The following is a 115,343-nucleotide window of genomic DNA, read 5'->3' on the forward strand; positions in this document are numbered from 1 at the left end:
AGTTGGAAATCAGCACCATCGCGTTGCACTCCGCGCGCAGCTCGACGTATTTCCCGGCGGCAGAAATGCCGTCTTCAAAGGTCAGCCCGCCTTCTTCCGTCACCGGCACGTTCATAAAGAAGTTGATATTGGCGCCGATATCGCGCTTGTGCAGGCGGCCGTCGTGCAGGCAGGCGCAGAGGAAATTATCCCTGCAGCTGTGCATATAGCGCTTATCCGCAGCGTAGCGCACGGTATTGCTCTCCTGGGCGCAGGCGCCGCCGAGGGTATCGTGGCGGCCGCAGGTATCGGCAACGATGGTCAGCAGCGGCCGACCGAGATTGGAGAACAGCACGCTGCCGGTCGTCAGATAGGCATTCCCCTGGCGACGCAGCGTGCGCTGCGGATCGTAGCGTTCACGCGGGTTATCGGCGTTATAAAACAGGGTATCGATAGCCTGGTTGCCTTCAAGATCGAGCAGCCGCAGGGTTTGCCCTTTCTTCACTTCGAACAGCCAGGGTTCACCCGCCGGGATCACGTGACGATAAACGGCATCAGCCGGGTTGCGGGTACTGGTAACAAGGCTCATGATCGGCTCCTCAGAGGGCAAAAAGTTGGGTATTGGCAAACGCGCGCTGGTTTTCATCGCGGGTCAATAGCGAGGCGACCGCCGCCGCTTCATCATCGGCCTGGTACCAGCTCAGCTGGACCGGACGCGGCGCATATTCCGTGGCGGGGTCCTGCGGATGCGGCAGCGCGGTGAGGACAATCAGCACGTCCATCGGCGCGAACAGCTCGACGTAGCTGCCCGGAACGGAGTGACCCGCGCAGAAATGGAAGCTGCCGTCGGCGGCCACGGTGACCTTGCTGAAGAAGTTGACCACCATCAGCAGATCTTCCAGACCCAGATCCCATTTGCCCATTTCAACCAGCAGGTTATCGACGCCGTTGCGGTAGTAGCCGTTACGCAGCTCCTGGTAGCGTCCCGCGCCGTACTTTTCTAAGGTCTCTTCGGCGTTGAGCACCCCGCCGAACGGATCGTGCCAGCCGCTGCTATCGGCGACGATCCCGGCCAGCACGCGGCCCATATCGGAGTAGAAACAGTGCCCGGCCGTCAGGCGCGCGGTATGCTGACCTTTCAGCGTATCCGGCAGGTTCAGGCGTTCGCTCTTTTCATGTGGATTGAGCATCATCATGCTGACGTTGGCCTCGCCGTCGATATCGGTCAGGCGCAGAATTTGCCCGCGGCGCAGAATAAACGAGGTATGGCCGCCGCCCGGGACAAACTCTTCGCGCAGGCTCGGTAACGAATGAAAAAGTGGCTTCATCTGACTATCTCCTTAATGCATAAACGTTGTTATCGCTGCCGGTGCCGAGCATCTGCGACATGCGGGCTTCGTTAAGCGGTATGTCGTAGGTTATGCGCGCGCCGTAGGCGTTGGGCGCCTGAGGGTCGTGGCGCACCTTGTCGAAGACCAGCAGCCGGGTCCCGAGATTGAAGCCTTCGGCCAAATCGTGGGTGACCATAAAGACCGTCATCCGCGTTTCGCTCCACAGCTGCAAAAGCAGCCCGTGCATATCCTTGCGGATACCCGGATCGAGCGCGCCAAACGGCTCATCAAGCAGCAGGATGCGCGGCTGCATCACGAAGGCCTGGGCGATCGCCAGCCGCTGCTGCATCCCGCCGGAGAGCTGCGCCGGGTACTTATCGAGCGCGTGGGAGAGGCCGACTTTCTCCAGCATCTGCGCCGCCCGTTCGCGGGCGTTGCGCCTGCGGGCGCCAAAAAGACGACCAAGCAGCGGCGAGGCCGGCAGCTCGAGGCCCACCGCGACGTTATCCAGCACGTTGAGATGCGGAAATACCGAATAGCGCTGGAACACCACGCCGCGGCTGCGGTCCGGCTCGGCGGCCAGCGGCTGGCCGTCGAGGGTAATTGCGCCGCGGGTCGGTTTTTCCTGGCCCAGCAGCAGGCGCAAAAAGGTCGATTTTCCGCAGCCGGAGGCCCCGACCATTGAACAGAACTCCCCCTCTCTGACCTCGAGATTGATGCGCTCCAGCACCACGTGGTCGCCGTACTCCTGCCAGATATTTTTAATGGCAATAAAGCTCATGCCCGGCCTCCTTCCGCCCACGGGAAGCAGGCTTTGTGCAGCTGCCGCAGGGCCAGATCCATCAGCCAGGCCAGCAGGGTTATCCAGATGACGTAGGGGATGATGACGTCCATCGCCATGTAGCGGCGGACAAGGAAAATGCGGTACCCGAGACCGGCGGTGGCGGAAATGGCCTCCGCCGATATCAGAAACAGCCACGCCGAGCCCAGCAGCAGGCGCAGGGAGACGATCAAGCGCGACAGCAGCTGCGGCAGTACCACCCGCAGCACCAGCGTCCAGCTGTTGGCGCCGAGGGTTTGCGCTTTAATAAACAGCTCCGCCGGAATTTCCCGCGCCCGCTGTTCCAGATCGCGCGCCAGCATTGGCGTCACGCCGATCACAATCAGCATCACCTTGGAGAGCTCATCGAGGCCAAAGACGATAAACAGCACCGGCAGGATCGCCAGCGGCGGGATCATCGAAATAACGGTCATCAGCGGCGACAGCGCGGCGCGGTAGAGCGGAAAAACGCCGGCGGCGATGCCGATGCTCAGCCCAATCAGCGAGGAGAGCGCCAGCCCGGTCAGCAGGCGCCCCAGGCTGATCAGCGTGTCGGCCCACAGCAGGTACTCGCCGCTGCGTTTGTCCGGCGTGAACGCCATCCGCTCGATGGCCGCGACCATCTGCGACAGTCCGGGCAGCAGCTTGTCCTGCGGATTGGCCTCCAGCCGCAGCGCAGAGCCGATGAACCAGGCGGCGATCAGCAGCACGAAGGGCATCAGCATCAGCATCAGCCGCATGCCCTGCTGTGGATGGCGGTTAATTTGTCGCATGGCGTTGACTCCCGTCAGCAATCATTACAGCTGGCCCGCGGCGGCCATCTTCAGGTAGCTATCGTCGAAACGCAGCCTGACGTTCCCCGCGTCGCCGACGGCGACCTTGCCCGGGAAGCTCATGCCGATAAAGTCGGCGCTCTGGGCGCCCTCGCCCAGCAGCCCTTTATCGAAGGAGAATTGCGCCACGCGCTGCATGGTTTTTGCCAGATCGGGGCTGGAGATGAACCTCAGCGCGTCGGCAGCGGTCCAGAACAGATGGGTGGTTTTCAGTTGCCCCTGATAGCCGGCGAGGTCGGTGCCGGAATCCGCCGCCATCGCGCTCAGCGCCGGCTTATCTCCGGCCTGCATTTTGCTCATCATTTCAAACCACGCGCCGGTCAACGCCTTGCCAAGCGCCGGGTTGTCCTTGAGGGTTTGGCTGTTGACCACCATCATGTCGATGATCTCGCCAGGTACCTGGGATGAACTAAAAACTTCGCTGGTTTGTGGGGTCTTTTTGATAACCGACAGCTGCGGGTTCCACGCTACGGCGGCGCGCACGCTGCTGGTGCCGAAGGCGGAGACAATATCGGCGTCAGAGGTATTGACCACTTTGACATCTCGCTCCTGCAGCCCCGCCTTCTCCAGTCCGCGAACCAGCAGATAGTGGGAAACCGACAGCTCCGGGAGGTAAACCTGCATCCCTTTCAGGTCGCTCAGCTTTTTGTCCGCGCCCTTCAGCACCACGCCATCGTTGCCGTCCGAGTAGCTGCCGGTAATCAACGCGGTGGTATCCACCCCGCCGGCGGCAGGAATGGTCAGAGCATCCATATTGGTCATGGTGCAGCCGTCAAACTGGCCGGCGGTATACTGGTTAATCGATTCGATGTAGTCGTTGAGCTGCACGATATTGATCTTGATACCGTACTTACTGGCCCATTTATCGATGATTTTTTCGTTGCTGATGGCGCCCCAGGGCATCCAGCCGGCATAAATCGTCCAGCAGACGTTGAACTCTTTTTTCACCGCGGCAAAAGAGGGGAAACTGGCCAACAGCGCCAGTGACAGAACAAAAGAACGGAGTAGTGGCGATCGCTTCATGATGAACCTCTGGTTGGCACAAAAAACAGGAGCAGCGCGACACCTACTGGTGCTGCTGTCTCCCGGGCTTTTGTCCCGCCGTGTAACCTCGCAGAGGTCGCCAGCTCTCGGACCAGTCATTCACCTGCGTGAACCGGAACCCTAGCCAGCTATTTGATCATCTAAATTGTATGGTGCGCTGCCTTCTGTTTTTATCTTGCAAAGCATATGCCAAAATAATAATTAGTATAAAATCAAAAGGATGGAATATTTATCGGCGCCAGCACACCAGAATGGGGAGTCGTTTTGGGGCAGTGCGTAGATTTGGTGCAGAAGAAGGCAGGCTCGCGCCTGCCCGGGCGCTATTTACGCGTCTCAAAGGCGATTTTAACCGCCATCCCTGCCAGCACCGTCGCCATCAGCCAGCGCTGAAAGCGCTGCCAGAGCGGACGAGCGGTAAGAAACAGCGAAACCTCACCGGCCATCACCACAATCAGCGCGTTTACCGCCACGCTGATCAATGCCTGGGTGAAGCCGAGCACCAAAGACTGGCTGAGAATGCTACCGTGGCCGGGGGAGATAAACTGCGGTAATAGCGACAGATACATAATGGCGATTTTAGGATTCGCCAGGTTGGTAATAAAGCCCATCAGAAAGAGCTTACGGCCGCTGTCTGCCGGCAGGTCGCGCACGGCAAAGAGCGAACGACCGCCCGGTTTTATCGCCTGCCAGGCCAGGTAGAGTAAATAGACGACCCCGCTGATGCGCAAAATATCGTAGGCATAGGGCACCGCAAAAATCAGCGCGGTAATCCCCAGGGCCGCGCACAGCATATAAAAGACAAACCCTAGCGCCACGCCGCCTAATGAGATCAGGCCGGCGCGTTTGCCCTGGCAGATCGAGCGCGAGGTCAGGTAGATCATATTCGGCCCAGGGGTCAGCACCAGCCCCAGGGCAACGAACGCGAATGTCATTAACGAGCTCAATTCAGGCATAGCTTATCTCCACCAGACAAAGTTATGCCCAGGCGCGCGGCGGTCGCGGCCATGCTCCCCGACAGTATTCTGTCTCAAGGCGCCAGTTACATGGCCATGAATAGTAATAGCCTGTCGCTCACCGCTCAGCAACCCCTCAAATTTCGCCGCTGATGCCCGGCTTCGCGTCATGGGTAATGCCCATGTTGCCCGCCGCCGCCGGAGCATAAGATTTTTGCTGGCGGAATGACGCTTTTATCGCCAAACGCGCCGCTGCGATTTCCTAAACTAATACGTTAATACTATGGTTAGTAAGTCGCTTTTACGTATTTTGGGCCTTAACCACAAATAACATATGGATTTCTTTATCACTCGCTGTTAAAAGGATATAACTATTAATTCCGTAGATTTATTCAAGTATCGCTTATTGGAAGCAGTGTATATCGTAATGGCATTCACAAAAGTAAACGGAGCCTGATATGAGCACGTCTAACGATTCATCTAACAACGCATCCGCAGGGAAGTGTCCTTTTCACACCGCGGCGCCCACGCAAAGCGCCGGTGGCGGCACAGCCAACCGAGATTGGTGGCCAAACCAGCTGCGCGTGGATCTGCTGAACCAACACTCCAACCGCTCAAATCCGCTGGGCGAAGAATTTAACTACCGGGAAGAGTTTAAAAAGCTCGATTACTCCGCGCTAAAAGCCGACCTGCGGGCCCTGCTAACCGACTCCCAGGAGTGGTGGCCGGCAGACTGGGGCAGCTACATTGGGCTGTTTATTCGTATGGCCTGGCACGGTGCCGGCACCTACCGTACCGTTGACGGGCGCGGCGGCAGCGGCCGCGGCCAGCAGCGTTTCGCTCCGCTGAACTCCTGGCCGGACAACGTCAGCCTGGATAAGGCCCGCCGCCTGCTGTGGCCGGTCAAACAAAAATATGGCCAGAAAATCTCCTGGGCCGACCTCTATATGCTGGCGGGGAACGTGGCGTTGGAAAATGCCGGTTTCCGTACCTTTGGCTTCGGCGCCGGACGTGAAGACGTGTGGGAACCGGACCTCGACGTTGACTGGGGGAATGAAAAAGCCTGGCTTGAGCACCGTCATCCGGAAAGCCTGGCGCAGCAGCCGCTGGGCGCAACCGAAATGGGCCTGATTTACGTCAACCCGGAAGGCCCGAACGCCAGCGGCGAACCGCTCTCCGCGGCGGCGGCGATTCGCGCCACCTTTGGCAACATGGGGATGGACGATGAAGAGATCGTGGCCCTGATTGCCGGCGGCCATACGCTGGGTAAAACCCACGGCGCGGCCGTCACCAGCCACGTAGGCGCCGAGCCGGAAGCGGCCTCAATTGAGGCCCAGGGCCTCGGCTGGTCCAGCACCTACGGCAGCGGCGCCGGGGCGGACGCTATCACCTCTGGCCTTGAAGTCGTCTGGACCCAGACGCCGACCCAGTGGAGCAACTACTTCTTCGAAAACCTGTACAAATATGAGTGGGTACAGACCCGCAGCCCGGCTGGCGCCATTCAGTTTGAAGCCAAAGACGCTCCGGATCTGATCCCCGATCCGTTTGACCCGGAGAAAAAGCGTAAGCCAACGATGCTGGTTACCGACCTGACGCTGCGCTTCGACCCGGAATTCGATAAGATTTCCCGCCGCTTCCTCAACGATCCGCAGGCGTTTAATGAAGCCTTTGCCCGCGCCTGGTTCAAGCTGATTCACCGCGATATGGGGCCAAAATCCCGCTACCTCGGACCGGAAGTACCGAAAGAAGATCTGATCTGGCAGGACCCGCTCCCGGAGGCGATCCACAGCCCGAGCGAAGCGGATATCGCCACCCTGAAAACCGCCATTGCCGATGCGGGCCTGTCGGTGAGCGAACTGGTTTCCGTTGCCTGGGCTTCGGCTTCCACCTTCCGCGGCGGCGATAAGCGCGGCGGGGCCAACGGCGCGCGTCTGGCGCTGGCGCCGCAGAAAGACTGGCCGGTCAACGCCATCGCGGCGAAGGTTCTGCCAACGCTGCAGGCGATTCAAAAAGCGTCCGGTAAAGCATCGCTGGCGGATATTATCGTGCTGGCGGGCGCGGTCGGCGTTGAGCAGGCCGCCGCTGCCGCGGGCGTGCAGGTCACCGTACCGTTTGCGCCGGGCCGCGTGGACGCGCGTCAGGATCAGACCGATGTCGAATCCGTCGGTTTGCTGGAGCCGCTGGCGGATGGTTTCCGCAACTATCGCCGCATTGAAGGGGGCGTTTCAACCGAGACGCTGCTGCTGGATAAGGCCCAGCAGCTGACGCTGACCGCGCCGGAGCTTACCGTGCTGGTAGGTGGTTTACGCGTACTGGGCGCCAACTTCGATGGCAGCCAGCACGGCGTCTTCACCGACCGCCGGGGCGTTCTCAGCAACGACTTCTTCGTCAATCTCCTGAGCATGGCGACCGTCTGGAAAGCCACCGACGAACGGGGCGAACTGTTTGAGGGCCGCGATCGTAAGAGCGGCGAGAGCCGGTTCACCGCCACCCGCGCCGACCTGGTGTTTGGTTCTAACTCGGTGCTGCGCGCGCTGGCAGAAGTTTACGCCAGCCAGGATGCGCAGCAGAAGCTGGTCACCGACTTCGTGGCGGCCTGGACCAAAGTCATGAACCTCGACCGTTTCGATCTGTAATCTCCCTCCCCGGCAGGCTTCTCGCCCGCCGGGGCTTTTCTCTTCCCGCCCTATCTTTGCCGCAGCTGCAGCAGCCGACTGTAGGTACGCTGAATATCCTCCCGCTCGCCCCCGCGCCCCTCTCTTTCCTGATTCAGCGGCGGAAAAATTAGCGATCTTTATGCCGCGCCGCCGCCAGTTTCGGCCAGCAGCCAGCGCTCAAAATCCGCTAAAGCGCTCTCGTTAATGCCCGTTTCAACCGGTTTAACCAGGCAGAAATTTTTGTTCAGCCGGGCAGAAACCGGCCAGGGAGCGGCCAGCGCCCCGCTGCGGAGCTCTTTTTCGACATACACCTGCGGCACCAGCGCGACGCCAAGCCCGGCCTGCACGGCGGAGATGGCCATCTCATGCAGATCGTAGCACACGCCCTGGGACGGATTATCCAGCGCGATGCCGCTCTCCTGGGAGTACAGGCGCCATGCATCCGGGTTTTGCCGCCGATGGATACGCGGCAGCGCGTTCAGCTGCTCCCCGCCGTCGCGATCGGTCAGCAGCGAGGGATGGCACACCGGGACCAGCCTTTCCTGCAGCAGAAAGCGAATACGCATTCCGCTCCACGCCGGGTGCTCAAAATGAACCGCCGCGTCAAACCCGCTGCCGGTCAGGATAAAAGGGTCCGTACGGACCGCAATATTCAGCGTGATATCCGGGTGCCGGCGGTTAAAGCCGCTGAGGCGCGGGATCAGCCAGCGGCTGGCGAAGGTGGGCAGTGCGGCAATTTCGAGGCTGCGGCTGCCGTCGGCCATGCCCGTTAAGTACTGGGTATCCCTGTCGAGGCGCTCAAGCGTCTCGCGCACGCGGTGGGCGTAGCGCGCGCCGTTAGGGTTCAGCTGCACGCGGGTTCCCGTGCGGTCGAATAATTTGCAGTTCAACAAGGCTTCAAGCCGCCCAATCTGCCGGCTGATCGCCCCTTCGGTCAGGGAGAGCTCCTCTGCCGCTCTGGCAAAATTACCGTGCCTTGCCGCCGCTTCAAACGCCTGTAATGACGCGCTGCTGGGCAGTTTTCTTCGCATGATAGCGCCCCTTCGGCTGCGAGTGTGTTCAGTGACAGAATGTCACTAACCGATGAGATAATATCGATTCAGGCGGCGAAATACAGCCAGTAACATGATGAATTATCAGCAATACGCTGATGACACCTTCATGCAGAGGCCCGTTTATGCTGTATATCGTAGAATGCACCTATACCGACCCGCAAAGCGAAGCCGGGTGGAATGATTTTTACAACCGGGAGAAGCTCCCGGCGCTGCTTAGCGTTGATGGCTTCAGTACCTCCCAACGCTTCAGGGCCACAACGCCGGGCTGCCCGGCCTGGCTGGCCATCCACACCGTCCGCGACGCCGCGGTTCTCACCAGCGCGGAGTACCGCCAGAAGGGCGGCGGCAGCTTTGCCCGCTGGCAGGCCAACATCAGCGACTGGCGGCGCAGTCTGTATCAGTGCGCGGACCCGGCTCCGGCGGTATCCGCCGACCAGATCCTGCTGCTGGCGGCGCAGCCCGTCGACTTTATTGCCAATGAGCTGGGCTATCGGCCGTGGCAGCTGCGGGCCGCCGGTCTGGATAGCTTCCCTGAAGGTCGGCTGGCGTACGTCATTCCCGCAGACAACGCCGCCCTGCTCTCTACAATGGCGGATATCCGCCTGTATCAACCGCTAACCGGGCAGCTGCGTCCCCAACAAGGAGGCGATCGTGCGCACCGTTAACCCTATCAGCCGTCAGGTTGGCGATTATCTGGTGAGCGCCTTGAGCGACGGAAATATGTCCGTCAGCCTGGGGATACTCTCGGGTATTGACCCCGCAGAAGCCGACAAAATGCAACGCGCCGCCGGCATGGCTGACCCGGCGGCTCTGCATATCAATGCCTATCTGATCCGCGGCCGGGGACGCACGATCCTCGTTGATTCCGGCGCCGGCGGCCTGAATAACGCCGGAGGCGAGCTCCCCGCGCGCCTTCGTGAGCTGGGTATCGCTGCGGCCGACGTCGATACGCTACTACTGACGCACGGCCATCCCGATCATATCGGCGGGCTGCTCGACGCCGACGGCGAGGCCGTCTATAAAAATGCGCGGCTGTATCTGCACCCGCGGGAGATCGATTACTGGCAGGATGAGGCCCTGTTCATGCGGGCCAGCGAACGCGTCCGGCGCAATTTTACGCTGTTCCGCCGCACGCTGGCGGCCTATGGGCAGCGGGTGAACCTGCTGACGGACGATGAGGTGCTCGCCGGCATTCGTCCAATCTGGCTACCCGGCCATACGCCGGGTCATACCGGGTTTCGTATCGATGCCGGGGATAAGCCCCTGCTGATCTGGGGCGACATTGTGCATTTCCCGCACATTCAGTCAGCCCTGCCGGCCGTCGCTATCGCCTTTGACGCCGACCCCGCCGAGGCTGCAAGCACGCGGAAACGGATTCTGGCGCAGGCGGCAAGCGAGCAGTGGCTGATTGCCGGCATGCACCTCGCCGGCGCCGGTTTTGCCTACCTGAAGACCATCGACGGCGGTTACCGGATGGTGTATCAGCAGGCCTGAAGATTAGCGCGACATCCCGCCCGGCCGCTGGCCTCGTTTTTCTTAAGTAAAGAAACCATTCGTTATATATTGACATACATAGCGAATGGCTCTATCTTTTTGTCATACAAATAAAACCCGTACCCTTCAGACAGAAGCGAGATCTCTCCCGCCTCATTCCGTTTTTCATTCGTCTGAAATTAAATCAATGCGCTCATATAAACTCGTTCTATTAACCGGGATGATCCCCTGTTCTTCTCTGCTGCTGACTCTGCCCGTTGACGCCGCAGAAACCCTGGTCGTCACCGCTGAATCCCCCGCCGAAACGCTGGATAGCGCCACGCCTGCCGCCGAACAGCAGGCAACGCTCGGCAGCCTCGGCAAACGCAAGCTGATTGACGTCCCGTGGTCGGTACAGACCCTGTCGGATTCGCTGACCCGCCAGGTGCAGGCCGGCAGCGTGAAGGACGTCTATCGCTATCTGCCCTCGGTTCAGGGCGATGGCGTTCGTCCGCAGACCCGCGGCATGCAGGGCAGCGTGGTGCAGAACAGCACTATCGACGGGCTGAACGCGGTCTCGACAACCGAATACCCGGCCGAGCAGTTTCAGCGCATTGAAGTCCTTAGCGGCATGGCCGGCGCGCTGTATGGCCCGGCGAATCCGGCAGGCATGTTTAACCTCGTCTCCAAACGCGCCAGCGACGTGCCGCTGCGCCGGGTCACGGTGGGCGGAGGAACCGGCTCTGGCGCCAACGCCGCGCTGGATCTCAGCGGCCCGCTGGACTCCGGCGACCGGGTGAAGTATCGCCTGAACCTGATGAACCAGGACGGCAGCGGCTATACCCACGGCAGCCGTCAACGCAACCAGTATGCGGGTCTGGCGCTTGATTTTCAGCTCACCGACCAGACGGTACTGGAGAGCAACTTTAGCTACTACCACTTTTATCAAAAGGGATTGCCCGGCTCCTTCGCTTTAGCCAAAGGCACCCATTTCCCGTCGCCGCTCGATCCGACCAGGAGCAAGTACGGTCAGTATTACGCCGGCAATGACGACACCACGACCACCGGCAGCCTGCATCTCAAACACGACTTTGACGGCAACTGGCTGCTGGACGTTGGGGTCCTGCGCCAGATTGCGGATCGCGAATCCACCACCGTGACCAATACGCTAACCGATAATAAAGGCAGCTACGCCACCACCACCTCGAACTCCGCGGCAAGCCGCTTTACCATCAATAGCTATCTCGCCAACCTGACCGGGAGCGTTGAAACGGGCTGGCTGCAGCACGATCTGGCGATAGGCGCGCGCGGCTTCGTGTGGAAAAACTACAACCCTCGCGATGGCGGGACGCAAAAGCTCGGCAGCTCGACCCTCGACGACAGCCCTGACTATCCGCGCCCGGCCTATCCGGATTTCACCGATCGCTATCATTCCGCGACCACCACCCAGCACGTATTCCTGCTCAACGACACCCTGACCTTCAGCCCCCAGTGGAGCCTGCTGCTTTCCGGCAGCGAAAGCCTGTTTACCGTCGACAACTACGGTAAAAACAGCCGGCGCAGCAGCAGCCATGACGATCGCGGTACCAGCGGTTCCGCCAGCCTGATGTATAAGCCGGTCGATAACCTGACGCTCTATACCACCTGGGCCAACAGCATGCAGCAGGGCGACACCGCCCCGGCCGGCGCCAATAACGCAGGCGACGTTCTCAATCCCTACCGCAGCCATCAGCTTGAGGCCGGGGCGAAGTACGCCGTGCACAGCGATCTGCTGCTTACCGCCGCGCTGTTCCAGGCCGAGCGCCCGTTTGCCTATACCAACGACAGCGGTGATTTCGCCGAAGACGGAACGCAGAAAAACCGGGGGCTGGAGCTGATGGCCGATGGACGCATCACGCCCAATCTGCGCGTGTTCGGCGGCGGCAGCTGGCTCGATCCGCGTCTGCACAACACCTCCAGCGCCAGCGCTGACGACAAACAGGTGGTCGGTCTGCCTCGCTTCACCGCCAACATGCTGGTCATTTACAGCATCGCTGCGCTACCGGGACTGGATATGAATAGCAATATCCGTTACGTCGGCCGCCGGGCGACCGATAGCGCCAACGACGGCTGGGTCGGTAGCTATACCACCCTGGATGTCGGCAGCAACTATCGCACCCGACTGTTTGGTACCGACACCACCTTCAGGCTGGCAGTCACTAACGTGACCAACCGCCGCTACTGGAGCAATATCGTTCCGGGGGCCCTGACCGGCTACACCGGCGCCGGCTACGCCAGCGCTCAGCTCGGCGCGCCGCGTGAAGCGACGGCCTCGGTACAGTTTGATTTCTAAGGATCATAATGAAAAAAATAGCTGCCGCTTTACTCTGCGCCTGGCTCGCTTTGCCGGCTCTCGCCAGCCGCCAGCTGACGGACGATGCCGGGCATAGCGTCACCCTGCCGGATCGCGTTGATCGCATCGCCGAGGGATGGTTCGCCCACCACTCGCTGCTGATGACCCTCGGCGCGGGCGATAACATTGTGGCAACGGTTAATCGCCCGGACAGCCGCCCGTGGATGTTTCACCTCGATCCTCGCCTCAACCAGGCGCTTATCAGCCGCGGCCCGCACTTTACCAGCGAGGCGCTGCTGGCGCGCGGAGCCGAAGTGGTCTTTGTCGCCCAGGGTAACGGCGATGCCGAAGCGTACCGGCAGGCCGGTCTGCCGGTTATGGAGATGAGCTTTACCGATTACCCGTCGCTGGCGCGTTCCGTCACCACCACCGCCGAGGTTCTCGGGACGCCGCAGGCGCTGGCCAGAGCGCAGGCCTACAACCGGTATTTACAGCAGACTATCGCGCGTATCGGCCAGCGAACCGCCACGCTGACCGACGCCGAACGCCCGCGCGTGCTGCATATCCAGTCGCTGAAGCCGCTCAAGGTCGACGGCGGCCATACGCTGATCGATACCTGGATCCGGCTGGCCGGCGGCCAGAACGCTGCCGCCGGGATCGAGGGCAATATGCAGGAGATTTCTCCGGAGAAGGTGCTGGCCTGGCAGCCGGATATTATTATCCTCGGCGCGGGCTGCGGCGATTTAGCGCACTCCGCCTATCGTGACCTCTTCTCCACCCTGCAGGCGGTCAAAAACCAGCAGGTGCGGCAAAACCCGGCGGGGGTTTTCCCGTGGGATCGCTACGGGACCGAAAGCGCGCTGCAAATTCAGTGGGCGGCAAAGCAGATCCAGCCTCAGCGCTTCGCCGATATTGATATGCTCGCGGTCACCCGCGACTTTTATCAGCGCTTTTTCGATTACCCGCTGAGCGAATCTGAGGCCAGCAGAATACTGCAGGCGCTACCGCCGCAGCGAAAGGATGGAAAATAGGCCACAGAACCTGGAGAACGGCGCGGCATTCACAAATTTGCGGCCTCGCCATGCGCCTGGGCTCATTTTCAGCGCTACTATCCGCTTAATGAGCCGGGCGCGAGCGGCAGAAACTTATCTTAATGCGCGCTGATACCGCTCCGGATACCGAACCTTGAGTGAGAGGGAATTCTTTATGAGTGTGCCGCAAACAAAATCTGAATTACTTAGCGCTATTGATAAAAACTTCGATAAATTAATGGGCTATCTCCATGCAATACCGGCAGAACTTACTGCGGATAACGCAATGGATGGCCACGCCAAAGGCAGCCAGATGAGCGTTCGGGACCTGGTTTCGTATATGCTGGGATGGAATGCGCTGGTTGTAAAGTGGATCGTTTCTGACGCCAAAGGGCTGGCTGTCGATTTTCCGGAGGCTGGCTATAAATGGAATCAGCTTGGTCTTCTGGCGCAAAAGTTTTACGCAGACTACAGGGGATTAAGCTATAGCGCGCTAATCGCTGAGCTGCAGAGGGTAAAAAATGAAATAACGCAGCTGATTGATGAGCGCAGCGATGAAATTTTGTATGGCAAACCCTGGTACACAAAATGGACAATGGGACGAATGATCTCATTTAACACATCGTCCCCTTATGCTAACGCGTGCGCACGATTAAGAAAGTGGGCGAAAGAGAATAATATCAGCTTAAAGTAAACGTCTGCGTGAAATGAGCATGGATTAATCATCTTCATGCGCCGGTATTCCGGGTCTGCCAGACCCGTCGCCGGTTTTCTTAATGACAAGCGCCGGCGGCGGTTAAGCCGGAACGCCAGCGATAACGTCATAAATACGCTCCGTGACGCCCGTCCCCTCTCCAGTCATCCCTTCTGAAAGTCTGCGCTAGCGGCCTGTTAGTCATTTCATTCAAATCTGCCGCGCCCGGCCGCCAAAAACCAGCGTATTCCACAGACCCGGAGACGATTTACCAGATATCTGTCTGAAGAATTGATATAGAGCGGGCGATTAAAAATTTAAAACTATTAACAATCAATTAACATTAGCAGGCGAACATTTTTTCTGAGGGAAATAATAATATGTCTACCACCCACGTTCTGGGGGATGCGCCCTTTGCTTCCGCAGGACAGCCCCACTCCAGCTTAACCAGCCGTATCGATGCGCTGCCCGCCTCCTTCGGCCTGTGGTCATTTATCACCCTGCTGGCGCTCGGTGGTTTCTTCGAGCTGTACGATCTTTTTCAGACCGGATACATCAGCACCGGCCTGCTGGCAGAGAATATTTTTCATGTCGGCGAGCAGGGAGTTTTCGGCATATCGGATCAGGCCGCCTTCGCCTCGGCGACCTTTTTCGGCTTGTTTATCGGCGCCAGCCTTCTCGCGCCGCTGGCGGATAAGCTCGGCCGCCGCCTGACCTTTATGTTTGCGCTTGCCTGGTACGGCGTATTCTCGCTGCTGATGGCCTTTCAGAGCAGCGCGGAGGGGGTTATTTTCTTCCGCTTCCTCGTTGGCATTGGCCTCGGCATTGAGCTGGTCACCATCGACACCTACCTGAGCGAATGGGTTCCGACCCATCTGCGTAACAAAGCCTTCGCCTTTGCCTTCTTCATTCAGTTTCTCTCGGTGCCCGCCGTCGCCTTGATGTCATGGATGCTGGTGCCCATCACCCTGTTCGGCCTGAGCGGCTGGCGCTGGGTCATTATCTTCGGCGCGCTGTGCTCGCTGGTTATCTGGGTCATCCGCAAGAAGCTGCCGGAATCGGCCCGCTGGCTGGAGGTTAAAGGCCGCAACGACGATGCGCACGCGGTGATGTGTGAGATGGAGCAGCGCTGCGGTATTGCCCCCTCGCCGCAGCACCTTACGCAGCCCGGGACAACCAAAACGCAGACCGGCACCTTTAAAGAGATTTGGGCGCCGGAATATCGCCGACGCACCATCATGCTGATGGTAATGAACTTCTTCCAGGCTATCGGCTTCTTTGGCTTCGGAAACTGGCTGCCGGCGCTGCTGTCAGGCCAGGGCGCCAGCATTACCCATAGCCTGCTGTACGCCTTTTTCATTACCCTCGCCTATCCGATTGGCTGCCTGTTCTGCACCCGCTTTGTTCACCGCTTTGAGAACAAATGGCAAATCGTACTCTCCGCGCTGATGACGGTGGTGTTCGGCACCCTGTTCGCACTACAAAATAGTCCGGTGATGCTGGTTATCTGCGGGTTTATGATCACCTGGTCCAACGCCTGGCTCACCATCAGCTATCACGCCTATCAGGCCGAGGTTTTCCCGACCCATATTCGCGCCCGCGCGGTAGGCTTCTGCTACTCGTTCAGCCGCCTGTCGACGGCAATCACCAGCATCCTGATCGGCATCATTCTGCAATACGCCGGTGCGCCGGGAGTGATCGGCTTTATCGTGGTCAGCATGCTGATGGTGATGCTCTCGGTCGGTATTTTCGGGCCGAAAACTCGCGGCATCAGCCTGGAAAAAATCTAACCTCACGCCGCGTCGCCGGATCTCTCCCGGCGGCGACGGCAGAGCCTCTGTCCTGATTTATAAAATCCCTCCGTCACCAATATAATAAAAACCCCACATTCACTGACCTGATAAATATCAATGGCAAAACGGATAATCAGCGCTATTTATTGATCGCTATTTTTTCGCGTGCTATAGATGTCCAATGAATTATTTATGGCTCAAGCCCGATGCTTAAAAAAACAAACCTCATTGTACAATTACTGGTTACGCTATTAATAGCTTGCTCGGCTCAGGCAGTCAGCGCGAAGATTGAATTACCTGATGCTGTAAAAACCATCGCCAGTTCGCAGTATTTCTCCACCGGTTATAACGGCTTTATCGCGCATAAAAGCGCCGGGGAGCAGGCGCTAGTAATGGTTGTCTCATCTCCGGACGCTACGAAGAAGCTGCTTGATATCGCCCGTTTCCCGTCAACCACCCTGTCAGGCAGGCTGTATGCCGCCTGTGGTTTAAAACAGCAAGAATATAGCGACATGGATAGCATCTTCACGCCGTTCTTTCATTTTACCGTTTCGGTGCTGCGGGGCGATGTGCTGACGGAAGAGTCGTTCCAGGATCTTTATAGCAGAATAACCGCCTACGGCTGTCATTAATTACGCAACGGTTCCGCGATGATGTTAATTAACGCCCCAACCTCTTCGGAGCGCTAATTCATACATTATATTCTGCTAAAGAATTAGCCAAATATCGCCTGCGCATCGGCAAAGCATTTTTCCGCCAGCGACGACACCGGCTCTTTATTGCGCATAATCAGCGCCAGCATCGAATCCACCTCCGTTTCGGCAATCGGGATAATCTCCAGATTGTCGCTCAGCTCCTCCAGGCCATTATTGAGCGGCATAATGGCGCAGCAGATCCCCGCCTGTACCGCCTGGATTATCTGAAAGGTAGAGTCGCTTTCAAAAACGTATTTCGGCGTTAGCCCTTTCGCTTTAAAGCTCATCTCGATCGATTCGCGGTAGTACATCCCTTTGGTGAGGAAACCGAGCGGCAGAGAAGCCAGGTTTTCCCAATCGGGCGTCCCCTGCGCGAAGCGAAAATGCCGCTTATCGTGCAGCAGCCCCATCCGCGTCGCCGGCAGCCACTGCACGTTAAACAGCTGGCTATCGACGTGGTGCAGGTAGCAGATCCCCAGGTCGAGCTGATTACGGCTCACGCCATCGATAATCTGCTCCGAGGTCAGCGACAGCAGGCTAAACTGCAGCTCGGGATACTTCTCCGTCAGGGGCTTAATCAGCTGCATCGGATTGAGGCTGGCCAGCGGCACCATGCCGACCCGCAGCTGGCCCACCATTTGCCCGCGGCAAATGGCCGCCTCCGCTTCCAGCCCGTCGTGGGCGGCAAGCAGCGCCCGCGCCCACGCCAGAATGCGTTCGCCTTCGGGGGTAAACCCTTCGAAGCGCTGTCCCCGCTGGATCAGCACGAGGTTCAGCTCCTCTTCCAGGCTGCGAATGCGCATGGATAGCGTCGGCTGGGTGATATGACAGGCCGCCGCGGCCTGGCCAAAATGGCGGGTTCGATCGAGGGCGATCAGATACTTGAGCTGTTTAATATCCATTATTGATTCACTCTATTTGCGCCCGCGCCTGAAGGCGCGCTAACGCGATACAGAGCGCTATTGTAGCCCAAATATGTTAGCCAAATGTTATTTTAAGACCGGAAGATGTTCGCCGCGGTGTCGTCAACCCTGACGCCGCGCTGATGGGGCCTCGTCGCCAGCGGTCGCCGGCGACGAAGTGCGGGAGGTATTAGCGCATACCCGCAAGCGGCAGGATCTCTTTCGAGCGCAGCGTCAGGCGAATCGGCACCGATTTGTAGGACGGCGTGCCGCTCTCTTGATCAAGATAGTTTAGCGGAACCAGGACGTTAGCTTCCGGGTAATAGGCGCCCACGGTGCCCGGCGCAATGCTGTAGGCCACCACCGTAATGTTCTCAAGCCGCTGGTGGCTGTCCGGCAGCGCAGTACTGATATCAACCCGGTCGCCGTGCTCCAGCCCCATATTTTCCATGTCCTGCTCGTTCATAAACAGCACGTCTCGGCGGCCGAAGACTCCGCGATAGCGGTCATCGAGGGCATAAATCGTGGTGTTGTACTGATCGTGGCTGCGCAACGTCACCAGGCGCATAATGTCCTCTCCGTCCACCTGCACGTTTTCATGAACGCCGTCGAAAACCGAGAACATCGCTTTTCCCGTTGGCGTCGGCCAGATTCGCTCGGTCGGCGGCAGCGGCATGCGGAAACCGCCCGGATGACGAATGCGCTGATTGTAGTTTTCAAAGCCGGGAACGGTGCGTTCAATCAGCTCGCGGATGCGATCGTAGTTTGCCACCAGCGCCAGCCAGTCAACTTTGCTGTTCGTCAGCGTCGCCATCGCCATCCCGGCCACAATGGCCGGTTCGGAACGTAGCTGCGCCGAGGCCGGCTTCAGCTTGCCCGACGACGCGTGAACCATCGACATCGAATCCTCAACGGTAATCGACTGACGGCCGCTTTCCTGCAGGTCGAGCTCGGTGCGTCCGAGACAGGGCAGAATATAGGTCTCTTTGGCCATCAGCAGGTGCGAGCGGTTGAGCTTGGTGCCAACGTGTACGCTCAGCTCCAGCCTCTGCATCGCCGGGAAGGCCCGCTGATGATCGGGCATGGCGACGGCAAAATTGCCGCCCAGACAGAGCAGCACCTTCGATTTCCCCTCAATCATCGCCTCCAGCGCTTTCACCGCGTCGTGCCCATGCGCCTGCGGCGGAACAAAGCCGAACTCTCGCTGCAGGTTGGCGAGGAAGCTGGCGCTCGGCTTTTCGGTAATGCCGACGGTACGGTTGCCCTGCACGTTGGAGTGCCCGCGCAGCGGACAGATCCCGGCCCCCGGCTTGCCGATATTGCCGCGCATCAGCAGCAGGTCGGCGATCAGGCGGACGTTTGAGGTGCCCTTGTTATGCTGGGTGATCCCCATGCCGTAGGTGACGATGGTGGCGTTGGATTTGGCATAGGCCGCGGCAACGCGCTGCAGGTCGTCGCGGGTCAGGCCCGATTCGCGCTCGATGTCGTGCCAGCTGGTCAGGCGCAAATCCTGGGCAAAGGCCGGAAAGTTCTGCGTATGTTCGGCAATAAATGCGCTGTCGAGGACATTATCCAGATCGTCATCCATCTGCAGCAGCGCTTTGGCAATCCCCTTCAGCGCCGCGGCATCGCCGCCGGCCTTGACCTGGAAATAGGTCGAGGCAATGTTGGTTGAACTATAGGTCGCCATTTCGATCACGTTCTGCGGGTCGGCAAAACGCTCCAGCGCCCTCTCCTTTAGCGGATTGAGGACAATAATCGGCACGCCGCGCCGGGACAGTTCGTGCAGGGTTCCCATCATCCGCGGGTGGTTGGTTCCCGGGTTGTGGCCGATGGAAATGACCAGCTCGGTTTTGTCAAAATCATCCAGCGAAACCGTCCCTTTCCCAATGCCAATGGACTGCGGCAGCCCGACGCTGGTTGCCTCGTGGCACATATTGGAACAGTCCGGGAAGTTGTTGGTGCCCAGCTCGCGGGCATACAGCTGGAACAGCCAGGCGGCTTCGTTGGAGGCGCGTCCGGAGGTGTAAAATTCAACCTCATCCGGCTGCATGCGGCTGACAATCTCGCCGATCCGCGCGAAGGCGCGGTCCCAGGAGACCGGACGCAGCGTGTCGCTGGCGCGATCGTAGACCAGCGGTTCGGTTAAGCGACCGTAGCCCTCCAGCTCAAAATCGCTTTTCGCCAGCAGGGAGCTGACCGTATTGGCCGCCAGAAATTCGGCGGTGACGCGCTTGCTGGTCGCTTCCCAGGTCACCGCCTTGGCGCCATTCTCGCAAAACTGGAAGGTCGATTTGTGTTCTTTATCCGGCCATGCGCAGCCCGGGCAGTCAAAACCGTCCGGCTGATTGGTGCGCAGCAGCGTCGCGGGGGCATCAAGGGCATCCATCTGGGTGCGAACGGCAATGGCGGTGGCTTTCAATGCGCCCCAGCCGCCGGCCGGGCCGTCATAGGGATGAACCCCCGGCACTGCGCGTCTTTTCTTGTTCATGCTAACTCCTGAATGCACCGTCGATATGCAGGTAAATGCGTGCGTCAGATAGCCTTATCAGAGCGATCGGCACTATTTTTATGGCCGCTCGCCGACGTGGGCTGATACCCGACGCCGTCGAGGGTTTTGTTAACGAAAGAATAACAATCAGGACCGAAGCTGTATAATCAATGTTATCTATCACGCATTAGATTTAACTTATTTAACATTAGCAGCCTGCGGTGGATCAGGTCAGATTGTAGTACCGGTCGGGCTGAACTTTTTCCGGCAGCGGATGCTGGCCGGTCATGTCCAGCAGATTGCGCTCGATGGTATTGCACATCGCGTTGAGCGGCAGATCGTTGGCGGCGACGCCGAACGGGTCCTCCAGCTCTTCCGCCAGCGAATCCCATGACAAAAAGGTGTAGGAGATAAAGACCGAGACAAATGGCGTCATGTAGTGCAGATCGCCAACCAGCGCAAAAGGCAGCAGCGTGCAAAACAGATAGACGGTACGTTGTAAAATAAGGGTGTAGGCAAAAGGCACCGGCGTCGTCGCTAAACGTTCGCAGCCGCCCAGCACGTGCGCCAGCTCATCGAGCTTATTATCCATCAGGCCGTAGGTGATATCGCTGATCTTCCCCGCTTCGCGCAGATGGCCTAACTCATGCCCCACCAGCAGTAGAATCCGGTTAGTTGGCATCGAGCTGGCGATAATTTCCGTCACCACATCGCGCGGCAGCAGACGATAAAGATCGGCGCTGGGATCGGTTTTACGCAGCTGGTGCTTCAGGCTCCAGCTAAAGGCAATCAGGTAGCTGGCTATTTTTTTATGCGTTTCTGCGGCGGCGGGCAGAATATTTTTTAGCTGGCGCATAAGCGTGCGCTCGGCAATTAATACCGTTCCCCACAGGTTACGCGCCTCGACAAAGCGGTTGTAGCTGGCGCTGTTGCGAAAGCCGAGAAAAATCGCGATAGCGATCCCCAGCAGGCTAAACGGGGCGACGGTTAAATGGATCCCCAGCTGCTCGTACCACTGATAGCTAATAATCGCGATAATCGACATCAGCACATTGAGCAGCAGGCGAAAGACGATTTTTGACAGCACCGAGCCATGCCAGTCAAACAGACGGAGAAACCAGTGTTGTTCTGGTCGGATAATCATTGTATTACTTCCTGATGAACGCCATTGGGCATGGCTTAATATTATCTATTACGCCATTGGCTTATTTTATTGAGCACCAACACGACAATGCGTTAATTATTTACCACTAATAAGCGATGGATTAATGGCCCGCTAATTATGGTCCCTTTTTATTTGTCCGGCAATATGCGGAACCGCGCTCCCCGCAGTAATAAAGCGGCAGAGCTAATTACCGCTCTATTAACAGGGTTAATTATCAGCACGCCGTGGAGCGGGCCGGCGGGTTACAAAACGCCGCCGTTCATCCGGCGCATCGCGCAGTGCCAGGCGCCGTTACGCACCGAGGCGCGCAGCACGCGGGCAATGCCGTGCACCGCCAGCCGCGTGGACTGCCGCTGCAGGCGGCTCATCCTGAGGGAGAGCATCTCCTGCGCCCAGGGCGGCAGAAGATCGACCCCCGCGCGCATCATCAGCCGGCCAACGGGCTGGCTCAGCTTCCCTGGCAGGCGGGTGGCAAACAGCACGCGGGCGACCTCCTGAGTGCGTTCGTCGCAGCGCAGGCGCGGACGCATATCCTGCAAATACTCCGCCACCTGCCGCGGCGTGACGGGAATATCCCGCGCGCCGAGGCGGCGGGCAATCTCTCCGGCCTCCGCGAAATACTGCTCCTGGCGCGCTTCGCTCACCACGGTTCGCCGGTAGCGCAAATGCGAGGCCATAAAGCTGCTGCACTCGGCAACGTGTACCCAGGTTAGCAGCGCCGGATCGCTGGCTTCGTACGGCGTGCCGTCCCGATCCCGCCCGCTCACCCGCAGATGAATAGCCTTTATCTTCGCGATCAGCCGCTCGGCATCCGCGGTGGTGCCAAAGGTGGTCGCAGAAATGAACTGGCTGGTGCGCCGCAGGCGGCCAAATATGTCTTCGCGGAAGTTAGAGTGATCCCAGACGCCGGCCAGCGCCAGCGGGTGGAGCATCTGCAGAAGCAGCGCGCTGATACCGCCGCAGAGCATAGAGGTAAAATCGCCGTGCACCGGCCAGATAGCCGAGCGTGGGCCAAACAGCCCCGGTTCGCCGGGCGGGTGTTCAAAATCAATCTCTTTCAGCGCCATGCCGGTTAAACCCAATACCTGCGCTTCAATCATGCCGCGTATGCTGGTCATTACTGTGCCTGTTCCTTTGCGTAACAGACAAAACATACCATTATTTAACGCCGGACTCATTTGCCGGCAGCGGCTTTCAGGCAAAATACGTTGTGCCCGCAGGTCGCGGGCACGCTGTGGCGGGAAGAGCGTTTACGGATTGAGCTGATATTCCAGGCTCACTTCGGCATTGAGCACCTGCGAAACCGGGCAGCCCGCTTTCGCTTTGTGAATGATGCTTTCGAACGCCGCATCGGCAATACCCGGCAGGACGATCTGACTCTGGAGCGCCACTTTGGTAATGGCGAAGCCGCCGGCGGATTTATCGAGGGTCACGACGGCGACCGTATCAATCGAGGTTGGCGTATACCCTTCTTCACCCAGCATCAGCGATAGCGCCATTGAGAAGCAGGCCGCGTGGGCCGCGCCGATAAGCTCTTCCGGGTTAGTGCCCTTGACGCCTTCAAAGCGGGTGTTGAAGCCATAAGGTTGCTGGTTCAGCGCCCCGCTCTCCGTTGAGACGGTTCCTTTACCGCTTTTCAGATCCCCTTCCCAATGCGCTTGACCTTTCTTATGAATTGCCATGGATTCGCTCCTTTTTTGACGTTAAAGGATTAAGTATAGGAGCGGATGGCGGATTCGGCCTGCGTCATTTACCTCCCGTCGTCATTTTGCCCCACGATCCGGCGCCGATATTCTTACTCATATTGACGCCGGTTACCCCAAAGCCGCTGGCCTCGTACAGGCGGCGGGCGGGCGCGTTATCTCCGGCGACCCGCAGCTTTATCTGCACAAACCCCTGCTGCCTGAGATCGTTTTCCAGCGTCGCCATCGCCTGTTTGCCCAGCCCCTTCCCCTGACTCGCGGCGTGAATATAAAAGTCGCAAATAAAGGCGGAGCGCATTTTGGCGTCCGGCTTGTACCACAGGTAGCCAACGTGCTGCTCTGCATCCCCGACGCGTTCAATCAGGCAGAGTAACACCTGGCCCGGCGTGCTCGCGCCGTCGGGGAGACTCTCGGCGATCTCCTGCTGCGCCTGAGCCCGGGCGTCCTGAGCTGAAAGACCATAGTTCTCAGCAATTTCGGCGGCGTAATCAGGGATAAAGTAGGCGAGCCAGGCCGCATAGTCGGCCTCCTGCATCGTTCTGAATATCATCATCGTTCCATTCCTTTAGTGAAAAATGCTAGCCGTTCGCAGGCTGCGTCAGACGCTGCTGAATGTCGTCGAGAAACAGCGGCAGCGCGCTGGGCTGGTAGTCGCGCGAGAGATAGAGACCGAAAACGCTCAGCGGCTTCGGCGTCCAGCCGGGCAGTATCTGCTTCAGCGCCCCGACGCTCAGCGCGCGCTGCGCCTCAAGCTCGGGGAGCATCGCAATACCGCAGCCGGCCACCGCGGCCTCCAGCAGCAGGGAGGAGATCCCGGCGCTTAAATTTCCCGATACCGCCACCGCCGCGCTCTCCCCTTCAGGCGAGATAAACTGCCAGGTCTGGGTGGCGAAATGGCTGTAATGCAGGCAGTTGTGCCGGCTCAGGTCGTCAGGCGTCTGCGGCTGTCCGTTCAGCTGCAGCCAGCGCGGCGAGGCGCAGAGCACCGATCGGCAGACCCCCAGCCGGCGGGCGATGGCTCCCGGCTCCGGGTTATCGGTGATGCGGATTGCCACGTCGATGCGTTCGCCGATCAGGCTGACCGGATGGTTGTTGATATCCAGCTCAAGCCGCAGCTGCGGATAGCGGGCAAGAAAATCCGGCAGCAGCGGGGAAATGAGCTGCATGGCGGTAAAGTGGGCGCAGGCCACCCGCAGCGTACCGCTGGGCACCGCCCGCTCGGTCTGCCCGGCAATTTCGTCCGACAGCTGCGTCAGGCTGCGGGTTTTTTGCAGCACCTTCTCCCCGGCGGCGGTAAGCGTTAGCCTGCGCGTGGAGCGGTGGATCAGGCGGCTGCCGGCCCAGTGCTCCATCTGCTCAAGATAGCGGCTGACCATCGGCCGCGACATGCCCAGCGCCCGCGCCGCGGCGCTGAGGCTGCCCAGCTCGCAAATGCGGATATATACCCTGGCGGCGATAATGCGATCCATACGTCGTTTCCATCTGCACGATTTATGAAACTCAGCATCTCTTTTTTCAGGAATTTTCGCAAATCGGGAAATGCGTAAAATAGCGTTATTCACCCGACATTGAGAAAACAATCATGAAACTATCGACTCTTGCCATCGCCACTGCCCTGTTCAGCAGCGCCGCCTTCGCCGCACCGCTGCAGCTGCAAACCTACAACCCGCAGGATAAAGGGATTTTCGCCGTCAACTCAACGCTGGCGTCCGGCCCCCACGAAGCGGTGCTGTTTGACGCCCAGTTCAGCATCAAGGACGGCGAGAAGCTGGTTGAGATGATCCGCAAAAACGGCAAGAAGCTGAGCCGGATTGTGATCACCTCCGGCGACCCGGATTTCTACTTCGGCCTTGAGCCGCTGGTTAAAGCCTTCCCGCAGGCAAAAATTGTCGCGACGCAGGAAGTGGTTAATCACATTAACGCCACTAAAGCCGCGAAGCTGGCCTACTGGGGTCCACAGATGAAAGACGGCGCCCCGCAGCAGGTCTATGCTCCGCAGGTCATTGAAGCCAGCACCTTTACCATCGACGGCGAGAAGGTCGAAATCCGCGAGCCGAACGGCTACGCCGCCTTCGTGTGGATCCCGGGTAACAAGGCCATTCTGGGCGGTACCGGCGTCGCCTGGAATATGCACGTCTGGACCGCCGATACCCAGAGCGCTGAAAGCCGACTGCAGTGGCGCAAAACCCTCGACGATATGGCCGCGCTGCATCCGCAGCAGGTAATTCCGGGGCACTATCTCGGCACGCCGCCGGCAGGCGACCGCGCGATCCTCTTTACCCGCGACTATCTGCAGCAGTTTGAGCAGGCGCTGAAGAACCATAAGGATTCAGCCGGCGTGATTAAAGAGATGAAGCAGCACTGGCCGAAACTTGCGGAAGAGAGCTCGCTGGAGCTTAGCGCTAAGGTAAACACCGGCGAGATGAAGTGGTAAGCGCAGACTGTTCCTAATCCGCGAACATGAGGTTGCCATTGGTGAAAATATAGCCCACCATAGATAGCGCGGTTCGGTTAACGGGCCGCCGTTAGGGTTATATTTCGTCCGGTTTCGCCGGGCTTGTCCTTGAAACAGAAGTGGATTAAGGAGTAAGAATGAAATCGAACCATCAGGCACGTCATCTTCTCGGTCTGAACTATAAGCTGTCCCAGCAGAAAAAAGTGGTGCTGGACGGCGATGTGGAAACCACCATCAACCACGCGCATGCCACCGGCCGCAAACGCCGCGCCGGCTAATTTCTCGACTGAGTGATGATAAAAACACCGTCCTTTTGCCAGGATGGTGTTTTTTTAGCACTATCTCCCCTCTTTAACAGCAACTGCTCTATACTCTGCCCGCTGCATTCCATGCCAGCCCGCCCGTCTATCGCCGCGCCGGGCCTGATGCGATTATCAAGGAGTTAGTGCGATGCAATTCACCCATAAAAAAAACCGTTCCCTGTACATCCCCTACGCGGGTCCCGTCCTGCTTGAGTTTCCGCTTCTTAACAAAGGTAGCGCCTTCAGCATCGAAGAGCGCAGCAGCTTCAACCTGCTGGGCCTGCTGCCGGAAGTGGTCGAAACCATCGAAGAGCAGGCCGAGCGCGCGTGGATCCAGTATCAGGGATTCAAAACTGAGATCGACAAGCACATTTACCTGCGTAATATTCAGGACACCAACGAAACGCTCTTTTATCGCCTGATTGGCAACCATCTTGAAGAGATGATGCCGGTCATCTATACCCCGACGGTCGGCGCCGCCTGCGAACGTTTCTCCGAGATCTATCGCCGCGCCCGTGGCGTATTTATCTCCTACCAGAACCGACATAACCTCGACGATATCCTGCAAAACGTGCCTAACCACAACGTTAAGGTGATCGTGGTCACCGACGGTGAGCGTATCCTGGGCCTTGGCGATCAGGGCATCGGCGGAATGGGTATCCCTATCGGGAAGCTGTCGCTGTACACCACCTGCGGCGGGATCAGCCCGGCCTACACGCTGCCCGTAGTGCTGGACGTCGGAACCAACAATCAGCAGCTGCTCGACGATCCGCTGTATATGGGCTGGCGTCACCCGCGTATCACCGATGACGAGTACTATCAGTTCGTTGATGACGTTATCCAGGCCATTAAGCATCGCTGGCCGGACGTTCTGCTGCAGTTTGAAGACTTTGCGCAGAAGAACGCCATGCCGCTGCTTAACCGCTACCGGAATGAAATCTGCTCGTTCAACGATGATATCCAGGGCACCGCTTCGGTCACCGTGGGTACGCTGATCGCCGCCAGCCGCGGTGCCGGCAGCCAGCTGAGCGAACAGAAAATTGTCTTCCTCGGCGCCGGTTCCGCCGGCTGCGGTATCGCCGAGCAGATCGTCGCCCAGATCCAGCGTGAAGGCCTAAGTGAAGAGGCCGCGCGCCAGCGCGTCTTTATGGTCGATCGCTTCGGTCTGCTCACCGACGCGATGCCGAACCTGCTGCCGTTCCAGAGCAAGCTGGTGCAGAAGCGGGAAAACCTGCAGCAGTGGGATACCACCAGCGACGTTCTCTCTCTGCTGGATGTGGTGCGCAACGTCAAGCCCAATATTTTGATCGGCGTTTCCGGCCAGCCGGGGCTGTTCACCGAAGAAATTATTCGCGAGATGCATAAGCACTGCCCGCGGCCGATCGTGATGCCGCTGTCGAACCCCACTTCCCGGGTGGAAGCGACGCCGCAGAACATTCTTAGCTGGACCGACGGCGAAGCGCTGGTCGCCACCGGCAGCCCGTTTGCGCCGGTGACGCTGAAAGGCAAGCAGTACGTGATTGCCCAGTGCAATAACTCCTATATCTTCCCCGGAATTGGTCTCGGGGTCATCGCCTCCGGCGCCTCGCGGGTCACCGAGGATATGCTGATGGCCGCCAGCGAAACGTTGGCGAAGCACTCCCCGCTGGTGAACAACGGCGAAGGCCCGGTGCTGCCGGAGCTGAAGGATATTCAGACCGTGTCGCGCGCCATCGCCTTTGCGGTTGGTAAAGTCGCTCAGGAACAGGGCGTGGCGGTGAAAACCTCCGCTGAGGCGCTGCTGCAGTCGATCAGCGATAACTTCTGGCAGCCGGAGTATCGCAACTACCGTCGGACGTCGATTTAATCGCGATTGGTCTCGACAAGCGACACGCCATCTGGATAACGGCGAACGCGGCGGGCCTCTACGGGGCCCGCTTTTTTGCCCCGCATCCCTCCTGGATTTAGCCGCTAGCTAAATCGACGTTCTCCTTCTACACTGCCTGCACCTGTCAACTAACTGAATAAAAAAGGAGGACCCCATGCTGTACTGTGAAATGTTTATTTTTTCACATACATTTGGCGATCGTACCCCCTCAAGCGTTATCGGTATCGTGCTGCGATAACTTTAGCTTGAGCGAAGAAACCAAACCTTAATTCCCTTCCCTCGGGCTTACCGGGTTATCGTCAGCGATGTTTGACGAGGCATTCTCATGCCTGTAACTCTTGAGTAAGTCACAATGAGCACACTCTTAACCGCACAATCGCTGTACGTTGAAACGGCATTTGGCCCGTTATTCAACGATCTCTCTTTTACCCTCAAAAAAGGCGACCGCATCGGCCTGATGGGCTATAACGGCTGCGGGAAAAGCACCTTGCTGCAGGTACTCGACGGTACGCTTACGCCCAATTCCGGCCTCGTGGCGCTGGCTAACCACTGCCTGCTGGCCCGCGTGGAGCAGCATCTGCCGGAGGCGGTATTAGCGCAATCGCTGGTGCAGGCGGTACTGGCTCGCCTCCCCGCTGCGGGTCGCGAAAACCATCGCTGGCAGGCGGAGCGCCTGCTGGCCGAAATGGGCTTTGGCGCCGCCAGCTTCGGGCAGCAGGCGGCCAACCTCAGCGGCGGCCAGCATACCCGGCTGCTGCTGGCGCGGGCCATGATTCAGCAGCCCGATCTGCTGCTGCTTGATGAACCCGGCAACCATCTCGACCTGCCAACCCTGCTGTGGCTGGAAAGCTTCCTGCAAACCTGGCAGGGGAGCTTCGTCGTGGTGTCGCACGACAATCTCTTACTGGATGCTGTAACTAATTCCAGTTGGATCCTGCGCGACAGCAGCCTGCACGCCTTCTCTCTCCCCTGCAGCGCGGCTCGCCGGGCGCTGCAGGAGCAGGATGAAAGCGACGCCCTGCGCCATAAGGCCGAGCAAAAGGAGATCGACCGCGTCGCCGCCAGCGCCAGGCGGTTAGCTACCTGGGGGCAGGTCTATGACAACGAAGATCTCTCGCGCAAAGCCAAACAGATGGAAAAACAGCTGCTGCGTCTCAAGGAGAGTCAAACCAGCGTGACCGCCGGGACGCCGTGGCGGCTGGCGCTGCATGGCGACGCGGTGCAGGCCGACCGTCTGCTGGAAATGGAACGACTACCGGTCCCGCCGGCGCCGGGGCTGCCCGCCCTGTTCACCACCGGGCTGGCGCGGCTGAAAAGCGGCGATCGGGTCGCAATAATGGGCCGCAACGGCGGCGGAAAATCGTCGCTGCTGCGCCTGCTGTGGCGGCAGCTGCAGCAGGCGGCACCGGACGCCGGGCTACGTCTGCACCCCCGCCTCAGCCCGGGTTACTATGATCAGACGCTGCATCAGCTGGCCGATAGCCACAGCCTGCTGGAGGCGCTTGAAGCCTTTGCGCCGGCCCCGGAGGCGCGTAAGCGCGCGCTGATTTCCGCCGGCTTCGGCTGGGCCCGTCACGGGCAGAAGGTCAGCACCCTGAGCGGAGGCGAACGCTCCCGGCTGCTGTTTGTCGGGCTGTCGCTGGCGCGCTATAGCCTGCTGCTGTTAGATGAGCCCACCAACCATCTTGATATGGAAGGCAAAGAGGCGCTGGCGGCTACGCTGCGGGACTATCCCGGCGGCCTGCTGCTGGTCAGCCATGACCGTCAGCTGATCGCCCGAAGCTGTAACCGCTTCTGGCTGATCGACGACCAGGGCCTCAGCGAATGGCACGACGTCGACGAGGTCTATGCGCGGCTGCGGAATGTTACCGGCCAGCGCGAACGGCCAGCGCAGGTGCCGGCGGCGGCAACGCCCGCAGAGGACGGCGATGCGCTGCTGGAACGGCTGATTAGCCTGGAACAGCGCCTGGCTGAAGATCTTGCGCGTAAGCCGAAGCATCAGAAACCGCAGCAGCAGGCGCAGTGGCGTAAGGAGATCGCAGAAATTAATGCCCGACTGAGTTAAAACCAAACCAGCCCGGCTCGCGGCGTCAAGCCTGAGCCGGGCTTCGTTTAGCCGGTTACTGCGGCTTTTTCGCTTTCCAGGCATCCCATGCCTGTTTGATTTCCTGTTTCGCCGTCTCGGCATCGTTAAAGCCGTTCAGCTCCACCTTTTTACGGCCATCCGGCAGCTGCTTATAAACCCGGAAGAAGGCCTGCAGACGCTCCTGCTCCATTTTCGGCAGATCGCTGATGCTTTTAATATCGTCATAAGTCGGATCAATTTTGCTGGCCGGCACGGCGATGATTTTATCGTCCTTCTCACCGCCATCGATCATCTTCAGCACGCCAATCGCCCGCAGCTTAATCAAGGTTCCGGGCGCCATCGGCGCGCGGGTATAGAACACCACATCAAGCGGATCGCCATCACCGGCCAGCGACTGGGTCAGCGAGCCGTAGTTGGCCGGATAAGCCACCGGCATCGACTGGAAACGATCGGCGATGATAAACCCGGTTTTGGCGTCCGTTTCATATTTGATAATGCCGCCGGCGGGAATTTCGGTGACCGCGTAAAACTCCTCCGGATTGTTTTCCGGCTGCGGGAAATCCAGCACGTTATCGGCCTGAGCGGCGGCGGAGAAGAGCAGCGTTGCGGCGATGATGTTTTTTACCAGATGCATTGGGTTATCACTCTGTTGTTATAAGAAATTGTCCAATAACAGCCTGCCGGTAAGCAATGAAAGGAATATGACCAATTCATGGCATAAATATTAACAGCTATAATATTGAGCAAAAAACGTTCTTTTAGCCACGCCGCCTGATTTAAACCACACTTTTCACTACAAAACTTGCATTTAACGGCACAACAGTTAATCCTTAATGAGTATTATTCACAAAGAACACGACGTGATTTGTCACTAATATCAAGGAGAAAACATGAGAGTTGCCGTTGTCACTCACGATCATCAGGTCAATGTAACGGAAAAAACGCTGCGTCCCCTGCAACATGGCGAAGCGCTGCTGAAAATGGACTGCTGTGGCGTCTGCCACACCGACCTGCACGTCAAAAACGGCGATTTTGGTGATAAAACCGGCGTTATCCTCGGGCATGAGGGCGTCGGCGTGGTTCTGCAGGTCGGTCCCGGCGTAAATTCACTGAAACCCGGCGATCGCGCCAGCGTGGCATGGTTCTTTGAAGGCTGCGGCCACTGTGATTACTGTAACAGCGGCAACGAAACGCTCTGCCGCTCGGTAAAAAACGCCGGCTATACCGTTGACGGCGGCATGGCGGAAGAGTGTATCGTCACCGCCAACTACGCGGTAAAAGTCCCGGATGGCCTCGACTCCGCGGCCGCCAGCAGCATCACCTGCGCCGGCGTAACGACCTACAAAGCGGTGAAAGTCTCCCACGTCAAGCCGGGCCAGTGGATCGCGATTTACGGCCTTGGCGGCCTGGGCAATCTGGCGCTGCAGTATGCGAAAAACGTCTTCAATGCCAAAGTTATCGCCATCGACGTCAACGATGAGCAGCTGAAGCTGGCCGCAGAGATGGGCGCCGACCTGACCGTCAACTCCCGCAGCGAAGACGCGGCGAAGGTTATTCAGGAGAAGACCGGCGGCGCCCATGCCGCCGTGGTGACCGCCGTCGCGAAGGCCGCGTTCAACTCTGCCGTCGACGCCGTGCGCGCCGGTGGCCGCGTGGTGGCCGTTGGCCTGCCGCCGGAAGCCATGAGCCTCGACATTCCGCGTCTGGTGCTGGACGGTATCGAAGTGGTGGGTTCGCTGGTGGGTACCCGTCAGGATCTGATTGAGGCCTTCCAGTTTGCCGCCGAAGGGAAAGTGGTGCCAAAAGTGACGCTGCGCCCGCTGGGCGATATCAACGCCATCTTTAAAGAGATGGAACAGGGGCAGATCCGCGGCCGTATGGTTATCGACTTCCGTCGCTGATCTTTGCGCCTCTTCCGAATCAGGGAGAGGCGTCTGCTCAGGCTATACGCACGGCCCGGTCGCGCATCCGTACATCATGTACAGCGGAAATAGCGGCACCAGCGGGATCAGCGCGATGGTTCCGAGGGTAGAAAGAGTTTGCGTCCGATCGTTGATCGACACCACCACCGGGCTGGAGAGTCGCCAGGACTCTTCAAGCTCGTTCGGATTCCCTGCCGTCCAGTAGCCGGAAGCTTTAAACAACACGCCGAGATGTTCACTATCCAGCGCCGTCGCTTTATATTCATTGGTTAATATCGTCTGCTGCGCTGCGTCCAGTTTACGTTTATCAAGCACCACCAGATATTCCGCCACCACCTCATGTTGCTTAACCGCAAAGTTTACCCGCACGCCCGCGGCGACTTTATTAAAACGCTGGTAGAAGGTGTTATAGCGCTGATACTCCTGCGGGGCGCCGTCCCGATAAAACCGATAGGTGTATTTATTGGACACCGCAATAATACCGGCCGAGATCGGCTTAACTTTCGTTATGGTATCGGTCGGCGGTAAATTCGGCGCCGCGGTGCAGCCGGTCAATAACACCACCGCCAGCCCCAGTAAATATTTCAGCATTACCTTTTTCCCGTTTAGCGACATTCATTTGTCGGCCATTAATTTATCAACCTTAAGTATCATCTCAATCTTTTTATCAAATTATGAGATTAGTGCCAGCCGAAAAAAATAAAATTAACCCGGCACCAAGGCGGCCAGGAGAGAATTCCCTAAGTAAGTGACTGCCGTCAACGCAGGCGCAGTTTGAATTATCCCAGGTATTAATGCTTTTTATGCACATGCTTAGCGCAAATGCTTCGTTCCTTTGTCAATAACCGCGCCGGATGATGACAACACAATAGATAACAAAGGAATTCACCATGCAAAGCCGTTTTCGTCTGCCCGCGCTGGCAGCACTTTTTTTATCAGGCGCCTTTTCAGCCTGGGCCGCCGATACGCCGGTTAAAGGCGGCATCTTAATTTATCTTGAGCAGCAGCCGCATACCAACCTTTATCCGCCCGCCGGGGGCTTCTATCCTAACGGCGGGATCCTCAACCAGATCACCGATAAGCTGACCTGGCAGAACCCCAAAACCTTAGAGGTCGAGCCGTGGATTGCCGAGAGCTGGAGCACTAACTCCGACAAAACCGAATATACGTTCAGGCTACGCCCCGGCGTCACCTTCTCCGACGGCACTCCGCTCGACGCCAACGCGGTTGCCAAAAACTTTGATACCTACGGGCTGGGGAATAAGGCCCACCGCCTGCCGGTCTCGGAGGTGATAAACAACTACGATCGTAGCGAGGTCATCGACCCGCTGACGGTAAAGTTCTATTTCAAAAAGCCCTCCCCTGGCTTCCTGCAGGGCACGGCGACCATCGGCTCCGGGCTGGTGTCGCTTAGCACGCTGCAGCGCAACTTCGAAGAGCTCGGCGACGCGCGCAATATTATCGGCTCCGGCCCGTTCAGCGTTAAAGATGAAAAACCGGGCCGCGAGCTGACGCTGGTTGCCCGCAAAGATTACCGGTGGGGGCCAAAAAACCTGCCGCAGCAGGGGCCGGCGAACCTCGACGGTATTACCTTTATCGTCACCCCGGAAGATAGCGTGCGCATCGGCGCGCTGCTGGCGGGCCAGGCCGACTTTATCCGCCAGGTTCAGGCCTACGATGAAAAGCAGGCCACCGACCAGGGCTTTACGATCTACGCCGCGCCGACTCGCGGAGTGAACGATAGCCTCAGCTTCCGTCCGGATAACCCGCTGGTTTCCGATCTGCGCGTTCGCCAGGCGCTGCTGCATGCCACTAACGCGAAGCAGGTCGTCGATACCCTGTTTTCCGCCAACTACCCGCAGGCCACGTCGGCCATCGCCAGCTCGGCGGCGGGTTATGTCAACCTCAGCGACAGGCTAACCTTCGACCCGGCGAAGGCCAACGCCCTGCTGGACGAAGCGGGCTGGAAAACGGCCGCCGACGGTATTCGGGCCAAAGATGGCCAGCGGCTGGCGCTAACGGTCTATGAATCGCTGCCGCAGCCGCAAAATAAAGAGGTGCTGCAGCTGGTTGCTCAACAGTGGCGGCAGGTCGGCGTGGCGCTCAGCGTCAAGGCCGGAGACGCCGGCAGCCGGACCCTCGATAACCTCGATCCGCTGAAAACTCCGCTCACCGTTTCCGAGGTCGGTCGCGCCGACCCGGACGTGGTGAAAAGCATGTTCTTCCCGGGCAACCGCGATGCTCTGCTGCAAAAAGGCGGCTCCAGCGACAAGGTGCAGAGCTTCCGCGACGATAAGCTCAACGCCCTGCTCACCGCCATCTCTGCCGAAGTTGATGCGCAGAAGCGCCTGCAGCTCACCGGCGACGCCCAGCGCTATCTGCTGGATAACGCCTACGTGATCCCGATCTTTGAAGAGCCGCAGGTGTTTGCCGGGGCGAAATGGGTGAAAGGCGTCAGTTTTGAAGCGGTTGGCCGCCCGTCGTTCTACGGCGCGTGGCTCGAAAAGCATTAAGGAGCCGACGATGAGCCGCTATCTTCTAAGCCGGCTGGGCCAGGGTTTACTGGTGCTGTGGGCGGCGTTCACCCTCTCCTTCGTGCTGCTGCAGGTTCTGCCGGGCGATGCGGTGCTGATCAAGTTCCAGAATCCGGATCTTGGCCTCAGCCCGGCGCAAATTGCCGAAATGCGCCTCGCCTACGGCGCCGATAGCCCGCTGTGGCGACAGTATGTGCACAGCCTGCTGGCGATGCTGCGCGGAGATTTTGGCTACTCGCTGCAGGCGGGGATCGCGGTCAACGCGCTGCTCGCCAGCAATCTTCCGCAAACCCTGAGCCTCGCGTTTCCGGCCTTTATCGCGGCGATCGCGCTGGCGTTTACCCTCGCCTTCGCCGCGCGGCTGCCGGGGTTACGCTGGCTGAGCAACGCCCTGCAATCGCTGCCGGTGCTGTTTATCTCCCTGCCCACCTTCTGGCTCGGCATCGCCCTGATTCAGCTGTTCTCCTTCCAGCTGCGCTGGATCCCGGTGATCAACCCCAGCCCGCTACAGGGGCTGATTCTGCCGATTATTGCCGTGGCGGTGCCCATCTCCGCGCCGCTGGCGCAGATTCTGCTGCGTAGTATGGACCAGGTTGCCGCGCTGCCGTTCGTCGCCGTCGCCCGGGCCAAAGGAATGAGCGAAACCGGCGTGCTGTGGCGACACGTCATCGGTAACGCCCTGCTGCCGGTACTGAACATCGCCGGCCTGCTGCTTGGCGAACTGATCGCCGGCGCGCTCATTACCGAAACCGTGTTTGGCCGCGGCGGGCTCGGGCAGCTAACCCAGCAGGCGGTGAATAATCAGGATATCGCCGTGCTGCAGGCGGTGGTGATGATCTCGGCCCTTGGCTTCGTGCTGATTAACCTGCTGGTCGATCTGCTGATGCCGCTGTTTGACCCTCGTTTGAAACCGCTTGCCGGAGGTGCTGCATGAGTCTGGTCGATTACGCCATCGCCGCCCGCCGCCGGACGTTTAGCCGGCGCAGCCTGCGCCTGCAGCCGGGGCTGTGGCTGGCCTGGGCGGTCATCGTTACCGCCGCGCTGCTGGCCGTCGCGCCGCAGCTTTTTACCTCCTGGAATCCGCTGGAAGGGATACCCGGCGCCCAGCGCCTGGCGCCTCAGGCCGGGCACTGGCTCGGCACCGACCAGCTGGGGCGCGACCTGTGGGCGAGAATTGTTTACGGCGCCGTGCACTCCCTCAGCGCGGCGCTGGCGGCGGTCGCCATCGGGCTGATCGTCGGCAGCGCGCTCGGCACCCTTGCCGGGGCCGCCGCCGGACGCGTGGAGTCGGTGGTGATGCGGCTGGTTGACGTTCTGCTGGCGATCCCTTCGCTGCTGCTGTCGCTTACGGTGATCATTATCCTCGGCTTCGGCACCGTCAACGCCGCCGTGGCCGTTGGCGTCGCCGCGATTGCCAGCTTTGCCCGCCTGGCGCGGGCGGAGGTGGTTCGCGTACGCCATAGCGATTATGTCGAGGCGGCTTACGGCAGCGGCGGGACCTTCTTCGCCGTCTTCTGGCGACATATTTTGCCGAATTCGCTGACCGCGGTGCTGGCGTTCGCCACCCTGCAGTTCGGCCAGGCGATCCTCGCGCTCTCCACCCTGAGCTTCCTCGGCTACGGCACTCCGCCCCCCGTCCCGGAATGGGGGCTGCTGATTGCCGAAGGGCGCAACTATCTTTCAACCGCCTGGTGGCTGACCACCTTCCCCGGCGTGGCGGTCGTTGCGGTGGTGCTCGCCGCCAACCGCATCAGCCGTCAATTCAGCGGAGAACGCGCATGAACGTATTAAGCGTCGAAAACCTGCGCATCAGCTACCGCTCCCGGCAGCAGTGGCGCGAAGTCGTGCATGGCGTCAGCTTTAGCGTCAGGCGAGGCGAAATGCTGGCATTCGTCGGCGAGTCCGGCTCCGGCAAGACCACCACCGCCCAGGCTATTATCGGCCTGCTGGCGGATAACGCCCGCCGCGACGGCGGGCGGGTCATCATTAACGCCGAGGATATCAGCGGCTGGTCGGCAAAGCGGCTCGATAGCCTGCGCGGCGCGCGCATCAGCCTGGTGCCTCAGGATCCGGGCAACTCGCTGAACCCGGTGCAGACCATCGGCGCCCAGGTCGGGGAGATCCTCCGCCTGCATCAAAAGCACAGCGCCGCCGAGCGCAAGAATCAGGTGCTGGCGCTGCTGGAGAAAGTCGGCCTGAGCCATCCCGAACAGCGCTTTAACCAGTACCCGCATCAGCTCTCCGGCGGCATGAAGCAGCGGGTACTGATCGCGATAGCCATCGCCCTGAAGCCCGATTTAATCATTGCCGACGAGCCCACCAGCGCCCTCGACGTCACGGTACAAAAGCGCATTCTCGACCTGCTCGATACCCTGCGCCGGGAATCCGGCACCGCGGTGCTGTTTGTCACCCACGATCTGGCGCTGGCGGCGCAGCGCGCCGACCGCCTGCTGGTGTTTCGCCACGGCGAAATTCAGGAGCACGGCGCTACGGCCGACGTGATCCTCGCGCCGCAGCACGCCTACACCCGCCAGCTGCTCAGCGACCTGCAGGGGCAAAGCCTGACTATCGCCCCGGCGGGCGGACGCGGGCTGGCGACGCCGGCCATCCGCCTCGAAGGCGTCAGCAAGCGCTTTTCGTTGGGCCATTCGCATCTGCAGGCGCTGGATAGCGTGAGCTTTGAGGTGCGGCGCGGCAGCACCCACGCGCTGGTCGGCGAATCCGGTTCAGGGAAAACCACCCTCGCGAGGATCCTGCTCGGTTTTGAGCGCGCCGATAGCGGCGAGATTGCCATTGACGGCATCAATGCCGGACATTTAAGCCGCGAAGCGCAGCGCCAGCTACGGCGCAAAATTCAGTTCGTCTATCAAAACCCGTTCGCCTCGCTCGATCCGCGCCAGACGCTGCTGGAAATTATCGAAGAGCCGCTGAAAAACTTTGGCCGGCTCAGCCCGACCCAGCGGCGCGCCCGCGTCGAGGCGGTTGCCGCCAGGGTTGCCCTCGCCCCTGAGCTGCTGGGACGAACCGCCCGCGAGCTCTCCGGTGGCCAGCGCCAGCGGGTGGCTATTGCCCGCGCGCTGGTGCTGGAGCCGACCATCCTGGTGCTGGATGAAGCCACCTCGGCGCTCGACGTCACGGTTCAGGCGCAAATTCTGGCCCTGCTGCAGCAGCTCCAGCAGCAGCTGGGGCTGACCTATCTGTTTATTACCCACGATCTGGCCACGGTGCGCCGCATCGCCCACAGCGTGACGGTCCTGCGCGCCGGACAGGTTGTCGAACACGGTGAGGTTAACCGTCTGTTCGCCGCGCCGCAGCACGATTACACCCGCGAGCTTATCGCCGCTATTCCCCACTTTTCCACCTCAAGCAAGGAGGTTGCATGACGCGTAAACGTCTGGGCTTTTTCACCCGTCTGCTGGACGACGCGGCGCCAAAGGAGCGCTACCGCCTGGCGACCGAACAGATCCGCCACGCCGAACGTCTCGGCTTCGATAGCGCGTGGATTGCGCAGCACCATTTCCATGAGCATGAGGGCGGCCTGCCGTCGCCGCTGGTGTTTCTCGCCCATGCCGCCGCGCATACCGAGCGTATTCGCCTTGGCACCGCCATCATTACCCTGCCGATGGAAAATCCGCTGCGCGTTGCCGAAGACGCGGCGGTGCTGGATCTGCTCGCGGACGGGCGGCTGGAAGTGGGCTTTGGTTCGGGCGGCACGCCGACCTCGTTTTTACCCTTTGGCCTCACCAGCGAACGGCGGGGAGAGGTCTTCGCCGAACACCTGCATCTGATCCACAGCGCCTGGCGCGGCGATTCGCTGGCCCATCCGGATAACCATCTCTACCCGCCGGCGCCGCAGCTCGCCGAGCGCATATGGATTGCCACGTTCTCCGCCGAAGGGGCGATCCGCGCGGGCCAGGCCGGGCACGGACTGATGCTCTCCCGCACCCAGCCGCGCCCCGTCGGTCAGCCGCAGCTGCCGCTGGACGCCATCCAGAATCCGATTATCGACGCCTACCTCAGCGCGCTCCCGGCGGGGGTCGCACCGAGGATCCTCGCCTCACGCACCGCGTTTGTTGCCGACAGCCGGCAGTACGCCCTGCAGGTGGCGGAGCCGGGCCTGCGTCGTCAGGCAGCGGCGCACCGCGCTGCCGGACATCAGCTTGTTGGTGACACCGTCACAGATTATCTCTCTCAGCTGGATGCCCACGTCGGCGATGTCGAACAGGTGAAGGCTTCGCTGGCGCAGGATAGCGTGCTGGCGCGGGTGACCGATATTTCGTTCCAGGTCCACTCCGTTGAACCTTCGCATCGCGACACGCTGCGTTCCATTGAGCTGATCGCTCAGCATATTGCCCCGCAACTACAGTAAGGAGTCACCATGACACTGAGTCAGGATATTTTGGCTGAGCTGGCCGATATTGCCCCGGATTCCGCATTGGCCGAGGCCCGAGCCGTGCGCGAAGCGGCCACCCGCCATGCCCAGGGCAGCTATGAAACGCTGTTCGGCCAGGAGGAGGAGGATTTCCCCCTGAACGAGCGCTTTGCGGTCGCGGCAAAGGTGGCCAAGCTGCACCAGGCCGACGCCCTCGCCGCCCACTACGCCGGATTTGGTCTTGCCGACCCGACCTCGCCGCGGCTGATCCCCGCGCTGGGGTTTGCCCGCCTGCTGACCTTTACCCCGATCGAGGCCACGCCAGCGGCGCTGCAGACGTTAACTCACGCCGGCTGGAGCCTGCGGGCGGTGGTCACCCTCGCCCAGCTGATCGCCTTTGTGAGCTTCCAGAGCCGGCTGATCGCCGGGCTGCGGCTGCTAAACGGTAAGCCGGTGGTCAGCGCGGAGACGCCGGTGGTTGCCGGCTTCTGGCATACCGCGCCGCAGACGGTCAGCGGTAAGCGTGCGCCGGTGCACTTCACCCGCGACGAGCTGAGCTGGGAACCGTGGATCGCCGCCAAACCGCTGGACGAATTCAGCGCAGCCGAACAGGGTATTCTGGCGAAATATGGCCACAGCGACTCGCCCTACTTTCGCCTGCTGTCCCGCAACCAGCCGCTGCTGGAGCAGCGCACGCTGACCGACAAGGGCATCTTCTACACGCCGGGCGGGCTACCGCGCGCGGAAAGGGAGCTGGCGGCTACGGTGGCCAGCAAAGTTAACGGCTGTATTTATTGCGCGTCGGTGCACGCCCGCAAGGCGGCCCAGCTGGCAAAAGAGGAGACGGCGGTGGAAACGCTGCTGGCGGTAACGCCGGGCGATAATCTCAGCGACGGCCAGTCGGCGCGCTGGCAGGCGGAAATTGATTTTGCCGCGGCGGTCTCGGTCACCCCGTCGGCGCTCGGCCCCGGTCATCTGGCCGCCGTTGAACGCCAGGGGCTCGATACCCTCGCCCAGCTCGACCTGCTGCAATCCGCCGCATTTTTCGCCTGGGCAAATCGCCTGATGCTGACCCTCGGCGAGCCGTTTGCGGATTGAGTCATCAGCCCTGCGCGCCGCGATAAGAATGGCGCGCAGCGGCTAGCGAAGGCTGCGCTGATAGCGGGCGTAAATCAGCAGCGAACTCATGGCCAGGAAGGAGAGCCCGGCGGCCGGCAGCGCAACCGAGCTCCAGCCAAAGCCCAACGTCAGCATCATTCCGCCGCACAGGGCGCCAATCGCGCTGCCGAGGTTAAACGCAATCTGTCCCCCCGCCGCCCCCAGCATCTCCCCGCCGCGGGCGTTTTGCAGCAACAGGATTTGCAGCGGCGCCGCCAGCGCAAACAGACCGGTACAGCAGATAAAGGCCAGCAGCAGCGCCGCCGGTGGACGATCGCCGAAGATAAACATCAGCAGCAGCACCACGGCGATCGTGCCGTCAGTGGCGGCGGCAATACGCAAGGGGCTAAAGCGGGAGGAAATTTTGCCGCTGAGCACGTTGCCCAGCACCATCCCCAGGCCAACCAGCATCATAATAAAGATGATCGCGCCTTCGGAAAAACCGGCAACGTTAATCATAAACGGCTTGATATAGCTGAACCACGCAAATACGCCGGCGTTGCCAAACAGCGTGGCGGCAAATATCAGCCACGGCGCGGGGGATTTTAAAAAGTAAAACTGTTCGCGTAATCGCGTCGTGGATTTATCAAATAGCGTCGGCACCCAGCGGATAATAGACAGAAATACCGCGACGTTAAATATAGACAGAGCCAGGAAAGTGTCGCGCCAGCTAAACTGGTGGCCGATCCAGGTGCCGGCAGGCACGCCAATGAGATTCGCTACCGTCATCCCGCCTATCATCCCGGCGACCGCCGCGGTGACTTTTCCCGGCGGGGCAATTTTCGACAGGATAATCGCGCCAACGCCAAAAAAAGCGCCGTGGGGAAAACCGGAGACCAGCCGGCCGACCGCCAGCATGGAATAGCTCGAAGAAAAGGCAAAAACGGCATTACCGATAACGCTGAGCGCGACCAGAAATAGCATGATCGATTTTAACGAAAAGCGGCTTGAGACCAGCGCCATCACCGGCGCGCCAATCACCACCCCGCAGGCGTAATAAGAGATCATATTTCCGGCGACGGGGATCGATATTCCCACGTCGTGGGCCACTTCCGGCAGTACGCCCATAATGCCAAATTCCGCCATACCCAGACCAAAGGTGCCAAGCGCTAACGAAAAAATAGCTTTTTTCATACTTCTGAACCTTAAATAATACAGGCTTGCCCAGGCCCCAGGCGGGCGAGACGGCAGGCCGGGCAACGTGGCAAACAGGTCAATCCCTGGCGGTATAACCCTTTGTTTTTACTTTCGGTCGGCATTATTGACCATTCGACGGCGGCAGGCCAGCCAAAAACGTAAAGTGACATTTTTATCCATATAACGGCGCGATAGCTGCATGAATATCTCCTCCGTTGCTTAATTAACGCCCCGCGCGGCGATTAATATTTTCCGCCGGCCGCTGGCGCGGTTATTACACTTCATAGTAAAGCGCTCACCCTGGCGCGATAGACGACGGAGAAGAGCTCATGGGAAACAAGAAAAAAAGCAAAGCCATCGATCGCGTCGGTAAAACCGAGCCGCTCAGCGATAAAGAGTATGAAAAAGCGTTGCGCAAGCTGCACGTTGAGCTGGTCAAGCTGCAGCTGTGGGTCGTCAGCCAGGGGCTGAAGGTCTGTATCGTGTTTGAAGGTCGGGATGGCGCCGGGAAAGGCGGCACCATCAAAGCCATCACCGAGCGAGTCAGCCCGCGCGTGTTTCGGGTTGTCGCCCTGCCGGCGCCCACCGAGCGCGAGAAGAGCCAGCTCTACTATCAGCGCTATATTCCCTTTTTACCCGCCGCCGGAGAGATAGCGATCTTCGACCGCAGCTGGTACAACCGCGCCGGCGTCGAGCGGGTGATGGGCTTTTGTACCCCCGAACAGACCGACAAATTCCTCGAAGGCGCGCCGATGGTCGAACGGGCCATGGTGGAATCGGGGATCATTTTGCTGAAATACTGGCTTGAAGTTACCCCGGAGGAGCAGGAGCGTCGCCTGCGCGACCGCATCAACGACGGGCGCAAAATCTGGAAACTGTCGCCAATGGACATCAAGTCGTTTAACCGTTGGGACGACTACACCGCCGCCCGGGACGCGATGTTCGCCGCCACCGATACCGCCTGGGCGCCGTGGTTTGTCGCCCGCTCGGAGGAGAAGAAGCGCGTTCGCCTGAATATCATTACCCACCTGCTGGCGCAGATCCCCTACAAGAACCCGCATATCGAGCCGGTTAAATTGCCCAAACGCAAAACGGGCAAGGCCAAATCCATCGAATACCCCTTCCGTTTTATCAAGGAACACTTCTAGCAGCTCCCGCACCGGCGGGAGCCTCACCACCGCTACCCGTAATGGCGGGCACAAATGGCACAATCCGCTCTTTACCTCAGGTTAACCTGAGGTATTACCGTTGTCGGCAGAGCAAAACGACCAATCAGGAGCAGCGCTATGCAGGAAGTTGACAGCGGTTTTACCCACGTAGCCTTTATGGTTCGCGATCTGCAAAAGAGTATCGATTTTTATAGCCGCTACACCGCGATGCAGGTGATCCACCGGCGTTCGCCCGATCTGCCTTCCGCCCGCCACGTGGCCTGGCTGAGCGACCGCACCCGCCCGTTCGCGCTGGTGCTGGTGCAGACGGATAGCCACACCGATACCCCGCTTGGGCCGTTCGGTCATCTCGGGGTCGCGTGCGCGACGCGGCAGGAGATCGATGAAAAAACCGCGATGGCGCGTCGGGAGGGAGTGCTGCGCAGCGAGCCTGAACAGCTCGGCGAGCCGGTGGGCTACTACGTATTCTTCGCCGACCCGGATGGCAATACCCTCGAGCTCTCTTACGGCCAGCGCGTGGGTCTGGAGGTCATGCGCGGCGAAGGCTAAAAAAATGGCGCGACATCGGTCGCGCCATCCACAATTCAGCGGCAGGCCTATTTTATCCCCTGCGAACTCTCTTTCTTCGCTTCCAGACGTTCGACATCGCGGTACCAGCGCGGATGGTGCTTTTTCGCCCAACGGCGGCTCACCTTGCCTTCAACCATGCCCTTAATCGACCCTTTCACCCAGAACGCCATATACATATGGATCAGGATGGCGTGGATCAGCACAATCGCCGACGCCGCGTGGATCAGCAGGCCGTAGCGAATGACCTGAATCGGGAAATAGTGGGCAAAGTACGGCCGCCAGATAATCACCCCGCTCACCAGCAGCACAAAAATCATGCTCATAATGGTCCAGAACATCATCTTCTGCCCGGCGTTATATTTCCCAACCCGCGCCACCTTGTGCTCGTTGCCTTTCAGCACCTCAACAATCCCCTTCAGCCACGGAATATCCTGCCTGTCGGGGATGTTGTGGTGCACAAAACGGACGAACATAAACATCAGGGCGATAAAAATCACCACCCCGAAGAAGGGATGCAGGATGCGTCCCATCTGCGGCGTACCGAAGGTTTCCGTCAGCCACTGCAGGGTCGGAAAGAAGAACGCGATCCCGGAGAGTGAAACCAGAAAGAAGCAGATAACCACCGTCCAGTGACAGGCGCGGTCGATAAACTTCGTGCGCACAATCATCTTCGAATTACTCATCATGTTGCTCCTCATCGTCATCCGCTTCCTTGTTCGGCCCGATCCCGATGTAGTGATAAATCAGCCCGGCAAAGGTGGCGACAAAGCCCAGCGCCGAGAGCGGCTTCAGCGCCCCTTTCCACAGATTGATGCTGGTATCGATTGTCGGGTCGTTCGGCAGCTTGTGGTACAGCTCCGGCTGGTCGGCGTGATGCAGCACGTACATCACGTGCGTGCCGCCAACGCCCGGCGGGTTGTACACCCCGGCGTGCGGATAGCCGCGCGCCTTCAGCTTGTTGACCCGCTCCTGCGCCACCTCCAGCATCTCTTTCTTGCTGCCGAAATGGATAGCGCCGGTCGGACAGGTTTTTACGCAGGCCGGCTCCTGGCCCACGCTAACGCGGTCAACGCACAGCGTGCATTTATAGACCCGGTTATCCTCTTTATTGAGGCGCGGGACGTTAAACGGACAGCCGGCGATGCAGTAGCCGCAGCCGATACAGTTTTCCTGCTGGAAGTCGACGATGCCGTTAGCGTACTGAATAATCGCCCCGGCGGAGGGGCATGCCTTCAGGCAGCCCGGATCTTCGCAGTGCATGCAGCCGTCTTTACGAATCAGCCACTCCAGCCTGCCGTTCTGTTCGGTTTCGCTAAAGCGCATCACCGTCCAGGATTTAGCGCTGAGATCCGCCGGGTTATCGTAAACCCCGACGCAGTGCCCCACTTCATCGCGGATATCATTCCACTCGGAACAGGCCACCTGGCAGGCCTTACAGCCCACGCAGGATGAAACATCGATAAGCTTGGCGACTTCCGCCTTAAAGTCCCGCGCGCGGGGCGCGGGAGTCATAGGGTTAGTCGCGGAGCGTTTAATAATGTCCTGTGTTTCCATCGCCATTGAATCGCCCCTTACGCTTTCTCGATGTTGACCAGAAACGCCTTATACTCCGGCGTTTGCGAATTGGAATCGCCGACGTTCGGCGTCAGGGTATTGGCGATGTAGCCCTTACGGGCCACCCCTTCAAAGCCCCAGTGCAGCGGAATTCCGACGGTTTCCACCTGCTGGCCGTTGACGTTGAGGGTCCGCAGGCGGCGGGTCACCACCGCCACCGCGCGAATAAAGCCGCGCATGCTGCTGACCGTCACGCGATCGCCGTTGGCAATCCCCTTGGCTTTCGCCAGCCCCTCGCTGATTTCGACGAACTGTTCCGGCTGCGCGATGGCGTTAAGCCGCGTGTGCTTGGTCCAGGTGTGGAAGTGCTCGGTCAGGCGATAGGTCGTGCCGACGTACGGGAACCTATCTTTCTTACCTAAACGCACGGCATCCTCTTCGTACAGACGCACCACCGGACTGGAGATAACGTTCGGGTGCAGCGGGTTGGTGCCCAGCGGCGTCTCCATCGGCTCGTAGTGCTCGGGGAACGGACCTTCCGCCAGCTTATCCAGCGCAAACAGACGGCCGAGGCCCTCCTGCTGCATGATAAACGGACCGGTTTTGCTCCCCGGCGGCGCGGTGTTGAAGTCCGGAATGTCGTTACCGACCCACTTAGCGCCGTTCCACTGGATCAGCATCCGTTTCGCATCCCACGGCCTGCCGTTGATATCCGCCGACGCGCGGTTATAGAGCACGCGACGGTTTAGCGGCCACGCCCACGCCCAGCCCAGCGTGTTGCCAAGGCCCGACGGGTCCGCGTTGTCGCGGTTGGCCATCTGGTTGCCCTGCTCGGTCCAGCTACCGGTATAAATCCAGCACGAGGATGAGGTTGAGCCGTCGTCGCGCAGCAGCGCGAAGCTGTCCAGCAGCTGGCCTTTTTTCGCCACCAGCGTGCCGCTGGCGTCATAGAGATCCGCCAGCGCGTAGCCGTTGTTCTCTTTCGCCACCTCTTCCGATTCCGGGTGGTCCGGCCGTTTGTAGTTCCAGCCCATCTGCAGCAGCGGCTCGGCGCCCTTACCGCCCTCGGCGCGGTACATTTCGCGCAGACGGTGGTAGATACCGGCGAGGATTTCGCCGTCGTTGCGCGCTTCGCCCGGCGCATCCTGGCCTTTCCAGTGCCACTGCAGCCAGCGTCCGGAGTTGGCGATGGAGCCATCCTCTTCGGCAAAGCAGGTGGACGGCAGGCGGAAGACTTCCGTCTGGATCGCCGCCGGGTCGACGTCGTTGGACTCGCCGTGGTTCTGCCAGAAGACGGAGGTTTCGGTCACCAGCGGATCGATAACCACCATGTACTTCAGCTTGCTGAGGCTGCGCACCACCTTGTTTTTGTCCGGGAAGGACGCCACCGGGTTAAAGCCCTGACAGATGTAGCCGTTAACTTTGCCGCTATCCATCATGTTGAAGTATTTGATGACGTCGTAGGCCTGATCCCATTTCGGTAACCAGTTAAAGCCCCAGTCGTTCTCCTGGCGCGCCGCGTCGCCGTAGAAGGATTTCATCAGGCTGACGAAGAACTTAGGATAGTTACCCCAGTAGTTCACCTGCTCATCCAGCGTCGCTTTTGGCGTGTTGGCCTGCAGGTAGCTTTGCAGATCCGTCTGCTTTTCCGACGGCAGCGTCAGATAGCCGCTCAGGCTGGTCGACAGCAGCCCGAGGTCGGTCAGCCCCTGGATATTGGAGTGTCCGCGCAGGGCGTTCACTCCGCCGCCCGCCATCCCCATATTGCCGAGCAGCAGCTGGATCATCGCCATAGTGCGGATGTTCTGCGCCCCGACGGTGTGCTGCGTCCAGCCCAGCGCGTAGAGGAAGGTGGTGGTGCGATCCGCCGCGCTGGTGGAGGCCAGCACTTCGCACACCTTGAGGAAGTCCGCTTTCGGCGTCCCGCAGATGTTCTCCACCACGTCCGGCGTATAGCGGGAGACGTGCTGTTTCAGCAGGTTCCAGACGCAGCGCGGGTGGGTCAGGGTTTCATCGCGTTTCGCAAAACCGTTCTCATCAAACTGGTAGTTCCAGGAGGACTTATCGTACTGGCGTTTTTCAGCGTCATAGCCGCTGAACAGGCCGTCATCGAAGGCAAAATCATCGCGCACCAGCAGGTTAGCGTTGGTGTAATGCTGCACGTATTCGGCGTTAATTTTGTTGTTTTCAATCAGGTACAGCAGCACCCCCGACAGGAAAGTGATGTCGGTACCGGAGCGGATCGGCGCATAGATATCGGCCACCGATGCCGTACGCGTAAAGCGCGGATCGACGACGATAAGCGTCGCGTCGTTGTTGTTCTTCGCTTCTAACGCCCAGCGGAATCCCACCGGATGCGCTTCTGCGGCGTTGCCGCCCATCACCATCACGACGTTAGCGTTTTTGATATCAACCCAGTGGTTGGTCATCGCACCGCGACCAAATGTTGGAGCAAGACTTGCTACCGTTGGTCCGTGTCAGACGCGTGCCTGGTTGTCTACCGCCAGCATGCCGAGAGAGCGAACAAACTTCTGCGTCAGCATGCCGGTTTCATTACTCGCCGCGGATGCGCACAGCATCCCGGTGGAAAGCCAGCGGTTAACCGTTACGCCCTGTTCGTTGTTCTCAATAAAGTTAGCGTCACGGTCGGCTTTCATTAATTTGGCAATGCGCTCGAAGGCGTCATCCCACGAAATACGCTGCCACCTGTCGGAACCCGGCGCGCGATATTCCGGGTAGCGCAGGCGGTTTTCGCTGTGCACGTAGTCCAGCAAACCGGCCCCTTTCGGGCACAGCGCGCCGCGGCTCACCGGATGATCCGGGTCCCCTTCGATATGATAAATCGCTTCTTTCGCGTTCTTCGCGCCGTCGCCCAGGCTATACATTAATAGCCCGCAGCCCACGGAGCAGTATGTGCAGGTGTTGCGGATCTCTTTGGCGCGCAATAGCTTATAGCTACGCGCCTGAGCCAGCGCCATTTTGGGTGCAAAACCCAGGGCAGCAGCTGTTGTTCCGGCCATACCGCCTGCGCAGATTTTGAAAAACTTTCTGCGGCTGACGTCCATTGATTTTCTCCATGCAGGAATTTTGTTCATTGCGGAGGGGAAACTAACAGCAATGACCCTGTTTTTATTGCGTCAAATCAATGTCGAAAACGCTCGCCCCCTTAATAGTCAGGCCTCGCGAGTTTAATTACCTCCTTAGTATTAACCGCTGATGAAAATATCGGCCTCGCGGAATAGAAAAGTGTTATAAATCCAAGCTGAACTGCTATTGGCATCAGGTTTAAGATGGAAAAGAAGAAGGCAACATTAACCGGACTGGTGGCTATTGTGCTGTGGAGCACGATGGTCGGTTTGATCCGCGGAGTGAGCGAAGGGTTAGGCCCGGTGGGCGGTGCGGCAATGATCTACAGCCTGAGCGGTATTTTGCTGGTGTTTACCGTCGGTTTCCCGCACCTGCGTCAGATCCCGCGCCGCTATTTACTGGCCGGCAGCCTGCTGTTTGTCAGCTATGAAATCTGCCTCGCGCTTTCGCTGGGCTTTGCCGGCACCCGCCAGCAGGCGATCGAAGTGGGTATGGTCAACTATCTGTGGCCCAGCCTGACGATTTTATTCGCCATTCTCTTTAATCAGCAGAAAAGCACCTGGCTGGTTATTCCCGGCTTATTTATTGCGCTGTTTGGCGTCGTTTGGGTATTAGGCGGTGAGCACGGCCTGAATAGCGATGAAATTATCAGCAACGTCGTCTCCAGCCCCCTGAGCTATATTCTGGCGTTCGTCGGCGCCTTTATCTGGGCGGCCTATTGCACGGTGACCGCCAAATATGCGAAGGGCAAAAACGGCATCACCCTGTTTGTATTATTAACGGCCCTGACCCTGTGGCTGAAATTCCTGTTCAGCGAGCAGCCGCCGATGGTCTTTAGCTGGCCGGTGGTTATCAAGCTGGTGATGGTCGCGGTGGCGCTGGGGCTGGCCTATGCGGCGTGGAACGTGGGAATTCTGCACGGCAACGTCAGCCTGCTGGCGGCGGCATCGTACTTTACGCCGGTGCTCTCATCCGCGCTGGCGGCGGTGCTGCTGAGCGCGTCCCTCTCGTGGTCGTTCTGGCAGGGAGCCGGCATGGTATGCGCTGGCTCCCTGCTCTGCTGGTACGCGACCCGCCGCTAGCCTCCCCGCTGGCGGCGCTCAACGTTGGCGTACCTGCGGCCGCGACAGGCGCCGGGCCGCAAAGGAGCTCTCTCTTCGGCTATAGGGCGTCATTCACCGGCGGCGCTTTCGCCAGACTGCGCCAGATCCCTACCGCCAGCAGCAGCAGCAGGACGCCGGCGGTCGCCAGGACGATACTGTGGGCGCTGATAAACGCCGTTTTGGCCGCCTCAACCAGCGCATGGGCCGGAATAGCGGGCATCGACTGGGCCAGATTTATCGCCTCGCTGATCGAGGATGCGGCCTGCTCCGCCGCGCCGCCGTCAATACCGTTCGGTAATACAATCGACGCGCCGTAGCTGCGGGTCAGGATCAGGCCAAAGAGCGCTATGCCCAGCCCGGCGCCGAGCTCATAGGCCATCGTTTCAATCGCTCCCGCCGCGGCCGCCTTCTCTTTTGGCGCGGCGGCCATAATCGCCGAGCTGGAGGCCAGCAGCGCGCTGGCAACGCTGAAGCCAAGCAGGGTCATCAGCCCCCACGCCAGCCACGGCTGGCTGCTGAAGTCGGTCATCGACAGCCCGAGGAAGCTGAACGCGCTCAGCAGCATCCCGCCGGTGGCCACCTGGCGCAGGCCGAGACGCGAGACCATCATCCCGGCGATCGGCCCGCTAAATCCGCTTGCCACCATCAGCGGCAGCATAAACAGCCCGGCCTCAAACGGCGTTTTACCGTGCACAAACTGCAGCTCCTGCGCCATCAGCAGCTCGAAACCCACCAGCGTAATCAGCGCCGTCATCGCCATCATCACGCCGCTTAAAATAATGCGGTGCGTGAAGAGGCGCATATCCACCATCGGCCTCGCCGATGAGAGCTGCCGGCGCACGAAGGAGAACAGCATCCCCGCCCCGGCAAGGGCCACCAGCCCGGTGATCCACAGCTCAAGCTGCCCTTTCAGCGCCGTTTTGGCGCTAAAGACCAGCATCAGGATCGCCGTAATCAGCATCAACGCCTGCAGCATATTCAGCGGCTGCTCGCGTCGCGCGGGCTGGCGAGGCACCATCCGCGCGCTGAAGGCCATGACCACCAGCACGATGGGGACGTTGAGCAGGAAGACCGATCCCCAGTAGAAATGTTCCAGCAGCATTCCGCCCACCAGCGGGCCGAAAGCCGCGCCGCCGGAGCCAATCGCCGCCCACAGGCCCAACGCCATATTGCGGTGGCGGGCTTCGGCAAAGGTGTTACGAATGCCGGCCAGCGTCGCCGGGACAATCATCGCGGCGCCGATGGCCAGCAGCGCCCGGGAGGCAATCAGCGCCATCGCGCTGGGGGAAAAGGCCGCCGCCAGCGATGCGACGCCGAAAATTCCGCTGCCGAGCAGCAGCAGGCGCTTAAAGCCGATTTTGTCGCCAAGCGCGCCCATCGGCAGCACCATGCCGGCCATCACTAATGAATAGATATCAATGATCCACAGCAGCTCATTGCTGCTGGTACTCAAGGATACGCTAAGCGTTGGCGCCGCCACGTGCAGCACCGTGGCATCGATCGCCACTGGAAGATAAACCAGCAAAATCGCTATTAGCGTTAACCATTGCCGAGACATACTACATTTCCTCAATTAACTAAATTGGACACGCGTCCAGGAATGCGATCCTGCCGGATTGTTGAACGACTGTCCAACTTTTTGTTACTATCAATGAAAACCACTGCACGGCGGGAGAATATGAACTATTTAAGTCGGGAAGATCGTCGGGAAGTTATCCTGCAGGCGGCGATGCGCGTGGCCCTGCGCGGCGGCCTTGGCGCGATGACCGTCCGGCAAATAGCCAGCGAGGCCGGCGTTGCTACCGGGCAGCTGCACCACCACTTCACCTCCATCGGTGAGCTTAAGGCCCACGCCTTCGTCCAGCTGATTCGGGATATGCTGGCCATCCAGCTGGTTGATGACGCGGCAAGCTGGAACGAGCGTCTGTTTTCGATGCTGGGCAGCGAAGATGGCCGACTGGAGCCGTACATTCGCCTGTGGCGCGAGGGGCAGCTGCTTTCCAGCAGCGATCGCGATATCAAAGCGGCCTACCTGCTCACCATGAGCCTGTGGCACGAAGAGACGGTCAACATTATTCAGCACGGAACCGCGGCCGGGGAGTTTCACCCCGGCGATAGCGCGGAGAATATTGCGTGGCGGCTCATCGCCCTCGTCTGCGGATTAGACGGTATTTACGCGCTGGGAATGAAAGAGATTGATGACGCTGCCTTTAGTCGATATATAAATTATTATATAACGATGGAGCTTTTTCGCCCTTCCTGAATAACCGGCAGGCCCGACGTCTCCCGCCGGCGCGGGTGGGAGACGGTTCACCCAGCGCGGCCCTCCTGCTGATGCGGCCAGCAGCGCCCTTTCATGCAACATATTATTTACATTTTGTAACAAATAACAACCCTCTATTCGCCGCGTGTTTTCTTCTGCACCGTTTTTTTTATCTATTCTTTCAAACATTACAATAATTAAAACGACCAGCCTTCATAACAGCCTCAGCTTAATTTTCTGTTTTCTCATCTCTATTTTTGTTTGGTCACGGTGCAATCGAGGGCAATATGTCAATACAAAATGAGAAAGATAATCATTACCTTTTAAAAGACTGGCGACCCGAAAACCCGGCATTTTGGGAAAATAAAGGTAAAAAGATCGCGCGGAGAAACCTTTTTATTTCAGTAACTTGTCTGCTACTCGCCTTCTGCGTATGGATGTTATTTAGCGCAGTAGCGGTGAATCTTAATAAAGTAGGATTTAATTTCACTACCGACCAGCTCTTTTTATTAACCGCCCTTCCTTCGCTTTCCGGGGCAATATTACGCGTGCCCTATTCGTTTATGGTGCCAATATTTGGCGGGCGCTACTGGACGGTAATCAGTACCGTTATATTAGTGGTGCCATGCCTGTGGCTCGGTTTCGCGGTACAGAACCCGGCTACGCCGTACTGGATATTTATCATCATCGCTCTGCTGTGCGGTTTCGCCGGCGCCAACTTTGCCTCCAGCATGGGCAATATCAGCTTTTTCTACCCGAAAGCAAAACAGGGCAGCGCGCTGGGCGTGAACGGCGGGCTGGGCAACCTCGGCGTCAGCGTGATGCAGCTGCTCTCGCCTGTTTTCGTTTTCCTCCCGCTGTTTACCTTCCTCGGCGTGCGCGGCGCCGGGCAGCCGGACGGCTCAACCCTGTGGCTGGGCAACTCGCCGCTTATCTGGGTCCCGCTGCTGCTGATCGCCACCGCGGCCGCCTGGTTCGGCATGAACGATATCGCCGGTTCCAAAACCTCCATTCGCGATCAGCTGCCGGTGCTAAAACGTCCGCATATGTGGCTGCTGAGCCTGCTGTATCTCGCGACCTTCGGCTCGTTTATCGGCTTTTCCGCGGGCTTTGCGATGCTGGCGAAAACCCAGTTCCCGGACGTCAATATCCTCCAGCTGGCCTTTTTCGGGCCGTTTATCGGCGCCCTGGCCCGTTCATTTGGCGGCATTATCTCTGACCGCCTCGGCGGGGTTAACGTGACCCTCGCCAACTTTATCCTGATGGCGCTGTTTACCGGCCTGCTGTTTCTCACCCTGCCGGGCTCCGGTTCCGGCAGCTTCCTCGCCTTTTACGTGGTGTTTATGGGGCTGTTCCTGACCGCCGGCCTCGGCAGCGGCTCCACCTTCCAGATGATCGCCGTGATCTTTCGCCAAATCACCGTCGATAGCGTCAAAAAGCGCGGCGGTACCGACGAACAGGCCCAGCATGAGGCGGTGACCGATACCGCCGCCGCGCTCGGCTTTATCTCCGCCATTGGCGCCGTGGGGGGCTTCTTCATCCCCAAAGCCTTCGGCACCTCGCTGGCCATGACCGGCTCCCCGGTCGGCGCCATGAAGATCTTTTTTGTGTTTTACGTGGTTTGCGTGCTGGTGACCTGGCTGGTCTACGGGCGCCGCAGGCCGGCGACGAAATAAACAAAATAATAAATAAATGTTGAGCAATGTAACCACGGGGGCGCAATCCCCCGTCAGGAGATAATGTCATGAGCAAACTACTGGATCGCTTTCGCTACTTTAAGCAAAAGGGCGAGAGCTTTGCCAACGGCCACGGTCAGGTGTACAACACCAACCGTGACTGGGAGGATAGCTACCGCCAGCGCTGGCAGTTCGATAAGATTGTCCGCTCCACGCACGGCGTAAACTGTACAGGCTCATGTAGCTGGAAGATCTACGTTAAAAACGGGCTCGTCACCTGGGAAACCCAGCAGACCGACTATCCCCGCACCCGCCCTGACCTACCGAACCATGAGCCGCGCGGCTGCCCGCGCGGCGCCAGCTACTCATGGTACCTCTACAGCGCCAACCGCCTGAAATACCCGCTGGCGCGCAAGCGGCTGATTGAGCTGTGGCGCGAGGCGCTGGCGCAGCACCCGGACCCGGTGAACGCGTGGAACAGCATCATGCAGGACCCGCAGAAATGCCTGAGCTACAAGCAGGCGCGCGGGAAAGGCGGATTTATTCGCTCGACCTGGAAAGAGCTCAACCAGTTGATCGCCGCCGCCAACGTCTGGACCATTAAAAACTACGGTCCGGATCGCGTGGTCGGCTTCTCGCCCATTCCGGCGATGTCGATGGTTTCCTACGCCGCCGGTACCCGCTATCTGTCGCTGATCGGCGGAACCTGCCTGAGCTTTTATGACTGGTACTGCGACCTGCCGCCCGCCTCGCCGATGACCTGGGGCGAGCAGACCGACGTGCCGGAATCCGCCGACTGGTACAACTCCAGCTACATCATCGCCTGGGGCTCCAACGTCCCGCAGACCCGAACGCCGGATGCCCACTTCTTCACCGAAGTGCGCTATAAAGGCAGCAAAACCATCGCTATTACTCCGGACTATTCGGAAGTCGCCAAGCTTTGCGACCAGTGGCTGGCGCCCAAACAGGGCACCGACAGCGCGCTGGCTATGGCGATGGGCCACGTGATCCTTAAGCGCTTCCACCTCGATAACCCCAGCGATTACTTCCTCAACTACTGTCGCCACTACACCGATATGCCGATGCTGGTGATGCTCGACAGGCGCGACGACGGCAGCTGGGTGCCCGGGCGCATGCTGCGCGCGTCGGACCTGCTGGACGGGCTGGGTGAAAGCAATAACCCGGAATGGAAAACCGTCGCCTTCAATGCCGCAGGGGAGCTAGTGGCGCCTAACGGCTCGATCGGCTTCCGCTGGGGCGAGAAAGGGAAATGGAACCTCGAACCGCTGGCGGCCGACAAAGAGACCGAGCTGCGGCTCTCGCTGCTGGATATCAAGGACTCCGTCGCCGCGGTGGGCTTCCCCTACTTTGGCGGTAACGAAAACCCGCATTTTCGCAGCGTTAAGCAGGAGCCGGTGCTGATCCATCAGTTGCCGGTTAAGCAGTTGGCGCTGGCAAACGGCGAAAGCGGCCTGGTGGCCAGCGTTTACGATCTGGTGCTCGCCAACTATGGCCTCGATCGCGGCCTGGATGACGCCAGCGCGGCGCAGGATTTTGACGATCTCAAAGCCTACACTCCGGCCTGGGCCGAACAGATCACCGGCGTGTCGCGCCGACATATCGAGCAGATCGCCTGGGAGTTCGCCGACACCGCGCATAAAACCCACGGGCGCTCGATGATTATCCTCGGCGCCGGCGTCAACCACTGGTACCACATGGATATGAACTACCGGGGGATGATCAACATGCTGGTGTTCTGCGGCTGCATCGGGCAAAGCGGCGGCGGCTGGTCGCACTACGTTGGTCAGGAGAAGCTGCGCCCGCAAACCGGCTGGCTGCCGCTGGCCTTCGCCACCGACTGGAACCGCCCGCCGCGCCAGATGAACAGCACCTCGTATTTTTACAATCACTCCTGTCAGTGGCGCTATGAGAAGTTGACCGCGCAGGAACTGCTCTCCCCGCTGGCGGATGCCAGCCGCTTTAGCGGCCACCTGATTGATTTTAACGTCCGCGCCGAGCGCATGGGCTGGCTGCCGTCGGCGCCGCAGCTGAGCGTCAACCCGCTGACCATTAAGCAGCAGGCCGATTCCGCCGGACTCTCTCCCGCCGACTTCACCGCCCAGGCGCTGAAATCCGGCGATATCCGCTTTGCCAGCGAGCAGCCGGATAACGGCAAAAACCATCCGCGAAATATGTTTATCTGGCGCTCCAACCTGCTGGGCTCTTCCGGGAAAGGCCACGAGTACATGCTCAAATATCTGCTGGGGACCGACAGCGGCATTCAGGGCGATGAGCTGGGGGCGACGGATGAGGTGAAGCCGGAAGAGGTGGAGTGGCAGACCGCCGCCATTGAGGGCAAGCTCGACCTGCTGGTGACCCTCGATTTTCGCATGTCGAGCACCTGCCTGTTCTCCGATATCGTCCTGCCGACCGCCACCTGGTACGAAAAAGACGATATGAATACCTCGGACATGCACCCGTTTATCCATCCGCTCTCCGCCGCCGTTGACCCGGCCTGGGATGCGAAAAGCGACTGGGAAATCTACAAAGATATCGCTAAGGCCTTCTCCGAGGTCTGCGTCGGCCATCTTGATAAAGAGACCGACGTGGTGCTGCTGCCGCTGCAGCATGACTCCCCGGGGGAGCTGTCGCAGCCTTTTGACGTCTTCGACTGGCACAAGGGCGAGTGCGATCTTATCCCCGGGAAAACCGCCCCGACCATCGCCGTGGTTGAGCGCGACTACCCGGCGACCTGGGAGCGTTTTACCTCCCTTGGCCCGCTGCTGGACAAGCTGGGCAACGGCAGCAAAGGGATTTCGTGGAATACCCAGGACGAGGTCGATTTCCTCGGCAAGCTCAACTACGTCAAGCTCGATGGCCCGGCTAAAGGCCGCCCGCGCATCGACAGCGCGATAGACGCCGCCGAGGTGATCCTCAGCCTGGCGCCGGAAACCAACGGTCAGGTGGCGGTGAAGGCCTGGCACTCCCTCGGCGAGTTTACCGGCCGCGAGCACAGCCACCTGGCGATCAATAAAGAAGACGAGAAGATCCGCTTTCGCGATATCCAGGCCCAGCCGCGCAAAATCATCTCCAGCCCCACCTGGTCCGGCCTTGAGAGCGAGCACGTCTCGTACAACGCCGGCTATACCAACGTGCATGAGCTGATCCCGTGGCGCACGCTCTCCGGCCGCCAGCAGCTCTATCAGGATCACCCCTGGATGCGCGCCTTCGGCGAAAGCCTGGTGGTCTATCGGCCGCCGATAGATACCCGCAGCGTCAGCCATATGAAGGCGATCCCGCCCAACGGCTTCCCGGAAAAAGCGCTGAACTTCCTGACCCCGCACCAGAAATGGGGCATCCACTCCACCTACAGCGAAAACCTGCTGATGCTGACCCTGTCGCGCGGCGGGCCGATCGTCTGGCTCAGCGAAACCGACGCCAGGGAGCTGGGGATTGAGGATAACGACTGGATTGAAGCGTTCAACGCCAACGGCGCCCTCACCGCCCGCGCGGTGGTCAGCCAGCGCGTGCCGCCTGGGATGACCATGATGTACCACGCCCAGGAACGAATCATGAATATTCCGGGTTCTGAAGTCACCGGACTGCGCGGCGGGATCCATAACTCGGTGACCCGTATTTGCCCGAAACCGACCCATATGATCGGCGGCTACGCGCAGCTGGCCTACGGCTTTAACTACTACGGCACCGTCGGCTCTAACCGCGACGAGTTCATCATGATTCGCAAAATGAAAAATATTAACTGGCTGGATGACGAAGGTTCCGATCGGGTACAGGAGGCGAAAAAATGAAAATACGCTCACAGGTCGGGATGGTGCTAAACCTCGACAAATGCATTGGCTGTCATACCTGTTCGGTCACCTGCAAGAACGTCTGGACCGGGCGCGAAGGCATGGAGTATGCCTGGTTTAACAACGTCGAAACCAAGCCCGGCATCGGCTATCCGAAAAACTGGGAAGACCAGGAGGAGTGGCAAGGCGGCTGGATCCGCGGGATCACCGGCAAGCTCACGCCGCGCCTCGGCAGCCGCGTCGGCGTGCTATCGAAAATCTTCGCCAACCCGGTGCTGCCGGGGATCGACGACTATTACGAGCCCTTTACCTACGACTATCAGCACCTGCATACCGCCCCCGAAGGCCAACACCTGCCCACCGCCCGCCCGCGCTCGCTGATCAGCGGCAAGCGGATGGATAAAATCACCTGGGGTCCCAACTGGGAGGAGCTGCTCGGCGGCGAGTTTGAAAAGCGCGCCCGCGATCGCAACTTCGAGGCGATGCAGAAAGAGATGTACGGCCAGTTCGAAAACACCTTCATGATGTACCTGCCGCGCCTGTGCGAGCACTGCCTCAACCCGAGCTGCGCCGCCACCTGCCCGAGCGGCGCCATCTATAAGCGTGAAGAGGACGGCATCGTGCTGATCGACCAGGACAAATGCCGCGGCTGGCGGATGTGCATCAGCGGCTGCCCGTACAAAAAAATCTACTTCAACTGGAAAAGCGGCAAGTCGGAAAAATGCATCTTCTGCTATCCGCGCATCGAATCCGGTCAGCCAACGGTCTGTTCGGAAACCTGCGTCGGGCGTATTCGCTATCTCGGCGTGCTGCTGTATGACGCGGACCGCATCGAAGAAGCGGCCAGCACCGAGCATGAAACCGACCTCTACGAACGTCAGTGCGACGTATTTCTTGACCCGCACGATCCGGCGGTAATTGAGGAGGCCCTGAAGCAGGGGATCCCGCATAACGTGATCGACGCCGCGCAGAAATCACCGGTCTATAAGCTGGCGATGGACTGGAAGCTGGCGCTGCCGCTGCATCCGGAATACCGCACGCTGCCGATGGTCTGGTACGTCCCGCCGCTGTCGCCGATCCAGTCCGTCGCCGACGCCGGCGGCCTGCCGAACAACGGCAGCATACTGCCGGCGGTCGAAAGCCTGCGTATTCCGGTCCAGTATCTGGCCAACCTGCTGAGCGCCGGCGACACCGGTCCGGTGCTGCGCGCCCTGAAGCGTATGATGGCGATGCGCCACTACAAGCGCTCCCAAACCGTAGAAGGCGTCACCGATACCCGCGCCATCGAAGAGGTCGGCCTCAGCGTCGAGCAGGTAGAGGATATGTACCGCTATCTGGCGATCGCTAACTACGAAGACCGCTTCGTGATCCCCACCAGCCATCGCGAAATGGCGGAAGACGCCTTCCCGGAACGCAACGGCTGCGGCTTCACCTTCGGCGACGGCTGCCACGGCTCGGATACCAAATTCAACCTGTTCAACAGCCAACGCATTGATGCGATCAATATCGGGGAGAGAGACTAATGCGCATCCTCAAAGCGATCGGCCTGCTGCTGGAGTACCCGGACGAAGTACTGTGGGACAACCGCGAGGAGGCGCTGGCGCTGGTCAGCGCCGATGCGCCGGCGCTGCTGGCGTTTGTTGAACCGCTGCTGGCCGCCCCGCTGCTCGACCGTCAGGCCGAGTGGTGCGAAGTCTTTGAGCGCGGGCGCGCCACCTCGCTGCTGCTGTTCGAGCACGTGCACGCGGAGTCCCGCGACCGCGGCCAGGCGATGGTCGAGCTGATGAATCAGTATGAGCAGGCCGGCCTGCAGATCGACTGCCGCGAGCTGCCGGACCATTTACCGCTGTATCTGGAGTATCTCAGCACCCTGCCGCCGGCGGGCAGCCGCGAAGGATTGCAGAACGTCGCGCCGATTCTGGCGCTGCTCGGCGGGCGGCTCAAGCAGCGGCAGTGCGAGTATTATCGGCTGTTTGACGCGCTACTGGCGCTGGCCGGCAGCAAACTCAATAGTGACAGTGTCACTAAGCAGGTGGCGGGTGAAAAGCGCGATGATACCCGCCAGGCGCTGGATGCGGTGTGGGAAGAGGAGCAGGTGAAATTTATCGAAGATAAAGCCACCGCCTGCGACAGTTCTCCGCTGCAAAACTATCAACGACGCTTTAGCCAGGACGTCGCGCCGCAGTACGTCGACGTCCGTGCCGGAGGCCCGAAATGATACAGTACCTCAACGTCTTATTTTACGATATCTACCCCTACCTCTGCGGCTCGGTGTTTATGCTCGGCAGCTGGCTGCGCTACGACTACGGCCAGTACACCTGGCGCGCCGCCTCCAGCCAGATGCTCGACAAACGCGGTATGGTGCTCTGGTCAAACCTGTTCCACATCGGCATCCTCGGCATCTTCTTCGGCCACCTGTTCGGCATGCTGACGCCGCACTGGGTCTATTCGTGGTTCCTGCCGATGTCGCAAAAGCAGCTGATGGCGATGATCCTCGGCGGCGCCTGCGGCGTGCTGACGCTTATCGGCGGCGCGGGCCTGCTGATCCGCCGCCTGACCAACCCGCGCATTCGCGCGACCTCGTCGACGGCGGATATTATGATCCTCAGCATCCTGCTGATTCAGTGCCTTCTTGGCCTGACGACGATCCCCTTCTCCGCCCGGCATCCGGACGGCAGCGAGATGCTCAAACTGGTGGACTGGGCGCAGGCGGTGGTGACCTTCCACGCCGGCGCTTCGGCGCATCTTGACGGCGTGGCGTTTATCTACCGCGTCCATCTGGTGCTGGGGATGACTATCTTCCTGATATTCCCGTTCACCCGCCTGGTCCACGTCTGGAGCGCGCCGATCGAGTACCTGACCCGCCGCTACCAGGTGGTGCGTTCAAGGCGCTGAGTCTCTCTCCCGGGAGAGCAGCAGCGTTAAGCGCCGGCAGCAATGCCGGCGCTTAAGTAGTCCCGCTATTTACCCGCGTCCGGATGGGTGTCAAACGCCGCCATCACCGCCGCGAGATCCGTCTCGCTAAAGCCGTGCTTCGCGTCATTCACGCCGAGGCCAAAGCGCGTTTGCAGCGTGTCATACAGCGCGGCGACGTCGGGCAAATCGACCTTTTCCACCACCCGGCTGTTATCCCAGTGGGTGAAGTGGAAGTTGGTTAAGGTCATCTTCCCGCCGTCAGTCAGGTGGCGGCACAGCAGCAGGTGGTGGCGGAAATGCGACTGCGGCCAGTGGGCGGACCAGAAATTGCCCATCACGTAATCGGCGGCAAACTGGCAGCCTAAATCGAAATGATACATCGACTGCCAGTGCTCATGATGGCTGAACTGCAGCGTCCAGCGCTCGCCTTCATGCAGTAGGCGATAGACGCCGTGCGGGGTCTGCTGCGCAACGTCCGCCAGCAGCCTGATGGGCGCAGTCAGCGTTTGCCCGCCGAAGCCGACGTCGGCAATCCAGCGCTCGCCGTCGACCTCCACCAGCAGCAGGCGGTGGGTTCGCGGCGGCATCTGCGGCGGATTCGCCAGCACCACGCGGCCCAGCAGGCTACGTACCGAAAAGCCAATCTCGCTCAACGCCCGCTCAAACAGGCCGTTCTGCTCGAAGCAGTAGCCGCCGCGGCGGGCATTAATCAGCTTCTCCTCCAGCGACCGATCGTCAAGGTGAATCTCCCGCGGCAGCAGAACATCGAGGTTCTCAAACGGGATCGCGCTGTTGTGATGGATATGCAGCGTCCGCAGGGTATTAATCGACACATCCGGGGTTCCCGTCCAGCCCAGACGAGAAAAATAGGCACGTAAAAATGGGCTCATCAATGTCTCCAGCAATCGGTGTGCGTCATTTATAGCGTATTTTTTCCGTCCCACCGGTATTTTTGTGCGGTCGTGAGGCTCAGCGCGCGCTGCGCTGCATCAGCGCCAGGGCGCTCAGCATCAGCGTCAGGCCGGTCAGCAGGGTCAGCGTAGCCATCGCCATTCCCTGTCCCGCCGAGCCCTGCTCAAACTGACGCCAGATAAACACCGCCACGGTCTGCGTGCCCGCCGGAGCCAGCAGCAGAGAGGTCACCAGCTCCCGCGAGGCGACCGCAAACACCATCAGCATCGCCGCCAGCAGCGCCGGAAACACCAGCGGCAGCACGATCAGGCGCAGCGCCTGCAGCGGCGAGGCGCCGTGCACCCTGGCCGCCGGTTCCAGATTATTACCGAGCTGGCGCAGGGCGCTGCCCACGTAGCGCACCGGCCACGGCAGCAGCAGGCAACAGTAGGAGAGCAGCAGCATAAACCAGGTGTTATACGGCGAAACCGGCCAGAACGGGCGGTTCCACAGCAGAATCAGCCCCACCCCGACCACCACGCCGGGCAGCGCCGCCGGCATCAGCGACAGCGCATCGACAATGGCGCTACCCCTTATTTTTTGGATCAGCACCAGCCACGCCGCCACCAGCCCCAGCAGGCCAACAATCAGCGCCGAGGCCAGCGCCAGAGAAAGGCTGGTCCCCAGCGCCGAAAGCGCGTCGCCCTGCTGGTTAAACAGCGCGATAAAGTGGTTAAAGGTAAAATTATCCGCGCTGATTCCGCCCGACAGCGTGCCCATCAGGCTGGTGACAACCGTCGATGCCACCGGCAGCACCACCGCCAGCCCGGCGACCGTCGCCATCAGCAGCAGCGCCGGGAGGGTAAACCAGCCCGCCGTCGCCCCGCTATTTTCACCCGGTTTGCCGGTCACGCTGGTCACTTCTTTATCCCCCACCAGCCGGCGCTGCAGCCACCAGGCCAGCAGCGCGACGACGATCAGCAGCAGCGAGAGCAGCGATGCGCCGTTCAGATCGATGGGCCAGTCGGCAAGCTTCTTCTCAATCCCGACGGTCAGCATCACCACTCCCGCGCGGGAGCCCAGCGCCGCGGGGACGCCGTACTCCTCAATCGCCAGGGTAAACGCCAGCAGCATACCCGCCGCCAGCGCCGGAGAGAGCATCGGCAAGGTGATATGCCAGAATGCCCGCCAGGCGCTGGCGCCGTGCACGCGCGCCACGATAGCCAGCCGCTGCCCGCTCGCCAGCAGGCTCCGGGAGACGGCAAAATAGACCACCGGGAAAATATTCAGCGCCATCACCAGCACGATCCCGCTGCGGCTGAACAGCAGATCGTTGAGATCCCAGCCGGTGAGCTGCTGCAGATAGCCGTTGCGCTGCAGCACCAGCATCCACGACAGGGCGGCGATATAGGGCGGCGTGAGAAAAGGAATTAAGAACAGCAGATCCCAAAGGCGCGGCAGCGGCAGATTAAACAGCCCGCGCAGCACCCCGAGCGGGAGCCCGATGGCGACGCTGACCAGCGCCACGCCGCAGGCGATCCACAGGGTGCCGCCGAGCATCGCCGGCAGCTGCGGATCGGCAAACAGCGTCGCGACGCCGCTAAACGCCCCGGCCAGCGAACCGGCGCTGAAGTGGGGAAATATCGCCTGTAAGACGATAAAAAACAGCGGCAGCGCCACCAGCACCAGCAGCGCCGCTAGCGTAACGCCAGAAATAAGTTTTTGATTCACCGTATGTACCTGCAAGCGAGGGATTCCCCCCGCCGCGCTCGGGCCAACGTCAGGCCGGCACGGCAAAGGGGAAAGCAGATTACTGCGCGAAGAGCGTGTTGAAGCGGGTCAGTACCGCGCGGCGTTCGCTGCTGCCGTCGCCGCTGGTCGGCAGGACCTTCAGCTCGTTAAGCAGCGGGCGCTTCGCCGGGACGTCGGATCGCGCCGGCATCAGCCAGGCGTCCGCGACCATCGCCTGACCTTCCGGCGACAGCACGTAGTCGACAAAGGCTTTGGCATCGTCAGCATGCTGGGTGGTTTTCAGGATCATCATCGGACGCGGCGCAATTACCGTTCCGCTGGCCGGGAAAATCACCTTCAGCGATTCGCCCTGGCTAATATTGCCGTAAGAGACGTAGTCCACCGCGCCGAATACCGCCGCCTTGGCGCCCTGCATCACCGGCGTCACCGCCTGCGCATTCGGCCCGCTGACCACCATTCCGTTCTTTTTCAGCTCATCGAACAGGGCCCAGGCCTTATCGCCCATCCCGTTCTGCAGCCCGATCAGCAAATCCAGAGATGCGCCGGACAGCGCCGGGTCCGGGGTGGTCACTTTGTCCTTAAACGCCGCTTCCGTCAGGTCGCGCCACTCCTTCGGTTCCGGCGTGCCGCTTTTGCTGTTCCAGACGATCCCCAGCGCCGAAATGCCCTGCGCAACGTAATCAGCCGATTTCAGATTGGCCGGCACCTTATCGGCGTTGGCGCTTTGATACGCCAGCAGCCAGCCGCGGGAATGCAGATCTTCCGCGGTGTCCCACGAGGCCGAGATCAGCACATCCGCCTGCGGGTTGGCCTGCTCGGCTTCAAGGCGCGCCATAACCTTACCGGTGGTGGCCTGGAAAATATTGACCTTCACGCCGGTTTTCTTTTCGTAGCCGCTGGCGAGACCTTTCGCCAGCGTGCCTGGACCGGCGGTGTAAACGGTTAGCGCGTGGGCGCTGGACATCATCGTGGCCGACAGCATCATCGCGAGCACAGCTCCTTTCTTAAAGGTCATAACGGATTTCATGCGGGTTCCCCTGAGGATGAAGTAACAATGCGGACGGCGGCAACGCTGCCCGCTGATAAATGCACAATACGGTCAGCCAGCAGCTCTGCTTCGCGGCGGTCGTGGGTCACGTAGACGGCGGTGATGGCAAGCTGGCGCAGCAGACGGCTCATCTCGATGCACAACGACTCACGCAGCTCGCTGTCAAGGTTAGAGAGGGGTTCATCAAACAGCAGCACGCGAGGTTCGGCGACAATTGCCCGCGCCAGGGCGACGCGCTGCTGTTGGCCGCCGGACAGGCCGGAGGGTTTACGCTCGGCGAAGCCGGTAAGACCCACCCGCGCCAGCGCGGCGTTGACCCGCTGCTGGCGTTCGCCGCGAGGCACCCCGCGCATGCGCAGCGGAAAGGCGATGTTTTGCGCCACGGTCATATGCGGCCACAGAGCGTAATCCTGGAAAACCATGCCGATATCGCGCTGCTCCGGGGCCATCCCCCAGCCGGCTTTCGCCACCAGGCGGTCGCCAAAGCGGATCTCGCCGCTGGCGGGAACGGTGAGCCCGGCCAGCAGGCGCAGCAGCGTGCTTTTGCCGCAGCCGGATGGCCCCAGCAGCGCGACGATACTGCCCGCTTCGATATGCAGATCGATATTATTGAGAACGGTGTTGGCGCCGAAAGCGAATGAAACGCCGTCAAGCTTGATGCCGGTAAGCGCGCGCATTATCGCCCTCCCCATCGGGAAAGCGATGCTCTACCGGCGGTTGAAACCCGCCGGGCCGCGCCCACCTGCGATAAATACAGGGGAGCTAACATGTTGTTATCCTCTTTGGGACTTAGTGCCGCCAACTATAGGGAGCCTGGATGACGTATTGATTACATTTTCATTGCGGCTTAACTTGTTGTCTGGCATCAGACCCATTTACCAAGGAACGCATATGAGCCGCTTTCGCCACGTCGAACTTCAGTACGCCAGTCGCCTGCTCAATCACGGCCCCACCATTCTGATAACCAGCTACGACGCTCAATCCGGGCGCCGCAACGTGATGGCCGCCGCATGGTCGATGCCGGTGGAGTTCGCGCCGCCCCGCGTCGCCATCGTGGTCGATAAGAGCGCCTGGACGCGGGAGATCGTCGAGCGCAACGGGACCTTCGGCATCGTGGTGCCGGGCGTGGCTGCCGCCAGCTGGACCTACGCGGTCGGCAGCATCAGCGGACGCGATGAGGATAAATTCAACGCCTACGGCATTCCGGTGGTTAACGGTCCGGAGCTCGGCCTGCCGTTAATTGAAGAAAAGTGTCTGGCGTGGATGGAGTGTCGGCTGCTGCCGCCCACCGCCGCCCAGGAGCAGTACGATACCCTGTTCGGCGAAGTGGTTTCCGCCGCCGCCGATGAGCGGGTTTTCGTCACCGGACGCTGGCAGTTCGACGATGATAAGCTCAATACGCTGCATCATCTCGGCACCGGCAACTTTGTCGCCAGCGGCCGGCACGTCCGGGCGAACACGCCGGAAGAGTAATCCCGCTGCTCACGGCAGGCTGGTTGAGGGCGCGCAGGGCATTGTGAAACGCATGGCGGGGATCGCTCACCTGCTGTTAAGTGAGGCGCAACCGGCGGCCATCAACCGCTGCCTGACGCACCCGGCGGATACGGTTCGCGGTTGGGCTGTTTTATGCTCGGCGCACGCTCCGGTTTGACGCTAAGCGAGCGCCTGGCGGCGGCCTCAGCGCTGCAGCCGGCGCCGGTCCTCGCTGGGGGTCAAGCCAAAGACCTTTTTATAAAGGGTGGTAAAGTGGTTGCTGTTCGCGAAGCCGCATAAATAGGCCACTTCGGTAATAGTCATATCGGTTTCGCGTAGTTTTACCCTCGCAGAGACCAGACGCAGGCGTTTTATATAATTATCCGGGGTTAAACCGGTCGCCTCTTTAATATGGCGGAAGGCGGTGCGCGTGGTCAGATGAAATTTATCGGCCAGCACCTGCCAGTTATGCTCTTCAAAACAGTGGTCCTGCAGCCAGGTGAGTAATTTATGTAATTTATATTTAGTATTGCTATATTCCGCTTCGCTTTCGGCATGCAATATCGTCGTCGCCAGCTGAAAAAAGGCGGCCTCGCGCAGAGCGCTGTTTTCACTACGCTGAAAATCAGCCGAGAATATCTTCTCAACCAGCCCCTTACAGATATGGCGGGTATCGGGGGCCAGCCAGCCGTAGCAGGAAGCCTGCTGTGCGGAGAATTTGCGTAATAACGCATCGAGATTCTGCAAATAATTAAATTCAACTGAAGGGTTAATCAGCACGTTGATTAACTTGAGCGTCCCGAGCTCGTCATAATAATGAACGTCGCCCGGTTGCACGTAAAAAACGTCCCCCTGCTGAATATAGAGCGGCCGGCCATTAATAACGTGTAAACCATGTCCCTGCTCGACAATGACCAGTTCGGCAAACTCGTGGCTATGTTCATGGCTGTTATCTTCGGGGTCGCTGGCGTACATCGCCAGCTTGTCCTGGGGATGGGCGAAATAATACTCAACGGTCAGTGTCATCATTAGCGAAGTCCAAAACGGCATACGGCGCAGTGGCACGATAATGCATTTTACCGGCGCCCACGAGCCAGATTTATGGAATTGTGATCGCCAACCAGCCCATCCCACCATCAGTGCCATTTCCACCGGTGCGTTGGCATTGCCAGAGTGGTTGGCGTGGGTTACGGCGTCTTATGCTGCGGATAAATAAACGTAGAGGACGCAGTATGTCACAGGCTATTCAGCGCAACTCCGGGGTCACGATGACCCGCCACGAGGATTTTTTACGCACCGCCGAGAGCCTCAGGCCGACGCTCAGCAGCCGGACTCACGCACCGGCGGCGGTTATCGCTGCTAGCGCCGATCCGCAGGCCATCTTTGGTTGGCGGGCGCGGCCGGTCAGCACGCCCGAGGCGCTATATCAGCGCGATCTGACCAGCGGCGACAGCTTTATTATTGATTTCGGCAGCCACTACGTCGGCTACCTGCATTTCGCCTGCTCTGGCGTCGGCAGCCCGCCGGATGCCCCGGCCCACCTGCACTTTACCTTCGGTGAAACCCTCAGCGAAGTCTGTGAGCCATTCAGCGAATATCAGGGCTGGCTGAGCAGCAGCTGGCTGCAGCAGCAGGACGTATGGCTCGATGTGCTGCCCGCAGAGGTTAACCTGCCCCGCCGCTACTGTTTTCGCTACCTGAAGGTGGAGGTTAAGGCCGTGTCGCAGAAATTCCGCCTGCGGATTGGGCACATTCGGCTGAATGCCGTTACCTCTGCGAGCGAAACCTGCCTGCCCGGTACCACGGCGGACCCGCAGCTGCAGGCTATCGACCGGGTCTCGGTACTGACCTTGAAAAACTGTATGCAGGAGGTTTTTGAAGACGGACCTAAACGGGACCGCCGCCTGTGGCTTGGCGATTTGCGCCTGCAGGCGCTGGTTAACGACGTCACCTTCACCCGCCACGATCTGGTTCGCCGCTGTCTGTACCTCTTTGCCGGCCATACCCGGGAAGACGGCATGGTCTCCGCCAACGTGTTCGTCCAGCCTGATGTCATCGCCGACGATACTTTTCTCTTTGATTACTCGCTGTTTTTCGTCGATGTTCTCTACAGCTATCTGCAAAGCACCGGCGATAGCGCCACCGCTTTGCAGCTGTGGCCAACGGCGCGTCGCCAGGTTGAGCTGGCGCTGACCCGCTGCGATGAGGCCGGCCTGGTGCGCGATAGCGACGACTGGTGGGTATTTATCGACTGGCAGGAGTCGTTGAACAAACAGGCCGCGGCGCAAGGGGTGCTGATTTACTGTCTGCAGCGCGCGATCTGGCTGGCCGGACGTTTTGAACCCGAGCTGGCCCCCACGCTCAGCGCGCGCCTGCAGGCGCTAAAAGCAGCGGCCCAGCGCGAGCTTTGGGACCCGGAGCTGGGTTTTTACGTTAGCGGCGCCGGGCGACAGGTTTCCTGGGCCTCGCAGATCTGGCTGGTGCTGGCGGAAACCGGCAGCGCCGGGCAGCGCCGGGAAGTCATGCGTAATTTGCAACAAAATCCCCCGGCTATCGCCATGAATACGCCCTACCTGCGCCACCACTTTGTCGCCGCTCTGCTGCAGTGCGGGCTACGCGATGAGGCCGTCGCGGAGATCAAAGCCTACTGGGGCGCGATGGTCGATTACGGCGCCGATACCTTTTGGGAGATTTTTGACCCGGCACATCCTGACTTTTCCCCTTATGGCAGTACGCTGATAAACAGTTACTGCCATGCGTGGAGCTGTACCCCGGCCTGGTTTATTCGCCAGTACGGACTTTAACAACAACAATAAGCGAGCATATTTTATGGCAGAAACAACCTTTACCCGGTGGCGGCAGCGCCTTGGCTATGGCATCGCCGACCTCTCCTGCAACCTCGTGTGGCAGCTTATCTCTCTGTATCTGATGTTCTTTTACACCGACGTGATGGGCCTTCCCGCCTACTATGTCGGCCTGATGTTCCTCGTTACCCGCCTGGTGGACGGCGTCGCCGACGTGCTGATGGGGCTGGTGATTGATAACACCACCACCCGCTGGGGGCGCTGCCGTCCGTATCTGCTGCTTGGGGCGGTACCTTTCGGGCTGCTGTGCATTCTGGCCTTCTATGTGCCGGATTTCGGTACTACCGGCAAGCTGCTTTACGCCTTCATCACCTACCTGTGCCTATCGTTTCTCTATACCCTGGTCAACATCCCGTTCTGCGCGATGCTGCCGTTCCTGACCAGCGATTCGCGTGAACGGACCACCCTCTCGGCGGTGCGAATTCTGCTGGGCTCCCTCGGCGCAACGATTGTCGCCGTTGCGACTCTGCCGCTGGTTGGCGCGCTGGGCAAGGGCAGCCAGGCCCACGGCTTCTTCTACACCGCGGTCATTTTCGGCGTAATTGCGACGTTCTTCCTGCTGGTGAGTTTCCGTAACGTTAAAGAGAACATCAGCATTACCCAGGAGCGAATGACCTTGAAACGCGCCTGGGTCAGCCTGCGCGCCAACCGTCCGTGGTGGGTGTTCGCCAGCAATATCTTCCTGATGTGGGGGGCGTTCTTCTTCCAGACCGGCGCGCTGGTTTACTTCTTCCACTACTACGTTGGCAATAACGATCTGACGGCCATTGTCGCCGGGATCTCCACCTTCGTTCCGCTGCTGGGCACCCTCACCGTGCCGCTACTCGCCAGCCGGATGAAAAAGCGCCACGTCTACCTGATTGCCAGCGCCATTAACCTTGTCGGCATGGGCATGATGATAGCCGCCGGCGTCAATAGCTGGGGGCTGATTGCCGGGGCGATTGTGCTGTCCCTTGGCGCGGGCCAGCGTACCGCCATTTACTTCTCCATGCAGGCCGATCCGGTGGATTACGGCGTGTGGAAAACCGGCATCAACACCGCAGGGATTTTAACCTCAATCAACGGCTTCTTCGGCAAAGTTGCTATGGCCGGCGCGGGCGCGATTACCGGCGTGCTGCTCTCTTCGGGCGGCTATGTCGCCAATCAGGCACAGAGCGAGAGCGCGATGCTGGCGATTAAAGCCTGCTATCTCTATATTCCGGCGCTGCTGATTGTCGCCTCGATGCTGTGGATCGGCCGCTTCTATCGCCTCGACGATGATTACGAGCAGATCCGCGCCGATCTTGACGCCGGCCGCCGCGCGCCGCCGGAAAGCCCGTCGGCCTGCGGAGAACATCACGCCATGTAAGGCGTCCTCACCTCTTTACCTCTGAAAGAAATAAGGATTCTTATGCGTATCTCTGTGATTAGCGCAGCGGTTTGCTGCGCCCTTTTTTCGGCCTACGGCATCAGTGCAGCGCCGCTGACTATCGAACAACGGCTGGCGCAGCTCGAAGCCCGGCTCAATCATGCGGAGCAGGAAGCGGGTGACGCCAACCGCCGCGCGCAGCTGTCGGAACAGCGAACCACTGCCGCGGAACAGCGCGCGGCGGCGGCGGAGAAACAGGTGCAGGCCCTCAGCCAGCGGACCGCCGCCAGCGAGCAAAAACAGCAGGCCACGAACCAGCATCTCAGCAGCCAGCTGGCGAAAACCGCTCCCGGCGACGGCTTTGAGTTTAACGCCTACGCCCGTTCCGGCATGCTGGTAGATAGCCACGGCAAAGGCGCCCGCGGCGGCCCGGGGATCTCTCCGGCCAGCTCGCTCAACGGCGATGCCCACGTCGGCCGTCTCGGCAACGAGAAGGATAACTACGTGGAGCTCAGCTTTGGCAAGAAAATGACCTTTAGCGACGGTTCGTGGGCGCACTTCAAAACCATGCTCGCCGATGGCGCCACCAACCCGGACCCGTGGGTACAGGATAACGACAGCCACCATCTGAACGTGCGGCAGCTATACGTCGAAATGGGCAACTTTGCCGATTTTTCCGGGCCCTTTAAGCACGCCTCAATCTGGGCGGGCAAGCGTTTCGATCGCGACAATTTCGATATCCACTTTACCGACAGCGATATTATGTTCCTCGGCGGTACCGGCGGCGGCATCAACGACGTCAGCTGGGGCAGCAATCTGCGCGGTGATTATTCGGTCTATGCGCGCAACTTTGGCGATCTGGGTAGCGACAATTATGAAGATAACGATATTCAGAACCTGATGTTCACGGCCAACCACTTCTGGCACAACTGGCAGCTGATGACTACCGCGATGACCGCTCAGGGCAACGATTCGCTGAAGGATAACACCTCCACCACCGGCAGCTACGCTCTGCGTAGCGACAACACGGCGAAGAACGGCTACTACGCGATGCTGGCCTATCGCGATAAGCAGCGGTTTTATGGCCTGGCGCCGGGCGTTTCGGAGAGCGCGCTGCAGTATGGCGGCGGTTTAGGCGCCGAGGCGCGCCAGCCGGGCAGCGACGGGGATTTAACCGAGAACGCCAAATCCCTGCGTTTTGCCTCCTGGGGTATTCTGCCGCTGGGCAAAAACTGGGAGCTGGCCCCGTCAGTTATCGCCCAGCATAGCGAAAGCCGCTATCGCGATGGCGACCGCTACGATTGGGCGACCTTCAACCTGCGGCTTTCTCAAGGCATCACCCGCAATTTCGCGCTCCTGTACGAAGCGTCCTGGCAGTATATGGACCTGAACCCCAACGGGCGAACCTATCGCTACAACGACGATGTCCATCAGTATCAGGCGGTGAGCGGCGATTTTTATAAGCTGACCTTCGCCCCGACGTTTAAGGTGGGCGATGTGTTTGATATTAAAGCGCGGCCGGAGATTCGATTCTTCGTTACGTGGATGAACTGGGATAAGGCGCTGGATCGCTACGCCATTAACGATGATTTCGGCAGCAAAGGCTTTACCGCCGGCGGCAACTGGAACTTCGGCGTGCAAACCGAGATTTGGTTCTAAGGGGGAGCCCAGGATAAGGCACCGAACCGTTCTTCTGCTGGGGCGACGCCTTGTCCGGGCTACAAAGACCGCCGGCTTTTGTAGCCCGGACGGGCGCAAAGCGCCTCCTCCGGCAGCCCGAAGCCGCTACATGCTATAACCGGGCTTTTTAATCAGCTGCTCCATCTGCGGGGCGATTTCACTGTCCCACACCTGCTGCCAGTCGCTCGGGTCAACCTGCTTGAGAGCCACGCTCACCGAGCTGTCCTTACTGTTCAGGTGCTGCACCAGTACGGCGGCGATATCGGCGGCCAGCGCCGCTTTTTGCTCATCATTCAGCTCGCGAGGAAAACACTTAATATCAACATGCGGCATAGCGGACTCCTTATTGTCAGAACGATAAAACTACCACAGCCCGGGCGCGTCGGTTTTCATTTTGTGCCTTAAATCAGCTCGTTGCGCCGCAACACCTGTTCCAGCTCAGAACGTCGATATACGGCATCCGCGACGGCGACAAATTTCGGCGTGTGCGCTTCGAACCATTCCCGCCGCGGCCCCCAGCAACACATCACCGCGATATAACAGTCCAGCAGGCCGATCTGCGCGCCCAGCGCATAGGGCGCAGCGGCAAGCTGCTGCTCCAGCCACAGGTAGAGCGACTTGCGATAGTTCACGCAGTTTTCCCGCAGCTGCTGCGGGGCATCCGCCGTCCAGCGCTCGGGGTAATCCGCATAGGTGAAGGTGGGATAGACGTTGGCGACCAGCCAAATCAGCAGGTGCTGGAACCGGTGGCGCTGCGGCGTCCCGGGCTCTGGCGCGAGATCCGGCCGCTGGTCGAGGATCGTTAAGGCCATCGCCGCGGATTCGCTCATCACGCTGCCGTCCGCCAGCTTAAAAGTGGGTACCTGACACAGCGGATTTATCTGCATCAGGCTGTCGCGCTGGGGTCCGGGTTTATCAAAGCCTTCAACGTTAACAAAATGGTACGGGATTTCGGCCAGCGTCAGCATCAGCTCGCTGATTGCCGACCCCCAGCCCGGTACGCCATAGACGGTAATCATGCTCAGCCTCCACGGTAAACGTCTGCGTCGGGTGAAAGCCGGGAAAATAAGCAGGCAGCACGCTATTTAACGGCGTGCTACGCCGACTCTCGCTCCAGCAAATGATAGCCCAGATCCACAATCGCGTTCCCTTCCCCAACGCCTTCAATGCGGTCGGCGAGGAGGGTTGCCGCGCGTTCGCCAATCGCATGGCGATCGACGCTCACGGTCGTAATCGCCGGTCGGTTGCTGGCGGCAAAATCCAGATCGCCAAAGCCCATCACCGCTAAATCCTTCGGCACGCGCAGGCCACGACTTTCGGCCTCCATTATCGCCCCCTGCGCCAGGGTATCGGAACTGCATACGATAATATCGTACTCGCCAGCGCCAAGCAGCTGGGCCAGGCCGCTGCGCCCCAGCGCCAGCGAGGCCGGGAGCGGCACTTCCACCTGAGGCACATCGCGAATACCATTTTTGACCAGCCGGGCGCACAGCCCCTGCTTACGCAGCGCTGCTCGCGCGTCCCCTGCCCACAATAGTCCCGGGCGCCGGTAGCCCTTTTGCAGCAAAAACTCGCCTATCGTCTCGCCAACTTTTTCATGTGAAAAGCCCACCAGCATATCCAGCGGCGTCGGGGTCAGGTCCCAAATTTCCACCACCGGGATCGCGGCGTTGAGGATAGTTTTCTTTAATGCCGGGGCATGCTGAATTCCGGTCAGCACTACGCCATCCGGGCGACGGGAGAGCAAGGTTGCCACCAGCTCCGCTTCGGTTTCCCGACTGTAGCCCGCCACGCACAGCAGCATATGATAGCCGCGCGCCGCAAGGGTATCGCTCAGAGCCTGGATGGTGTCGACAAACATATTGTTGTTGATTTGCGGTACCACCACGGCAATCAGCCTGCTGCGTCGTGAAGCCAGTCCGCCGGCCAGCGCATTGGGAATGTAGCCCGTGGCCTGCACCGCATGTAGCACCTTTTCCACCGTTGCCGGACGCACCAGCTGCGGCGTATTCAATGCCCGACTGACCGTCATGGATGATAACCCCGCCGTGCGGGCAACATCATCCAGCGTCGGCACGCGCGTCGGTTTTCTGCTTTTCACGACTAAGCCCCTGTGTTGAGTCGTTCCCAGCGAGCATTATTGATGATGGCCCGGCCAATTGCCAGCGCCCGCCCGCGCATCCGCATGAGAATCAATAACCTGAGAGATAAAATGTTATCGCTATCATTGATAATTGTGCTATTTCACAAACTCTTTTGGATCGTGATGTCGCCTCCATAATTTTACCCTTAATAACCTAAAGTTGTGATCATTTGTACAAATTAAAGGCAGTCCTGTGGCATAAAAACCAAAGCTGATTTAAAAATGTTAGCGCAAACATTTCATAACCTATAAGGAACTTGCCATGACCGCCAGCGCCAATTCCAGCTCCGTGACCTACGCCAAAACCACCGGCGTGAAAACTGCCGCCGAAACCGGCGACCGCATTGAGCACGTTAAACTCTCCCTGGCCTTTCTCCCCCTGGCCACGCCGGTCAGCGATGCCAAAGTCCTCACCGGGCGGCAAAAGCCGCTGACCGAAGTCGCGATTATTATCGCTGAAATCCGCTCCCGCGACGGTTTCGAAGGGGTAGGTTTTAGCTATTCCAAACGCGCGGGGGGTCAGGGGATCTATGCCCATGCCAAAGAGATTGCCGATAACCTGCTCGGCGAAGACCCCAACGATATCGACAAGATCTACACCAAACTGCTGTGGGCGGGCGCTTCCGTAGGGCGCAGCGGCATGGCGGTACAGGCCATCTCCCCTCTTGATATTGCGCTGTGGGATATGAAAGCCAAACGCGCCGGGCTGCCGCTGGCGAAGCTGCTCGGCTCCCATCGCGATTCGGTACAGTGCTACAACACTTCCGGCGGCTTCCTGCATACGCCGCTGGATCAGGTGCTGAAAAACGTCGCCATCTCGCGGGAAAACGGAATCGGCGGGATCAAGCTGAAGGTGGGCCAACCGAACACCGCCGAGGATATCCGTCGCCTGACGGCGGTGCGTGAAGCGCTGGGCCCGGATTTCCCGCTGATGGTTGACGCCAACCAGCAGTGGGACCGGGAAACCGCCATTCGCATGGGGCGTAAAATGGAACAGTTTAACCTGATCTGGATTGAGGAGCCGCTCGACGCTTACGATATCGAAGGCCACGCGCAGCTGGCCGCCGCGCTGGATACGCCGATTGCTACCGGCGAGATGCTGACCAGCTTCCGCGAACACGAACAGCTTATCCTCGGCAACGCCTGCGACTTCGTGCAGCCGGACGCCCCGCGCGTCGGCGGTATCTCCCCCTTCCTGAAGATTATGGATCTGGCGGCGAAGCATGGCCGCAAGCTGGCCCCGCATTTTGCGATGGAAGTGCATCTGCACCTCGCCGCCGCCTACCCGCTAGAGCCGTGGCTGGAGCACTTCGAGTGGCTGAACCCGCTGTTTAATGAACAGCTTGAGCTGCGCGACGGGCGGATGTGGATTTCTGAACGCCACGGGCTGGGCTTCACCCTGAGTGAACAGGCGCGCCGCTGGACCCAGCACAGCTGCGAGTTTGGCAAACGCCCCTGATGCTTGTGCAGGCTATTTTCCCGGACCGGGAGCGAACGCGCCGGGTCCGGGCTGGCGGATAATCGATTCCTCCACCATCCCGTAGTCCGGTCAGCTCATGACCGGGGATATGTTATTAACGACCGGCGGGAACACCCTTGTCGCCCCTCCCGCCCCTGACTCGCTGTACCCACATACCCAACCCTGCAATGGAGTTGAAAAGTGAATACACCAATAAAACGCAGCAACGTGCGTTACGGCATCTTATTATTTCTTTTTTTGGCTACCGTATTTAATTATGCCGACCGCGCGACGCTATCGGTCGTCGCACCGATTATGAGTAAGGAACTAGGATTCGACCCGGAAGCTATGGGTCTGGCTTTTTCCGTCTTTGGTATTTCTTATGTGATAATGCAAATTCCCGGCGGTTGGCTGCTGGATAAATACGGTTCGCGGCTGGTATATGGCTGCGCGCTGATCGGCTGGTCGGTAGTGACTATGTTCCAGGGGACGATCTTTCTGTTTGCCAGCCCGCTGGTGGTGCTGGTTATTCTGCGTCTGATGATGGGCGCGATAGAAGCCCCGGCCTTCCCCGCCAACAGCCGCCTCAGCGTGCAGTGGTTCCCGAATAAAGAGCGCGGGTTTGTCACCTCGGTATATCAGGCGGCGCAGTATATCTCCCTGGGTATTATCACGCCGCTAATGACCATCATTCTGCATAATTTAAGCTGGCATTATGTCTTCTATTATATTGGCGCCATCGGGGTGGTCCTGGGGATATTTTGGCTGATTAAGGTCAAGGACCCTTTGCATCATCCGAAAATAAACCAGCAGGAGCTTGAATATATTCGCGAGGGCGGCGGCGAACCGGAATTAGGCAGCCAAAAAACGCAGCACAAATTAACCCTCGCGCAGATCAAAAGCGTGTGCGTAAACCGCATGATGATCGGCGTCTATATCGGCCAGTTCTGCGTCACCTCGATTACCTGGTTCTTCCTGACATGGTTCCCGACCTACCTCTACCAGGCGAAGGGGATGTCGATACTGAAAGTCGGTTTTGTCGCCAGTATTCCGGCGATTGCCGGGTTTATCGGCGGCCTGCTCGGAGGGCTGTTTTCCGACTGGCTCCTTAAGCGCGGCTATAGTCTGACCACTGCCCGCAAGATACCGGTGATCTGCGGCATGCTGCTCTCCTGCGTCATCGTTATCGCTAACTATACCGCTTCTGAGGTGGTGGTTATCGCCGCCATGAGCCTGGCCTTCTTTGCAAAAGGCTTTGGCAATCTCGGCTGGTGTATCCTCAGCGATACGTCGCCGAAAGAGATGCTGGGCATCGCCGGCGGGGTCTTCAATATGTGCGGTAATCTCGCAAGCATCATCACCCCGCTGGTCATTGGTATCATTATTGCCAATACCCACTCCTTTGATTATGCCATTCTGTACGTCGGCTCGATGGGCGTACTCGGCCTGCTCTCCTATCTGTTTATTGTCGGGCCGCTGGATCGCATCAATCTGACGCCTCGCGCTGCCTGATTATTGCACCTGGCGAGACTTCGCCCCCGCTGTTTCGCAACACACTCCTGCGAAACAGCGGCTTTTTAGTAGGCGATCCCCGGCGGATTGACCACCGACTGCGTCACCGCCTCCCCCTGTTCTCCCCAGCGCGCCAGCACCTGCTGATACTCGCCGCGGGCTATCGCCCCGTCGAGCGCCGCCTGCAGCGCGTAAACCAGGCCGCTGCCCTTTTTGGTGGTGGTGGCAACCCAGGCTTTTTTCGGTCCCAGGCCCACGACTTTGGTCGTGCCGGTCAGCGCCGCTTTATAGGCCGCCACCGACTGCGGGCCAAAGAACACATCGGCGCGTCCGGACTGAATATAGAGATTGCCGGAGGCGTCATCGGTCAGGTACACCGGCAGCGCCGGCTGGCGCCCCGCCGCTTCGTTCTCGGCGTTCCAGCCCAGCAGAATACGCTCCTGATTGGTGCCGGAACCGACGATCACCTTCCGTCCGGCAAGATCCGCCGCGCCGCTCACCCTGGCTATCGGGCTGGTGGATTTGACGGAAAAGGCCAGCGAATCGACGCGGTAGGTGGCGAAATCGAATTTCTGCTTGCGCTGTTCGGTCACCGCGATATTGACCAGCGCGACGTCATAACGCCCGGAGGTGATGCCCAGCGGCCAGTCCTCCCACGCCGTCGGCACCAGCCGGAGCTTGAGCCCAAGGCTGCCGGCCAGCAGGCGGGCGATATCCGGATCGCTGCCGATACGCGTGCGGTTATCGCTCGCCAGCAGCGCCAGCGGCGGTGAATTCAGCGCCGAGATAGCCACCGTCAGCGTCCCGGGTTCAACGAAGCGATAGTTCGCCGGGATCTGCGCAATCGCCTGCTTGTCCACCGTCACCGGCAGCGGCTGCTCGTTGGCCCGCAGGTCAATTTCCGCCTGCGCCCCCGCCGGGATAATGCCGATCATTAACGCCAAAAGTCCTTTTCTCATGCCGGAAGCACCTTCGATAAAAATTGCCGCGTACGCTGATGCTGCGGATGGTTAAGGACCTCATCGCTGCTGCCCTGTTCAATGATTTTGCCATCGACCATAAAGACCACCTGGTCGGCGACCTCGCGGGCAAAACCAATCTCATGCGTCACCACCACCAGCGTGGTGCCGGAACGCGCCAGCTTCTTGATAACGTCAAGTACTTCGCCCACCAGCTCCGGGTCCAGCGCCGAGGTCGGTTCGTCAAACAGAATAACCCTCGGCTTGAGGGCCAGCGCCCGCGCGATGGCAATGCGCTGCTGCTGACCGCCGGAAAGATGCCGCGACCAGGCGTCGGCTTTGTTGCGCAGCCCCACCACATCGAGCAGATCGTAGGCCTGCTCGATGGCCTCCTTGCGGCTGGCCCGCTTGTGGGCAATCGGCGCCTCAATCAGATTTTCCAGCACCGTCAGGTGCGGGAACAGGTTGAAGTTTTGAAATACGTAGCCGACGTTCACGCGCTGGCGGAGGATCTCTTTTTCCTTCAGTTCGTACAGCCTGTCGCCCTGGCGGCGATAGCCGATATAGTCGCCATCGATTTGGATAAAGCCTTCATCAACCCGCTCCAGATGGTTAATGGCGCGCAGCAGGGTGGATTTTCCCGATCCGGAAGGGCCGAGGATCACCGTTACCGTGCCGGGCGCGATCTCAAGAGAGACATCGTCCAGCGCCTTATGGCGACCAAAATATTTGCTGACGCCGGTAATCGAGATATGGCCGTTATGAGAGTTGGGCATGGACGGGCTCCTGCGGCTGCGATGAACGAGACGGTTCGGCAAGGCGGCTGCGGCGCGGGCTGTTCACCGCCGAGCGGCGCTCGCTGCGCGCCAGAGCGCGTTCGACCAGATATTGGATCAGCGACAGTACGCTGGTGATCGCCAGGTACCACACCGCCCCGACCATCAGCAGTGGGATCACTTCCTGGGTGCGGTTGTAAATCATCTGGATGGTGTAAAACAGCTCCGGCATCGCCAGGACGTAGACCATCGCCGTCCCTTTGGCGAGGCTGATAATTTCATTGAAGCCGGAGGGTAAAATGGTGCGCAGCGCCTGCGGCAGAATAATGCGCAGCGTACGCCGCCACGCCGGCAGGCCGAGCGCCGCCGCCGCTTCATACTGACCGTGATCGACGCCGAGGAAGCCACCGCGAATAATTTCAGCGGTGTAGGCGCTCTGCACCAGCGTCAGCCCGACCACCGCCGTGGAAAACTGCCCCAGCACGTTGATGGTTTGATAGCTGCCCCAGCTGATGCCGGTAAACGGAATGCCGAGCGACAGCGTGTCGTACAGATAGGAGAAGTTGTAGAGAATAATCAGGACCACGATCAGCGGCAGCGAGCGGAACAGCCAGATATATCCCCAGGAAAGGCTGCTCAGCAGCCATGAAGAGGAGAGCCGGGCCAGCGCCAGCAGGCCGCCGAAAATCACGCTCAGCACGGTGCCGAGCAGGGTCAGCAGCAGCGTTTGCCCGAGCCCTTCAAGGATGACCGGGTCAAAGAACCAGCGCGCAAAGACCGCCCACTCCCAGCGCGGGTTAAAGGCCACCGACTGCACGACGACGGCCAGTACCAGCAGCGCCAGCACCGCGCCGACGGCGCGTAGCGGATAGCGCGCCGGGATAACTTTTATCGTTTCTGATGTTTTCATCGTTGCTCCTCAGGCGCTCTGGCTTAGCGCGCTGACCGCCAGCGCTTTACTAAACCGCAGCCGTCCGTCATAGGGCGGCTGGCTGTACTCTTCCGGGTTGCGTTCGAGGTCGAACTGCGGCTCATAGCCCTGGCTTAGATAGAGCTTCACCGCCTCCGGCTGGCGAAAGCCGGTGGTCAGGTAGATATGGCTGTAGCCCGCCAGCACCGCCCGGCGCTCCAGCTCCTGCACCACCTTCCCCGCCAGCCCCTGCTGCCGCAGCGCGTGATGGGTCCAGATGCGTTTAATTTCGGCGGTATTGGCGTCCTTCGGCTTATAGGCGCCGGTGGCGATAATCTCCCCCTCGCGCTCGAGCACGATAAACAGCCCCTGCGGCGCCAGATACCATTCGGTTAGCTCAACTTCGGCATCGCGGGAAAAATAGTCGCCGTAGCGCGAAGCGTACTCGGCAAACAGGCCGTCAATGATCGGCTGCAGCTCAAGGGCTTCGGGTGAAACATCGCGGAATACGTCGCTCATACTGACTCCTTTAATCGCCCAGTCCGGCCGGGTTAATCTCTGACTGCGGAATGCTCTCGACGCCTTCCCCCCAGCGGTTAAGCACCCTGGCGTAATCGCCGCTGTGGATGACGCCGTTCAGCGCCGTCTGCACCGGGGTGACCAGGCCGCTGCCCTTTTTCACCGTGACGGCGATATGGGCCGCCTTCGGCCAGCCGCCGTCGACGCTGCCAACCAGTTTGGTTTTTCCGGTTAGCGCCGCTTTCCATGCGCCAATCACGTTGGGGCCAAAGAAGGCGTCGGCGCGGCCGGACTGGATCGCCAGGGTCTGAGCGGCGTCATCTTTGGTATAGACCGGGGTAAAAGGCTTCAGCCCCTTCTTCAGGTTTTCCGCGTTCCACGCCAGCAGAATGGCTTCCTGGTTGGTGCCGGAGCCGACGATAATGCGCAGGCCGGCAATGTCCTCCGCCTGGTCAATTTTACTCAGCGGGCTGCTGCTTTTGACGTAGAAACCCAGCGAATCCTTGCGGTAGGTGGCGAAATCAAACTTCTCTTTGCGCTCTTTGGTCACCGTAATATTGCTGATCGCGGCATCATATTTGCCGGAGACCACGCCGAGGGGCCAGTCTTCCCACGAGGTCGGGATCACGTTCAGCTGCAGGCCGAGGCTATCGGCCACCAGGCGGGCGATATCCACCTCGCTGCCGAGCAGGGTTTTGTTATCGTCAGAGAAGACGGTGAGCGGCGGCGAGTTCAGCGCCGCGACCGCGACGGTGAATTTTCCCGGCACCGCGAGGTGCAGATCCTTCGGTAACAGGGCAATAGCCTGCGGATTTTTTGCCGTATGAACCGGCGCCTTATTGGCTTCGAGGCTCACCCCGGTGCCGTTGATATTGACGTTCTGCGCCCATGACGAGGCGCTTGCGGCCAGCGCCAGCGCAAGGATGAGTGACTTTTTCTGCATAGCGGCTGTTCTCTTATTATTGTTGTTGGAATTGATTGACCGGCTCGGCCAGCCCTAAGCTTGCGCGCAGCGTGGTGCCGGGATACGCCTCGCGGAACAGCCCCCTCTGCTGCAGAACCGGCACGACCTGGTCAACAAAGCGCGGGAAAGCGTCCGGCGTGCCGCCCTGGATAATAAAACCGTCGGCGGCCCGCTGTTCAAACCACTCCTGCAGACCGTCGGCGACCTGCTGCGGCGTTCCGGAAAAGCGCGGACGCGGGCTGGCGGCTTCCAGCGCCACCTGGCGCAGGGTCAGGCCGCGCTCGCGGGCGTTGCGCTTAATCTCATCCGTGGTGCTGCGGAAGCTGTTTTGCCCGAGATCGCCAATATCCGGGAACGGCTCATCAAGCGGATACTGCGCAAAGTCGTGATGCTCGAAATAGCGTCCGAGGTAGTTAAGGGCATCCTCGATCGACACCAGCGCGGCGGTGGCCTGATACTGCTGCTCCACGTCTTCGGCGCTATCACCCACGATGACGCTGACGCCCTGGAAAATATGCAGCAAATCGTCCTGCCGACCGTACGCCGCGAGCTGGCCTTTAACATCGCGATAAAACGCCTGCGCCTCCTCAAGAGATTCCTGATGGGTAAAAATGGCGTCGGCATGGCTCGCCGCCAGCTTTTTACCATCATCAGAGGCGCCCGCCTGAAATATAATGGGGCGCCCCTGCGGGGTCCGGGCAATATTCAGCGGACCGGCAACCTTAAAAAAGTCGCCATGATGATCGAGGGTATGCAGTTTATTTTTATCAAAGAACTGGCCGCTGGCCTTATTGCGCACGAAGGCGTCCTCTTCCCATGAATCCCACAGGCCTTTGACCACCTTTAAATATTCATCCGCGATGCGATAGCGCAGCGCATGGTCGGGGTGCTGAGCGCGGGAGAAGTTTTTTGCCGAGCCCTCCAGCGGCGAGGTGACGACGTTCCAGCCGGCCCGGCCCTGGCTGAGATGATCGAGGCTGGCGAACTGGCGCGCGGTGGTAAAAGGCTCGCTGTAGGAGGTTGAGAGCGTGCCAACCAGGCCCAGGTTGCGGGTCACCGCCGCCAGCGTTGAGAGCACCGTCAGCGGCTCAAAGCGGTTTAAAAAATGCGGAATTGATTTTTCATTAATATACAGGCCATCGGCGACAAATATAAAGTCGAGCTTACCCTCTTCCGCTTTTAACGCCGTTTGTTTAACAAATTCAAAATTAATACTGGCATCCGCCTGCGCTAGCGGGTGACGCCAGGCGGACATATTCCCCGAGGCGCCGTGTAATATCGTGCCAAGCCGCAGCTGTCGTTTTTCAGACATAGTTCACCCTTCCCTTGCCGATAATTAAAATTTAAATTTGTTGTAAAGCTCGTTCCGCCAGGGTCGCAAAATAGCGCGCCGCCGGGGCGATTAAATTCTCATCCGGATTAAAGCCGGGATGGTGGAGACCGAATTCGCTGGCGCTGCCAATGCTGACAAACGCGCCGGGAATATGCTGCAGGTAGACGGCAAAATCTTCGCCGCCCATATGCAGGTCCGCGTGATGAGTACGATAGCCGACGTGGTCGGCAACGTCGCTGGCAAACGCCGCCCAGCGCTCATCGTTGACCAATGCCGTCGGCCCGGAGTACCAGAAAACGTCGATCTGCACGCCGAAGGCGCTGGCAAAACCGGCGGCGATTTCGCTCACCCGCGCCTTCACCCGCTGCTGCACTTCGCTGCGGTGGGTGCGCAATGTTCCCTCCAGCTCCACGCTCTCCGGCAGAACGTTCCAGGTGTTGCCGCCCTGGATGCGCGTCACGCTCAGCACCACCGAATCGAGGGTGTTAACCTCCCGGCTGGCGACGCTCTGCAGCAGGGTAACCAGCTGGCTGGCGAGCAGAATGGCGTCTTTGCCTTCGTGGGGCCGCGCGGCGTGCGCGCCTTTGCCGGTGACCTTAAAAACGAAGCGATCGACGTTGGCATAAAAGGCGCCGCCGCGGGTCGCGAATTCCCCCACCGGCAGCCCCGGTTCATTATGCATCCCGAAAATGGCCGTCACCCCTTCCAGAGCGCCGGCGCGGATCAGCGTTTTGGCGCCGCCAAAATTCTCTTCCGCCGGCTGGAACAGGATCCGCACCCGACCCGGCAGCTGCGCTTCGCGATCTTTGAGCAGCAGCGCTGCGCCCAGCATCACGCTGGTGTGGATGTCGTGGCCGCAGGCGTGCATCACGCCTTCGTTTTGCGAGCGATAGGACAGCCCGGTCGCTTCTTCAATCGGCAGCGCATCAATATCCGCCCGCAGGGCAATCACCTTATCACCGCTGCCTACCTCCACAACCAGGCCGGTTTTCAGATCGTAGGGCAGCGGACGCAGGCCGCCGCTTTGCAGCCAGTCGCGGATACGCGCGGTGGTGGCCACCTCCTGCAGGGAGAGCTCCGGGTACTGGTGCAGCTCGCGCCGCCAGCGGATCAGCTGTTCAGCAAAGCTCATAGCAGCACCTCCGCACCCTGATGGGCCTGAGCCAGCAGGCGCAATGAATTCAGCCGGGCCTCTCCCTCGGCGACCGGGGTGTCGATAATAAATTCGTCGATTCCCCACTCCGCGTGCAGCTCGTCCAGCTGCGCTTTTACCTCATCGGCGGTACCGGCCAGCAGCGACGATTCGCGGCGGGCGATACGCGTCGGCGCGCTGCCCGCCTGGCGGGCAAAGGCGATGCCCTGGGCCTCGCTGCCGACGGTCACCCGCTGGCCGTTTTCCAGCTCGACGCCCCAGATCTCAACCTGTTTCGCCAGTTCGCTCGCCGCTGCGCTATCCTCGGCGACGATCGCCTGGACGGCGATAATGGCATCCCGGCGGCTCAGCGCCCGCCAGCGGGTCAGCACCTCGCGAAGCAGCGCTTTATCGCCGTTAAGGTGGGCGGCAAAAACAAAGTTCCAGTCCAGCTGGGCGGCGAGCCGGGCGCTCTCAAGGCTGGCGCCGAGCAGGAAACCGTCCGCCCGCCGCGGCGGGATCGGCGTTGCCCGCACGCTCTCTTTTCCTTCAGCATCGGTAAGCGACAGCCAGTTATCAAGCTGCGCCAGCTGGTCGGCAAAGGTGCCTTTATCTTCCTGATTCAGCCCCTGCTGCAGCGCGCGGGTAGAGAGCGGCAGGCCGCCGGGAGCTTTCCCGACGCCAAGATCCACCCGGCCCGGCGCAATAGAGGCCAGCAGGTTGAAGTTTTCTGCAACTTTATAGGGGCTGTAGTGCTGGAGCATCACCCCGCCGGACCCGACGCGAATCTGCCGGGTCTGGCCGAGGATCCAGGCGATTGCCAGCTCCGGCGACGGGCTGGCTAATTGATCGGTATTATGGTGTTCGGCGATCCAGAATCGATGATATCCCCAGGCCTCCGCCTGTTGCGCAAGGGTTAAAGTTCGGTTCAGAGCCTGAGCGGCCGTTTCCCCAGCCGCAAGCGGACTTTTATCCAGAATACTGATTCGATAAGACATTTCGCAGACTCGTATTAACTAACATGTCTGCATTATTAGAATCTGGGGCGGCGGCTGAGAAACAATTTATTTACATGTACTCTGCCGGAAAATAGATATACAGGCTTAATGCTGAGCAGGCTGCGGGGTCAGCTGGCGGATAAAATCCTCCGTCTGCCGCGGGTTGCGCAGGCGCACAAAGCGAATGTGCCGATACGCCGGGTCGCTCATATCAGACTGATAACGCTGGCGATTTTGTTTCCAGGTTTTGATGGTCCACCAGATAATGGATTCGCGGCTAAAAAAGGAGCGACGGAAGCTCTCACGGTTGCCGGTCCCCGGCCACAGCTCCTGATGGCGGCTGGCGCGGAAGACCGCCCGGCAGACGGCTTGCCTCAGCGTCCGGCAGAAACCGTAGTCCAGCCAGACCACCAGATCGACCTCGCGCCACTTGACCGGGCGACTGCGGTTGTAATTGCCGTCCAGCACCCAGCCGGGGGAGTCGGTGGCGGCGGCGATCTTTACGAAGAACTCATCGTCCGGCGTTCCCTGCCACTGCGCCAGCCAGTAGAGCCGGTCCATTTCGATACAGGGAAGCGCCAGCTGGCGGGCAAGCCGCCGGGCGAGGGTCGATTTGCCGACGCCGCTGGTCCCTACTACGTTGATTTTCATCGTCTGCGCTCAGCCATGTCTTGGTGTGGGGCTGAGAATAATAGCCGACAAACGGCCGCGCCGGGTGAGGAAAATAGCGGCGCGGCGCATGGACTGAACGGCGATAAGTGCCGTTTTAGCAACCCTGATACTGCTCGTCGCTGACGTGCTCCTGCCAGGTGACCGCGCTGCCGTTTTCCGCTTCGGCGATGGCAATATGCACCAGCGCGTTAGTGCTGCTGGCGCCGTGCCAGTGCTTCACACCCGGCGGGATCCACGCGATATCCCCCGGGTTCAGCGCCTGCGGCTCTTTACCCCACTCCTGCAGCCAGCCGCGTCCCTGGACAACGATCAGCGTCTGACCCAACGGATGCGTATGCCAGGCGGTGCGCGCGCCGGGCTCGAAGGTCACCGTCGCGCCGCCCACTTTCGCCGGCTCGGTGGCCTGAAAAGGCGCGTCGATGCGCACGTCGCCGGTAAACCAGTCCGCGGGGCCTTTTCTTGATGGCTGTGAACCGCTGTGGCTAATATTCATGCTGCTCTCCTCTTATGTGTTGCACTAAAGATAGCGCAAGCGCGGGGCCGCGATTAGACTGCAAAATAAGAAAGGAACCATGAGCCAAATTCATTAATCCGGAAAAACGATGCTTAAAGACAATATTAACGACCTGCTGTCGTTTATGGTGGTGGCCCGCGAGCGCAGCTTTACCCGCGCCGCCGCCCAGCTTGGCGTTTCTCAGTCGGCGCTGAGCCACGCCATGCGGAATCTGGAGGCCCGGCTCGACGTTCGCCTGCTGACCCGCACCACCCGCAGCGTCGCGCCTACCGAGGCGGGAGAGAGGCTGCTTCAGCGCCTCGGCCCGCATCTGCAGGAAATTGAGCAGGAGCTCAGCGCGCTGCGCGACACCCGCGAGCATCCGGCCGGCAATATCCGCCTGACCGCGGGCGAGCACGCGGTCAGCGCCGTGCTCTGGCCGACGTTGAAACCCTTTATGCGGCAATATCCCGACATTAATATCGAAATTACCGTTGATAATGGCCTGACTGATATCGTCGATGGACGCTTTGATGCCGGGATCCGTCTCGGCGAACAGGTTGCCAAGGATATGATTGCGGTACGGATCGCCCCCGATATGCGCATGGCCGTCGTCGGTTCGGCGGACTACCTCGCGCGCTTCGGCACGCCGCAAACCCCCTATGAGCTCGAACGGCACCGCTGCATTAATATGCGTTTACCGACCCTCGGCGGCATTTATGCCTGGGAGTTTGAGCAGGAGGGGCGAGAAGTGCGGGTACGCGTTGACGGACAAATCACTCTTAACAGCCTGCCTCAGCGCATAGATGCCGCCGAATCCGGCCTCGGGCTGGCCTATGTCCCGGAGGATTCCGTCGCCGAGGCGATCGCCGACGGACGGCTGATAAGGCTTCTTGAGGCGTGGACCCCCTCCTTCACCGGCTACCATCTTTATTACCCCAGCCGTCGCCAGCACCCCGCCGCCTTTTCTCTGCTCGTGGACGCGCTGCGGCGTTGAACCCATTGATATATAAGCAAGTGCGGTGCAAACATGTTTTACGTGCGTCACTATCACGTTGCGTGTAGGATGCTGCGCCATGCTCTGCTTATCTCCTACGTCAGAATGATGAGAAAGCCAGCATAACGTGCTGCCAATCGGCGGTGCGAGGAACCACTCATGGACATTGACAGGAAAATGGGTACATCAATGAATACAAAACACAACGCCGCGGCCGAACATCAGGCCGCAAAACGTCACTGGCTCAACTCGCAGGAATCGGGTTATCACAAGGCAATGGGCAACCGTCAGGTCCAGATGATCGCCATCGGCGGCGCGATTGGTACCGGTCTGTTCCTCGGCGCCGGCGCGCGCCTGCAGATGGCGGGACCCGCGCTGGCCCTGGTTTACCTGGTCTGCGGCCTGTTCTCGTTCTTTATCCTCCGCGCGCTGGGCGAACTGGTGCTGCACCGGCCCTCCAGCGGCAGCTTCGTCTCCTACGCGCGCGAATTCCTCGGTGAAAAAGCGGCCTACGTTGCCGGCTGGATGTACTTTATCAACTGGGCGATGACCGGCATTGTCGATATCACCGCCGTGGCGCTGTATATGCACTACTGGGGCGCATTCGGCGACGTTCCGCAGTGGGTGTTCGCCCTCGGCGCGCTGGCGATCGTCGGCACCATGAATATGATCGGCGTGAAGTGGTTTGCCGAAATGGAGTTCTGGTTTGCCTTAGTCAAAGTGCTGGCGATTGTGGCATTCCTCGTGGTCGGGACCATTTTTCTCGGCAGCGGAAAACCGCTGGACGGCAACGCCACCGGCTTCCACCTGATTACCGATAACGGCGGCCTGTTTCCGCACGGCCTGATGCCGGCGCTGGTGCTGGTGCAGGGGGTGGTGTTCGCCTTCGCCTCCATCGAACTGGTCGGCACCGCCGCAGGGGAGTGTAAAGAGCCGCAGACTATGGTGCCGCGCGCAATCAACAGCGTGATCTGGCGTATCGGCCTGTTCTACGTCGGCTCCGTGCTGCTGCTGGTGCTGCTGCTGCCGTGGAATGCCTATCAGGCGGGGCAAAGCCCGTTCGTCACCTTCTTCTCCAAACTCGGCGTGCCGTACATTGGCAGCGTGATGAATATCGTGGTCTTAACCGCGGCGCTCTCCAGCCTGAACTCGGGCCTCTACTGCACCGGGCGCATTCTGCGTTCGATGTCGATGGGCGGTTCCGCACCGCAGTTTATGTCGAAGATGAGCCGCCATCAGGTGCCTTACGCCGGGATTCTGGCGACGCTGGCGGTATACGTCATCGGCGTATTCCTCAACTATCTGGTGCCGTCGCAGGTCTTTGAGATCGTCCTCAACGTGGCTTCGCTGGGGATTATTGCGTCGTGGGGCTTTATCGTGGTTTGCCAGATGCGGCTGCGTAAAGCGATTAAGGAAGGAAGAGCGGCGGACGTAAGCTTCAAAATGCCGGGCGCGCCGTTTACCTCCTGGCTGACCCTGCTGTTCCTGCTCAGCGTGCTGGTGCTGATGGCCTTCGATTATCCGAACGGCACCTACACCATTGGTTCAATTCCGCTGATTGCGGTGCTGCTGGTCGCCGGCTGGTTTGGCGTTCGCCGTCGCGTTGAGGCGATTCATCGCACCGCGCCGGGTGCTCAGACGGCGCAAAAATAGCGCTACTGCGGTTTGGCCGAAGCCGGTCAAACCGCATTTTTCAACTACCGGCCCGATCTTAGTTATCTTTAACCAGCTGCGAAACGTCACTGCTGTTAATTTGACGCTGGTTGCCCGACTCGTCGGTATAGCTGGTCATGCCGGTGTCTTTATCCAGCTGTGGCTTGCCGTGGGTCACAATGGTCTGCCCACTTTTCGTTGTCATCACATAGTTTGACGTACAGCCCGCCAGTAAAGCCAGCATCGCGCCGGCGCACAGAACCATAAATGGCTTATTCATATCGTCTCCAGAATGATTACCCATCTCCCGCAGCAGGCGGGAAAGCGCTGATTGTAAAGCCATTAGATTAATACGGCTAACAGGTGTTTGTAACAGAGGGTGATTCAGGCGAGCAGGAGGGGTCTCCCCCTCCTGTAAATCTTTACAGCGCGATGCGGATAACGTCATCCGGCTGAGTGGCTTCTTTCTGACGGGTTGATTCCTGCTTCACGCTGACGTACAGCGTTTTACCGTCGGCGGAGAGCGCCAGGCTGTTAGGATAGGTTGGCGTTTTGATGGTTTTAACAACCTTGTAGGTTTTGCCATCGATCACGCTGACTTCACCGGCCTTACGATGCGTCACGTAGGCTTCATTGCGGGTCGGGTTGAACAGCACCGCCAGCGATTCCGGGGCGGCGATTTTCTGCAGCACTTTGCCGTCGCGCAGATCGACCACCAGCACTTCCGGCTGTTTGCTGTCGGTGATGAAGGCGCGATGGCCTGCGGTATCGAGGCTCAGGTTCAGATAGAAGTGCTCTTTACCGTCATCCTGCAGCTTTTTACGGCTCAGAATCTTGTTGCTGTCGCTGTCGATAGTCAGCAGTTCTCCATCGGCGTTGGTGGTGTAGATGCGCTTCGCGTCAGCATCAACCGCCAGCCCGGTAGCCATAGCGCCGGTATTGGTAATGGTCTCTTTCAGGGTCAGTTTTTCGCCATCAACTACCCAGATAACGCTCTCTTTACCCAGGCCGGTAATATAAATGGTATTGGTCTTCTCATTCACCGCCAGCTCGCGCGGCGCCAGCGGACGCACGGTTTCGCTGCGCTTGCGGTCGTCAAGCACCAGACGGCCTTTTACCGCGCCGGTTTTGGCATCAATCGCGGTGACGGTGCTGTCGGTCGTGTTGCCAAACCACAGCGTCTGGGTGGCGTTGTTGATCGTCGCGCCGAACGGCTTCAGGTCGTTATGGATAACCTGAGTCACCTCCAGCGTCGTCGGGTCGAGGCGATAGACGATCCCGCCTTTATCCAGCGAACGACTTTGCGAAGTCGCGACCCATAGCGCATTTTCCTGCTGGCTATAAGCCATCTCGTATGCGCCCTTTCCAACCGCCTTGCGCAGCATTTCTTCCGCCGCGTGAGCGCTGAAGCTCCCCGCCAGCAGCAGTGAAGTTAACAACAGTGAACGGCGCAGACGCGGCGTGGACAGATGACGTAATGACATGACGACTCCCTTTGATAAAACAAATATGTGCCTGCTCGACAGTGCTTCCGTGGCGTAAAGTCATGGCTTTACGCTATTTTATAAATGAGAATAGTAATCATTATTTAACGTAAAGTGGAGCGTTAATTGCGCTTGCTGACTAAAAAAATAGCCAATACATGCCATTATTTAACTAAACTTCCGTTAATAATTTTCAAAAAATTACAAAAGAGTTAACATATGGAGATATGTTCCGTTTGGTTCGTTTTGCGAGTGTTTCCATGAAAATCCTTTCCGTGCGCACGGTTGCGCTTCCCGCCCTCCTCTTCCCGCTGGTCGCTATGGCTCAGTCCAGCCCTGAAGGCGAGCAGACGATGGTCGTTACCGCTTCCCCGACGACGGTCTCCGAACTCGATACTCCCGCCGCCGTCAGCGTGGTCAACGGCGACGAAATGCGCCAGGCCGCGCCGCGGGTCAACCTTTCCGAGTCGCTGGGTGCGGTGCCCGGCCTGCAGGTGCAAAACCGGCAGAACTACGCTCAGGACCTGCAGCTCTCGATTCGCGGCTTCGGCTCTCGCTCCACCTACGGCGTGCGCGGGCTGCGGATCTACGTTGACGGCATTCCGGCCACCATGCCCGACGGCCAGGGGCAAACCTCCAATATCGATATCGGCAGCGTAGACTCGCTGGAGGTTCTGCGCGGGCCCTTCTCCGCGCTGTACGGCAACTCCTCCGGCGGGGTGATTAACGTCACCAGCCAGAGCGGCAGCCAGCCGCCGACCATCGAAGCCAGCAGCTATTACGGCAGCTTCGGTACCTGGCACTACGGCATGAAGGCCACCGGCGCCGTCGGCGACGGTACCCACGCCGGGGACGTCGATTACACCGTCTCGACCAACCGCTTCACCACCCACGGCTATCGCGACCACAGCGGGGCGCGGAAAAACCTCGCCAACGCGAAGCTCGGCGTGCGCATCAACGACGTCAGTAAGCTGACGCTGCTGTTCAACAGCGTGGATATCAAAGCCAACGATGCCGGCGGCCTGAGCTACGATGAGTGGCAAAATAACCCGCGCCAGTCGCCGCGCGGCGATCAGTACAACACCCGCAAATCGACCAAGCAGACCCAGGCCGGTTTACGCTACGAGCGCCAGCTGAGCGAGCGCGACGACCTGAGCGTGATGATGTACGCCGGCGAGCGTGAAACCACGCAGTATCAGTCGATTCCGCGCGCGCCGCAGCTTAACCCGAGCCACGCGGGGGGCGTGATTGACCTCACCCGCCACTATCAGGGCATCGATACCCGCTGGACCCACCGCGGCGAGCTGCTGGTGCCGGTGACCTTTACCACCGGGCTTGATTACGAAACCATGAGCGAGCGCCGCAAAGGGTTTGAAAACTTCGTCATGGTCAACGGCGCGCCGCAGTACGGCGAAGAGGGCAACCTGCGCCGTAATGAACGTAACCTGATGTGGAATATCGACCCTTACCTGCAGACCCAGTGGCAGCTGACGGAGAAGCTCACCCTCGATGCCGGGGTGCGCTACAGCTCGGTGTGGTTCGATTCAAACGATTACTACATTACTCCGGGCAACGGGGATGACAGCGGCGACGCCAGCTACCACAAATGGCTGCCGGCGGGTTCACTGAAGTATGCGCTGACCGATGCGTGGAACGTCTACGCTTCCGCGGGCCGTGGTTTTGAAACGCCGACCATCAACGAGCTCTCCTATCGCTCCGGCAACCAGGGCGGCCTGAACTTTGGCCTGCAGCCCTCAACCAACGAGACGTTTGAAATCGGCAGCAAAACGCGGATCGGCAACGGCCTGTTCACCGCCGCCCTGTTCCAGACCAATACCAATAACGAGATTGTCGTTGACGCCAGCAGCGGCGGACGCACCAGCTATAAAAACGCCGGCAAAACCCGCCGTCAGGGGATGGAGCTGGGGCTGGATCAGCAGTTCGCTGAAAACTGGCGCCTGAAGGCGGCCTGGACCTGGCTGGACACCACCTACCGGACCAACGTCTGCGATGACGCCAGCTGCAACGGCAACCGCATCCCGGGGATCGCCCGCAATATGGGCTACGCCTCGTTCGGCTATCAGCCGGATCGCGGCTGGTACGCGGGCAGCGATATCCGCTATATGAGCAATATCATGGCTAACGATGAGAACACCGCTAAGGCGCCGTCGTGGACGGTGGTCGGGCTCACCAGCGGCTATAAGTGGAGCTACGGCAACATGGATATGGACGTTTTCGGCCGTATCGACAACCTGTTTGACCGCAGCTACGCGGGCTCGGTGATCGTCAACGAGTCCAACGGCCGCTACTACGAGCCGGCGCCGGGACGTAACTACGGCGTTGGCCTCAACCTCGCCTGGCGATTTGAGTAACACGCCGCAGCCGCCGCCCGGGGAGTCCGCCGGGCGGCGGCGTTAATGTCCCCATTCCGGCCACGGCCTCATCGTCCTGCGTCGCCCAGGCAAGCGCGGACCGGGCGGGAAACCCGCCCGCAGTCGGGAAAATATTCTTCCCTCCTGCCTTCATAATGCGGCGTGCATCACGGTTTGTTTTATCCTCTCTCGTCTGTTGTGCTCCCTGGCGTTACCCTTATCACAAATATCGCCCATAAAAAGGAGCCGCTATGGCACTGCCAATCATCCTTGATTGCGACCCGGGTCATGATGACGCCATCGCTATCGTTCTCGCCCTCGCCTCACCTGAACTTGACGTCAAAGCCATCACCTCCTCCGCCGGCAACCAGACGCCGGAGAAAACCCTGCGTAACGTGCTGCGCATGCTGACGCTGCTGCAACGCCAGGATATTCCGGTGGCCGGCGGCGCGCGTAAGCCGCTGATGCGGGAGCTGATCATCGCTGACAACGTTCACGGCGAAAGCGGGCTCGACGGCCCGGCGCTGCCGGAGCCTGATTTTGCCCCGCAGAACTGTACCGCCGTCGAGCTGATGGCGAAAACGCTGCGCGAAAGCCCGCAGCCGGTGACGATTATCGCCACCGGCCCGCAAACCAACGTCGCCCTGCTGTTGAACGGCCACCCGGAACTGCACGACAAGATCGCGCGCATCGTGATGATGGGCGGCGCAATGGTGCTCGGCAACTGGCAGCCCGCCGCCGAGTTTAATATCTACGTCGACCCGGAAGCGGCGGAGATCGTCTTCCAGTCGGGTATTCCGGTGGTGATGGCCGGGCTGGACGTCACGCATCGGGCGCAGATTCATGATATGGATATCGAACGTTTCCGCCGGGTCGGCAACCCGGTCGCCACCATCGTTGCCGAGCTGCTCGACTTCTTTATGGAGTATCACAAGGATGCTAAATGGGGATTCACCGGCGCCCCGCTGCATGACCCCTGCACCATCGCCTGGCTGCTGAAGCCGGAGCTGTTCACCTGCGCTGAGCGCTGGGTAGGCGTGGAAACCCAGGGGAAATACACCCAGGGCATGACGGTGGTTGATTATTACTTCCTGACCGGCAAGCAGCCGAATACCACGGTGTTGCTGGATGTCGACCGGGAGGGTTTTGTCGACCTGCTAGCCGAGCGGCTGGCGTTTTATGGCTGAATTTAAAAATCGGAGGAATGGACTGACAATACAACTCGTAAGCGGCTGAAAATATTAAATTAAAGGTTAAGGCCGGTCTCTGGATTCCAAAACAACCTTTCCCCGCAGCAGACTGCGGGAAAAGGTTACACTGAGTAATCACCTCTTCCAGAAAGGAAGATCTTCATCCGTCAGCCGGTCAAATTCCTCAACGGGTCTCTTGCTGTCTTCAATTGCGTAGGGTACCTCAGCTCGCCCCAATAGCATGGGAACAAATTCGCCAAGTTCATCATGAAATTTGAGAGTCATTTCATATGCGATATTGAATCCTGTGAAAAATCTACCAAAAAAAGACGCCAAATCATTAGCATTGACATTCCATGATATTTTATCCTTATCGATATCCAGGGCGGAATAAAACTCATTATCCAAGGGAAGCCTGGAAAGTCTTGATTGGATCTCGTCCATTTCTATTTTGGCTTTTTTTATATCTTCATAATTTAACGAACGTTTATAAAGCTTTAACATTATCACAGGATACTCAGTCCCCCAGGCACCGTTTTCAAGAACCTTAAATACTACATTAAAAAAAAGTTCGACATCATCTGAAGAACCTAATCCATAAATGGTTGCAGCACCTAAAACCCCTATTTTCTTCATCATTCTATAAACCTTATATTTGCAGATTTAATGATACCATTAGATTTACTGGCAATATCCTGGATTACTTTAAATCTAATATCAGAAGTCAATACCTGCCCTCTGACATCAATAACCACCTCCTGCACCATTCCCTGAGGTAAGTGCACCTGACGCGCTATGGCCTGCTCCGAAACCTTGTTAATCAAGCCATTAAGATTCGTGGTAATATTATAATTTTTTACCTCTATTGAGCTTAGTTTCCCGAGAACAAAGTCAGGCCTGACACTACCAGAAGTACCATGAGGAACTATACTCCCATTCTTGTAACTGAGCTGCTCACGCCATTCACTCCCTAAATTTTTCCCTGCATCAATTTCAGACTGTCGCCACGTAGGTCTGCGGAGTAAAGCAATCTCATCACTGACGCTGTTAAGAGCCTGAATGGCCTCACCAATTTTACCTTCATTACGCAAAAGGCGCGCTATTTTTGAAGCATTTTTGATTGCCGAGCCAGCCCCTGGCAATAGAGTTACGGCCGCCAGCGTGTAGTCAAGTTTTGTTTCAGCCTCAGCAAATGAACTGATAGTCCCTAGCACCGGCATCATATCAATAAGCAGAAAAGATACTGAGGTTCTGTTATCTATACGCTGCTGTGCCGCTTTATCTCCGTTTTTGGCTGCCTCATAATCAGCTGCAACAGCCGCGACCATTGGCTCAATCAAGTGTTCATCAAAATTATAGCGATAAACCAGTTGAGCGGCATCTGCGCCACTATATGCTCCTGTAGAGCTGTTTGTCACAACTGCACCAGCTAATGAACCAATAACTCTGGCAATCTGTTCATTATTTTCTTTTTGCTGCATGGCATTGAGCAAATCAGCAATCTGTCCCGTTACATCTGCATCATATTTTGGAGCAAACAGCCTGGGATACATAATTACCCCAGCCAGTTCCGCTGCCAGGGCGCCAGCGGCCGCGCCTTTACCGTCACCCCGCCCGATTTCCGCGCTGATGCCGGCCAGCACCGCATGGCTGACCGATTTCCCGGCCACGCCTAACACTTCACCGTTATCCCCAATTAGCCCCGCGCCTTCGGCCTGAACCTGACTACCAATATTCGCCAGCAGGGCGTTAGTCAGGTTGTCCTTAAAGCTGCCACCATTGATGGTGGTGTTCAGGCTGGAGCTGATAACCGACTGACCGGCCACGCGCTGGACAACTTTCCCCCAGTCTTCATTTCTCACCAGAACCGGTAATTTTGCTTTATCGGGCGGAACATCAATATTCATGACTTTATCAAAGCCCGCCAGAGCACCGCCGATAACCATGGAGGTTGCCAGAGATTTAACGGAGCTACTGCTTCCAAGGCTTTTTAGCGTTTTTGACAGATTTCCCTGATTTTCAACCAGCGCAACCGCCGCCTGAGAAACCAGGGATGTCATACCCGCATAGGCTGAGCCATACACTGCCGCGGAAGCCGTTGCGCCCGTAACGCCGGTTGCCGAAATAGCGGTCGTGCCTGCTATCGTCGCAAGACTGGTACCTGCAGTTACCGCGGCCGCGGCTATCGCAATCACCGCGGCAACGGCCGGATTCAGGCTCTGGCTTTTATAGTTCCAGCTGTCGTAGGCATCCTTAACCTCGTTCCACTGTACGTCATTACGGGTGTTCAACCCTTTTAGCCATTCAGTACCTGGTTGAACACTCAGTGCAGTGATGGCTCCCTGCAGCACCTGACCATTTTTGGTTTTGACATCAGCACTGATGCCGCTTGCCGCATCCACCGTCAGCTTACCGCCGGCGTAAACGGAAGGAAGAACCCATTTCCCTTCGCTGTATCCCTTATCTGCCTGTTTAATATAAAAGCCTTTCGAGGTGCTGACGGTCTGCTCGAAGGTCGTATTCTTCACCGCCAGGAAATTAACTTTCCCGTTGGTACTGGTCAGCGTCGCATTTTTCCCCGCCTCAATTTTACTGGCTTCATAGGTACTGTCATCGCGACTCAGCAGGTTGAGATTGCCTCCGGCGGTAAACTCAGTCACCCGATTGGTGGTCGTATGCTTTGTCTGCTTAACCGTCGTTTTCTGTCCCCACCATTTCCGTTTGGTGGTTTGCTTCTCATAATGGCTGGACTCTTCCATCGCCTGGGCATATAGCCAGCCGCCTTTCGCCGCCACGTCCATCGCGCCTTTCGCCAACAGTCGCGATGCCTGGAACAGAATACTGCCGCCCGAAATCACCGTCAGGGCGCCACCCGCATTAAGCGTCACACCGGTCTGGCTGACGGTCTCCGTCCAGGTATTCCCGGACTCCCGATAAACGGTCCCCCGCGCGGACTGGAATTGCATATTCCCGCCGGAGGTCAGCGTGATATTACCGTTCGATGTCAGCGTGCTACCGTCGGCCAGGATACTTTCGTTTGCCGCCAGCGTCAGTGCCCGCGCCCCGCGCAGGTTGGTAAGTACATGAAGCTCATCGCGGTTGTTATCGTTCTGACCATCCGTGACGCCATAGCCATAAGCGCCGAGCCAGATATTTTTTCCGGCCTGCAGGGTAGTTTTATTTCCGGCTATAACACTGGCGCCAGGCAATGCAATATCCGCAGCAGCATTAATGAGGATATCTTTTCCCGCGGTCAATGAACTGCGCAATTCAAGCGTACGGTTTTCAGCAAAGTATGGGTTGAACCGGCCGCTCAGGGTGCGCATATTCATATCAGCATGCACGCCAGCGGTCATGTTTATGTTCCCGCCGGCTTCAGCCTGAATACCTCTCAGAATTAAGTACTTTCCACTGCTTAGTGTGATATCCCCGGATGCACGCAGCGGCTCTCCAGGCAGCATCCGGTTAAACAGTTCCTGTTTGCGGGCCGGGGTCAGGACAATGCCCGGGCGCTCATGGTCCAGCATGGCTTCATTTTTATCCAGGGTGATATTACCATTCGCAACCAGAGAAATATTCTGGCTCAGGACCGGGAAACGGGTGTTCCTGAGTAGAATATTGCCACCTGCTGTCATGGATAAATCACGTGAAGCCTCCAGACTCCCCAGCCAACGTAGCCCATCTGCATGGAAATAGTTCGGCTGTTCACTGGTGTGCAAGTTCACGTCGCCAGTGCGGCTGACGAGAGTGATATTCTGCCCCTTAAGTTCACTTTGCCATGAGTCGATATTCCCGCCAGCTAAAACAGAAATGTCCTTGCCAGCTGTCAGTAGCGCCAGTGCGACTTTAGTAAAAGTATCTGATTGAAGTGTAATATCACCGGCAGCCTTGATGACATCAGTGGTAATGATGCTACCTGCATGCAGCAGGATATTTTTGGCGGTGATGGTGTCGGGTCGAGCGATAACATCCGAATATCTTGCCCGGGTATCATAAGGCTCATAGCTTTCAATCCGCTCAGAGAAATCAGCCACCAGATTGCCTGTTGCAGCCAGGGTCGCTGGAGATAGCGCTGAATTTCGCCAGCTCAGGACTTCACCTGTTTTCTGGAAGGTGTAACTTTTGTTTTTTTTGTCAGCAATCGTGAGTTGGTTTTCCGGTACCGGTGATGACACGGTACTGGATGGTCGGTAAGATGTATCGTAAACCGCCCAGGTATCCATAATCCCCGTTTTGCCGCTAATATGTTTCAGCGTTTTTCCGGTCATAATCAGATCGCGTCCGGCTCGAATCTGACTTTCATTATTGATTAGCTGAGTAGCATTTAAATAGCTATTTCCTCCGGACAGAATTGAAGCAGCAGGAGAGGATGCCGTCCTGCGTAACTCTTTTCGCCCACTGTTAACCAGCGCAGTCTGATTAAAATCAACCGTACCAAACCATTTCCCGCCCAGCTGAGCATTCCAGTATGTCACGTCGGCGAGAGTGATATTGCCGGATGCATGCCGGATAGAGTTGATAGTACGATGCTGCGGTAATTTCACGAATTGCGTTGAGTCCGGACTGATATCTTTCCATTCGTAAGTCAGAACATCACGGGTATTGTTCAGCGTTTCCGTACGGATGACCAGGTCTCCGGTATTGGTCTGAATACGTGCAGAACGGTTCTCCACCAGAGTCGCTTTATTACCCTGAGCATCCTTCTGTATCCACAGATTGTTGTTACTGTGCAGGGCGGCGCCCTCGCCGGTGTTGCGCACCGTGGAGGCAAACACCCGCATATCCCCATGCGCCGTGGTACCGCTGCGGTTATCCACTGTGGTGGCCGCCAGCGTCATATCGCGCTCTGCCCGTACGCTGCTTCCGGCTGACGTGACGATCTCCCGACCGCTAACGTTCAGGTCGGTCTGCGCTTTGACGTTGCTGAGGGTGATTTTTCCGGCCGCCGTCAGGGATATATCCCGCTGGGTTGAGGTAACGCTGTTCAGATTGACCCCCACCCCGTCTTCGGTGGCAACAAGACGAATTTTCCCGGCGTACATACCGCCCAGCGCCTTCGTATCAACAGCCAGTTGAGGTTTCGCCCCCTCCCCGGCAACAGGTTTTACCGTGCCATCTTTAAAACTGACCTGGTTCACCCCCAGGGTCATGGTGAGGGTTTTCGCGTTAATTTTTCCATTCAGCTCGGTTGCCCGGCTGATAATATCAACATACTCCGCGCTATTTCCGTCGAGGCCATTGCTGCCGATAATCACTGAGCCTTTCTTAACGGCTAATGCATCCAGCGCCCCTTGTTTATCGAACTGCGGCTTGCCGGTGGTCAGGGTAACCGAAGGCGCGTTAATAAATCCGCAACCATCGCAGGTAATACCGTTCGGGTTGGCTATCATTACGCCAGCTTTATTACCAAAAACTTCCAGCTTGCCTTTTAACTCTGAGCGATTGCCGCTGGTGACTTCGTTGATAATGAGTTCAGCCGGTTTGCCGTTTAATTTGGCATTACCATTGTCAATGGTGACGCCCAGCTGTGTTTTCCCGCCCTGCGTCGCGTTATTTAACACGGCACCGGAGGCCCCCACGTTGAAATCCTGATAGGTGTTATGCGAAATGCCGGCACCGTTTGGCGTGGCGATGTTCACCACCGGTACGTTGCCGGGCTTGATGACAACCTGAGTATTCCCGTTAGCTGCAACGATGCCGGCGGCAATTGCGGGATGTAAAGGCTGAACGGCGGTAAGGTAGATCAACAGCCAGCTGGCGCCCCTGGCCAGCGGATGGGCAAGCTTATCCATATCTGAACATCCTTTTATTCTGGAGCCAAGGGGCCCCTGCTGTGTGCCGGCAGTTAAAGTGAAACGGTGGCCTGCCAGTAAACCACCTGTTTATCCGGGTTAAGTCGGTCGGGATACGATAGCGGCATGGCAACGGTCAAAGACTGGCTGAGCCAGCGGCCTGCCAGCTCCAGCCCGAGGGAGGTCCCCGTCAGCGTGCCGCCATCGGTTATCCCTTTCTGGCTCACCACATGCCCGGCATCCAGCGCGCCCGTGGCTGACAACGTGCCGACGCCAGGAATGGTCATCCATTGCCATGTCAGTTCATTGCGCCAGTAGCCGCCGCGGTTGCCGCTGAGATACTGTTCTTTAAATCCTCTGACCGAGTACTGCCCGCCAACGGACAGCTGCTCGCTGGCGTAAAGGCGATCGGGCGTGGTTTGTCCGTATGCGGACGTCAGCCAGTACAAAGAGGGCGTGAGGGGATAAAACCAGCTGGCGCTCAGGCTAAAGCGGCGGAATTCACTGCGCGGTAGCTCAGGATGAGCGGGGTCGTCGCGGGTGGCTCCGGCGAGGCTCAGGCCATGTGAAAGCGACGGGCCGACCGTTAGATAGCCATTACCGAGAGTACGACTGTAGCTGAGTCCGGCTATTACGCTGGTCAGCGTTGAACTGCTGACGCCGAGACGTACGTCTCCCAGGCGATTCTCAGTTTCCCGGCGAGAAAAGGCCATATCCAGCGCCACCCGCTGTTTCCCGTCACGCCATAGCGTTCGGTTAACCGCCAGACGCTGGGTCTGGACGGTCCCGTCGTACCGCCAGCGAGAGCTCGAACCGCCAACGGATAAGGTCTGATAAAAATCGGACCAGCCGTATTGCGCGCTGAACAGCCAGTATCCATAAGGTACTGTGACTCCGGCCTGAAGGTTACGGCTACGGCGGTCATGATGAAACTCGCTGTCCCTGCCTGCGGATAGCATCCATTGATCCGCCAGGCTGAGCGGATTATCTACGGTCAGCTGCGCATTCATCTGTCTGCTGCCGGTACTTTTTTGCCCGCTATTATCAGCCCCTAAGCTCAGGCTCACCGGCAAATGATGGTCAGTCGCGATCAGCTCTACCCGGGAAAACCCCTCTCTACTCCCGGGAAGAATATCTATGGTCAGGGTCCTGGAACGCAGGCGATTAAGCTGGTCAAGTCCCTGCTCAAGGTCCCGCAGATTCAGAATCCGACCTTCGGCCTGCGGGAACACCATTCTTAGGGCGTTATCCTGGCTGCCGGCAAGAGTGATGGTTTCCACTTTTCCTTCAGTAACTTCAAGCAGCAGAAGCCCACCAGAAATATCCTGTTCCGGCAGCCAGGCGTGAGAGGTAATGAAACCGCGGGAGAGATAGGCCTGAGTGATATCGCGGACGCGTAGCTGAATGTCCTGCAGGGACATACATCCTTTTGCCGGCACTGACGTCAGCGTCTTCTGCGCATCGCGAGGTAGAGCCGTGCTGCCCAGCAGGCGGATTTGCTTAAGAGCAAAACATGGACCTTTTTCAGCCGACAAACTCTTATCCGCTGAAAGCTGTATGGGCGTGCTGTTTCGGAGCGCCTCTCGTTGCTGCTGAGTATGGTCCAGCAGAGCCTTCTGCTGTTGCTCAATAGCGCTCTGGTCGGCCGGACTCAAAGGTGCCGCTGACAGAGCAAAAGGTATGAGTAACGGTGCAACAAAAAACCAAAGACGGCGAGCGGCAGGCAATAATGTCAGCATCAAAAACTCCATTTTTTGAAATGTTGCGACATTAAATGTAATATTTTGTAATTAAATGTCCATTAAAAATTCAATATTGTGCATCCGTACTCATCTGAAAAACAGGCATGGCGCGTTACGGTTAGCCACTGAAGTAACGTATTCACGTTCGCGGAAGAAAGATAAGACAGGATATTTAACAAAGAGATGAGTTAAGGAAAACCCCGGATAGGGCGCGCCAGGGCTGGCGCTTGCAGATCCTCGCCCCGGCGCTCGACGCCGCCGGGGCATAAGCGTTACTCGTCCGGCGAAACCCGGACCACAACCTTACCGAAGTTCTCACCCTTCAGCAGGCCGATTAAAGCGCGGGGGGCGCTCTCCAGGCCGTCGATTTGCTGCTCGCGGTACTTAATTTTACCTTCCTGCACCCAGCGCCCCATCTCCTGCTGGAACTCGGCGATACGGTGGCCGTAATCCTGGCCGATAATAAAGCCCTGCATCCGAATCCGTTTTTTCAGCAGCGTGCCCATCAGCAGCGGCAGACGGTCCGGGCCATCGGGCAACGCGGTCGCGTTGTAGCCGCTGACCAGGCCGCACACCGGCACCCGCGCCGAGGTATTAAGCAGCGGCAGCACCGCATCGAACACCTTGCCGCCAACGTTTTCATAGTAAACGTCAATGCCCTGCGGGCAGGCCTGCGCCAGCTGTTCGGCAAAATCAGGCGCGCGGTGATCGAGGCAGACGTCAAAGCCCAGCGTCTCGACCGCGTAGCGGCATTTCTCACTGCCGCCGGCAATACCGACGGTGCGGCAGCCTTTGAGCTTAGCAATCTGCCCTACCGTTGCGCCCACCGGCCCGGTGGCGGCAGCGACCACCAGCGTCTCGCCGGCCTTCGGCTGCCCAATATCCAGCAGCCCCATATAGGCGGTAAAACCAGGCATGCCCAGCAGGCCGAGCGCCCAGGATGGATGCTCCGGCTGTGCGCCCAGCTTCACCAGCCCGCTGCCGTCGGACAGCTCATAATCCTGCCAGCCGCCGTAGCCCAGCACCCACTCTCCGGGGGTAAAGTCAGCATGATTTGACGCGACAACCCGGCTCACCGTGCCGCCCACCATAACCGCGCCGATGGCGACCGGCGGCGAGTAGGACGGAGCATCGCTCATGCGGCCGCGCATATAGGGATCTAAAGAGAGAAACACGGTGCGTAACAGCACCTGTCCCGGACCCGGAGACGGCACATCGCCCTCTTCCAGACGAAAGTTTTCTCCGGTCGGCTCGCCGTGTGGACGAGAAGCCAGCACCCAGCGACGGTGACGTTGCGAATTAAAAGCCATAGCAAACTCCTCTTTTAAAGACCTGTACTGAGGCTAGCCGCAATTATCCCCGCCTGCATTGGCATTATGAGGCAGATTGATTCAGCCTCACGACCAGATAGATGCAGGAAGTGGCGGATTCATTGATAAAACGGCAGTCGTTCGGCGGCCCCAGCTCCAGGCAATCTCCCGCCTGCATTTCATGACGCGTGGCGCCCTCAACAAAGACCAGCTCGCCCTGCTGCAGCCAGATCAGCTGGCGCGCCAGCGCATAGGAGGCTGCGGGCATCGGGACATCGCTACCGGCGGGAAGCTCCACCTGCACCAGATCGATAGGCAGATCGCTGCGCGGCGAGACGTGACGGCGCAGATAGTGGCTCTGCGGATCGCGCCACACCGGCTGGTTGGCAAAGCGCAGCAGCTTGCCTTCCTGCATCTCCGCCCGGGCGATCAGCGTCGACATACTGATGCCAAAGGCGCCGGACAGACGCCCCAGCATCGAAGCCGTCGGGCTGCTCTCACCGCGTTCGATTTTGTGGATCATCGCCCGCGATGCGCCGGCCCGTTCCGCCAGCTCGCTCAGAGACCAGCCTCGGGACTCCCGTTCGATGCGAATGCGGGCGCTGATGCGCTGATTGATGTTGTCTTCGATAGTATTCATAGCGTAGTACTATAGTGTATGAAATGCGGCGTAACAAGGTGGTGAAAGTGAAGCTGTTTCTACGGCTCTGATTCCCTCCATCCGCTTGTCGTAGCGCTCTGGCGTACCTTAGTAAAAAATTTTGCCTAAAACAGATGACAGCATTGCGTACATTATTGTAATAATATCGTACTACTATAGTGTACGAAACTTGAGGTTTGCTATGACCATCCGCTATGCCTGTAAAGAGGATTGTGCGGCGATTGCCGGGATCTACAACCATGCGGTGCTGCACACCGCCGCTATCTGGAATGATAAAACCGTCGACACCGATAACCGCATTGCCTGGTTTGAAGCGCGCCAGATAGCCGGTTTCCCGGTGCTGGTGAGTGAAGAGGACGGCGTGGTGACCGGGTATTCATCCTTTGGCGACTGGCGCACATTCGACGGCTTTCGCCATACCGTCGAGCATTCGGTCTACGTGCACCCCGATCACCAGGGAAAAGGGCTTGGCCGTACCCTGCTCGTGGCGCTGATTAAAGAGGCCCGCCGCCTGAAGAAACACGTGATGGTCGCCGGAATTGAGGCGCAGAACCACGCCTCGCTGCATCTCCATGAAACCCTCGGTTTTGTGACCACCGGCCAGATGCCGCAGGTCGGCACCAAATTCGGCCGCTGGCTGGATCTGACCTTTATGCAGCTCCAGCTCGACGATCGCCGCGATCCGGATCCCGACGCATGAACCAGTCGCTGACGCTGGCCTGCCTTATCGCCGCCGGGATCGGGCTGGTGGTGCAGAATACGCTGATGGTGCGAATCACCCAGTCCGCCTCCACAATCCTGATTGCGATGCTGCTTAATTCGCTGGTCGGGATTGTAATCTTCGTCACTATTTTGCTCCTGCGTCACGGCGCGGCGGGCGTTCATGAGCTGGCGGAAAGCGTGAAGTGGTGGACGCTGATTCCGGGTTTGCTGGGGTCATTTTTTGTCTTTGCCAGCATCAGCGGGTACCAGAACGTCGGCGCGGCAACCACCATTGCGGTCCTGATCGCCAGCCAGCTGGTCGGCGGCCTGATCATCGATTTAGCGCGCGCCCACGGCGTGCCGTTTCGCGCACTGGTGGGGCCGCTTTGCGGAGCGGCAATGCTGGTGGCAGGCGCCTGGCTGGTTGCCAGACGCCAGTTCTGACGCGGATATCAGAGGATAGATCCACCCTTGGTCAACTGCTCACGCCGCCCTTCCTGCTCTTCCTGGTGCTGGCGTCCATGATGAGCAATCGTGGTGCGTAAACGCTGCTGCTGGATATAGCGATCGTCGCGATCCAGCCCGGCGTCATCGCTAAGTTCGATCAGCAGCTCGTTCATGTGGGTAATCACCCCTTCGGCAATCGCCGCGTCCACGCGGGCGATAACCTCATCCAGATGTGCCATCCTGCTCTCCTTTCGGCTTAATTCAGTTTTACCTTTGAAAAATCGCTGCCCATCAGGCTCACGCTATAGCCGCTGACGTTGCTGCGCGTGGCATAGAAGGTTTTTCCCGTCGCCAGGGTGATCCACGGCGCCTGCTGATAAAAAATCTCCTGCGCCTGGCCGTACAGCTTCGCCCGCGCCTGCGGATCGCTGACCAGAAGCGCTTTCTTCACCAGCGCGTCGTAGGACTTGTCGCACCAGCGGGCGACGTTAGAGCCGGTTTTGATGTTATCACAGCTCAAAAGCGTCCCGGCAAAGTTGTCCGGATCGCCGTTATCCGACATCCAGCCGAACAGAGCGCTATCGTGTTCGCCTTTGCGCATCCCGGCGAGATATTCGCCCCACTCATAGGTGACGATTTTGGCCTTAACGCCGACCTTGCTCCAGTCGCTCTGAATCATCTCCGCGATGCGGCGGGAGTTCGGGTTATAAGGCCGCTGAACCGGCATCGACCACAGGGTTACCTCTGCGCCATTTTCCAGCCCCGCCTGCTTGAGCAGCGCTTTGGCCTTCTGCGGATCGTAGTCGTAGTCCGGGAGATCTTTCTTATAGCCGAGCATATTGGCCGGCAGCGGCGATTTCGCCACGGAGCCGGAATCCAGGAACACCGCTTTAACGATCGCCTGCTTGTCGGTCGCGTAGTTCAGCGCCTGACGCACCAGCAGATTATCGAACGGTTTTTTCTCGGTATTAAACGCCAGATAGCCGACGTTCAGCGCTTCGACCGAGTGCAGCGCCAGATCCTTATTGCCTTTGATCACCGGGAACTGTACCGGTGAAGGCGCCGGAATAATCTGGCACTCATTGGTTTGCAGCTTCGCCAGCCGCGTCTCAACGTTTGGCGTGATCGAGAAGATCAGATGCTTTGTCGGCACCTCGCCTTCCCAGTAGTGCGGGTTGGCAATATAGCGGATCTGTGAATCCACCTTATACTGCTGCAGCGCGTACGGGCCGGTACCAATAGGCCAGGTATCGACATACTCCGGCGTGCCTTTTTTCAGCATCGCGTCGCCATACTCCGCAGAGAGAATTGAGGCGAAATCCATCCCCCAGTCGGCGAGGAACGCCGCATTCGGCTCCGCCAGTACGAACTGGACGTGATAATCGTCAAGCTTTTTAACCTCTTTGATCAGCTTATCCAGCCCGACGTCGTGGAAGTACTCGTAGCTGCCCTGGGAAACGTTATGGTACGGATGTTTTGCATCCTGCTGGCGCAGCACCGAGAAGAGCACGTCATCGGCGTTGAAATCGCGGGTCGGCTTGAAGTATTTGTTGCTGTTGAACTGCACGCCTTTACGCAGGGTAAAGGTCCAGGTCTTGCCATCCGGCGAGACGGTCCAGTCGGTAGCCAGCGAAGGAACCGGCGTGTTTTTCTGCGGGTCGAACGTAATCAGGCGGTTGTAGAGCACCTGCGAGCTGGCCACAAACGAGGGACCGGAACTGGCAATCTGCGGGTTGAAGGATTCCGGAGAGGCTTCGGAGCAGTAGACCAGCGTATCGTTACCGGCCGCCCAGGACGCAGCGGCTGGCAGCAGCAGTGCGCCGAGCGCCAAAGCAAGACGTGTTTTCCCTGTAGACATGGTTATAAACCTTATAAATTTGTTATATGCCCTCTAATAACAGCACAGCAGGAATCAACCGGCAAATAATCAATCGGTATCAGGTTATGCTGAAAACGCCGTTTTTGCCGATTTATTCAACACTCGCCGCCTTTTTGCACCATTTAATCGGCTGAAGTTGTGAACTGCCTAAAAAGCCTGAAAAAAATCGTGCGATAACCGCCCTCCCAGCCCCCCGTCGTCTCCCTGCCCGGTACACTCGGAAAAACAGCAAAAGATGAGGTTCCACCGATGAGCTTAACCTGTAGCCTGTACACCAACGGCCAGTGGCACGACGCTGACGACGGCGCTACCTTTACCCGCAGCCATCCGCTGAACAAAGCGGCGGCCTCCACCGCTGCTGCCGCAAGCCTCGCCGACGCCCGACGCAGCGTTGAGGCCGCGGCGGCCGCATTTCCACAGTGGCGCGATACCTCCCCTGGCGAACGCCGTCGCCTGCTGCTGAACGCCGCCGAACAGATGCTGCTGCGCGAAGCCCGGTTTATTGCCGCTATGGCGACGGAAACCGGCGCAACGGCCCACTGGTCAGGTTTTAACGTCCATCTGGCCGTCGATATTCTGCGTGAAGCCGCCGCGCTCACGACCCAGATTGAGGGGCAGATAGTGCCGTCGAACGTGGTGGGGAATCTGGCGATGGCCGTGCGTCAGGGCGCTGGCGTCGTACTCGGAATGGCGCCGTGGAACGCGCCGCTGATCCTGGCGACGCGGGCGATTGCCACCCCCCTTGCCTGTGGCAATACGGTGATCCTCAAGGGCGCCGAGCTGTCGCCCGCCTCTCAGGGATTAATTATTGAGGCCCTCGCCGCTGCCGGATTCCCGGACGGCGTTATCAATTATCTGACCTGCGCGCCTGCGGATGCGCCGGCGTTAGTCGAATCGCTGATCGCCCATCCCGCGGTGCGTCGGATCAATTTTACCGGCTCAACGCCGGTGGGCAGGATCATTGCCCGCACCTGCGGTCAGCATCTGAAGCCTGCGGTGCTCGAACTGGGCGGGAAAGCCCCGCTGCTGGTGCTCGATGACGCCGATCCTGAACAAGCGGCGGCGGGCGCCATATTTGGCGCTTTCGCCAACGCCGGGCAAATCTGTATGTCAACCGAACGTATTATCGTCGACCACGCGATTGCCGATGAGTTTGTCGCGCTTATCAGCCGCCGCGCGGCGAGCCTACCCGCAGGTTTGATCGGACCGGTTGTCGATATGAAGACCGTCACGCGCTGCAATGCGCTGATTGACGATGCGCTGGCAAAAGGCGCCCGGCTGTTAAGCGGCGGCAAGGCCACGTCCGTGCAGATGGCCTCCACCCTGCTGGATGGCGTCACGCGCGACATGCGCATCTGGAGCGAGGAGTCGTTTGGACCGGTGAAGGCGATTATCCGCGTCGGCGGAGAAGAGGAGGCGCTGGCCGTCGCGAATGAGAGCGAATATGGGCTTTCGTCGGCGGTATACAGCCGCGACAGCGCCCGGGCATGGAACGTCGCGCAGCGCTTACAAACGGGGATTTGCCACATTAACGGCCCCACCGTTCACGATGAGGCCCAGATGCCGTTCGGCGGCTGCAAATCCTCCGGCTACGGGCGCTTCGGCGGGCGCGCAGGCGTTGCCGAATTTACCGAACTACGCTGGATAACAATGCAAATGCAGCCTCGCGAACTGCCGTTTTAACCCTAAGGGCAGCGCGCGTTGTTCGCCTCAGCAGCGGCTGGCGATCGCTGCCGCCAGCGCGGCAGGATTTTCCCAGGCCATCGAGTGGCCGGCATCGGGCACAACCCGCAGCATAATCCCTTCCGCGACGGCGTTTTCGGCCTCCTGCGCAGGGAGCGACAGCGCGCCATAGATAAGCGTCGTCGGACAAGAGAGCTGGCAAAAAAGCGTAAACCATGATGGCGTTACGCCGGATACCAGGCTGTTTGCTCCTCTCCAGACGGCCCAGGGCGCGCTGTTCTGTAGGCACCCAGCCCAGGGCGAAGATTCCGCCGCCAGCATGTCGGCATAGCCTCCGGCGACAAACTTCGCTTCCGTCTGCGCGGCAATCGCCCGGCTGTATACCCCACCGCCGGCGTACAGATTGGGCTCGGCCACCAGCAGCGCAAGCACGCGTTCGCCTAACCGTACAGCCGCTTCAATGGCAATACTGCCGCCCATGCTATGGCCGTACAAATAGCAGCGCGACAGCTCCAGGTGGTCAAGGAGTTCTACCACCACCTGCGCCTGTTCCGTGGTACTGTAACCAAACTCAACGGGTTTATCGCTATAGCCGTAGCCAGGTAGATCGATAAGCACGACCCGGCGCCCGCTCAGCGCGGGATCGGCAGCCACTCGAGGATAATCGTACGAAGAGGCGCATCCCAGACCGTGGATAAACACGATCGGATCGCCGCTACCGGGCAGATCGAACCAGCGTACGGTGGCGCCGGCCAAAGAGGAGAAGAAACCGTTCATATAGATAAGCTCCCGTTAATTGAACTGTGTTTTTATACAGTCATTATTAACGGATGCCAACGCTTTCTTCGTCTCAGAATGTCTCAGAATAGAGAAATAAGGAGCGCGGTCGGAAAACTAAACGGCCAGGTTGCGCCGATCAGCAGCGCCGCCAGCAGGCGAATCAGGCGACTTTCTTTGGTTAAAAACCAGCTGATAACTGCGCAGATAAATCCCATCACGGCATAAAAAATCAGCATCTTTTGATATAGGGTCATTCTTAGTCCTTCCCTGAAACGCCTTTACGACGCGCCTCTTTCAGCAGCGGAAAGCGGGCCAGAGATTAATACATGACAAAGTAAAATACTGCGCGTAGCCAACAGAAAACGCCCGATTCATCCTTGTCTGATAGCACATCCTTTGACCTCGTACTATACCTGTAGAGGCTTACTCATAAAGGTGGCGTTATGGATGTTTCCAGCAAAACCGTAATTCTGATTAATGTCGGCGCAGCATTTGCGCTTATTAGCCTGCTATCCGTTCGTTTTGGTTGGTTTTACTGATTTTTTCTCAGCAAAGAAACCTAAAAAAGCAGCCTTAAAGGGCTGCTTTTTTACGATTTAATAGCGACAGTACGGGTCGTGTCCACCTGGGACGTAGCCTGCAACACGGCAGTAGCCTTGAGGTTATCAGGGTTATACTCCGGCAACGGATTGACCTTTTCGCTATCCCATTCAGCGGAGAGACAAACGGCTTCACTCGCCCCCTGCTTTTCACAATCCAGAACGCGCTGAGCGGGCAAATTTCCATAGAGAATGGCGGTAGCGGTAGCCACCAGCAGAAAAAATGCTATGTTTTTCAAAACAAAATCAACTTCACAGTAACAAATTATGACAAATGTTCGCATGGCCGCCCCGCCAAAGTCAAACGCCAAACGACCTCCCACATTCAATAGATACAAATTTTATCTAACCATTAACATTAATTAAACATTAACTTTAATTAATAAAGTGAGTGCGACGAAATAAATCTGAAATACATTTCGGCAATACTGCCGGGACTCTTAAAAAGAGAGTCCGGGCCCGAGCATGGCCTGGCAAATAGCACCACAAACAGAATGGATATAGTTTATGCCGGCGCGAAGAAAATAAATTAACCTTACTTCTTCAGGAAAACGATCCTCCGCTGCTACAAATCCACCATCTGCCGTCAGGAAGTATCAGATTATGCTTAAAAAATCAGCATAAACTCACGTCTACAGATAACTAACAATAATGTATGACGAAGAGTTCTATTAGCGGAAAATGCGATACTTCTTAAATCTCGTGCTGCTGGCAGAACGGTAATCATGCCGACAACCCCATGCTTGGTGCGGCCTTAGGCCGATCCTTACTCTCCCAGGCTGGCGGCACTTCATTTGAAAGAGAACAAATACTATTTGCGTTATCTCAAGGATGAATTTACATTCATAAACATTGGTTATGAATACTTTTTCTGTTGCTCATTTTAAATTTGAGGTGGAATATGTCCGGGATTGCCGTGCTTATTGTGGCGTTAATATTACTGGTTATCGCAGTTTATAACCTTATTTCTTACGTGCGTGAACGCCGCCAGTCAAGCTTACCGAGTAAAAAGAATAAACGCTAGGCTAATGCATTTATCTGCCTGAATAGTATCGGCAATAGCGAAAAAATTATTTACCATTCTCATCTTGTGCGTATTAGCTCGCGCGCTTAGCTGCGTCAGGGCGTTACAGCGATGTAACCTCTGTCGAAACCGATGGTGTAGACCGCCCCCTTCCCTGCCCCTGCTGCCCGCTTCTGTTATTTCCGCGTTAACGCTGCCGCCTGCTGCATGGGCAAAAAAAGCCCCTGCACTATTAGTTAGTGCAGGGGCGGGGATATTTGCGAGCCCCATCCGGCGCTTATCTCCGGCACTCATCATGGCTTAGCTCTTGAAGGGGCATAAGAATATTCTCATATCAGCAGCCTTCTGTCTTAGCAATTCCTGCCATCGATGATTATTAGCAGGCTAACCTGATTGCAGGGTGATTATTGCGCTGCATAGTCAATCCCGCTGCTGTCGCCATCTCTATGAGCATGTGCCGCCGAATGATTCACGGCCGCTGCAATTCTCAGAACAGCTCCCCTCCTCTAAACCCGTTCTGGTACCGGTGATAGATTCTCCCGGCCCGGCAGGAAACTCTTACTGGAAGGTAGAAGCGGCGATAAAAAAGTCGGCGGAAGGATGCGCCTCGGCTGGGATATTCATCTATGACGCCACTGATTGCCAGATACCGCCGCCGACGGGCCTGAACGCGCTCCGTCGGCGGCATGCTGCGTTTAGTGCTTGATCATCACGTGGCGCACGACGGTGTAATCCTCCAGGCCATACATCGACATATCCTTCCCGTAGCCCGACAGCTTTTGCCCGCCGTGCGGCATTTCGCTCACCAGCATAAAGTGGGTATTCACCCAGGTGCAGCCGTACTGCAGGCGGGCGCTAAGACGGTGCGCTCTGCCAACGTCCCGGGTCCACACCGACGAGGCCAGACCGTACTGCGAATCATTGGCCCAGGCCAGCGCCTGCTCCTCATCGCTGAACGCGGTGACGCTCACTACCGGACCAAACACCTCGCGCTGGACAATATCATCCTCCTGCTTCGCCCCGGCCAGCAGCGTCGGCTGGTAGTAGTACCCCTTCCCTGGCGCCTTGCTGCCGCCGGTCACCACTTTGATGTGCGCCAGCGCGCGCGCGGCATCAACGGCGGCGCTCACCCGCTCCAGATGCGCCTGCGAGCTAACCGGCCCCAGCTCCGTCGCGGCATCTTCCGGCGGGCCGATTTTCAGGCTGGCAACCGCCGCCCCCAGTTTCTCCACCAGCTGGTCGTAAATGCCCTGCTGGGCGTAGATGCGGCAGGCGGCGGTACAGTCCTGGCCGGCGTTATAGAAGCCGAAGGTCCGCACGCCCTCAACGACCGCATCAATATCCGCATCGTCAAAGACGATCACCGGCGCCTTGCCGCCCAGCTCCATATGCGTACGCTTAATCGAGGAGGCCGTATGGCCAATAATATGCGCCCCGGTGGCTATCGACCCGGTCAGCGATACCATCCGCACCTTATGATGGCCGGTCAGCGGATCGCCCACGGTTTTACCTCGGCCAAACAGTACGTTGATGACTCCAGCCGGGAAAATATCTTTTGCCAGCTCGGCCAGCTTCAGCGCCGTCAGCGGCGTGATCTCTGAAGGCTTAATCACCACGCAGTTCCCCGCCGCCAGCGCCGGAGCCAGCTTCCAGGCCGCCATCATCAGCGGATAGTTCCACGGCGCGATGGAGGCCACCACCCCAACCGGGTCACGGCGGATCATCGAGGTGTGCCCTTCCAGGTACTCACCGGCCGCCATCCCCGGCAGGCAGCGCGCGGCGCCGGCAAAGAAGCGAAACACATCCGCCACCGCGGGCAGCTCGTCGTTAATCACGCAGTGCAGCGGTTTGCCGCAGTTCAATGACTCCAGTTTGGCGAGGGTTTCCGCATGCTCGGTAATCACCTCCGCCAGCTTGAGCAGGCACTCCGCGCGGGTTTTCGGCGTAGTCTGGCTCCAGCCGACAAAGGCCAGATCCGCCGCCTCAACCGCCGCATCCACCTGGGCCGCCGTCGCCTCCGCAATCTCCAGCAGCGCTTCGCCATTAGCAGGATTGAATACCGGCACCAGTTCGCCTTCACCCGCCACTAATTCGCCGTTGATCAAAAGGTTATGTTGCATAGTATTATCCTGTACACGTCAGTTATTTGCCGTTTTCAGCGCTTATGTCGCCGTCACGGGTTAGCCACCAGGCCCCTAAAATCGGAATGGTCGTCACCAGCATCACCAGCAGAGCGACAACGTTGGTTATCGGTACATCGCGCGGGCGTCCCAGCTGATTCAGCAGCCACAGCGGAAGCGTGCGCTCGTGCCCGGCGGTAAAGGTGGTGACGATAATTTCATCAAACGACAGCGCGAACGCCAGCATTCCCCCGGCCAGCAGCGCCGACCCCAGGTTGGGTAACACCACGTAGCGGAAGGTCTGCCAGCCCGTCGCCCCTAAATCCATCGACGCCTCCACCAGGCTCCAGGAGGTCCGGCGAAAGCGGGCGATAACGTTGTTAAATACCACCACCACGCAGAAAGTGGCGTGCCCCACCACGATGGTGAAGAGACCCGGTTCGAGGTTAATCGCCTTAAACGCCGTCAGCAGCGCCAGGCCGGTAATGATCCCCGGCAGCGCGATGGGCAACAGCAGCAGCAGCGACACGGCGTTCTTGCCAAAAAAGGCGCTGCGCCACAGAGCCCCTGCAGCCAGCGTGCCAAGTACCAGCGCGATAGCGGTCGATAGCGCGGCAATCTTCAGTGACAGTGTCACCGATTCGATAATGTCACCCCGCCCGGCCGCTTCGCTAAACCAGCGCAGCGTCAGGCCCTGCGGCGGAAAGCTAAAGGCGGCGTCTTCGGTGTTAAAGGCGTACAGGGCAATGATCAGCAGCGGGAAATGCAGGAAGATCACCCCGCCCCAGGTCGCGACTTTCAGAAACAGCGGTGCGCGTTCAGAGTGCATCAAACGCTCCCAGGCGTTTAACAAACGCCAGATACAGGGCAATCAGGACTATTGGCACGAGGGTAAACGCTGCCGCCATCGGCATATTGCCAATCGCCCCCTGCTGGGAATAGACCATATTGCCGATAAAAAAGCCCGGCGGCCCCACCAGCTGCGGCACGATAAAATCGCCCAACGTCAGCGAGAAGGTAAAAATCGACCCGGCGGCAATGCCGGGGATAGCCAGCGGCAGCACCACATAGCGAAAGGTTTGCCGCGGCCGGGCGCCGAGATCGGCCGACGCCTGCAGCAGCGACGCCGGTATGCGCTCCAGCGCCGCCTGCACCGGCAGGATCATAAACGGCAGCCAGATATAGACAAAGACCAGGAAGCGGCCAAGCCCCGAAGTCGACAGCGTATTGCCGCCCACCGCCGGGATCGCCAGCAGCAGATTCAGCGCGCCTTCCACCCCAAGATGGCGCAGAAACCACTGCGCCACGCCATCTTTTGCCAGCAGCAGCGTCCAGGCGTAGGCCTTAACGATATAGCTGGCCCACATCGGCAGCATCACGGCAATATAGAAAAATGCCTTCATTTTGCCGCTGGTGTAGCGGGCCATATACCACGCCATCGGCAGCGCCAGAACAGCGCTGGCCAGCGTGACCGTCAGCGCCATCACCAGAGTACGGATAATAATGTCGTAGTTGGCCGGGTTGAATAGCGCCTTGAGATTAGCCAGCGTCAGGTCGGTAGTGACCGACATGGTGAAGTCGTCGAAGGTATAGAAGCTTTGCCACAGCAGCGTCAGCAGCGAGCCCAGATAGACGATGCCAAACCACATCAGCGGGCCGAGCAGCAGCAGAAACAGCCCCAGCGACGGCCGGCGCCAGAATAGCCCAGACAGGCGGCCGGAGGGAGCGTTAGCGATAAGCGTTGCCATATCAGCCACCGTTATCCAGAGGGACCATCGCCGCCCGCGACCAGGACGCCAGCACCCGCTGTCCCGCCTGCGGGGCGCTCAGCGCCGCGCCGCCGTCGCTATTCGCCTGGCTCACCAGCAGCCTGTCGCCGTCGGCCAGCCTTAGCTCGATTCGCGTTGCCGCGCCCTGATACTGCACCGCCTGCACCACGCCCTCGACCTGAACCTCTCCGCCGCCGTGCAGCCGGATATGTTCCGGACGCAGCGACCAGCTGCCCGGCATACCGCACAGCCGGGCGGAGAGCTCGGCGTCAAAGACGTTGGCCGTGCCGACAAACCCGGCAACGAAGGCCGTTTTCGGGCGCAGGTAGAGATCGTGCGGCGCGTCGACCTGCTCGATGCTCCCGTGATTGAACACCGCCACCCGGTCGGACATCGACAGCGCTTCGCTCTGGTCGTGGGTGACAAAAATAAAGGTGATCCCCAGCGCCTGCTGCAGCTTTTTCAGCTCCAGCTGCATCTGCTCGCGCAGCTTTAAATCCAGCGCCCCCAGCGGCTCATCCAGCAGCAGCACCCGCGGCTCGTTCACCAGCGCGCGGGCAATCGCTACCCGCTGCCGCTGGCCGCCGGAAAGCTGGGACGGTTTGCGCGCATGGACAAAGTCAAGGGCCACCTTCTCCAGCGCCTGCTGGGCGCGGCGGTGGCGCTCTTTTTTAGCGATCCCCTTCACCATCAGCCCGTAGGCGACGTTATCGAGGATCGACATATGGGGAAACAGCGCGTAGTCCTGGAAGACGGTATTGACGTCGCGCTGCCACGGCGGCAGCTCGCTGGCCTGCCGGCCAAAAATGGTAATCTCCCCGCCGGAAAGCTGCTCAAAACCGGCAATCAGCCGCAGGCAGGTGGTTTTGCCGGAGCCGGACGGCCCCAGCATTGAGAAAAACTCGCCGTCGCGGATGGCAATGCTTACGCCATCCACCGCGCGCACGTCGCCATACAGCCGCGAGACATTATGAAACTCTACCGCATACGTCATTTCATGCCTCCGGCCGGTCAACGGCCGCCCATAATCGCGATATAGTCCTGGGTCCAGCGGCTGTAAGGGACGAACTTGCCGCCTTCCGCAATCGGGGTCTTCCAGAAGGCGATTTTGGCGAACTGGTTATAGCCGTTGGTTTCGCAGCCTTTGTCTCCCAGCAGCGGGCTGGCTTTACAGCCCTGCGGCACCACCGGCAGCGAGCCGAACCACGCCGCCACATCGCCCTGAACCTTCGGCGTCAGCGACCAGTTCATCCATTTATAGGCGCAGACCGGATGCTTAGCGTCGCTGTGCAGCATGGTGGTATCCGCCCAGCCGGTCACCCCCTCTTTCGGGAAGACGGTGGCGATGGGCTGGCCTTCGCCTTTGAGCCCGTTGGCCTGATACGGCCACGCGCTGGAAGCCACCACGCCTTCGTTTTTAAAATCGCTCATCTGCACGGTGGTGTCATGCCAGTAGCGGTGAATCAGCCCCCGCTGGTCGCGCAGCACCTTCAGGACCGCCTGATACTGGGCCTCGGTAAGCTGGTAGGGGTCGGTAATACCGAGCTGCGGCTGGGTGGCTTTGACAAACAGCGCCGCGTCGGCGATATAGATCGGGCCGTCGTAGGCCTGAACCCGTCCCTGGTTGCTTTTACCGTCGCTAAGATTTTGTTTTACAAACACCACGTTCCAGCTATCCGGCGGGGTCGGGAACACTTTGGTGTTGTACATCAGCAGGTTTGGCCCCCACTGGTATGGCGTACCGTAGACTTTACCGCCCACGTTGAACCAGGCGCCTTTCTCCACCCGCGGATCGAGCGTCTTCCAGTTGGCGATCAGCGCCGGGTTAATCGGCTGCACGCGTTTCCCCATAATCAGGCGCAGCGACGCGTCGCCGGAAGCGGTCACCAGGTCATAGCCCCCTTTCGCCATCAGGCTGACCATCTCATCTGAGGTGGCGGCGGTTTTCACATTCACCTGGCATCCGCTCTCTTTTTCAAACTGGGTGACCCAGTCATAGTTTTTATCCGTCTGACCGCGTTCGATATATCCCGGCCAGGCGATGATATCGAGCCGACCCTCGCCTTTATCCAACGAGGTCGGCGGCTCGGCGGCCTGCGCGGTCAGGAAGGCCATACCCAGCACACACAGGCTGCCACGGGCAATTTTTTTGCTCATCGGGTGTTACTCCTGTCACAACAAAATTAGCGGCAGCCGTGCCGTAAAAATATCTCCCTTAATAACAGTAGACGGCGTGCTATGCCCCTCACGGGAAATTTATTCAGGTTGTGACAAGGGGCGCATTCCGCAAAAAACAACAACAGCTGAACGACAATATGGATTATAGACAAGGAGTTAGAGACAGGAAGCGGGTATGCGAATTTCCTATGATGGATACCGGAAAAATAATGGCCGGTATCGTTTGATAATAATATTTAGTTATTTTCCACCCGCCGTTTACCCGCAGAGAAAATAAGTCTACGGCTCAGCCAGCAGCTCGCGAATAAGCTCGCCGAGGCGCTTAACCCCCTGCTCTTCTCTTTCCCCCCAGCCCCAGGCGGTATTAAAGCGGAAGAATGAGGTCCAGCTGGCGGTGGTGGAGAACATTTTCCCCGGCGCAATGCTGATGTTGTCGCGCAGGGCCCGCGCGCTCAGCTCCCCGGCATCGGCTCCCGCCGGCAGCTCCAGCCAGAGAAAGTAGCCGCTGTCGCTATGGTGGATTTTGACTTCGGCGGGCAGATGGCGCAGCAGCGCTTGCCAGGCCTGCTGCTTGCGCTCAGCCAGCTGGCGACGCAGGCGGCGCAGATGGGCGTCGTAGCGCCGGGTCGACAGGTAGTCCACCAGCGCCAGCTGCATCGGCGAACTGGTCGACAGCGTGCTCATCAGCTGCAGCTGCTGAATTCGCCGGGCGTGCTTGCCGGCGGCCACCCAGCCGATGCGAAAGCCGGGCACCAGGCATTTGGAAAAAGAGCTGCAGTGTAGCGTCATATCCTGGCGATCCCAGAATTTGGCGGGCAGCGGTTTCTCGCGGCCAAAATAGAGCTCGCTGTAGACGTCATCTTCGATCAGCACCACGTTGTAGCGCGTCAGTAGCTCAACCAGCCGCGCCTTTTTCCCCGCGCTGAGGGTAAAGCCGAGCGGATTCTGGCCGTTAGTCATTAGCCAGCAGGCCTTCACCGGATAGCTCTGCAGCGCCTGCTCCAGCGCCGCCAGGTCGATCCCCTCTTTGACGTCCGTCGCTACCGACAGCGCCTTCAGCCGCAGCCTTTCCAGCGCCTGCAGCGCGCCGTAGAAGCAGGGATT

The 115,343-nt window shown here is 59.0% G+C and carries 98 protein-coding genes, 1 pseudogene and 2 riboswitches (2 of these 101 only partly in view); of the genes and pseudogenes, 43 read left to right on the top strand and 56 right to left on the bottom strand.

What is annotated here, in order from left to right:
* The 6 genes from NWP14_RS04885 to NWP14_RS04910 all read right to left on the bottom strand — a co-directional run.
* Positions 1–568, bottom strand: the 5' portion of a protein-coding gene (locus NWP14_RS04885) for an urea amidolyase associated protein UAAP2 (RefSeq protein ID WP_095097782.1). The gene continues 68 nt to the left of window position 1, outside the view; only the first 568 of its 636 coding nucleotides appear in the window; its start codon is at positions 566–568; its stop codon lies off the left edge, out of view.
* 10 nt (positions 569–578) lie between these two features.
* Positions 579–1,307: an urea amidolyase associated protein UAAP1 gene (locus tag NWP14_RS04890; RefSeq protein ID WP_331835235.1), complete on the bottom strand. Its 729-nt coding sequence runs from the start codon at positions 1,305–1,307 to the stop codon at positions 579–581.
* 4 nt (positions 1,308–1,311) lie between these two features.
* Positions 1,312–2,091 (bottom strand): ABC transporter ATP-binding protein, encoded by a 780-nt coding sequence (locus NWP14_RS04895; protein WP_095097776.1) that lies wholly within the window; start codon positions 2,089–2,091, stop codon positions 1,312–1,314.
* Entirely contained in the window at positions 2,088–2,903 is an 816-nt protein-coding gene (locus NWP14_RS04900) for an ABC transporter permease (RefSeq protein WP_095097773.1), read from the bottom strand. Before NWP14_RS04900 ends, NWP14_RS04895 begins: the two co-directional genes overlap by 4 nt.
* Positions 2,904–2,927: 24 nt before the next feature.
* Positions 2,928–3,986, bottom strand: coding sequence for a putative urea ABC transporter substrate-binding protein (locus NWP14_RS04905; RefSeq protein ID WP_095097770.1), 1,059 nt, complete (start codon positions 3,984–3,986; stop codon positions 2,928–2,930).
* 57 nt (positions 3,987–4,043) lie between these two features.
* Positions 4,044–4,142, bottom strand: a riboswitch (guanidine-I (ykkC/yxkD leader).
* 185 nt (positions 4,143–4,327) lie between these two features.
* Positions 4,328–4,960: a LysE family translocator gene (locus NWP14_RS04910; RefSeq protein ID WP_095097767.1), complete on the bottom strand. Its 633-nt coding sequence runs from the start codon at positions 4,958–4,960 to the stop codon at positions 4,328–4,330.
* Between the two features lie 19 nt (positions 4,961–4,979).
* A riboswitch (ZMP/ZTP riboswitch) is annotated at positions 4,980–5,060 on the bottom strand.
* A 358-nt stretch (positions 5,061–5,418) separates the two neighbouring features.
* Between NWP14_RS04910 and katG the strand changes: the two genes are divergently transcribed.
* Complete coding sequence (gene katG, locus NWP14_RS04915) at positions 5,419–7,596, top strand: catalase/peroxidase HPI (RefSeq protein WP_375214887.1); 2,178 nt, start codon at positions 5,419–5,421, stop codon at positions 7,594–7,596.
* 158 nt (positions 7,597–7,754) lie between these two features.
* On the opposite strand, the gene NWP14_RS04920 is transcribed toward katG, so the two are convergent.
* On the bottom strand, positions 7,755–8,648 hold the full coding sequence (locus NWP14_RS04920) for a LysR substrate-binding domain-containing protein (RefSeq protein ID WP_375214888.1): 894 nt from the start codon (positions 8,646–8,648) through the stop codon (positions 7,755–7,757).
* Between the two features lie 146 nt (positions 8,649–8,794).
* Here NWP14_RS04920 and NWP14_RS04925 point away from each other — a divergent pair, with 146 nt between their 5' ends.
* The 7 genes from NWP14_RS04925 (at position 8,795) to NWP14_RS04955 (ending at position 16,627) form a co-directional block, all read left to right on the top strand.
* Complete coding sequence (locus tag NWP14_RS04925; RefSeq protein ID WP_375214889.1) at positions 8,795–9,337, top strand: sugar ABC transporter; 543 nt, start codon at positions 8,795–8,797, stop codon at positions 9,335–9,337.
* Positions 9,338–9,392: 55 nt separating this feature from the next.
* Complete coding sequence (locus tag NWP14_RS04930; protein ID WP_375215099.1) at positions 9,393–10,166, top strand: MBL fold metallo-hydrolase; 774 nt, start codon at positions 9,393–9,395, stop codon at positions 10,164–10,166.
* A gap of 187 nt (positions 10,167–10,353) precedes the next feature.
* The gene (locus tag NWP14_RS04935) at positions 10,354–12,477 is read left to right on the top strand and encodes a TonB-dependent siderophore receptor (protein WP_095097755.1); all 2,124 of its coding nucleotides are present in this window, start codon (positions 10,354–10,356) and stop codon (positions 12,475–12,477) included.
* 8 nt (positions 12,478–12,485) lie between these two features.
* Complete coding sequence (locus NWP14_RS04940) at positions 12,486–13,508, top strand: ABC transporter substrate-binding protein (RefSeq protein WP_375214890.1); 1,023 nt, start codon at positions 12,486–12,488, stop codon at positions 13,506–13,508.
* 175 nt (positions 13,509–13,683) lie between these two features.
* Positions 13,684–14,202 carry a ClbS/DfsB family four-helix bundle protein gene (locus NWP14_RS04945; RefSeq protein ID WP_375214891.1) on the top strand — a complete coding sequence of 173 codons (519 nt, stop codon included), beginning with the start codon at positions 13,684–13,686 and terminating at the stop codon, positions 14,200–14,202.
* A gap of 380 nt (positions 14,203–14,582) precedes the next feature.
* Positions 14,583–15,992 (top strand): MFS transporter, encoded by a 1,410-nt coding sequence (locus NWP14_RS04950; RefSeq protein WP_375214892.1) that lies wholly within the window; start codon positions 14,583–14,585, stop codon positions 15,990–15,992.
* A 209-nt stretch (positions 15,993–16,201) separates the two neighbouring features.
* Positions 16,202–16,627 carry a hypothetical protein gene (locus NWP14_RS04955; RefSeq protein ID WP_375214893.1) on the top strand — a complete coding sequence of 142 codons (426 nt, stop codon included), beginning with the start codon at positions 16,202–16,204 and terminating at the stop codon, positions 16,625–16,627.
* Between the two features lie 83 nt (positions 16,628–16,710).
* Here the strand turns inward: NWP14_RS04955 and NWP14_RS04960 are convergent, their stop codons facing one another.
* The 7 genes from NWP14_RS04960 to NWP14_RS04990 all read right to left on the bottom strand — a co-directional run bounded on the left by NWP14_RS04960 (position 16,711) and on the right by NWP14_RS04990 (position 24,420).
* On the bottom strand, positions 16,711–17,592 hold the full coding sequence (locus tag NWP14_RS04960) for a LysR family transcriptional regulator (protein ID WP_331835245.1): 882 nt from the start codon (positions 17,590–17,592) through the stop codon (positions 16,711–16,713).
* Positions 17,593–17,782: 190 nt separating this feature from the next.
* Positions 17,783–20,083, bottom strand: a complete 2,301-nt coding sequence (locus tag NWP14_RS04965) for an FdhF/YdeP family oxidoreductase (RefSeq protein ID WP_375214894.1) — start codon at positions 20,081–20,083, stop codon at positions 17,783–17,785.
* A gap of 226 nt (positions 20,084–20,309) precedes the next feature.
* Positions 20,310–21,227, bottom strand: a complete 918-nt coding sequence (locus NWP14_RS04970; protein ID WP_375214895.1) for a bestrophin family protein — start codon at positions 21,225–21,227, stop codon at positions 20,310–20,312.
* 263 nt (positions 21,228–21,490) lie between these two features.
* A complete protein-coding gene (locus tag NWP14_RS04975) occupies positions 21,491–22,366 on the bottom strand; it encodes an oxygenase MpaB family protein (RefSeq protein ID WP_331835246.1) in 876 nt (291 codons plus the stop codon).
* A gap of 132 nt (positions 22,367–22,498) precedes the next feature.
* Positions 22,499–22,930, bottom strand: a complete 432-nt coding sequence (locus NWP14_RS04980) for an OsmC family protein (RefSeq protein ID WP_095097732.1) — start codon at positions 22,928–22,930, stop codon at positions 22,499–22,501.
* Between the two features lie 64 nt (positions 22,931–22,994).
* A complete protein-coding gene (locus NWP14_RS04985) occupies positions 22,995–23,504 on the bottom strand; it encodes a GNAT family N-acetyltransferase (protein ID WP_375214896.1) in 510 nt (169 codons plus the stop codon).
* 25 nt (positions 23,505–23,529) lie between these two features.
* Positions 23,530–24,420 (bottom strand): LysR family transcriptional regulator, encoded by an 891-nt coding sequence (locus NWP14_RS04990; protein ID WP_375214897.1) that lies wholly within the window; start codon positions 24,418–24,420, stop codon positions 23,530–23,532.
* 113 nt (positions 24,421–24,533) lie between these two features.
* Between NWP14_RS04990 and NWP14_RS04995 the strand changes: the two genes are divergently transcribed.
* From NWP14_RS04995 to NWP14_RS05010, 4 genes are all read left to right on the top strand, one after another.
* A complete protein-coding gene (locus NWP14_RS04995; protein WP_375214898.1) occupies positions 24,534–25,385 on the top strand; it encodes a Vmh family MBL fold metallo-hydrolase in 852 nt (283 codons plus the stop codon).
* Between the two features lie 158 nt (positions 25,386–25,543).
* A complete protein-coding gene (sra, locus tag NWP14_RS05000) occupies positions 25,544–25,684 on the top strand; it encodes a stationary-phase-induced ribosome-associated protein (RefSeq protein ID WP_004861775.1) in 141 nt (46 codons plus the stop codon).
* 172 nt (positions 25,685–25,856) lie between these two features.
* Complete coding sequence (locus NWP14_RS05005; RefSeq protein ID WP_095097720.1) at positions 25,857–27,554, top strand: NAD-dependent malic enzyme; 1,698 nt, start codon at positions 25,857–25,859, stop codon at positions 27,552–27,554.
* A 373-nt stretch (positions 27,555–27,927) separates the two neighbouring features.
* Positions 27,928–29,640, top strand: coding sequence for an ABC-F family ATP-binding cassette domain-containing protein (locus tag NWP14_RS05010; RefSeq protein ID WP_375214899.1), 1,713 nt, complete (start codon positions 27,928–27,930; stop codon positions 29,638–29,640).
* Positions 29,641–29,695: 55 nt separating this feature from the next.
* On the opposite strand, the gene NWP14_RS05015 is transcribed toward NWP14_RS05010, so the two are convergent.
* Positions 29,696–30,295 (bottom strand): inorganic diphosphatase, encoded by a 600-nt coding sequence (locus NWP14_RS05015; protein ID WP_095097714.1) that lies wholly within the window; start codon positions 30,293–30,295, stop codon positions 29,696–29,698.
* A gap of 256 nt (positions 30,296–30,551) precedes the next feature.
* Here NWP14_RS05015 and adhP point away from each other — a divergent pair, with 256 nt between their 5' ends.
* Positions 30,552–31,562 (top strand): alcohol dehydrogenase AdhP, encoded by a 1,011-nt coding sequence (adhP, locus tag NWP14_RS05020; RefSeq protein WP_375214900.1) that lies wholly within the window; start codon positions 30,552–30,554, stop codon positions 31,560–31,562.
* A gap of 42 nt (positions 31,563–31,604) precedes the next feature.
* On the opposite strand, the gene NWP14_RS05025 is transcribed toward adhP, so the two are convergent.
* A complete protein-coding gene (locus NWP14_RS05025; protein WP_095097708.1) occupies positions 31,605–32,174 on the bottom strand; it encodes a hypothetical protein in 570 nt (189 codons plus the stop codon).
* Positions 32,175–32,473: 299 nt separating this feature from the next.
* Here NWP14_RS05025 and NWP14_RS05030 point away from each other — a divergent pair, with 299 nt between their 5' ends.
* From NWP14_RS05030 to NWP14_RS05055, 6 genes are read left to right on the top strand one after another with little or no spacing between them, the layout of a single operon-like run.
* A complete protein-coding gene (locus NWP14_RS05030; RefSeq protein WP_375214901.1) occupies positions 32,474–34,096 on the top strand; it encodes a TIGR04028 family ABC transporter substrate-binding protein in 1,623 nt (540 codons plus the stop codon).
* A 10-nt stretch (positions 34,097–34,106) separates the two neighbouring features.
* Entirely contained in the window at positions 34,107–35,051 is a 945-nt protein-coding gene (locus NWP14_RS05035; protein ID WP_095097702.1) for an ABC transporter permease, read from the top strand.
* Positions 35,048–35,899: an ABC transporter permease gene (locus tag NWP14_RS05040; RefSeq protein ID WP_346431534.1), complete on the top strand. Its 852-nt coding sequence runs from the start codon at positions 35,048–35,050 to the stop codon at positions 35,897–35,899. Before NWP14_RS05035 ends, NWP14_RS05040 begins: the two co-directional genes overlap by 4 nt.
* Positions 35,896–37,500: a dipeptide ABC transporter ATP-binding protein gene (locus tag NWP14_RS05045; RefSeq protein WP_375214902.1), complete on the top strand. Its 1,605-nt coding sequence runs from the start codon at positions 35,896–35,898 to the stop codon at positions 37,498–37,500. Before NWP14_RS05040 ends, NWP14_RS05045 begins: the two co-directional genes overlap by 4 nt.
* Positions 37,497–38,486 (top strand): putative FMN-dependent luciferase-like monooxygenase, encoded by a 990-nt coding sequence (locus tag NWP14_RS05050; protein ID WP_095097693.1) that lies wholly within the window; start codon positions 37,497–37,499, stop codon positions 38,484–38,486. The genes NWP14_RS05045 and NWP14_RS05050 overlap by 4 nt, the downstream gene beginning before the upstream one ends.
* 9 nt (positions 38,487–38,495) lie before the next feature.
* Positions 38,496–39,587: an alkylhydroperoxidase domain protein gene (locus NWP14_RS05055; protein WP_375214903.1), complete on the top strand. Its 1,092-nt coding sequence runs from the start codon at positions 38,496–38,498 to the stop codon at positions 39,585–39,587.
* A gap of 42 nt (positions 39,588–39,629) precedes the next feature.
* Here NWP14_RS05055 and araJ read toward each other — a convergent pair whose 3' ends face one another.
* A complete protein-coding gene (araJ, locus tag NWP14_RS05060) occupies positions 39,630–40,781 on the bottom strand; it encodes an MFS transporter AraJ (RefSeq protein WP_375214904.1) in 1,152 nt (383 codons plus the stop codon).
* A gap of 332 nt (positions 40,782–41,113) precedes the next feature.
* On the opposite strand from araJ, the gene ppk2 reads away from it, so the two are divergent.
* Positions 41,114–41,932 (top strand): polyphosphate kinase 2, encoded by an 819-nt coding sequence (gene ppk2, locus NWP14_RS05065; RefSeq protein WP_095097684.1) that lies wholly within the window; start codon positions 41,114–41,116, stop codon positions 41,930–41,932.
* Positions 41,933–42,070: 138 nt separating this feature from the next.
* A complete protein-coding gene (locus tag NWP14_RS05070; RefSeq protein WP_331835259.1) occupies positions 42,071–42,502 on the top strand; it encodes a VOC family protein in 432 nt (143 codons plus the stop codon).
* Positions 42,503–42,549: 47 nt separating this feature from the next.
* On the opposite strand, the gene fdnI is transcribed toward NWP14_RS05070, so the two are convergent.
* Genes fdnI through fdnG form a run of 3 tightly spaced genes read right to left on the bottom strand, consistent with a single transcriptional unit; the run spans position 42,550 to position 47,142 of the window.
* Complete coding sequence (gene fdnI / locus NWP14_RS05075; RefSeq protein ID WP_095097678.1) at positions 42,550–43,206, bottom strand: formate dehydrogenase-N subunit gamma; 657 nt, start codon at positions 43,204–43,206, stop codon at positions 42,550–42,552.
* Complete coding sequence (fdxH, locus tag NWP14_RS05080; RefSeq protein WP_375214905.1) at positions 43,199–44,083, bottom strand: formate dehydrogenase subunit beta; 885 nt, start codon at positions 44,081–44,083, stop codon at positions 43,199–43,201. Before fdxH ends, fdnI begins: the two co-directional genes overlap by 8 nt.
* Before the next feature lie 11 nt (positions 44,084–44,094).
* The gene (fdnG, locus tag NWP14_RS05085) at positions 44,095–47,142 is read right to left on the bottom strand and encodes a formate dehydrogenase-N subunit alpha (protein WP_375214906.1); all 3,048 of its coding nucleotides are present in this window, start codon (positions 47,140–47,142) and stop codon (positions 44,095–44,097) included.
* Between the two features lie 225 nt (positions 47,143–47,367).
* Here fdnG and yddG point away from each other — a divergent pair, with 225 nt between their 5' ends.
* Positions 47,368–48,246: an aromatic amino acid DMT transporter YddG gene (gene yddG / locus NWP14_RS05090; RefSeq protein ID WP_375214907.1), complete on the top strand. Its 879-nt coding sequence runs from the start codon at positions 47,368–47,370 to the stop codon at positions 48,244–48,246.
* Positions 48,247–48,325: 79 nt separating this feature from the next.
* Here the strand turns inward: yddG and NWP14_RS05095 are convergent, their stop codons facing one another.
* On the bottom strand, positions 48,326–49,825 hold the full coding sequence (locus tag NWP14_RS05095) for a SmvA family efflux MFS transporter (protein ID WP_375214908.1): 1,500 nt from the start codon (positions 49,823–49,825) through the stop codon (positions 48,326–48,328).
* A gap of 120 nt (positions 49,826–49,945) precedes the next feature.
* Between NWP14_RS05095 and NWP14_RS05100 the strand changes: the two genes are divergently transcribed.
* The 6 genes from NWP14_RS05100 to narI all read left to right on the top strand — a co-directional run bounded on the left by NWP14_RS05100 (position 49,946) and on the right by narI (position 58,910).
* A complete protein-coding gene (locus NWP14_RS05100) occupies positions 49,946–50,530 on the top strand; it encodes a TetR family transcriptional regulator (RefSeq protein WP_346431542.1) in 585 nt (194 codons plus the stop codon).
* Between the two features lie 287 nt (positions 50,531–50,817).
* A complete protein-coding gene (locus NWP14_RS05105; protein WP_095097662.1) occupies positions 50,818–52,206 on the top strand; it encodes a NarK family nitrate/nitrite MFS transporter in 1,389 nt (462 codons plus the stop codon).
* Positions 52,207–52,274: 68 nt separating this feature from the next.
* Positions 52,275–56,015 carry a nitrate reductase subunit alpha gene (locus NWP14_RS05110; RefSeq protein WP_346431543.1) on the top strand — a complete coding sequence of 1,247 codons (3,741 nt, stop codon included), beginning with the start codon at positions 52,275–52,277 and terminating at the stop codon, positions 56,013–56,015.
* Positions 56,012–57,538, top strand: a complete 1,527-nt coding sequence (gene narH, locus NWP14_RS05115; RefSeq protein WP_346431544.1) for a nitrate reductase subunit beta — start codon at positions 56,012–56,014, stop codon at positions 57,536–57,538. The genes NWP14_RS05110 and narH overlap by 4 nt, the downstream gene beginning before the upstream one ends.
* Positions 57,538–58,233, top strand: coding sequence for a nitrate reductase molybdenum cofactor assembly chaperone (gene narW / locus NWP14_RS05120; RefSeq protein ID WP_331835267.1), 696 nt, complete (start codon positions 57,538–57,540; stop codon positions 58,231–58,233). The genes narH and narW overlap by 1 nt, the downstream gene beginning before the upstream one ends.
* Positions 58,230–58,910: a respiratory nitrate reductase subunit gamma gene (narI, locus tag NWP14_RS05125; RefSeq protein WP_375214909.1), complete on the top strand. Its 681-nt coding sequence runs from the start codon at positions 58,230–58,232 to the stop codon at positions 58,908–58,910. Before narW ends, narI begins: the two co-directional genes overlap by 4 nt.
* Positions 58,911–58,975: 65 nt before the next feature.
* On the opposite strand, the gene nhoA is transcribed toward narI, so the two are convergent.
* From nhoA to NWP14_RS05145, 4 genes are all read right to left on the bottom strand, one after another.
* Entirely contained in the window at positions 58,976–59,821 is an 846-nt protein-coding gene (nhoA, locus tag NWP14_RS05130; protein WP_331835268.1) for an N-hydroxyarylamine O-acetyltransferase, read from the bottom strand.
* Between the two features lie 79 nt (positions 59,822–59,900).
* Positions 59,901–61,553 (bottom strand): iron ABC transporter permease, encoded by a 1,653-nt coding sequence (locus tag NWP14_RS05135; protein ID WP_095097646.1) that lies wholly within the window; start codon positions 61,551–61,553, stop codon positions 59,901–59,903.
* Between the two features lie 79 nt (positions 61,554–61,632).
* Positions 61,633–62,601, bottom strand: coding sequence for an ABC transporter substrate-binding protein (locus tag NWP14_RS05140; RefSeq protein WP_331835270.1), 969 nt, complete (start codon positions 62,599–62,601; stop codon positions 61,633–61,635).
* Entirely contained in the window at positions 62,598–63,302 is a 705-nt protein-coding gene (locus NWP14_RS05145) for an ABC transporter ATP-binding protein (protein WP_375215100.1), read from the bottom strand. Before NWP14_RS05145 ends, NWP14_RS05140 begins: the two co-directional genes overlap by 4 nt.
* Positions 63,303–63,513: 211 nt before the next feature.
* Between NWP14_RS05145 and NWP14_RS05150 the strand changes: the two genes are divergently transcribed.
* Positions 63,514–64,095 (top strand): flavin reductase family protein, encoded by a 582-nt coding sequence (locus NWP14_RS05150; protein ID WP_095097637.1) that lies wholly within the window; start codon positions 63,514–63,516, stop codon positions 64,093–64,095.
* Positions 64,096–64,299: 204 nt separating this feature from the next.
* On the opposite strand, the gene NWP14_RS05155 is transcribed toward NWP14_RS05150, so the two are convergent.
* Positions 64,300–65,124 (bottom strand): helix-turn-helix domain-containing protein, encoded by an 825-nt coding sequence (locus NWP14_RS05155; protein WP_331835271.1) that lies wholly within the window; start codon positions 65,122–65,124, stop codon positions 64,300–64,302.
* Between the two features lie 203 nt (positions 65,125–65,327).
* Here NWP14_RS05155 and NWP14_RS05160 point away from each other — a divergent pair, with 203 nt between their 5' ends.
* The 3 genes from NWP14_RS05160 to NWP14_RS05170 are packed head-to-tail and all read left to right on the top strand — an operon-like array spanning position 65,328 to position 69,966.
* Entirely contained in the window at positions 65,328–66,899 is a 1,572-nt protein-coding gene (locus NWP14_RS05160) for a sugar hydrolase (protein ID WP_375214910.1), read from the top strand.
* A gap of 25 nt (positions 66,900–66,924) precedes the next feature.
* Positions 66,925–68,307, top strand: a complete 1,383-nt coding sequence (locus tag NWP14_RS05165) for an MFS transporter (protein ID WP_375214911.1) — start codon at positions 66,925–66,927, stop codon at positions 68,305–68,307.
* A gap of 42 nt (positions 68,308–68,349) precedes the next feature.
* The gene (locus tag NWP14_RS05170) at positions 68,350–69,966 is read left to right on the top strand and encodes a carbohydrate porin (RefSeq protein ID WP_375214912.1); all 1,617 of its coding nucleotides are present in this window, start codon (positions 68,350–68,352) and stop codon (positions 69,964–69,966) included.
* A 126-nt stretch (positions 69,967–70,092) separates the two neighbouring features.
* Here the strand turns inward: NWP14_RS05170 and pptA are convergent, their stop codons facing one another.
* From pptA to NWP14_RS05185, 3 genes are all read right to left on the bottom strand, one after another.
* On the bottom strand, positions 70,093–70,320 hold the full coding sequence (gene pptA / locus NWP14_RS05175) for a tautomerase PptA (RefSeq protein ID WP_095097625.1): 228 nt from the start codon (positions 70,318–70,320) through the stop codon (positions 70,093–70,095).
* A 68-nt stretch (positions 70,321–70,388) separates the two neighbouring features.
* Entirely contained in the window at positions 70,389–71,006 is a 618-nt protein-coding gene (locus tag NWP14_RS05180; RefSeq protein WP_095097622.1) for a glutathione S-transferase family protein, read from the bottom strand.
* Positions 71,007–71,083: 77 nt separating this feature from the next.
* On the bottom strand, positions 71,084–72,088 hold the full coding sequence (locus NWP14_RS05185) for a LacI family DNA-binding transcriptional regulator (RefSeq protein ID WP_375214913.1): 1,005 nt from the start codon (positions 72,086–72,088) through the stop codon (positions 71,084–71,086).
* A 304-nt stretch (positions 72,089–72,392) separates the two neighbouring features.
* Between NWP14_RS05185 and NWP14_RS05190 the strand changes: the two genes are divergently transcribed.
* Together NWP14_RS05190 and NWP14_RS05195 are read left to right on the top strand one after the other, a co-directional pair.
* Positions 72,393–73,589, top strand: a complete 1,197-nt coding sequence (locus NWP14_RS05190; protein ID WP_331835275.1) for an L-talarate/galactarate dehydratase — start codon at positions 72,393–72,395, stop codon at positions 73,587–73,589.
* A gap of 201 nt (positions 73,590–73,790) precedes the next feature.
* A complete protein-coding gene (locus NWP14_RS05195) occupies positions 73,791–75,101 on the top strand; it encodes an MFS transporter (protein WP_095097613.1) in 1,311 nt (436 codons plus the stop codon).
* 65 nt (positions 75,102–75,166) lie between these two features.
* Here the strand turns inward: NWP14_RS05195 and NWP14_RS05200 are convergent, their stop codons facing one another.
* The 9 genes and pseudogenes from NWP14_RS05200 to NWP14_RS05240 form a co-directional block, all read right to left on the bottom strand.
* A complete protein-coding gene (locus NWP14_RS05200; RefSeq protein WP_095097610.1) occupies positions 75,167–76,036 on the bottom strand; it encodes a transporter substrate-binding domain-containing protein in 870 nt (289 codons plus the stop codon).
* A gap of 20 nt (positions 76,037–76,056) precedes the next feature.
* Complete coding sequence (locus NWP14_RS05205) at positions 76,057–76,836, bottom strand: amino acid ABC transporter ATP-binding protein (RefSeq protein ID WP_095097607.1); 780 nt, start codon at positions 76,834–76,836, stop codon at positions 76,057–76,059.
* Positions 76,820–77,746 carry an amino acid ABC transporter permease gene (locus NWP14_RS05210; RefSeq protein ID WP_095097604.1) on the bottom strand — a complete coding sequence of 309 codons (927 nt, stop codon included), beginning with the start codon at positions 77,744–77,746 and terminating at the stop codon, positions 76,820–76,822. Before NWP14_RS05210 ends, NWP14_RS05205 begins: the two co-directional genes overlap by 17 nt.
* A 9-nt stretch (positions 77,747–77,755) precedes the next feature.
* On the bottom strand, positions 77,756–78,265 hold the full coding sequence (locus tag NWP14_RS05215; protein WP_095097601.1) for a GNAT family N-acetyltransferase: 510 nt from the start codon (positions 78,263–78,265) through the stop codon (positions 77,756–77,758).
* A gap of 10 nt (positions 78,266–78,275) precedes the next feature.
* Positions 78,276–80,541, bottom strand: a pseudogene (locus NWP14_RS05220) (NtaA/DmoA family FMN-dependent monooxygenase).
* A gap of 31 nt (positions 80,542–80,572) precedes the next feature.
* Positions 80,573–81,694: a M20 peptidase aminoacylase family protein gene (locus NWP14_RS05225; protein WP_375214914.1), complete on the bottom strand. Its 1,122-nt coding sequence runs from the start codon at positions 81,692–81,694 to the stop codon at positions 80,573–80,575.
* Positions 81,691–82,692 (bottom strand): LLM class flavin-dependent oxidoreductase, encoded by a 1,002-nt coding sequence (locus NWP14_RS05230; RefSeq protein ID WP_375214915.1) that lies wholly within the window; start codon positions 82,690–82,692, stop codon positions 81,691–81,693. Before NWP14_RS05230 ends, NWP14_RS05225 begins: the two co-directional genes overlap by 4 nt.
* Positions 82,693–82,797: 105 nt before the next feature.
* Positions 82,798–83,343, bottom strand: a complete 546-nt coding sequence (locus NWP14_RS05235) for an adenylate kinase (protein ID WP_375214916.1) — start codon at positions 83,341–83,343, stop codon at positions 82,798–82,800.
* 115 nt (positions 83,344–83,458) lie between these two features.
* On the bottom strand, positions 83,459–83,857 hold the full coding sequence (locus NWP14_RS05240) for a cupin domain-containing protein (RefSeq protein ID WP_095097585.1): 399 nt from the start codon (positions 83,855–83,857) through the stop codon (positions 83,459–83,461).
* A gap of 109 nt (positions 83,858–83,966) precedes the next feature.
* On the opposite strand from NWP14_RS05240, the gene NWP14_RS05245 reads away from it, so the two are divergent.
* Together NWP14_RS05245 and ansP are read left to right on the top strand one after the other, a co-directional pair.
* On the top strand, positions 83,967–84,854 hold the full coding sequence (locus NWP14_RS05245; RefSeq protein WP_095097582.1) for a LysR family transcriptional regulator: 888 nt from the start codon (positions 83,967–83,969) through the stop codon (positions 84,852–84,854).
* A 189-nt stretch (positions 84,855–85,043) separates the two neighbouring features.
* Positions 85,044–86,507 (top strand): L-asparagine permease, encoded by a 1,464-nt coding sequence (ansP, locus tag NWP14_RS05250; protein WP_095097579.1) that lies wholly within the window; start codon positions 85,044–85,046, stop codon positions 86,505–86,507.
* A gap of 58 nt (positions 86,508–86,565) precedes the next feature.
* Here the strand turns inward: ansP and NWP14_RS05255 are convergent, their stop codons facing one another.
* Together NWP14_RS05255 and NWP14_RS05260 are read right to left on the bottom strand one after the other, a co-directional pair.
* Entirely contained in the window at positions 86,566–86,787 is a 222-nt protein-coding gene (locus tag NWP14_RS05255) for a YgdI/YgdR family lipoprotein (RefSeq protein WP_041145366.1), read from the bottom strand.
* Between the two features lie 142 nt (positions 86,788–86,929).
* The gene (locus NWP14_RS05260; RefSeq protein WP_331835281.1) at positions 86,930–87,991 is read right to left on the bottom strand and encodes a YncE family protein; all 1,062 of its coding nucleotides are present in this window, start codon (positions 87,989–87,991) and stop codon (positions 86,930–86,932) included.
* Between the two features lie 260 nt (positions 87,992–88,251).
* On the opposite strand from NWP14_RS05260, the gene pqqU reads away from it, so the two are divergent.
* Together pqqU and rihA are read left to right on the top strand one after the other, a co-directional pair.
* The gene (gene pqqU / locus NWP14_RS05265) at positions 88,252–90,363 is read left to right on the top strand and encodes a TonB-dependent receptor PqqU (RefSeq protein ID WP_375214917.1); all 2,112 of its coding nucleotides are present in this window, start codon (positions 88,252–88,254) and stop codon (positions 90,361–90,363) included.
* A 251-nt stretch (positions 90,364–90,614) separates the two neighbouring features.
* Positions 90,615–91,550 carry a pyrimidine-specific ribonucleoside hydrolase RihA gene (rihA, locus tag NWP14_RS05270; RefSeq protein ID WP_375214918.1) on the top strand — a complete coding sequence of 312 codons (936 nt, stop codon included), beginning with the start codon at positions 90,615–90,617 and terminating at the stop codon, positions 91,548–91,550.
* A gap of 138 nt (positions 91,551–91,688) precedes the next feature.
* On the opposite strand, the gene NWP14_RS05275 is transcribed toward rihA, so the two are convergent.
* The 5 genes from NWP14_RS05275 to NWP14_RS05295 all read right to left on the bottom strand — a co-directional run bounded on the left by NWP14_RS05275 (position 91,689) and on the right by NWP14_RS05295 (position 101,037).
* On the bottom strand, positions 91,689–92,192 hold the full coding sequence (locus NWP14_RS05275; protein ID WP_095097570.1) for an Imm70 family immunity protein: 504 nt from the start codon (positions 92,190–92,192) through the stop codon (positions 91,689–91,691).
* Positions 92,189–97,345 (bottom strand): DUF637 domain-containing protein, encoded by a 5,157-nt coding sequence (locus tag NWP14_RS05280; RefSeq protein WP_375214919.1) that lies wholly within the window; start codon positions 97,343–97,345, stop codon positions 92,189–92,191. Before NWP14_RS05280 ends, NWP14_RS05275 begins: the two co-directional genes overlap by 4 nt.
* A 53-nt stretch (positions 97,346–97,398) precedes the next feature.
* A complete protein-coding gene (locus tag NWP14_RS05285; RefSeq protein WP_375214920.1) occupies positions 97,399–98,880 on the bottom strand; it encodes a ShlB/FhaC/HecB family hemolysin secretion/activation protein in 1,482 nt (493 codons plus the stop codon).
* Between the two features lie 479 nt (positions 98,881–99,359).
* Positions 99,360–100,397 (bottom strand): NADP-dependent oxidoreductase, encoded by a 1,038-nt coding sequence (locus NWP14_RS05290; protein ID WP_095097561.1) that lies wholly within the window; start codon positions 100,395–100,397, stop codon positions 99,360–99,362.
* Positions 100,398–100,461: 64 nt separating this feature from the next.
* Positions 100,462–101,037, bottom strand: coding sequence for an XRE family transcriptional regulator (locus tag NWP14_RS05295; protein WP_095097557.1), 576 nt, complete (start codon positions 101,035–101,037; stop codon positions 100,462–100,464).
* A gap of 202 nt (positions 101,038–101,239) precedes the next feature.
* Here NWP14_RS05295 and NWP14_RS05300 point away from each other — a divergent pair, with 202 nt between their 5' ends.
* Together NWP14_RS05300 and NWP14_RS05305 are read left to right on the top strand one after the other, a co-directional pair.
* A complete protein-coding gene (locus tag NWP14_RS05300) occupies positions 101,240–101,758 on the top strand; it encodes a GNAT family N-acetyltransferase (RefSeq protein ID WP_095097554.1) in 519 nt (172 codons plus the stop codon).
* Positions 101,755–102,204, top strand: coding sequence for a DMT family transporter (locus tag NWP14_RS05305; RefSeq protein ID WP_331835287.1), 450 nt, complete (start codon positions 101,755–101,757; stop codon positions 102,202–102,204). Before NWP14_RS05300 ends, NWP14_RS05305 begins: the two co-directional genes overlap by 4 nt.
* 8 nt (positions 102,205–102,212) lie before the next feature.
* On the opposite strand, the gene NWP14_RS05310 is transcribed toward NWP14_RS05305, so the two are convergent.
* Positions 102,213–102,446 carry a YdcY family protein gene (locus NWP14_RS05310; protein ID WP_095097548.1) on the bottom strand — a complete coding sequence of 78 codons (234 nt, stop codon included), beginning with the start codon at positions 102,444–102,446 and terminating at the stop codon, positions 102,213–102,215.
* Between the two features lie 17 nt (positions 102,447–102,463).
* Entirely contained in the window at positions 102,464–104,065 is a 1,602-nt protein-coding gene (locus NWP14_RS05315) for an ABC transporter substrate-binding protein (protein ID WP_095097545.1), read from the bottom strand.
* A 270-nt stretch (positions 104,066–104,335) separates the two neighbouring features.
* Here NWP14_RS05315 and NWP14_RS05320 point away from each other — a divergent pair, with 270 nt between their 5' ends.
* Positions 104,336–105,769, top strand: a complete 1,434-nt coding sequence (locus NWP14_RS05320; RefSeq protein WP_375214921.1) for an aldehyde dehydrogenase — start codon at positions 104,336–104,338, stop codon at positions 105,767–105,769.
* A 27-nt stretch (positions 105,770–105,796) separates the two neighbouring features.
* Here NWP14_RS05320 and NWP14_RS05325 read toward each other — a convergent pair whose 3' ends face one another.
* Together NWP14_RS05325 and NWP14_RS05330 are read right to left on the bottom strand one after the other, a co-directional pair.
* On the bottom strand, positions 105,797–106,546 hold the full coding sequence (locus NWP14_RS05325; RefSeq protein ID WP_375214922.1) for an alpha/beta fold hydrolase: 750 nt from the start codon (positions 106,544–106,546) through the stop codon (positions 105,797–105,799).
* 83 nt (positions 106,547–106,629) lie between these two features.
* Positions 106,630–106,803, bottom strand: coding sequence for a GhoT/OrtT family toxin (locus NWP14_RS05330; protein WP_095097536.1), 174 nt, complete (start codon positions 106,801–106,803; stop codon positions 106,630–106,632).
* Positions 106,804–106,992: 189 nt separating this feature from the next.
* Here NWP14_RS05330 and yncL point away from each other — a divergent pair, with 189 nt between their 5' ends.
* A complete protein-coding gene (gene yncL, locus NWP14_RS05335) occupies positions 106,993–107,088 on the top strand; it encodes a stress response membrane protein YncL (protein WP_071844919.1) in 96 nt (31 codons plus the stop codon).
* Between the two features lie 50 nt (positions 107,089–107,138).
* On the opposite strand, the gene NWP14_RS05340 is transcribed toward yncL, so the two are convergent.
* Positions 107,139–107,459: a hypothetical protein gene (locus tag NWP14_RS05340; protein WP_223261761.1), complete on the bottom strand. Its 321-nt coding sequence runs from the start codon at positions 107,457–107,459 to the stop codon at positions 107,139–107,141.
* A 590-nt stretch (positions 107,460–108,049) separates the two neighbouring features.
* Here NWP14_RS05340 and NWP14_RS05345 point away from each other — a divergent pair.
* A complete protein-coding gene (locus tag NWP14_RS05345; RefSeq protein ID WP_095097533.1) occupies positions 108,050–108,172 on the top strand; it encodes a small membrane protein in 123 nt (40 codons plus the stop codon).
* Between the two features lie 695 nt (positions 108,173–108,867).
* On the opposite strand, the gene patD is transcribed toward NWP14_RS05345, so the two are convergent.
* From patD to NWP14_RS05375, 6 genes are all read right to left on the bottom strand, one after another.
* Positions 108,868–110,292 (bottom strand): aminobutyraldehyde dehydrogenase, encoded by a 1,425-nt coding sequence (patD, locus tag NWP14_RS05350; RefSeq protein ID WP_095097530.1) that lies wholly within the window; start codon positions 110,290–110,292, stop codon positions 108,868–108,870.
* Positions 110,293–110,314: 22 nt separating this feature from the next.
* Complete coding sequence (locus NWP14_RS05355) at positions 110,315–111,121, bottom strand: ABC transporter permease (protein WP_095097527.1); 807 nt, start codon at positions 111,119–111,121, stop codon at positions 110,315–110,317.
* A complete protein-coding gene (locus NWP14_RS05360) occupies positions 111,111–112,040 on the bottom strand; it encodes an ABC transporter permease (RefSeq protein ID WP_095097524.1) in 930 nt (309 codons plus the stop codon). The genes NWP14_RS05355 and NWP14_RS05360 overlap by 11 nt, the downstream gene beginning before the upstream one ends.
* Position 112,041: 1 nt before the next feature.
* Positions 112,042–113,055 (bottom strand): ABC transporter ATP-binding protein, encoded by a 1,014-nt coding sequence (locus NWP14_RS05365; protein ID WP_375214923.1) that lies wholly within the window; start codon positions 113,053–113,055, stop codon positions 112,042–112,044.
* Between the two features lie 17 nt (positions 113,056–113,072).
* The gene (gene ydcS, locus NWP14_RS05370) at positions 113,073–114,218 is read right to left on the bottom strand and encodes a putative ABC transporter substrate-binding protein YdcS (RefSeq protein ID WP_095097518.1); all 1,146 of its coding nucleotides are present in this window, start codon (positions 114,216–114,218) and stop codon (positions 113,073–113,075) included.
* Between the two features lie 300 nt (positions 114,219–114,518).
* Positions 114,519–115,343, bottom strand: the 3' portion of a protein-coding gene (locus NWP14_RS05375; protein WP_095097514.1) for a PLP-dependent aminotransferase family protein. The gene runs 594 nt beyond the window's last position; only the last 825 of its 1,419 coding nucleotides appear in the window; its start codon lies beyond the right edge, outside the window; it ends in the stop codon at positions 114,519–114,521.

This window comes from Klebsiella sp. C349492 (assembly GCF_042055345.1).
Classification (GTDB): Bacteria; Pseudomonadota; Gammaproteobacteria; order Enterobacterales; family Enterobacteriaceae; genus Klebsiella; species Klebsiella scottii.

Bases quoted from the DNA above. Each gene is read 5' to 3' on its own strand.
- NWP14_RS04890 (WP_331835235.1), bottom strand. From the start codon at position 1,307: ATGAAGCCACTTTTTCATTCGTTACCGAGCCTGCGCGAAGAGTTTGTC.
- NWP14_RS04895 (WP_095097776.1), bottom strand. From the start codon at position 2,091: ATGAGCTTTATTGCCATTAAAAATATCTGGCAGGAGTACGGCGACCAC.
- NWP14_RS04900 (WP_095097773.1), bottom strand. From the start codon at position 2,903: ATGCGACAAATTAACCGCCATCCACAGCAGGGCATGCGGCTGATGCTG.
- NWP14_RS04905 (WP_095097770.1), bottom strand. From the start codon at position 3,986: ATGAAGCGATCGCCACTACTCCGTTCTTTTGTTCTGTCACTGGCGCTG.
- NWP14_RS04910 (WP_095097767.1), bottom strand. From the start codon at position 4,960: ATGCCTGAATTGAGCTCGTTAATGACATTCGCGTTCGTTGCCCTGGGG.
- katG (WP_375214887.1), top strand. From the start codon at position 5,419: ATGAGCACGTCTAACGATTCATCTAACAACGCATCCGCAGGGAAGTGT.
- NWP14_RS04920 (WP_375214888.1), bottom strand. From the start codon at position 8,648: ATGCGAAGAAAACTGCCCAGCAGCGCGTCATTACAGGCGTTTGAAGCG.
- NWP14_RS04925 (WP_375214889.1), top strand. From the start codon at position 8,795: ATGCTGTATATCGTAGAATGCACCTATACCGACCCGCAAAGCGAAGCC.
- NWP14_RS04930 (WP_375215099.1), top strand. From the start codon at position 9,393: ATGTCCGTCAGCCTGGGGATACTCTCGGGTATTGACCCCGCAGAAGCC.
- NWP14_RS04935 (WP_095097755.1), top strand. From the start codon at position 10,354: ATGCGCTCATATAAACTCGTTCTATTAACCGGGATGATCCCCTGTTCT.
- NWP14_RS04940 (WP_375214890.1), top strand. From the start codon at position 12,486: ATGAAAAAAATAGCTGCCGCTTTACTCTGCGCCTGGCTCGCTTTGCCG.
- NWP14_RS04945 (WP_375214891.1), top strand. From the start codon at position 13,684: ATGAGTGTGCCGCAAACAAAATCTGAATTACTTAGCGCTATTGATAAA.
- NWP14_RS04950 (WP_375214892.1), top strand. From the start codon at position 14,583: ATGTCTACCACCCACGTTCTGGGGGATGCGCCCTTTGCTTCCGCAGGA.
- NWP14_RS04955 (WP_375214893.1), top strand. From the start codon at position 16,202: ATGCTTAAAAAAACAAACCTCATTGTACAATTACTGGTTACGCTATTA.
- NWP14_RS04960 (WP_331835245.1), bottom strand. From the start codon at position 17,592: ATGGATATTAAACAGCTCAAGTATCTGATCGCCCTCGATCGAACCCGC.
- NWP14_RS04965 (WP_375214894.1), bottom strand. From the start codon at position 20,083: ATGAACAAGAAAAGACGCGCAGTGCCGGGGGTTCATCCCTATGACGGC.
- NWP14_RS04970 (WP_375214895.1), bottom strand. From the start codon at position 21,227: ATGATTATCCGACCAGAACAACACTGGTTTCTCCGTCTGTTTGACTGG.
- NWP14_RS04975 (WP_331835246.1), bottom strand. From the start codon at position 22,366: ATGACCAGCATACGCGGCATGATTGAAGCGCAGGTATTGGGTTTAACC.
- NWP14_RS04980 (WP_095097732.1), bottom strand. From the start codon at position 22,930: ATGGCAATTCATAAGAAAGGTCAAGCGCATTGGGAAGGGGATCTGAAA.
- NWP14_RS04985 (WP_375214896.1), bottom strand. From the start codon at position 23,504: ATGATGATATTCAGAACGATGCAGGAGGCCGACTATGCGGCCTGGCTC.
- NWP14_RS04990 (WP_375214897.1), bottom strand. From the start codon at position 24,420: ATGGATCGCATTATCGCCGCCAGGGTATATATCCGCATTTGCGAGCTG.
- NWP14_RS04995 (WP_375214898.1), top strand. From the start codon at position 24,534: ATGAAACTATCGACTCTTGCCATCGCCACTGCCCTGTTCAGCAGCGCC.
- sra (WP_004861775.1), top strand. From the start codon at position 25,544: ATGAAATCGAACCATCAGGCACGTCATCTTCTCGGTCTGAACTATAAG.
- NWP14_RS05005 (WP_095097720.1), top strand. From the start codon at position 25,857: ATGCAATTCACCCATAAAAAAAACCGTTCCCTGTACATCCCCTACGCG.
- NWP14_RS05010 (WP_375214899.1), top strand. From the start codon at position 27,928: ATGAGCACACTCTTAACCGCACAATCGCTGTACGTTGAAACGGCATTT.
- NWP14_RS05015 (WP_095097714.1), bottom strand. From the start codon at position 30,295: ATGCATCTGGTAAAAAACATCATCGCCGCAACGCTGCTCTTCTCCGCC.
- adhP (WP_375214900.1), top strand. From the start codon at position 30,552: ATGAGAGTTGCCGTTGTCACTCACGATCATCAGGTCAATGTAACGGAA.
- NWP14_RS05025 (WP_095097708.1), bottom strand. From the start codon at position 32,174: ATGCTGAAATATTTACTGGGGCTGGCGGTGGTGTTATTGACCGGCTGC.
- NWP14_RS05030 (WP_375214901.1), top strand. From the start codon at position 32,474: ATGCAAAGCCGTTTTCGTCTGCCCGCGCTGGCAGCACTTTTTTTATCA.
- NWP14_RS05035 (WP_095097702.1), top strand. From the start codon at position 34,107: ATGAGCCGCTATCTTCTAAGCCGGCTGGGCCAGGGTTTACTGGTGCTG.
- NWP14_RS05040 (WP_346431534.1), top strand. From the start codon at position 35,048: ATGAGTCTGGTCGATTACGCCATCGCCGCCCGCCGCCGGACGTTTAGC.
- NWP14_RS05045 (WP_375214902.1), top strand. From the start codon at position 35,896: ATGAACGTATTAAGCGTCGAAAACCTGCGCATCAGCTACCGCTCCCGG.
- NWP14_RS05050 (WP_095097693.1), top strand. From the start codon at position 37,497: ATGACGCGTAAACGTCTGGGCTTTTTCACCCGTCTGCTGGACGACGCG.
- NWP14_RS05055 (WP_375214903.1), top strand. From the start codon at position 38,496: ATGACACTGAGTCAGGATATTTTGGCTGAGCTGGCCGATATTGCCCCG.
- araJ (WP_375214904.1), bottom strand. From the start codon at position 40,781: ATGAAAAAAGCTATTTTTTCGTTAGCGCTTGGCACCTTTGGTCTGGGT.
- ppk2 (WP_095097684.1), top strand. From the start codon at position 41,114: ATGGGAAACAAGAAAAAAAGCAAAGCCATCGATCGCGTCGGTAAAACC.
- NWP14_RS05070 (WP_331835259.1), top strand. From the start codon at position 42,071: ATGCAGGAAGTTGACAGCGGTTTTACCCACGTAGCCTTTATGGTTCGC.
- fdnI (WP_095097678.1), bottom strand. From the start codon at position 43,206: ATGAGTAATTCGAAGATGATTGTGCGCACGAAGTTTATCGACCGCGCC.
- fdxH (WP_375214905.1), bottom strand. From the start codon at position 44,083: ATGGCGATGGAAACACAGGACATTATTAAACGCTCCGCGACTAACCCT.
- yddG (WP_375214907.1), top strand. From the start codon at position 47,368: ATGGAAAAGAAGAAGGCAACATTAACCGGACTGGTGGCTATTGTGCTG.
- NWP14_RS05095 (WP_375214908.1), bottom strand. From the start codon at position 49,825: ATGTCTCGGCAATGGTTAACGCTAATAGCGATTTTGCTGGTTTATCTT.
- NWP14_RS05100 (WP_346431542.1), top strand. From the start codon at position 49,946: ATGAACTATTTAAGTCGGGAAGATCGTCGGGAAGTTATCCTGCAGGCG.
- NWP14_RS05105 (WP_095097662.1), top strand. From the start codon at position 50,818: ATGTCAATACAAAATGAGAAAGATAATCATTACCTTTTAAAAGACTGG.
- NWP14_RS05110 (WP_346431543.1), top strand. From the start codon at position 52,275: ATGAGCAAACTACTGGATCGCTTTCGCTACTTTAAGCAAAAGGGCGAG.
- narH (WP_346431544.1), top strand. From the start codon at position 56,012: ATGAAAATACGCTCACAGGTCGGGATGGTGCTAAACCTCGACAAATGC.
- narW (WP_331835267.1), top strand. From the start codon at position 57,538: ATGCGCATCCTCAAAGCGATCGGCCTGCTGCTGGAGTACCCGGACGAA.
- narI (WP_375214909.1), top strand. From the start codon at position 58,230: ATGATACAGTACCTCAACGTCTTATTTTACGATATCTACCCCTACCTC.
- nhoA (WP_331835268.1), bottom strand. From the start codon at position 59,821: ATGAGCCCATTTTTACGTGCCTATTTTTCTCGTCTGGGCTGGACGGGA.
- NWP14_RS05140 (WP_331835270.1), bottom strand. From the start codon at position 62,601: ATGAAATCCGTTATGACCTTTAAGAAAGGAGCTGTGCTCGCGATGATG.
- NWP14_RS05150 (WP_095097637.1), top strand. From the start codon at position 63,514: ATGAGCCGCTTTCGCCACGTCGAACTTCAGTACGCCAGTCGCCTGCTC.
- NWP14_RS05155 (WP_331835271.1), bottom strand. From the start codon at position 65,124: ATGATGACACTGACCGTTGAGTATTATTTCGCCCATCCCCAGGACAAG.
- NWP14_RS05160 (WP_375214910.1), top strand. From the start codon at position 65,328: ATGTCACAGGCTATTCAGCGCAACTCCGGGGTCACGATGACCCGCCAC.
- NWP14_RS05165 (WP_375214911.1), top strand. From the start codon at position 66,925: ATGGCAGAAACAACCTTTACCCGGTGGCGGCAGCGCCTTGGCTATGGC.
- NWP14_RS05170 (WP_375214912.1), top strand. From the start codon at position 68,350: ATGCGTATCTCTGTGATTAGCGCAGCGGTTTGCTGCGCCCTTTTTTCG.
- pptA (WP_095097625.1), bottom strand. From the start codon at position 70,320: ATGCCGCATGTTGATATTAAGTGTTTTCCTCGCGAGCTGAATGATGAG.
- NWP14_RS05180 (WP_095097622.1), bottom strand. From the start codon at position 71,006: ATGATTACCGTCTATGGCGTACCGGGCTGGGGGTCGGCAATCAGCGAG.
- NWP14_RS05190 (WP_331835275.1), top strand. From the start codon at position 72,393: ATGACCGCCAGCGCCAATTCCAGCTCCGTGACCTACGCCAAAACCACC.
- NWP14_RS05200 (WP_095097610.1), bottom strand. From the start codon at position 76,036: ATGATCGGCATTATCCCGGCGGGGGCGCAGGCGGAAATTGACCTGCGG.
- NWP14_RS05205 (WP_095097607.1), bottom strand. From the start codon at position 76,836: ATGCCCAACTCTCATAACGGCCATATCTCGATTACCGGCGTCAGCAAA.
- NWP14_RS05210 (WP_095097604.1), bottom strand. From the start codon at position 77,746: ATGAAAACATCAGAAACGATAAAAGTTATCCCGGCGCGCTATCCGCTA.
- NWP14_RS05215 (WP_095097601.1), bottom strand. From the start codon at position 78,265: ATGAGCGACGTATTCCGCGATGTTTCACCCGAAGCCCTTGAGCTGCAG.
- NWP14_RS05225 (WP_375214914.1), bottom strand. From the start codon at position 81,694: ATGAGCTTTGCTGAACAGCTGATCCGCTGGCGGCGCGAGCTGCACCAG.
- NWP14_RS05230 (WP_375214915.1), bottom strand. From the start codon at position 82,692: ATGTCTTATCGAATCAGTATTCTGGATAAAAGTCCGCTTGCGGCTGGG.
- NWP14_RS05235 (WP_375214916.1), bottom strand. From the start codon at position 83,343: ATGAAAATCAACGTAGTAGGGACCAGCGGCGTCGGCAAATCGACCCTC.
- NWP14_RS05240 (WP_095097585.1), bottom strand. From the start codon at position 83,857: ATGAATATTAGCCACAGCGGTTCACAGCCATCAAGAAAAGGCCCCGCG.
- NWP14_RS05245 (WP_095097582.1), top strand. From the start codon at position 83,967: ATGCTTAAAGACAATATTAACGACCTGCTGTCGTTTATGGTGGTGGCC.
- ansP (WP_095097579.1), top strand. From the start codon at position 85,044: ATGAATACAAAACACAACGCCGCGGCCGAACATCAGGCCGCAAAACGT.
- NWP14_RS05255 (WP_041145366.1), bottom strand. From the start codon at position 86,787: ATGAATAAGCCATTTATGGTTCTGTGCGCCGGCGCGATGCTGGCTTTA.
- NWP14_RS05260 (WP_331835281.1), bottom strand. From the start codon at position 87,991: ATGTCATTACGTCATCTGTCCACGCCGCGTCTGCGCCGTTCACTGTTG.
- pqqU (WP_375214917.1), top strand. From the start codon at position 88,252: ATGAAAATCCTTTCCGTGCGCACGGTTGCGCTTCCCGCCCTCCTCTTC.
- rihA (WP_375214918.1), top strand. From the start codon at position 90,615: ATGGCACTGCCAATCATCCTTGATTGCGACCCGGGTCATGATGACGCC.
- NWP14_RS05275 (WP_095097570.1), bottom strand. From the start codon at position 92,192: ATGATGAAGAAAATAGGGGTTTTAGGTGCTGCAACCATTTATGGATTA.
- NWP14_RS05280 (WP_375214919.1), bottom strand. From the start codon at position 97,345: ATGGATAAGCTTGCCCATCCGCTGGCCAGGGGCGCCAGCTGGCTGTTG.
- NWP14_RS05290 (WP_095097561.1), bottom strand. From the start codon at position 100,397: ATGGCTTTTAATTCGCAACGTCACCGTCGCTGGGTGCTGGCTTCTCGT.
- NWP14_RS05295 (WP_095097557.1), bottom strand. From the start codon at position 101,037: ATGAATACTATCGAAGACAACATCAATCAGCGCATCAGCGCCCGCATT.
- NWP14_RS05300 (WP_095097554.1), top strand. From the start codon at position 101,240: ATGACCATCCGCTATGCCTGTAAAGAGGATTGTGCGGCGATTGCCGGG.
- NWP14_RS05305 (WP_331835287.1), top strand. From the start codon at position 101,755: ATGAACCAGTCGCTGACGCTGGCCTGCCTTATCGCCGCCGGGATCGGG.
- NWP14_RS05310 (WP_095097548.1), bottom strand. From the start codon at position 102,446: ATGGCACATCTGGATGAGGTTATCGCCCGCGTGGACGCGGCGATTGCC.
- NWP14_RS05315 (WP_095097545.1), bottom strand. From the start codon at position 104,065: ATGTCTACAGGGAAAACACGTCTTGCTTTGGCGCTCGGCGCACTGCTG.
- NWP14_RS05320 (WP_375214921.1), top strand. From the start codon at position 104,336: ATGAGCTTAACCTGTAGCCTGTACACCAACGGCCAGTGGCACGACGCT.
- NWP14_RS05325 (WP_375214922.1), bottom strand. From the start codon at position 106,546: ATGAACGGTTTCTTCTCCTCTTTGGCCGGCGCCACCGTACGCTGGTTC.
- NWP14_RS05330 (WP_095097536.1), bottom strand. From the start codon at position 106,803: ATGACCCTATATCAAAAGATGCTGATTTTTTATGCCGTGATGGGATTT.
- yncL (WP_071844919.1), top strand. From the start codon at position 106,993: ATGGATGTTTCCAGCAAAACCGTAATTCTGATTAATGTCGGCGCAGCA.
- NWP14_RS05345 (WP_095097533.1), top strand. From the start codon at position 108,050: ATGTCCGGGATTGCCGTGCTTATTGTGGCGTTAATATTACTGGTTATC.
- patD (WP_095097530.1), bottom strand. From the start codon at position 110,292: ATGCAACATAACCTTTTGATCAACGGCGAATTAGTGGCGGGTGAAGGC.
- NWP14_RS05355 (WP_095097527.1), bottom strand. From the start codon at position 111,121: ATGCACTCTGAACGCGCACCGCTGTTTCTGAAAGTCGCGACCTGGGGC.
- NWP14_RS05360 (WP_095097524.1), bottom strand. From the start codon at position 112,040: ATGGCAACGCTTATCGCTAACGCTCCCTCCGGCCGCCTGTCTGGGCTA.
- NWP14_RS05365 (WP_375214923.1), bottom strand. From the start codon at position 113,055: ATGACGTATGCGGTAGAGTTTCATAATGTCTCGCGGCTGTATGGCGAC.
- ydcS (WP_095097518.1), bottom strand. From the start codon at position 114,218: ATGAGCAAAAAAATTGCCCGTGGCAGCCTGTGTGTGCTGGGTATGGCC.